Here is an 88,001-nt window from a genome sequence, read left to right on the forward strand (position 1 = left end):
ACAGCGGGTACACCGTATGTTTTGGGTGAATATACGCTCAGAGTGGACCCTGTCATATAGAATCCACTCTGAGTCTTACCCCTCGCGGGGACCTTCTACCGTTAGCGTCGAATACAACTCGGGCCGAAAATTGTCTTAATCTCACCGAAGAGGCTCGGGTTCGGTTCCACGCGCACACTCGGATCCAGCAGCACCAGCTGCTCCTTATCGCGGGTACGCACAAGCATGCGCACATCCGCGGTGCCCTTATGGTCGCGCAGGGTCTCCTTCAGCTCCTTCAAGTTCACCTCGGTCACCAGGTACTCGGGTACCATAATGGTGATGGGTGCGGCGCGGCCGTCATCGCTGATTTCCAGGATCTGCAGTTCCTGCGCGCTCATGTTCACGCTGCCGTCATCGCGGCGCTGAACGCGGCCACGAATCGAGCAGATGAGGTCGTCCGCCAGGGCGGCGCCCATCGTCTCGTAGGCGCGGGAGAAAAACATCACCGTAATGGTTGCGCCCGAGGGGTCTTCCAGCTCCACGGAGGCGTACTGGTTACCGCTGGACTTGGCGATACGGCGCGAAACGCCGGTGAGCATACCCGCAATGGTAACGGTTTCACCGTCGCGCACGTGCGAATCTTCACCGATGATATCGTGCACCGAATGGTTTGCGGCATCCGAGAGCGCACGCTCCAGGCCACGCAGCGGGTGGTCCGAAACGTACAGGCCCAGCATGTCACGCTCAAAGTTCAGCTTCTCGCGGCGCTCCCAATCCGGTACCTCCGGGATGGTCACGGTCAGCTCATCACCCAGAGCATCATCCATGCCGAGGGAACCGAAGAGGTCGAACTGACCCGCCGCTTCCTTACGCTTGACCACCACGGCCGCGTCCACCGCCGCCTCGTGAATGAGGGACAGCGAACGGCGCGTATGGCCCAAATCGTCGAAAGCGCCCGCCTTAATAAGCGACTCAATGGTGCGCTTATTGCACACCTGCAGCGGCACCTTCTTCAGGAAGTCGTTGAAGGACTCGTATCGGCCCTTCTCTTCACGGGCGGCAATCATACCTTCGACCACGTTCGCGCCCACGTTACGGATTGCGCCCATACCGAAGCGAATATCGTCACCGACAGGGGCGAAGGTCAGGGTGGACTCGTTCACGTCCGGTGCGAGCACGGTAATGCCCATGGCGCGGCACTCATTCAGGTACAGCGCGAGCTTGTCCTTGTTGTCGCCCACGCTGGTCAGCAGCGCAGCCATGTACTCCTGCGGGTAATGCGCCTTCAGGTACGCCGTCCAGTACGACACCAGACCGTACGCAGCCGTGTGTGCCTTGTTGAACGCGTAGTCGGAGAACGGCAGCAGAATATCCCAGAGCGCCTTAATAGCTCCCTCAGAGTAGCCGTTAGAAATCATGCCGTCGTGGAAGGTAGCGTACTGCTTATCCAGCTCCGCCTTCTTCTTCTTACCCATCGCACGGCGCAGCAAGTCCGCCTCACCCAGAGTGTAGTTCGCAACCTTCTGAGCAATCGCCATCACCTGTTCCTGATACACAATCAGGCCGTAGGTGGTGTCCAGAATATCCTTCAGCGGCTCTTCCAGCTCGGGGTGGATCGGCTCAATCTCCTGCTTACCGTTCTTACGCAGAGCATAATTGGTGTGCGAGTTCGCACCCATCGGGCCCGGACGGTACAGCGCCAACACTGCCGAAATGTGCTCGAACTCCTCGGGCTCCATGAGCTTGAGCAGCGAGCGCATCGGGCCGCCATCGAGCTGAAACACGCCGAGAGTGTCGCCGCGCGCCAGCAGACGGTACGATTCCGGGTCATCCAGAGAGAGGGACTCAAGGTCCAGGTCAATGCCTCGGTTAGCCTTAATGTTCTCCACCGCATCAGAGATGATGGTGAGGTTACGCAGACCCAAGAAGTCCATCTTAATCAGGCCCAGACCCTCACAGGTGGGGTAATCGAACTGGGTAATGACCTGGCCGTCGGCCTCGCGGCGCATCACGGGGATCACGTCCACGAGGTCCTTGCTGGACATGATCACACCCGCAGCGTGCACGCCCCACTGGCGCTTCAGACCCTCCAAGCCCTTCGCAGTTTCGAATACCTGGCCGTAAATCTTATCGACCGGGTCCTCAATGAGAGCGCGCAAATCTGCCGCCTCGGCGTAGCGCTTATCCTCTTCGTTGTACACATTCGCTAGGGCGATGTTCTTGCCCATGACATCCGGCGGCATCGCCTTGGTGAGGCGCTCGCCAACCGAGTACGGCTGGTCCATCACGCGGGAGGCGTCCTTGAGCGCCTGCTTCGCCTTAATGGTGCCGAAGGTGACAATCTGTGCGACCTTCTCTTCACCGTACTTTTCGGTCACGTAGTCGATAACTTCGCCGCGGCGACGATCGTCAAAATCCACATCGAAGTCGGGCATAGAGACACGGTCGGGGTTGAGGAATCGCTCGAAAATCAGGTCGTGGTCGAGCGGGTTCAGGTCGGTAATACGCATCGCGTACGCGACCATGGAGCCTGCACCGGAACCACGGCCGGGACCCACGCGAATACCGTTGCGCTTCGCCCAGTTGATAAAGTCTGCGACCACGAGGAAGTAGCCCGGGAAGCCCATGGAGGTAATAACCCCCACCTCGTACTCTGCCTGCTTGCGCACAGCGTCGGGAACGCCCTGCGGAAAGCGGTAGTGCAGGCCCTTCTCGACCTCCTTCACGAACCAGGATTCCTCGTTTTCGCCCTCGGGCACGGGGAAGTTCGGCATGTAATTCGCCTTGGTATTGAACTCCACGTTGCAGCGTTCAGCGATTTCCAGGGTGTTCTCACACGCGCCGGGAATGTCACCGAACAGGGCGTACATCTCTTCTGCCGAGCGCAGGTAGAAGTTATCCGCGTCGAACTTGAAGCGCTTGGGGTCGGTAAGGGTCGAGCCGGACTGCACGCACAGCAGCGCCGCGTGAGCCGTGTTGTCTTCCTGGCGGGTATAGTGCAGGTCGTTGGTTGCGACGAAGGGCAGGTTCAGCTTCTTGGCGAGGCGGTGCAGATCCTCCTGGACGTTGCGTTCAATGTCCAGGCCGTGGTCCATGACCTCGCAGTAGAAGTTGTCCTTGCCGAAAATATCGCGGAATTCGCTCGCCGCCTGGACTGCCTCATCGAACTGACCCAGGCGCAGGCGCGTCTGAACCTCACCGGAGGGGCAACCGGTGGTCGCAATCAGACCCTTCGAGTAGGTCTGCAGCACCTCACGGTCCATACGCGGCTTGTACAGCTGACCTTCCAGCGAAGCAATCGAGGAGGCACGGAACAGGTTGTGCATACCCTCGGTGGTTTCAGCCCACATCGTCATATGGGTGTACGCGCCACCGCCGGAGACGTCGTCGCGGGAACCGTCGCCCCAGCGCACACGCGAACGGTCGGTGCGGTGCGTGCCGGGGGTCAGGTACGCCTCCACACCAATGATGGGCTTAATGTCGTGCGCTTTAGCCTGGCGCCAGAAGTCGAAGGCACCAAAGAGGAAGCCGTGGTCACTGGTCGCCATGGACTTCATGCCGAGTTCTTTAGCGTGGGTGAACAAGTCGCCCAGGCGCGCGGCACCGTCGAGCATGGAGTACTCGGTGTGCACGTGCAGGTGCGTAAATTCTTTGGTTGCCACGGGAATCTCCTGGAGGTGTGGGCTGGAGGATGGGCAGTGAAGGTGAAGCTGTGTGCGGCGGCGTGCGGGCGGCTATAGCTAGCCGACTGTCTAGCCGAGCTGAACCTTACCCTCGCGCAGAGCGGTCAGCGCGTAGGACAGGTCGAGCGGGTACTCGCTGTTGAAGGTTACGCGCTCGCCGGTGCCGGGGTGATCGAAGCCTAGGCGGTGCGCGTGTAGCCACTGGCGGGTCAGGCCCAGTTCGGCGCTAAAGCGCGGGTCGGCGCCGTAGGTGAGGTCGCCGCAGCAGGGGTGGCGCAACGCAGAGAAGTGGACACGAATCTGGTGAGTGCGTCCGGTTTCCAGGTGTACCTCGACCAGCGATGCGGGGCCGAAGGCTTCGAGCACATCGTAGTGGGTAATGGAGTTGCGTCCGTCTTCGACCACGGCGAACTTCCATTCGTTGCCGGGGTGGCGGCCAATGGGTGCGTCAATGGTGCCGTGCAGCGGGTCGGGCAGGCCCTGCACGAGGGTGTGGTAGACCTTGTCCACGGTGCGTTCCTTGAAGGCTCGCTTGAGTGCGGTGTAGGCGCGTTCGCTGCGGGCTACGACCATCAGGCCGCTGGTGCCCACGTCCAGACGATGCACGATGCCCTGGCGTTCTGCCGCGCCGGAAGTAGCAACCGAAATGCCCTCGCCCATGAGCGCGGAGATGACGGTGGGGCCGTGCCAGCCCGGTGAGGGATGTGCCGCCACGCCTGCGGGTTTGTCCACCACGACGATGTCGTCGTCCAGGTGCACGATACGAAAGCCGTCCACCTTTTCGGGGCGGATGTCTGCCAGATCACGCGGTGCGGGTGCATCCACGACGACTTCGTCCCCTACAGACAGCTTGTAGGACTTGCCGATTTTCACGACCTTGCCGTTGTTGGTCACGGTCACGTGGCCATCACGAATCCACCCGGAGGTGCGGGTGCGCGGCGCGTCGAGGGCACCGGCGAGCGCGGCGTCCAGGCGCATACCGGAAAGCGCGCCTTCAACGGTGAATTCGGCGCGGATACCTGCCGATTCTTCGGTGGCGTTGGTAGTTTCGCTCATGCGGCTCTCCTTCGGGTGGTGCTTGCTTTAGTTGTCTGTGTGGGAGGGGCTGTGTGAAAACGTCTCTGTGTGAAAACGTCTGTAGGCGCATGTGGCTACGATGTAGCCGAGGCATGTAGCGGAGGAGGGAAAGCTACTTGGCGCTCTTCGCTGCCCTGTTCTTCTCAGCCGCGTTCTTGTCACCAGCCAGGGCCTCGTCAGCCGAGGTTTCTTCAGCGGGCGCCTGCACGCGGGTGCCGTTGAGGTTCAGACCTTTGAAGTTCAGCAGCACGATGAACGCCATGCACACGCAGATTGCGGAGTCTGCAATATTGAAAATCGCGAAGTTCGGTACGGAAATAAAATCGACCACGTGGCCGGAGCCGAAGCCGGGCTCACGGAAGAGACGGTCGAAAAGGTTGCCGCAGATTCCGCCGAGCAGGCCACCTAATGCGAGCGTCCAGGACAGGGCGCGGGTGCGGCGTAGCAGGTACAGTACCACGGATGCGGCGGCGATCATGACGAGGGTGAAGGCCCAGGTGACGTTCTCGCCCATGCTGAATGCGGCGCCAGAGTTACGAATCGAGTACCACCACAGCAACCCGTCAATGACGGTAACGCGTTCTCCCAACTGCATCTGAGTAACGACTAGGTATTTCGTGCCCTGATCGATAGCGAACACGACGGCGGCAAGCACGAGCGCGAGAATACCCGCGGAGCGTCCAGAAAGGATGCGCACGCGGTGACCAGTAGCTTCTTCGGCGGCGTTATCGGCTACCTGTGAGACTGAGGATTCAGCAGTCTTGGGGATGTTGGTCATAGCTCTCCTCTAGTCTGTGCCGGTTGCTGCGCCTACGGTGTGGCGGCCCTGCGGTGCGGAGGCGGGATGCGCTCGCATTCGATAGTGCCCCTCTAGCTTAGCAAATCGGGGTAGTGCATCGAGTATTCTGTGGTGATTTGGCGGGTACTCTCCCCCGCTTTGCACGCTGGGTTCTTGAGTCGTGCCGGGCGGACATGAGAATACCGCCCGGTTCTCTCGATCTCCCCAGTGAATAGCGGTGGAAGAGAAAGAATCCGAGCGGCATACGCTTCAAAGCGTCGTTAGCTTATTCAGACACGCTGTTTTATGCGGAAGCCTCGATAGATTTGAGGTTCTTGAGCTCCTGAACCTGTGCGTCCAGGTGCTGCAGCAGCTTGGAGCGGTAGCGGCTCTCGAAGCCGCGCAGAGCCTCAACAGCGACCTCCAGCTCTTCCTTCTCGTCGGTGAGGCGAGAGAGAATCTCTTCGCGCTGCTGCTGAGCTTCGCTCACCATAGCGTCTGCCTTCTTCTCTGCTTCTTCGAGCAGTTCCGCCTTAGCCTTTTCGCCCTGTGCCACGTAGTCGTCGTGAACCTTCTGTGCCATGGCGAGCAGTGCCGCCGCATCCTGAGGTCCAGACGGTGCCGCGGAAGACTGTGCGGGTGCTACAGCCGCTGCGGGGGAATCGGGTGCGTTTGCAGAGAGCTGCTCAACCTGGCGTTCGAGGGTATCACGCTCGGAGTAGAGTGCACGCAGTTCGACAACGAGCTCGTCCAGGAAATCGTCGACCTCGTTGCGGTCGTAACCAGACTCTTCGGTCACGACCTTGAAGCTCTTAGTGATTAGGTCTTCGGGGGTGATTGCCATGGGCTTCTCCTCTAAGTATCTCTACGGGGTTGGTAATGAATTAAGTGCAGCGAATTCGCCACCCCAATAGTTCAGGGGTATGGCTATACCGCGATGCAGTCATTGGCACCAATTCTACTATTCTTTGGTTTCTGTGCCCGGTTATATATCGGCTGAATAACAAAATATGTACTCGGCACAAGGGTGGGATTCACCACGTGACGCGTCCTCCCTTATCCCCCGCCTTATCAGGCTCAGTATCTGCTGACAGGTGCATTTCTCATCATCTGATGTAGCTCGCGAACCCAGCTTGTAACCTGTCACGGAAAGCTACCTCAGCCACGGAGCGGGACACCGCAATCAATCCAGCAATCAGGCACAGAAAACCCCGCCAGCATTCCAACCCACAGGGTTTAGAGCGCAGGCGGGGCTCTACAACATTGTTCTCTAACCTCTCAACGGAGCGGTTTAGGAGAATGCCGCGGTCATCCGCATCATAATGCTCAGCAGCAGAGACAACACAACAATCAAAATCAGGAAGCCGGTATCCAACGCAACGTTACCCACATGAACCGGCGGGATCAGGCGGCGCAGCTGGTTCATCGGCCAGTCCGTCACCGCGTACACGCCGCTGGCGAAGAGTAGCACAAAGCCCTTGGGTCGCCACTCCGGAGCGAACATGCGCACCCAGTCAAAGAGCATGCGCAACAGCATCGCAATGTAGAGAACGTAGACAACGATTGTAATGAGGGCGAAAATATAACCCATCTATCAGTCCTTAGCCCTGGTCGAAGGGGAATTCGCCGTCGGTCTCAAAGCCGGCGGGAACCTCGGAATTAGCCACGCCCAGAACCTCCAGGTTGGAGGGGGTCAGCAGGAACACCTTAGCGGTGACGCGCTCAATGCGGCCTTCCAGCGCGAATGCCAGACCGGATGCAAAGTCCACCAGGCGCTTTGCGTCTGCGTCAGGCATTTCTTCCACGTTCATAATCACGGGGATGTTCTCGCGGAATGCCTCACCAATGATCTTTGCATCATTGTAGGAGCGGGGGTGGATAGTGGTGATACGACGCAATTCGTCCTCTTCTTCCTCGTAACCGTAGGTGTATCCGTTGGTTTCTTCGGGCTCGTAGCCCTGGTCGTAGTAGCCGTCGTTGGAGTACGTCTCGGCGTACTGCTCGGTGTATTCGGTATTCGGCACCGGGGTGTCCTCCCAATTGTCTGCGCTGACGTCGTCCCAAGTCTGCTCGGTTTCCGCCAGATCAGCTGTGGTTTCAGGTGTATGAGCGGTGGCGTATGCCGCTGCATCTACGGTTGCTCGTCCGTCGGCAGTTTCTTCTGCGTCCAGATACTCGGTTTCTGTACCGTCATCGTAGCTATTAGCTTGCTGGTACACTTCTTGTTCAGTATAGGGGGGTTCGTCCTGCAGGTGGTAGGTTGCGCTCTGCGACTCGGCAACGCTGTACTGTGCTGAGCCGGGCAGTGCTGAGAGCCTGTTAGAGCTGTCGGTCTTCTGTGCTATAGCAGCCTGCCCTGCGGAGGCGTTTGCCTCCCGGCGGGAGTCAGCCTGCACAGCCTGCGGGGATTCTTCCGGCGTCGTCTCAGCGTTCTGGTATCGTTCCAGGCCGAGGAAACCCGCCAGACGGCTTTGTTTCGCCATGATTCTCTCGCTGTTCTTTCACGTTGGTGGTGTACAGGTTCTGCCGTAGTGCGTCATCAGAAGGTGTGTGCGTAACGGTACGCCATGCACCGGCATGTATATATTACCAGCGCACGCCCCGCGCAGGCGGTCAAGGGCACCGATGATTATGCCGCAGTTTGTACCGAAAGCAGTCCAGAGTGCGATAGGCAACGCACGGCGCGTAGCTTGGGCGAGGCTAGAGCGCCGGGCGCTTACCCATGATGTCGCTACCCACGCGCACGCAGGTCGAGCCCCAACGCACCGCAGCCTCCAAATCCCCGCTCATACCGGCAGAAATCTCGGTCGCATGCGGCACCTGCTCACGCACCAGCAACGCCAGCCCGTAGAGCTTCTCAAATGCCTCATCAGGGTTCATTCCCAGCGGCGCCACCGCCATCACGCCACCACAGCGCAAATGCTCGTGGTTCTCGATGCGCTCCACCAACTCCAGCAGCTCAGAGGCGCTCGTACCACCGCGCGCGCCCTCAGCGGCGTGGCCAGCCGTCGCAACCTCTGCCAGGGACACCTGCACCAGGCAGGTCAGCGCACCCTGCTCCGCCGCCGCGGGTGCGGGTGCCTCCCCCGCCTCGAAGCGCGCGAGCTGGTTTGTGTACGCCTTCGCCAGCGCGTCCGCCAGGGAGGGGCGGTCCACTGAATGCACGCTGGAGGCGTACTTGACCACAGACTTCGCCTTATTCGTCTGCAACTGGCCAATAAACGCCCAGTGCGGGGGCTGCACCTCACGCTGGGCGCAGTAGGCGGCAAGCTCGCGAGCCTTCGTACTCGCCTCCTGGTCGCGGTTCTCACCGAAGAGGGCCACTCCCCCATCCAGCAGCGCCGCTGCGTCAGAGGCGGGGAAGAACTTCGTGACCGTCACCAGCTGCACTGAGGCGCTCGCCTCAGTACGCACCGCGCTACGGTCCTGCTCCGCGGCGCGGATACGCGCAAGCACGCGACGGTAGTTCTGCAGTAGTTGCTCGGCGCGTTCGGGAGTGTAGTGCAGGTTCTGTTCTTCTACATTCATCTCAGGCATCTTCTCTCCTTCAGCGTCTCTACGCGGCGGGCTCTTCCAACTTCTGAACCCACACCAGACCCGCGATGCGGCCCGGCTTCTCACCGCGGTTCGTGAACCCGCGATGTGAATACACCTCAGGCTCCTCAAACGTGCACCGCGCACAGTCCATGCTCACCTGCACGCCCGCCTCTTCCAGCACCGCACGGGCGCCGGCGGGCAGATCCAGTCCGGGGGTCTGCTGGCTGGTCACCGCATGCACCTGCGGAATCAGTTCAGTGGACTCGGCGCGCATATCTTCGGGTACCTCGTAGCAGCTACCGCAGATACTCGGGCCCAGCCACGCGATAATTTTCTCCGCGCCGAGCTGACGCATCCGCTGCACGGTCTGCTGGAGTACACCGTCAAGCAGGCCGCGGCGGCCAGCATGGGCTACCGCAAGAATCGGCTGCCAGTTCGCGACCCGCTCACCCACCAGCACCACCGGGATGCAGTCCGCCACCATAATCGCCAGGGGCACACCCTCACTGCTGATGGCGGCATCGGCCACCGGGGAGTTCTCCAGCACCGCTCGGGCACGCTTAGCGGTACGCTCCTGCGGGGCACCGGGCGCGTAGGATTCCACCGCGTAGTCTTCCGGGCGGGCAATCTGCACACCGTGCACCTGGTTCAGGTAAAAGAACGGGTCGGTACCCAGCGCATCCTCCAGGGCGGCACGGTGGTTGAGGGTACGCACCAGGGATGCGTCCATACCGCCACCGAGCTCATCGTCCACGTGCAGGCCCAGGTTGCCCGCCGCGCGGGAGGTGAAACCTACCCGCACACGCCAGGGGCCCAAGGTGAGGGTATCGGCAGAGGCAAGTAACGAAGGTTTGGGATTATCGCTCATCTTCCATTCCTTATCAGAGGTCAGCGGGTATAACGGCGGGTATAGCAAAGGGGAGCCGAGAACAGCACAATGTGCGTGTTTCTCAGCTCCCCTATAGCTTCATAGGACTCTCAGCCGTGCAACGCTTAGGCGTTCACAGCCGGGCAGACTACTTCAGGAAGTCAGGGACGTCCAGGGTGTCGCGGCGAGCCGGAGCTTCCTCCACAACTGGGGGAAGGTCAACGTCGAAGCCAGCAGCGCCGGTGGAAGCCGGAGCAGCAGCGGGTGCGTTGTAGCCGTAGCCGTTAGCAGCCGGAGCGGTGGAACCGCCGAAGGATGCCTGGGTGCGCTGAGCCTGGGTAACTGCAGCAGTGGAAGCGTTGGAGTTGGTCTCCGGGTTCACTGCGTCGAAGCCAGCAGCAATCACGGTCACGCGAGCCTCATCGCCCAGTGCGTCGTCAATAACAGCACCGAAGATGATGTTTGCATCGGGGTGAGCAACTTCCTGAACCAGGCGTGCAGCCTCGTTGATCTCGAACAGACCCAGGTCTGAGCCACCCTGAATGGACAGCAGAACGCCATGTGCACCGTCGATGGATGCTTCCAGCAGCGGCGAAGCGATAGCCAGCTCAGCTGCCTTCACGGCACGGTCCTCACCGGATGCCGAGCCGATACCCATCAGAGCCGAGCCTGCACCCTGCATGACGGACTTAACGTCAGCGAAGTCAAGGTTAATCAGGCCGGGGGTGGTAATCAAGTCGGTAATGCCCTGCACACCGGAGAGCAGAACCTGGTCAGCGGACTTGAATGCGTCCAGCATGGAGACGTTACGATCCGAAATCGACAGCAGTCGATCGTTCGGAATAACGATCAGGGTATCAACCTCATCGCGCAGAGCAGCGATACCGGTCTCAGCCTGGTTGGAGCGGCGGCGGCCTTCGAAGGTGAAGGGACGGGTCACCACACCAATGGTCAGAGCGCCGAGGGAGCGGGCAATACGTGCCACGACGGGTGCGCCACCGGTACCGGTGCCACCGCCCTCACCTGCGGTCACAAAGACCATGTCTGCGCCCTTGAGGACTTCCTCAATTTCCTGCGCGTGATCCTCGGCTGCCTGACGGCCAACCTCGGGGTTTGCGCCCGCGCCAAGACCGCGGGTCAGCTCACGACCAACGTCCAGCTTAACGTCTGCATCGGACATCAGCAGAGCCTGAGCGTCAGTGTTGATAGCAATGAACTCAACGCCGCGCAGACCAACCTCAATCATGCGGTTGACTGCGTTGACGCCACCGCCGCCGATACCAACGACCTTGATGACTGCCAAGTAGTTCTGGGGAGTTCCAGCGTCCATGTATTCCTCGATTGTTCCGTGTTCCAGCTTCGGAAGACCCGCAGCTTAATCTAAGCCTAAAGGTTTCCTCTAAAGAATGACTTTATCTGCTAGGATACCAAACTGTTTTTGCTGGTTCCTAGTCACAAAGCGCAATTACCCCCTCTTTTTGTGGATTTAACACAAAAAGGGAGGATATAGCGCCTGAATGGTTCCCCTATCGGGTCACCGGTACGCGCGGGGCAGACACATCGTAGATGGTCACATTCTGCATCTGTGCTTCGGAAGATTTCTCTTCCTGAGCACGCTTGGCAATAGCCTGGCGCAGGGAGAGCAGGACCTTCGCCTTCAACTCGCTCTCTTCAGCGGTTCCCCACTGCACCGTAGTATTATCCCTCAAGGTTATAGTGATACTTGAGGTTGAGGTGGCACCAGCTTCCTTAACCTGAACTAGAAGTTCAGAGGGCATCGCCGAGAGCACCGTAGAAATGGTGCGGAATTCGTCCGAAGTCTTCGGATCATCACCGCTGAAACGAACCAGCGGCACCGAAGTATCGGGCTGAGTCGCCGACTCGAGCAGGCTCACACCATCGCTATCAACAGTATGGTACGTATCTCCCTGCTTCACAACCGCAACAGCGGTACGCTCCTTCAGGGTCACCACCAGCTCATGCGGCGGACGGCTCTCCACCTGCACGCTACGAAGCACGTTATCCTGCCCAATCAGCTCACGCACCTTCTTCTCGTCAATGCGAGTGAGCGGAACCCCGCGCAGAGGCCCCAGCTTCTGCTCCACCTGGGTGGTTTCCAGCAGGGATGTGCCGCGCACTGTAATCTTCTGAGTCGCCAACAGGGGCGAGAAGAAGACCAGCACCACGTACAGTACCGCAATAATAGCCAGCACCGAGGCGGTGTACAGCAGCTTACGGGCACGAGTCAGAGGCAAACGCTCCTTACGGGAGCGCTCCTCTGCACGCAGACCGTCTAGGCCCGGATCCTGACGCAGACGCTCACGGTGAGCCTGACGGCTCGCACGCTCGCGTTCCTTCTCAATCTCCGCTGCACGCTGCTGCTCACGCTCGGCACGCCAACGACCAAAACGGCTCGCGGGGCGAGGGTCTTCGGCAGCCTTCTCCCCCGCCTTATCGGCGCTTTCTTCAGCCTTCTGAGCGACAGACTCTTCGTGAGATTCAACAGAACCGGCAGATGCTTTGCCAGCGGTGGACGCCGACTTCTTGTCAGCGTCCTTATCGCTACCCCTATCTACGCTCTTCACCAACTGCGAGGATGCAGTCTGAGCAGAGCCGCTCTTCGAAGAAGAATCCTCAAACGCCTCAACATCAAACAGCTCGGGAGCGTGCTCCACCTCAGACACGGTACGACCGGTCATCAGCGCCGAACGCACCGAATCCTTCAAAGACTGCGCCGAAGAATGAACCTCCGAAGCGCTCTTGGACGCCGAAGATTCAGAATTCTTCTGCATTGAAGCCTTATGCACAGGCTTACGCGGCATGTGTCGAACGGAACTCGAAGACTGAGTAGCGGCAGACTGCGCAACAGCAGGCTGTGCAGAAGCCTCGGAGGCTACAGACCCAGTAGGCTTCGTAACATCAGTCTGAGCAGCACCAGTCGGCTGAGGTTCAGCCTGAGGCACTTCAGCCTTTGTTACCGAAGCCTTCACCTGCTGAGGTGGCACGGACTTAGCCTGTACCGCCTCAACCGGTGCCACCTCAGTCTTCGCATTCTCAGCTACTTGCTGAGCACGCAGACGAGCACGCGAACGCGGAGCCTTTGGCGCGCGCGAGGAGGAATGCCCCTCCGCAGAGAGACCAGAACTCATCGGCACAGCCTAAGCCTCCGACTTCTTCGACTCGCCACCGTGACGGATCCCCAAGGACTCCAGCAGACGCGCACCCAAAGCGGTCACGTCACCAGCGCCCACAGTCATCACAATATCGCCGTCCTGAGCGCAGGTCACAATATCCTCAATAGCGCCCTCAGCGGTAGCGTAACGAACCTCAGAGAAACCAGCACCGGTAATCAATTCACTGGTTACCCCCTCAATCGGCAACTCGCGAGCAGGGTAAATATCCAGCACATGAGCGCGGTCAGCCACCGACAGGGCCTCCGCGAACTCCTTCGCGAACTCACGAGTACGAGAGAACAGGTGCGGCTGGAAAATCACGTACAGGCTATGACCATCAGCCACGGTACGACCGGTCTCCAGGGCACGGAAAACCTCAGTCGGGTGGTGCGCGTAATCATCAAAGACCTTCACACCAGCAACCTCACCGCGCAGGGTAAAGCGGCGGTCAGCACCCACAAACTCAGCCAGCGCACGAGCAATATCAACAGCCTCGTAACCAGAAATCAACGCCGAAGCAAAAGCAGCCGAAGCGTTCAGCTGGTTATGAATACCGGGCACCTTCAGCGCAAGATTCTGCTGGCCTTCATAACGCACACCGCGGCACTCAAAAGACCAGGAAAGGTGCGAAGAAGAGGAAGAACCCGCGCTGGTAATCTCGCTAATGCGCAAGTCAGCATCCTCAGACTCACCGTAGGTCACAACGGAAACACCCGCCGCACGAGAATGAACCGCCAAAGCCGTCGCACCCTCATCATCGGCGCAGGTCACCACAACACCGTTAGGTGCCAGCGAACCCACAAAACGGTTGAACGCCTCAAAGACACGCTCGTCCGTCTTATAGAAATCCAGATGGTCCGGCTCAACATTCGTCACCACAGCAATAGCCGGGCGGTAACGCACAAACGAGCCGTCCGATTCATCAGCCTCAGCCACAAAAATCGACTCGGGGCCCTGAGTACCTAGATGGGCGTTCGTGCCGCGACCAGTAATCACAGTACCCACCGCGAAGGACGGCTGTGCACCCAGCTGATCAAACATCACAGAAATCATGGAGCTGGTCGTGCTCTTACCGTGAGTACCGGCAACAGCAACCACCTGAGACTCACCCATCACAGCGGCGAGCGCCTCAGAACGATGCAGCACACGCAGACCTTGCGCACGAGCGGCAGCAAGTTCCGGGTTATCCTCACGAATCGCAGTAGAAATCACCACGGTATCAACATCCACAATGTTCTCAGCCTGCTGAGGAACAGCCACACGAGCACCCGCAGCGCGCAAAGACTCAACAGTAGCCGACTCGGCGCGGTCAGATCCGCTCACCGTCACACCAGCCTGCAGCATCAAAACGGCAATAGCGCTCATACCCGCACCACCAATGCCGATGAAGTGCACACGACCCAACTCGCTCATCTTCGCACGCTCAGGGAACGGCGGGTTCAGCGGTGCCGGCAGCACCATCTCAAGATTCATCAATTCAGTCATTACTTCTCAGCTGCTTTCAATACTGCTTCAGCCATAACGCGTGCCGCGTCACGGATACCAAGTTCATACGCCGCAGCGCCCATGCGCTCCAACTCCTCCGGATTCGCCATAAGAGCCGGAATCTCACGGGCAAACCACTCACCGGTGACCTCTGCATCCTTCACCAGCAGAGCCGCAGACGCCTCCACCAGAGAACGAGCATTCAGAGCCTGCTCACCATTACCAATGGGAAGCGGCACAAAAATCGCGGGAACACCCACTGCAGCAACCTCACTGACAGTCGCCGCGCCCGAACGCACCAGCAGAAGATCAGCGGCAGCGTACACATCCTGCATGCCGTTGCTGAACTCAATCTGACGGTAATTCGGCTCACTCAACGGCTCACCATTCTCATCCAGAACAGTCTTACCCTTACCGGTAATATGCAGAATCTGGAAGTCCCACTCCGCAAAGTGGTCACGGCACGCCGCCACCGCATTGTTCAGGCTCTGCGCACCCAGCGAACCACCGGTGACAATCACGGTAGGCTTCTGCGGGTCCAGACCCAGGTTACGGCGAGCCTTCGAACGGTGCGCCTCACGGTTCAGGTAGGCAATCTCATCCTTCATCGGCATACCTACCAGGGTTGCGCGCGGGAAAGGAGTGTTAGGGAATGCAACACCGGTGAACTTAGCGAACGTGCCACCCAGGCGGTTCGCCAAACCGGGCTTCGCGTTCGCCTCGTGAATCACCACGGGAATCTTAGTGCTCAACGCCGACAAATACGCTGGCGGGCACACGTAGCCACCCACGCCAACGACCACATCCGCATCTACATCCTTGAGGATGCGGCGGGTCTTCGACAGGCCACCCAAGAACTTAGCGGGGAAAGCAAAAGCTGCACGGTTGATGCTACGGGGGAACGCCGCACGGGGAATAAACTCAATATCGAAACCAGCTGCCGGAACCAGCTCGGCTTCCATCTTGTCCGCAGTGCCCAGCATCAGAATCTTAGCGTTCGGCTCAAGATCACGAACCGCACGCGCAATCGCGAGCATCGGATTAATATGACCGGCGGTGCCACCACCGGCGAAGACTATAGAGCGCGTCTTCTTCGTCATAGATCTTTCTCCCAACACATCGATACAGGATTATTTTACGCTATCGCATCTGTTCAATAGAGCGCCCCCGCCGTCGAGCTATGACTCAACGGCGAGGGCTTTATCTCTTATTCAGTGCAAGTGGAGGCTCAAATAGTAGCCCGAACAGCATGCTCCGGCCGCGAGCCTTTCACCCCTGCAGAGGCTAACTCTGCCTGCGGGTGCCGCGCTGAGCCGAGTTCCGAGCCGCGCCCTGAGCCGGACGCTGCACCTGCTGAGCGTCATCCTTCGGAACACCCTTTGCCTGGGCGCCCTGTCGCGGCGTTGCCTGACGCGGAGCACCCTGTCGAGGGTTGCCCTGTCGCTGGGCACGACGCTGACGATCCTCAGGATGCAACGGCTGCAGACCCGCAGGCAGCAAACCCGACGGACGGTGCTGCGCGCTACGGAGCTGAGCACCACGAGGCTGCTGCACTCGCTTCTGAGCAACAGGCTGCTGAGCGGTACGAGGCTGAGCGGAGCGCTGCTGTACAGCCTGCTTCGGTGCAGCTTGCTTCGGAGCCGAGGGCATCTGGTCTGCAGGCTTCGCAGCGGTCGCCTTCTGAGCAAGGCGAGCCTGAGCGGGACGACCCTGCGTGGGCAGCCCACTCGCAACACGAGCCTGCTGACCGGTACGAGGCTGAGCGGATGCCTTCTTCGGAGCTGGGTTCGTCGGTGCAGGCTTCTGAGAGACCTTCTGCTTCTGGGCCTCGGCCTTCTGCTCCGCCTTCACAGGGGTAGCTTCCTCACGAGCCTGCGCCGCCTCCTGACGACGACGAACCTCCTCCTCGTGTATACGAGCCTTCTCCTGACGGATACGCTTCTTCTCCTGCTCACGAGCCATACGTGCCAACTCACGCTGCTGATCCGGCGCAAAACCCAACCAGCGGCGCAACGTACTCTCCGGACCAAACATCAGCGCAAACGGGTTATGTTCCTTCAGTAGGTGGCCACCGGCAGCCGCACGAGCTGCCTCCTCCTGATTCAGCACAATCTGCAACGGCGTACGACGCTTCCAGTCAGCATTCGCACGACGAACCTCACGCGCACTCTGGGTTTCAATATTCGACGGTGCCGCTGCGCCACGCATCGGAGTCTGCCACGCAAACGCCAACAACAAACCCGCCGCAAACAACGAGGACAACAGCGACGAACCACCATAGGAGACAAACGGCAGAGGCACACCAATCACCGGTAAAATACGGGACACCATGGCCATATTGATAATCGCCTGAGAGCTCAACCAAATCATGATGCCGCCCGTAGCCAAACGCACCAGGGGGTCAGTAGTGCGCAGCATAATACGCACTGCGCAGTACACCAGACCTACATACAGCAGCAGAACTGCCAAAGTGCCCAGCAGACCCAGCTCCTCACCAATAATGGCAAAAATATAGTCATTATGCGCCTCAGCCAGGTAGTTATACTTCTGACGCGACTGGCCCAGACCAACACCGAGGAAACCACCGGTTGCCAGCGCCACCTCACCAGAATTCGCCTGATCGCAGTTAGCGTTCGTACACGAACCCCAGATACCGAAGATACGAGCCACACGGTTCGCGCTACTGAAAACACCCAACAGCGCCAGCATCGCAAACGCGCCGCCAATCTTCAGCAACGAGCTACGAGAAGCACCCGCCAGCCACATCATGCCCACAAAGATGAAGCCATACACCATGGCGGTACCCATATCGCCACCGAGCATAATCAGCAGCACCAGGGCGCCCACACCATAAATCGAGGGGAATAGAGTACGCCAAATGCTGTGAGAAATATCGCCGTGACGGCTGTACACCCATGCCAGCCACATAATAATCGCCAGCTTCGAAAATTCCGATGGCTGAATCTGCACAACGCCGGGGATTTTCAGCCAGTTACGGTTACCGTTCACCTCAACCCCAACAACCACCACAGCAAGCTGCATGACCAACGCGGAAATCAGCATCGCGTTCACCACAAATTTCTTGTGGTAATACCCAACAGGGATACGCGTAATACCCACCATCGCGATCACACCAAGAACCAAGAACATGATCTGCGAGGAAACCTGTGAAAACGGCGACTGCCCCTGCGAAATCATGGTGACGCTCGACGCCGACAGCACCATAATGCAGCCAAAAATAGCCAGACCCAGGGTGGTCACCAGTAGCATCACCGGTACATCCCACAGGTCAGCCTTCAAACCACGACGATACAGCCTATCGGCACGAGCACGGAACGGCGCAGAGAAATCCTCCAAACCGGCTCGCAAAGACGCCCAACGACCACTCGCTGTCGAACGCGTCGAAGAAGCCGAACGCGCCGAAGATGCGCTGGTACTCACATGCCCTCCTATAGGCCTCAACTGCCACGGATCCGTCGTGGCGAATACACGAAAAAGGTTCAGGGGCGGGACACCATGACCATCCCACCCCCGAGAAGAACCCGCAGAAAGCACCCCGGTCACCCGAGACACCCCCTACAGGCAACGTCCTAAGAGTCTGCCAGCTGAGCGGCAACAGCATTCGCAAACGCCTCACCGCGCACCGCATAATTCTTGAACTGGTCCATCGATGCAGACGCGGGAGCCATCAGCACAGTATCCCCCGGATGCGCCAGCTCAGCAGCCTTCGCAACGGCCGCATTCATCACGGTAACTCCGTCCGAAGAATCAGCCACAGCGGCAGTCATATTGTAGGTCGGAACCTGCGGGGCATGAGTCGCCAACGCAGACTTCAACGCCGCAGTGTCAGTACCGATAATCAGCACAGCCTTCAGGCGCTGAGCGTGGGCAGCAATCAGCTCATCGTACTCAACGCCCTTCGACAGACCACCAGCAATCCACACCAGAGACGGGTAGCCGCTCATCGACGCATTTGCAGCGTGAGGGTTCGTAGCCTTCGAATCATTCACCCACATGATGTCGTTCGCGTAGCCCACCAGCTGGTTACGGTGCGCACCAGTTTTGAAGGAACGCAGGCCCGCACCAACAGCCTTCGGGTCAATATCAGCCGCACGGCACAGCGCCGCAGCCGCCAGAGCGTTCTCCACGGTGTGCTTCGCCGGCATCTTACCCGGTGCCGGAGCCAAATCCTCCAGAACCGCCAGCTCATACGCCTCGTTATAACGGTTCTTCAAGAAGGCGCGGTCCACCATGATATCCTCAGCCAGTCCCAGCATCGATACGGCGGGCATCTCAGTAGAACTGAATCCAATCGCGCGGGCACCCTCAATAACATCCGCATTCTCAACCATGCGCAAGGTTTCCACGTGATCGGTGTTGAAAATACAAGCAACCTGAGTGTGCTCGTACACGCGTGCCTTATCAGCCTTGTAACGCTCGAACGAACCGTGCCAGTCCACGTGGTCCTCAGCGATGTTCAGAACCACCGAAGCATACGGGGACAGCGAGTAGGTCCAGTGCAGCTGGAAGCTCGACAGCTCCACTGCGAAGAACTTGTAGGGCTCATCGTCGGCAATGGCGTACACAATGGGCATACCCACGTTACCCACCTGAATAGCCTTCTTACCGGCAGCCTTCAGGATGGAATCGACCATGCCCACGGTGGTGGTCTTACCGTTCGTGCCGGTCAGGCACAGCCACTTGGGGGTCGGGCGGTCGCTGCGCTCGTTCAGGCGCCACGCCAGCTCCACATCGCCCCAAATCTGGATGCGACGCTCGTACGCGTCCAGCATGACCGGGTGGTCGGGGCGCACGCCCGGGGAGGTCACCACAAGCTCGGGTTCCTGACCGTCCACCAGGGGCAGGGCACGCATGTGCTCGGGACCGAACAGACCCTCAACATTGCCGTAGGCGTTAGCGTACAGGTCGATGCGCTCACGCTTCTCCGGGGTGTCAGCCCCGTCGATGACTACGATCTTCGCGCCCAGCTGGGCAAGCACGTCGGTCACAGCGTCGCCGCTGGTACCCATGCCCACCACGACCACGCGCAGGTTAGCCCAGGGGGCACCCCAATGGGTCAGCTCGGAGAGGCGCTCCGATTCGTATACCGGGTTCACCGCAATAGCGGCAGCGTTCGCTTCAATGCGAGCGGCATCCGGCTGTTCATTAGTTGACATTAGTGAATCACTCCAGAAGTCTGCGAGAACCAGTCACCGAAGAACAGCGCCAGGGCAACGAGCACGCAGAGGGCGTTAATAACCCAGAGGCGGAACACGGAGTTCACCTCGCCGCTGCTGACGGTACCGGGGACAATGACCTTCTTATCAATTGAGAACTTGCCGTTGACGCCAACCTTCTCCATGTGGTGGTGGAAGGGGGTCATACGGAAGTAACGGTGCGCGTGCAGGGGCTTCTCCCCCGCTGCCACCGAACGCTTACGGCTGGTCTTGAACACGAACTTCTGCACGATCACAGAGAACACTTCCAGCACGGGGATCAGGGCGATGACCAGCAGGAGTAGCTCGGTGCGGGTGAACAGTGCGAAAGCAACCATTGCGCCGCCGAGCGCCAGGGAGCCGGAGTCGCCCATGAAGATCTGTGCCTTCGACACGTTCCACCAGAGGAAGCCAGCCAGCGAACCCACCAGGGATGCGGCAATCAGCGCCAGCGAACCGGGGTCGCGCACATCGTAGCAGGCGGTGCCAGCACCGGCGGAGCAGGCGTGCACGTACTGCCAGATGCTGATGGTCAGGTAGCCGGAGAAGATGGTCATCATGATGCCGCCAGCCAGGCCGTCCAAACCATCGGTGAAGTTCACCGCGTTCGTACCGGACAGGGAGATGAGGGTAATCCAGGCAACCAGCAGGATGGAGCCGAAGACCGCACCCGCCGCGAACAGGTCGATGGGCAGGTCACGCACGAACGAGATAGCGGTCGACGCCGGACGAGCACCCGACTCGTTCGGGAACTGGAACGCCAGGTACGCAAAGGGCAGGGTCACACCCAGCAGGCCGATGGTCTTCTGCTTCTCGGTCAGACCTTCGTTGCCCTTATTGCGGAACTTCATGATGTCGTCCGCCGCGCCCACGCCGAGCATGCCCAGGGTGAAGGCGATGGTCAGCCACGCGGTAGCGGTCGGCATCGGTGCGGTACCGAAGAACAGGGCACTCACAGCCAGGGTCAAGAAGTAGGCGAGAATCGCCGCGGGGATGAAAATCAGACCCGCCATGGTGGGGGTGCCCGCCTTGTGCTGGTGGGCTGCCGGGCCTTCCTCACGGATGAGCTGGCCAAGCTTCAGGGACTTCATCTTCTTGATGAACACCGGCAGCGCGGTGAGGGAGATGAGGAATCCGAAGATTCCAGCAATCAGCACGGTAATCATAAAGCGCTACCCTTCGTTCGTGGTCTGTTCGGTCGAAGTACGGTCATGGTCGGCGTTAGCTGCGCTGTCCAGGTGAGCGGCAAGGTGGTCGCTCAAGTCGGTGGTCTCAACGAAGTCACCGGCAGAAAGCCAGGTCGGCGCCTGCTCTTCCTCAGCGCCGAAGGTGTACTCGGCGAAAGCAACCTGGTCACCCAGAATGCCCAGCTTCGCACCGTTCGAGGACTTGAAGAGCACAATGTCACCGGGGCGAACCTCGGCGCGCAGAATCTGCTCTGCCTCTTCCGGGGTCTGCACCCAGGTTGCCTCGTTACCCCAGGAGCCTTCCAGGTGAGCCGCATTGTAGGTGGGCTTCGTCTCGTCGCCCACAGCAATCAGCTTGGAAATGTTCATGCGCACCACGAGGCGGCCGATGCGGTCGTGCTCCTCCAGGGAGGCGTCGCCGAGCTCTAGCATGGCACCCAGAACAGCCCAGGTGCGGTGCGGCTGACCGGTTGCCGGGTCAACGGTGCGGCCCAGCTGCGCCAGGGTGCGCAGTGCCGCCGCCATCGACTCGGGGTTCGCATTGTAGGCGTCGTTAATGACGGTCACGCCGTCGGCGCGGTCGGTGCGCGCCATGCGCCACTTCGAAGCCGCTGCAGCCTTATTGAGCGCGCGAGCAATCTTCTCACCGGAAATACCGCTGTTGTAGGCAACCGTTGCCGCAGCCAGCAGGTTGTGCACATGGTGCTCACCAATCAGCTGCGAGGAAATCTCGTACTCGCTACCGTCAGGCAGGCGCAGAGTGAACTCGGGGCAGCCGGCGTCGGTGGTGCGCAGGTTCAGCGCCGCCACGTAACGTTCGTAGGGCTGGCCGTTCGCGTCGGTCTTCTCACCCACGCCGAAGTAGGTCACAGGAGCAACCGAACGCGACGCCATGCGCAGCACGCGCTCATCGTCAGCGTTCAGAGCCAGGGAGCCGGTCGGCTGAACACCCTCAGCCAGCTCGCCCTTGGTGCGCTCGATGTTGTCCACGCCGCCGAACTCGCCAGCGTGCGCGGTACCAACCTTCAGGATCGCGCCGTGGTCCGGGTGCGCAATATTCGCCAGGTACTCGATGTTGCCCACATGGTCCGCACCCATCTCAATGACCAGGTAGCGGGTGGACTCATCCGCACGGAAAACGGTCAGGGGCACGCCTACCTCACTGTTGTAGGAGCCGACCGGGGCAACGGTCGGGCCCTCCGGGGTGAAAATGGCGGCAAGAAGGTCCTTGGTGGTGGTCTTACCGGCAGAACCGGTAATACCGATAACGGTCAGCTCGCCCTGAGCGCGCATCTGCTCAATGGAGTAGCGCGCCAAATCGCCCATCGCCAGCACCACATCGGGCACCTGGATGCTCGGGTAGGGCACGCCCTGCTCGTCGAGTACTTCACGCTCGACCAGCGCCAGGGTCGCACCCCTCTCAAACGCCATGGGGATGAACCTGTGGCCGTCAGTGACCGCGCCGGGCTTCGCCACGAACAAGGTACCGGTCTGCACCTCACGGGAGTCGGTGGTGGCGAAGTCTGCGTACACCTGCTCCTCACGGCCCTCCAGGCCGATAGCGGTGCCGCCGGTTGCCTCAATAATCTGGGCGGCGCTGAGCTTAATCATTCTTCACCATACCTTCAGCGGTCTTAGAGTCACTTTCATCGAGCATGCGCTGGTAGTCAGGCAGAATCTCGAAACCGTGCGCACGCAGGGCACGGGCGGTTTCAACACGGTCGTCCAGGGCAATATCCACGCCGTCAACATCCTGTTCGGTTTCGTGGCCGCGGCCAGCAATCAGGATGGCGTCGTGCTCGCCCGCCAGGGCAATTGCCGCGTCAATAGCGGCGGCACGCGGAGAAATATTCAGGATCTGGGTGGCTCGGCGGTTCTCAGCCTTCTGCGCGCCCTCCTCAACGGCGGCACGAATCGGCTCGGGCGCCTCACCGTGCGGGTCGTCATCAGTCACAACCACAATATCTGCGTACTGTGCCGCAATCGCGCCCATAATCGGGCGCTTGAGCTGGTCACGCTCACCGGTCGCGCCGAAAACAATCATGACCTTGCCGTCGCCGGGGCGGTCCATCGCCTCCAGGGCACGGGTCAGACCGTCCGGGTTGTGTGCAAAGTCCACAATCGCGTGCGGAGCCAAAGAAATTAGCTGCATACGGCCCGGAACCACCGGAGTCAGAGCCGAACCGGATGCCAGCTCGGGCAACAGGCGCTCACGCTCAGCGGAGTCAGTGTCCAGGTACGCCATGAGCGCCGCCAGCGCAGCATTCGAAACGTTAAAGTCAGCGGGCAGACCGGTGTAGCATTCAACGCTCTCACCGGCGCCATTAGCCACGTGGAAGCGATGGCCCAGGCCCTCACGCTGAACCTTCACCACAGCCCAGTCGCGGGCGCCAAACTCTGCGGGCACCTCAGCCAGACCGGCACCGCGCGCAGTCACCAGGCGGTGCACCTGTTGCGCACCCATCTGCTCGCAAGCGGTGGAGAACATCTTCTCGCCCCACTCGTCATCAGCAGTAATCACAGCCAGCTCGGCGCGCTCGGGGGTGAACAGCTGAGCCTTCGAGTCGAAGTAGTGCTCCATGGTGCCGTGCAGATCCAGGTGATCCTGAGTCAGGTTCGTAAAGCCAGCAACCGCGTACTTCACGCCGTCCACACGGTGGTAATCAATCGCGTGCGAAGACACCTCCATCGCCGCGCAACGCACCTGATGCTGACCCATAATCGTCAGCAGAGAATGCACGTGAGGAGACTCCGGGGTGGTCATCTTCGAAGGAACCGACACACCATCAATCAGAATCTGAATAGTGCCAATCAGACCCGTCTTCACACCCAGGCCGGTGCGGAACACCGACTCCAACATGTAGGTGGAGGTGGTCTTACCGTTCGTACCGGTCACCGCGTAACGGTGAGTAGCGGGGAACGAAGCCGAACCATAAATCAGCGCAGCCAACGGACCAACGTACTCGCGCAGGTTCTCAGTCACCAGGACAGGCACCGGCGCCTCACCCAGCAGCTGCGCACCGGCAGCATCCGTCAAAATAGCGGAAGCACCAAGCTTCAACGCAGCCTCAGCAAACTGCGCACCGTGCACCTTCGCACCGGGCAGAGCCACGTACAGGTCCTGCGGGCGAACGCCTCGGGAGTCCATGCTGATACCGGTGACCTCAACAGAATCACCGGATTCAGAACCCTGAACGCCGCTAGCCGGCTGGGAACTCACCTGAGCACCCAAGCCCTGCAGATGTTCGCGAAGGTGCGCCAAACTCACCGGGCGCACAGAATTCGGGCGCAGAGTCTGAGCGTCGCCGCCCAGCAGGTTCTGGCCGGGTGCGTGAGATGCGGTATCCATCGTCCTTCTTTCCTCTCCGCTGTCCGAAGCGGTGAGCTCTGTATGGTCAATGCGCTCAAGGCACACAGGGTCATTCAATATTCTACGGTCTTTAGGCTTCGACAGGTGTTCAGTACCGGCGCTTCTTCATCACGAATCAGCTACCGGGCGCCTCTCCCCCGCTCACCTTTAGCTCGTCTTATTGGGGCTATCCTCAGCAAAAAGCGGAATCAACTCCGGTTCACCGGTAGAACGCGGCACATTATAGGTGTGCAGAGTCTTCTCCATAATCTTGGAGAACTCAGCCGTCGTACCGTTCGTACCCACGCTACCCTCAGGACGCTGCATGGTCACCGCCACCAAGAACTGCGGGTTCTCAATCGGCGCCACACCAACAAAGGACGTCGTGTTGCCGTCATAGCCGCCCTTCTCACTCGGAGTTTCCGCAGTACCGGTCTTACCGCCCACGCGGTAGCCAGTCACCTTCGCCGGACGGGCATGGCCCTGCTCCACCACATTCTCCATGAGAGTCAGGCAGGAGGCGGCAGTCTGCTCACTCACCATGCGTTCGCCAGGCTCCACGGCACGCTTATGTTCGGTACCGTCCGCGTCAATGATCGCGTCCACAATGCGCGGCTTCAGACGAACACCCTTATTGCCCAGCGCCTGGAAAATCATGGCGGTCTGCAGAGGAGTCTGCGCAACACCCTGACCGAACAGCACCGTGTACTGCTGACGGCCGTCCCAATCACGCCAATCAGCAATCAGGCCCTGCTCCTCACCGGTCAACTCAATGCCGGTAAACTCACCAACACCGTACTTCTTCAACCAGTTGTAGCGCTCTTCCTTGCTGAGCTTCTGACCGACCAGCACCGTACCGGTGTTCATCGAGTCATGAATAATGCCCGAGAAAGTACGCCGCTGCGCCCCGTGCTCAAACGCATCCTTGAAAGTCTGGCCGTCAATCGTGAGGGTCGCGGGCACATCATACACGCTAGTCGGAGTCGTCAGGCCCTGCTCAATCAGCGCCGAAGAAGTCAGCATCTTCTCGGTCGAACCGGGCTCCACGTTCTGCGAAATAGCGCGCGGAGTCATATCCGCCGCATCCTCAATGGTTGCCGCACCCGGGTCCATCGTGGAGGAATCAGCGAGAGCCAAAATGGAGCCGTCACGCACATCCATAACAATGGCGGTACACCATTCAGCCTTCAGCTCCTCAGCGCGGGCACGTACCACCTGCTGCGCAAAATACTGCACATCACGGTTAATGGTCAGACGAATATTCTTGCCGTCCACCGCCAGACGCTGCTCTTCCTTCGCCACGGGGATACGCACACCATCAGCACTAATCTCGTAGGTACGCTCACCGGGGGTACCGGCAAGCTCCTTCTCGAAGACACGCTCAATGCCCACCGAGAAGTTACGGGACACCGTGCCGCCCTTGCCGTTGCCGTCAGCCTCTTCAACAATGTTGTACTTGCCGACCACGGAGCCACCCACACTACCGTTGGGGTACAGGCGCTGAGAGAACGCCTCACCGTAGATGAAGGGCGCACCCAGGGCGTCAATCTTATTGAAAATCTCCGGGGTGATATTTGCCTTAATCACCGAGTACTTGGAGGTGCCGTCCAGCTTGGACTTGATGAACTCGTCGGTAATGCCCGGGTCAACGGTCTTGAGAATATCGACCATTTCGTATACCAGCTGGTTGGGGGTGACCTCAATCTTCTGGGTGCGATCCTCGTTGTAACGCTTGAAGGTCGCCACAGCGCTCTGATCTGCGGTCAGGTTATAACGCTGCACGGTACGCGCCATAACGTTACCGTTGATATCGAGAATCTGGCCACGCACAGCAGGCAGCACCTGCGAGCGCAGACGCTTCTGACGGGACGCATTCGCCACTGCACCGGGGTCAAAGCCCTGACGGATAAACAGGTTCGCACCGATAACGCCCAGAGCGCAGGTGGCTGCGGCGCCTGCGACGAAGCCACGGCGGGTCAGATCCGGCTGACCGGATGCCGATTCGTTCGCGTTCTTACGCGCGTCGGAGCTCATGCGGTGGTCCTTTCGCTGGTCTAGTCTATCGGTGATGCTACGCATCCTGTGGTCAGTTGGGTTATCGCGCGGGCTGGCTTGCCGCGGGGCTAGCGGCAGGGCTGGACTGCTGGGCAGTGCTCGGTGCGGCGGAAGCAGCCGGGCTGGCAGGTGCGCTATTCGCAGGTGCAGGATTAGCCTGCTGAGCGGGGCTTGCCGAGGCGCTTGCAGATGTCTTTGCCGCAGCGCTCGCCTGAGCGTGGCGCTGCTGAATAGACTTGTCAGCATCCACAATGCTCTTGGCGTAGCTTTCGTTCGAGCCAGCTGCCGGCGGGGCGATCAGGTTTTCCTGCTTGTTTCCCTCAGCACCGGTCGGGCTTGCCACAGGGGCGGGCGTGCCCTCAATCGTGGAGGACTGCAGGTTCAGAGTCGCCTGCGAAGAGCTCACAAACATACCCAGGGTACTTGCTCGAATCGCCAAATCCTGCGGGGCTTCCTTGAAGCCAATCTCCTGCTGCAGCGCCTGGTTTTCTTGCACAAGCTGCTGCTCCTGCGCACGCAAATCCACCATGTCGTACTGGCGGCTCACAATCAGCACGTTGAGCAGCAGAATAAAAATCAGGGTCAGCGGAATTGCCGCAAAAACAGCGAGCATGGTGGGTGGGCTGAGCTTGCGTGCTCGGCGGCGCACCGTCGAAAGCGGGTGACGCGACTTAGGCTTCTCTTCTCGAGTCTCTTCGGTGCGGGCAGCCGCACGAACGCTCGAGGGCACACGACTCGCGTTGGTTGAAGTGCGCTTACCACCGTGAGATGCGGCAGTGCTGGTAGGGCGGACCACCGGCTGGGAGGCGGTGACCGGCTCCAGACGTGCGGTACGGGTACGGCCGGAGTGTGCTCGGGTGGAGGCGCGGCTCACCCCGGTAGAGCCGCCGGCAGAGGATGCGCGGGTAGAGCCAACGGCGCCGGGGGTTCCGGCGGCAGGGCGCGAGGAACCGGCGCGTCGACTCCGCGGGACGCCCTGGGTGCGGGTGGGGCGCTGGGATGCGTGCTGGGTGCTCACTCTTCTTAGCTTTCTGTCTTCTACTTGGAAGGGATGCGGATCTTCTCGGCGGCGCGCAGCTTGGCGCTGGCGGCGCGAGAGTTCTGTTTGATTTCCTCGTCGGTAGGCGGTTCGGCGCCGCGGGTCATGATTTTGACGGTGGGCTTGTGCTCTTCAAGCTCTACCGGGAAGCCCTTGGGCGCCTTGGAGGTTGCCTCTGCGGTCAGTGCCCTCTTGACGATTTTGTCTTCGAGGCTGTGGTAGCTCATGGCGACAAACCGGCCGCCGAGGTTGAGCGCCTCCAGGGCTGCCGGTACGGCTCGTTCGAGGGCTTCCAGTTCGTGGTTCACTTCGATACGCAACGCCTGGAAAGTACGCTTGGCGGGGTGGCCGCCGGTGCGCTGCGCGGCGACGGGCACCGCCTTCTGAATAATGCGCACAAGCTCACCGGTTGTTTCCAGCGGTGAGTTGGCGCGGGCGGTGCAAATGGCGCGGGCGATACGCGATGCGAACTTCTCTTCACCCCAGTTACGGATAATGCGACGCAACTGGTCTTCGCTATATTCATTGACGACGATGCGGGCGGTGAGCTCGTCTTCGGAGTTCATGCGCATGTCCAGAGGCGCATCGTAGGAGTAGGCGAAGCCGCGGGTGCGTTCGTCCAGTTGCATGGAGGAGACCCCCAGGTCCATCAGGATGCCATCGATGCCCTGCACGCCAGCGGCTTCCATGGCGCGGTCAATCTTGTCGTAGACAGCGTGAACAGGTACGAAGCGGTCACCGAAGCGTGCCAGACGCTCACCGGCGATAGCGTGTGCCTGCAGGTCGCGGTCAATACCGATCAGCACAAGATTTTCGAAGCGTTCAAGCAGTGCCTCGGAGTGACCACCCATGCCGAGCGTGCCGTCAATAACGTAGGCGGTGCCGCGTTCCTCAACAGCACGTTCGACACCGGGGGCAAGCAGGTTAATGCAGCGGTCCAGCATGACGGGTACGTGGCGTTCGCTGGCTTCGCGCTGGGAGAGGTTCTCAATGGATGCGCCGGTGACCTTGGCGGCAGTACCGGAGTCAGTCGTACCGGTTTCGGGGGCGTGTTCTACGCTCATGGGTGCTCCTGTGAGAATTTGTCCTGCGGGAAAGCTTACGGAAGAATGGTGCGGTGCGATAGAGAGATGCCGGGCAATAGCCGTCACACCAGCAGAATGCTGGTTAGAGTAGCGGGCTGAATGGGTCCTCGTCGAGGGAGGCGAATTCAGCTTCGGTGCGGGCGAGGTATTCTTCCCAGACTGCGGCATCCCAGATTTCTGCGCGGGTACCGGATCCGATGACGACGAGGTTGTCGGTCAGTCCTGCGTACTGGCGCAGTATCGGAGGGATGGTGATGCGTCCCTGCTTGTCGGGCAGTTCGTCTGAGGCTCCGGAGAGGAAAACTCGTAGGAAGTCTCGGGCGGCTCGTCCTGGCAGGGGTGCGGTGCGCATCCGTTCGTGGATACGTTCAAATTCTGCGGCGGGGAAAACATACAGGCATCGTTCTTGACCGCGGGTCAGAACGAGGCCTGCTGAGAGTTCCTCACGGAATTTGGCGGGAAGGATAATGCGTCCTTTGGCGTCCATTCGTGGTGAGTAGGTACCTAGGAACATTCACTTCACCTCCCCGATGTGTGCCTTGTGCTGAAGTCTGCGGGAGCGGGGCTGTTCCACAATCCTGCAGGTGCCGGTGGTAGGGTGTGCCAAACCAGCGCATCCACCGCGTGTTTGAGGGCACGGCGATAGGACTGACTTTCAGCTTCTTCCTCCACTTTACCCCACTTTGCACCACCTACCCCACCCGGCAGAGTATCTTTTAGTGTTTTTATGCTCTCTTCTGCATTTTTAACGCTGGTGCACAGCTTCTACACAGGTTCGGGCGTATGCACTCAGCGCTCCACCCTCATCATATTTGCCATACCCAGATTCAGTGACGGGGGCTGATTTCAGGATTTGGTGTGCTCCCTCTACCCAATTCCTCATACGTACATCTCTCACTAGTTCCGGCATAGAAAAAGCGGAGGTAAGAGCATTCTTACCTCCGCCTACGAAGTCTTGAGAGTGTAGTAGAGTACGGACACTTAGCCGCAAAAAAATTTATTGAGACAAATCAGTATTAGAGCTGACCGTTGTTGCGTTCGTCCCAACGGTCCTCCAGTCGGTTCATGAAGGAGGACCGCTCCTTCTGTTCACGCTGACGTACACGCGCTGCGCCTTCTGCTTTACCGCCGAGGAAGGAATCAACCGGGGTCTTCTTACTGGTAGTTGCAAAGTACACGCCACCAGCCGCGAAGAGGAAGCCAAATACACCCAACCAAATCATGTTAGATGCGACCGCGCCAATAATGATACCCAGACCGATGAGAACGAAGAGAATGCCGAGAGCCAAATGGCGAGCACTAAAAACCGGCGCAGTATTGCCGGTTGAAGACATGGAGGAGGCAAAGTGCGGATCCTCATTGCTCATGAGTTCTTCAAGCTGGTCCAGAACCTTCTGTTCACGCTCAGACAGTGCCATCGTTTTCTCCTTTGAGGTGTCTCTGCTCAAGATGACGTCGGTATCAACCGGGTTAGCCGATGTATCAGCTGGCGCGATAGCGCTTCTTCCCGTCGTATGCTTCCCATCGTACCGCGCCGGATGAGGTTGGCGCATTCTTTTTTAGGCAAAAGCAACTTAAGGTCTTCTACGGAGGGTGCCGCCCTTTCCGTGGTGGTTTCCCTCAGCCTCTTTTCCCTTCTTCAGACTCTTGCTCAGCTTTCCGTTGGGGTGAGGCAACTCCGGAGGCGGGTTTGAGGCTTTCCTGCGAGTACTTACGGTGAACGGCGTCCATGACGTGCTCCACCTCGGACCATCTGCCGTTTTTCATGAGGCGAGCGCCAGACCCCAAGCGAATACCAGACCCTGTGTGAGTACCGTTCCGCTGACTATTACCGGCTCCCCCACCGCCCCATTGTATGGAGATGGTTTTTGCGGAGAGGATTCTTGCGGAGCCAGTTTGCATGGAGCGTGAGCTTGCCCTGTTCTCAATGGAGTCGAAGAGAGTCTGTTGCACCCCGTCTTCTGCACGGGTTAGTTTCTCAGCGCGCACTCCAATGAGTCGCAGGGGGCGGGGCGCCGCCTGCCCTACCAAGATTCCATCTGCATGCAGGGCTTCCAATGCCAGGGAGGCAATCTGCATGCCGGAGTCTACAGGCACGTTCAGGGCAATAGCGCGGGTGTGCGTTTCGAAGGTGCTGTAGCGGATTTTGAGGCTGAGCCCTCCGGCGAGTTTCCCTGCTGTGCGCAGGCGCTTGCCCAGTTTGAGGCTCAGCTCCCGAATAGCAGCGCTAACCTCCTGGGCATCGGTCGCATCCACCTCGAAGGTATGCTCGCCCCCCATGCTTTTTTCTTCACGTTCGATCGTCACGGGGCGTTCATCAATGCCGCGCGCCATAGCCCAGAGGTGCTCACCTTGGGCTGTGCCGAAGCGTTCTTTGAGCCAGTCCAGGCTCATGGCCCTCATCTGGGCGATGGTGTGAATACCGTATCGGGAGAGCTGCTCGGTACTTTTCGCACCCACTCCCCACAGGTCGGAGACTTTTCTCGGGTCAAGAAATTCTTGAACGCGCTCGGGCGGAATAACCCACAGCCCGTTCGGCTTGCTACCGGTGGACGCCATTTTGGCGAGTAGTTTATTGGGCGCAACCCCCGCGGAGGAGGGTAGGGAAAGTTCCTGGGCGATGCGGTCGCGAGCATGCTGCGCCAGGGCGACGGGGTCTTGGCCGTGCAGATAGGCGCCGGTTAGGTCCACAAAGGCTTCATCCACGCTAACCTGTTCAACGTAGGGGCTCAGATCGTTCAGGATTGCCATGACGGCACGGGAGTAGTGCCGGTAGTCGCCACGTAACGGCAGGACGGTGGCATTGGGGCTGAGGTTTCGAGCGCGACTGAGCGGCATACCGGAACGCACTCCGTGGGCGCGCGCCTCGTAGGAGGCGGAACAGACGACCGAGCGGGGGCCCAGGGGCGCCACGATGATGGGTTCACCGCGCAGAGCGGGGTTTTCGAGGAGTTCGACGTTGACGAAGAAGGCATCCATGTCCAGGTGCATCATGACGCGACCGTTCCTTGCGCCACTATTCTTACCGGTTCGCGTCTGCCCCATGTCGCCTCCTCTCATAGCTTCTACACCCACCTACCGAAAATATAGCATATTTCTACGAAAAATAGAGGCATCCTATCGTAAACGTGTTCGTAAATGCATTCTCTTGGACTTTTCTCCACTAAGCTAGAAGAAGTGCACACCGCACCGTATCAGGACCGTACACAGCGACCATCAGCGAGGATAGTATGACTCCCCCTTCTCCTTCCGGAGCACCCACTCCCCGGGCGACCGAGAGCCTCACCGTAGCGGCACCGAATATCCCGGCGGATTCTGCGCACCTCGCTGAGCGCATTGCTGAAGAGCAGCGAGCCTACCTGCACGCTTTTGACACTCTCATGGCTGAGTTTTTTGCAAGCCAGCGCAAGCTACTCGAGGGCATTTCTACCGAAACTCTACCCCTACTTGAGGCTATTGAGTCCCTCTCCACCGGCGGCAAGCGTCTACGTGCCTTGCTGAGCTACTGGGGCTGGCGCGGTGCGGGTGGCGCACCCGTAACCGAGAACCGCGCATCCTGGTCCATTGTGAAGGCTGGCATGGCGGTGGAGCTGTTCCAGACCTCCGCGCTGATTCACGACGACATTATCGACCGGTCCGATACCCGCCGCGGTGCCCCCTCCGTACACAAGCGTTTCGAAGCGTCGCACGAGCAGAATAGTTGGCGCGGTGATGCTTTCAACTACGGGCTGACCGGCGGCATTCTTGCTGGCGATCTGACCCTGGCTTGGTCTGCCGAGGTTTTTACTTCCCTGGGTGAGGGGGCAATCTATGGCGCCCCTGCACGTACTATTTTTGACCGGATGCGCACCGAGGTTCTGGCGGGTCAATACCTGGACGTCTACTCCGAGGTTCTCGAAACCGAGGACGCTCAAGCGGCTCTGCAACGTGCCCTGAACGTAATTCGTTTCAAGTCCGCCAAGTACTCGTGCGAGCATCCCTTCACGATTGGTGGTGCTTTGGCTCTGCAGGCTACCGCACTGGAGAACAGCACCGGTGCCGTGAGCGAGCAGCACCCGGTACTTACCGGTTACCGCGCGTTCGGTCTGCCCCTGGGCGAGGGCTTCCAGCTGCGTGATGACGAGCTGGGTGTCTTCGGTCAGCCCGAGGTGACTGGTAAGCCCGCCGGCGATGACCTGCGTGAGGGGAAACGTACCGTGCTGGTGGCACTCACCTCCGCCGCCCTCGACGAGAAGGATGCGGCACTTCTGCATAATAGCTTAGGCGAGTCCGAGCTGAGCGATGAGCAGGTGGAGCGCATCCGTGAGCTAATGGTTTCTTCGGGTGCTTTCGCCAAGCATGAGCAGCTAATTGAGCAGAAGTCTCAGGCTGTGTTTGAGGCTCTGGAGGCAATGAACTTGGACGAGCTGACGCATGCGGCGCTGACCGATATTGTGGGCCGTGCGCTGCTTCGTAAGGCGTAGGGGTTCAATGCAGTTATAAACGTTAAACAAGTTGAGGCGGCATACTCCGGTATGCCGCCTCAACGTATTGAGCTATCGTTCCGGACAGGTGTCACCAAGCAGATGTTACCGGACCGGCGTTACCAAGCTAGTATTACCAAGCCAGTGCCTGCGCACGGCGACGGATTTCAGTCTTACGACCGTCAATCAGTGCGTCGATGGGACGGCCGGGCAGGGACTCGTCGTTAGTGTACAGCCAGGTAATGGCTTCTTCATCGCTAAAGCCGGAGTCCTTCAGGACAGCGAGGGTGCCCTTGAGGGATTCCAGAACTCGCGAACCGTTCATGAACAGTGCGGGTACCTTGCGCACGTTGGTTTCCGGGTCGCGCAGCGCGATAAGCGTACCGTCAGAAATCAGGTTGTGCACGCGGGTCACCTTCAGGTCGAGGGCCTGCGCAATTTCGGGGATAGTTACCCAATCGCCAACGAGGGCGAAGGTCTGAGCAATATTTTCGTTAGTCACCTTTTAAGAGTGCCAGAGCTGGCACGTATTTACCACTTTTGACCCGTATCTGGCACGGGAGCTCTCCTACGCACCTTTCGTTTTTGTTCGTTGTCTACGGTTCTTGAGTTGGGTGCGGAGCCCTCGGTGCTTCTTAAGAATTCGCTGAGTGTTCACCTGCTCGGTTCTCTTTGGCATCGCTTCTATCCAGGTGGGCGGGCTAAAATGAGGAAACGTATGAATACTCCCAGCACACGCCAAACTTCTCCCGTGAACCCCCAAGCTTTCTCATCTTCAAAGACTTCTGTTCCTCCCGCTACTCGTCCCGCGGCCCCGGATACCGCTATCGGTTCTTCGCAGTGGCTCAGTGGCGCCATTATTGAGGGTCACTACCAGGTGGGTTCACTCATTGGCCGCGGCGGCATGAGCGAGGTCTATTATGCGCTGGACCTGTGGTCAAATAACCCGGTTGCGCTCAAGGTCCTCTCCCCCGCTCTGGCTGAAGACGCGGCAAACCGCCAGAAGTTCCACCGTGAAGAGCGTTCAATGCGTCAGGTAGGTGGTGGCGGACATACGGTGGGTGTGATCTCTTCGGGTACCGAATATTTTTTGGGTCAGATGGTCATGTATATCGTGCTCGAGTACGTGCACGGTTGTACACTGAGCCAGCTGCTGCGTGTGCGTGAGGCTCTGTCCCTGGGTGAGGCTCTGGATATCCTCATTCCAGTGGTGGAGGCACTCTCGGAGGTGCATGCGAACCGCTACCTGCACGGCGATATTAAGCCGGGCAATATTCTTCTCGACGCTAACGGTCAGGTGAAGCTCACGGACTTTGGTCTTTCCCGTCGTGATGATCAGGTGGATGCGGGCGCACCCATGGGCACCCCCGCCTACGTTGCACCGGAGGTCCTTGATCCGGAGGTGAAGGTCGGCGCGCAGGCTGATATTTTTGCGCTCGGCGTGATGATGTACCGCATGCTTTCGGGTCGTCTACCCTTTGTGGGTCTGGAGAATGACCAGCAGGTGCTCTACCATAACGCCAACATTGAGATGCCCGCGCTGACCGATGTTGCGCCGGGTGCGGACCGCGATATTGCGGGGCTGGTTTCGTGGTGTACCCGCAAGCAGCCTCATGCCCGTCCCGAGGATGCAACTGACCTGTTCACTGCTCTGCTGGAGATTTCTGAGTCATTGGGTGAGTCCGAGCGCGCTTGGCGTGCCCCCTCGTACCCAGAGCCGGAGCTTCCCCTCTGGGAGGCTGTTGCCGATATTGCGGAGCGTAGTGGCGCTGCACAGATGGTGCGTAACACCCCGATTAGTGCTTTTAGCGATGCCCGCGATCTGCTGGTCTACGATGTCTACTCCCCCGACAGCCTCGTGTACGATACATCGGAGGCTGGTCAGGGTGTGCACCTTGCCGACGTTGACGCTGAGGACTCGGTGCTGAACTGCCAGGGTATTCCGCCTCTGGTCAGTTCCGCTCCCTATAACGAGGATTCTGAGAGCGAGCCGGAGAAGGGCCAAAAGTCCGCTAAGCTCGGTTTGGGTTCTTTCCTTGACCACCGTGCGGACACGAAGGTCCCGCAGACTCAGTCCGTTGGTATTGGTCCGCAGACGGAGCAGGAGTTTATCTCAGCTAACGGCGAGTACGCCCCGATTCAGGCGGAACGTTCGTTGAGCCCCTCGGGTTCGCGCCGTTCAAGGGTTAAGGGGGCGGGGAGCGCTTCTGAGGCTGAGGAGTCTACGGGTATTTCTAATGATTCCGCTCAGTCTTCGAAGAAGAATCCTCGTCTGCCTGCTAAGCAGTTTAGGACTCCGCCTTCCGGTATGGCGGTGGGCGGTTGGGCTCTGGCCTTGATTCTGATGGGTATGGGCGCGAGCTTTACCGGCTGGTGGCTTGCTACTTCGTTGGTGCAGTCGGCGTGGTGGCGTAATATTGAGGCGTTCCTGACCTTCTAGCGCCTGCTGTGCTTAACATCTGCGGTACCTAGCATCTGCCGCGTCACTCTTCTGCCGAGCGTAGGTTAAACACAATGCCCGGGTCTTCATCTTTGTCAGGTGAAGACCCGGGCATTGTGTGTCTGCTACTCATCGCCAACTCTAGCGGCGAAAAGCATGAGCGTTTTTATGCGCGGTTCTTAAGGTACTCGGAGACCAGGAATGCGATTTCCAGGGACTGCGAGTGGTTCAGACGAGGGTCGCACAGGGACTCGTAGCGGCTTGCCAGCGCTGCCTCGTCGATGGCGTCGGAGCCGCCCAGGCATTCAGTCACGTCGTCACCGGTCATCTCCACATGAATACCGCCGGGGAATGTGCCCAGCGCCTCGTGCACCTCGAAGAAGCCTCGAACCTCGTCCAGTACGTCGTCGAAGCGGCGGGTCTTGTAGCCGGAAGGCACAGAGATAGTGTTGCCGTGCATCGGATCGGTAACCCAGACAACCTTTGCGCCTTCAGCCTGCACGCCCTCAACGATTGCGGGTAGCTTCTCGCGGATGTTCTTTGCGCCCATGCGGGTGATGAAGGTCAGTCGGCCGGGTTCGCGGTTCGGGTCGAGCTTATCGATCAGTGCGAGTGCATCCTCCGCGGTGGTGGTCGGGCCCAGCTTCACGCCGATGGGGTTGCGGACCTTGGAGAGGAAGTCCACGTGTGCATCGTCGATGCCGCGGGTGCGCTCGCCAATCCACAGGAAGTGTGCGGAGGTGTCGTAGGGCAGCTGGGTACGCGAGTCGATGCGGGTGAGGGCACGCTCGTAGTCCATTACCAGGGCTTCGTGGCCGACGTACATATCGGTGGTCTTGAGTGCTTCGAAGTTAACGCCGCAGGCTTCCATGAACTTGAGGGCGCGACCGATTTCGCGGGCGGTCTTCTCGTAGCGCTCATGCGCGGGGTTGGAGGTGAAGCCGCGGTTCCACTGGTGTACGGCGCGCAGGTCTGCGAAGCCGCCCTTGGTGAAGGCACGAATCAGGTTCAGGGTGGAGGCGCTGGTGTGGTAGCCCTGTAACATGCGCTTGGGGTCGTGTACGCGGGCTTCGCGGGTGAATTCGAAGCCGTTGACAGTTTCACCGCGGAAGGAGGGCAGGGTAACGTCGCCGCGGGTTTCCATGTCTGCGGAACGCGGCTTGGAGAACTGACCCGCCATACGGCCCATCTTCACCACGGGCATGGAGGCGCCGTAAGTGAGCACTGCAGACATCTGCAGGATAGTCTTGACACGGCCGGAGATCTTGTCAGCGGTTGCGCCCGCGAAGGTTTCTGCGCAGTCCCCGCCCTGCAACAGGAATGCGCGGCCTTCAGCAACCTCACCGAGTGCCTGGCGCATGGCGTCGACCTCACCGGCGAAGACGAGCGGCGGTACCGAGTTCAGTTCGGCGATGGTGCTTTCAAAATCTTCGTGTTCGCTCCAGGTGGGCTGCTGGTCAATGTTCAGCTGACGCCAGGTGTCCAGGCCGTGGTCGGGGGTCTGCGAGGTGCCGAGGTTTTGATTGCTCATCTTCACTCCATCGGGATGGTCTTGTGCGTTTTCTGGTTCAGCCCCGTTTCGGGCGCCCGGCGCGCAGCGTACGGCGTGCTGGCTTGCGATTTTTCAAGCTGAATAGACCTAATTGTACTCTTGCTTGCTTCAACACCTAACCCTGCACTCAGGTATATCTCACATGTTTAGATAGCGCCCCAGGTGTCGGCGATAGGCGGGTTGATGAGCACCGTTGCAGAACGCCATACGAAAGGGCAGGATACGGCATGTACCGCATCCCGCCCTCTGTCGTAGGTGTGCACCCGGGGGTGCTGTCGTATTGTTTAGTGCTGCAGGTGTGCGACTGCCGCATCAGCACTCATGTTCTTATCAGTCATGATCTTCTTGACGCGGTCGGCGTACACGTCCACGTATTCCTGGCCGCTCAGAGCACGGATCTCGGAGCCGATACGGTCGGCGATTTCACGCTGAACTCGGTGGCTCATGTCTGAGCCGTCGGTGTATTCTTCGAAGCTGAGGGGCTTGCCGATAATCGTGCGCACCTGAATGGGCTTGCCGTCGTGGCGCAGACGGACACGGTTTGAGCCGGAGGGCTGAATCAGGTCGGTACCAATCTGGCCGACGGGTACTACGGGTACGCCGGTTTCTAGGGCGAGGCGGGCTACGCCGACCTTGGGGCGGTAGCCGCGTCCGTCGGGGCTACGGGTGCCTTCGGGGTAGATGCCGATGATACCGCCATCCTTGAGGACCTGCCCGCCGGCGTTGAGGGATTCCTGGCTCTTTTGGCCGCCGGAGCGGTCCATGGGAAGCTGGCCAACACCGCGGAAGAATGCCGCCATGGCACGACCCTTCACGCCGGGGGTGGTGAAGTAGTCACTCTTGGCGAGGAAGTTCACGGTGCGAGGCATGGCGAGAGGAATAAAAATGGAGTCGCAGAATGCCAGGTGGTTGCTGGCGACAATGCAGGGTCCCTCGGGCAGGTTTTCCAGGCCATCCACGTCGTGGTGGTACAGTCCCTGTAGCAGGGGTGAGCCAAGAACCTTGAGCGTTGAATAGAGGGCGGTGTTTGGCATTGGGGTCTCCTCTCTGAATATTCCCGGGTCAATTCTATCTTGTCTGGAGCGTAGCGAGATAATAAAAGAAAGAGAACGATTTTTCTGCGCACCGGTGTATCGATGCACTTGAGGCGATAAGACCGTGAGTTGCTGCATCTCAGGTGTTCTGAGCGGGTGCGCTATAGAGCCTGCACCTGCGCTAATAGCACCGCAGGTAGGCGAAGGAGGACCATGAGCATTTTCGATAATTCGCTGGAACCGGTTAAGAGAATTCGGCATAAGGCTCGCGAGCGCAGGCTTCTTGCGACCCAAAATGTTAAGGAATCTTTGGCGCGTTGGCTCGGGGAAGAGCAGGATGCCTTCGACCATTCTCCTGTTTCTTTTACCCCTGATTTGGCGCAGCATTCTGTGGGTATTTTGCTGGTGCATGGCTTTACGGGTTCACCGCACAGTATGCGCCCGGTGGCGCAGCATTTTATGGAGCTCGGGTATGCGGTGGAGATGCCTGTACTGACTGGTCACGCGACCCGTTGGCAAGATTTGCGTGATAGTACGTACCAGCAGTGGCTGGCTTCTGCCGAGCAGGGGTACCGCCGCCTGACTGATCAGGGTCTGCAGGTGGTGGTCATTGGTATGTCGATGGGTGGCACGGTGGCAACTCATCTATCGGCGCGTCTGCCGGTGGTGGGCACGGTGCTGATTAACCCCTACATGGTAGATGTGAACCCGATGATGCGCCATACTGGCAAAGTGGCTAAGGTTCTGCCGATACTCAAAGCAATCGGTTCCGATATTGCGGTTCCAGGCGTGAGTGAGGGCGCGTATTCTATCGTTCCGACGGCGGCGGTGTATCAGTTGCATCTTTTGGGTGCAGAGACTCGTGCTCTGATTCCGCAATTGAAGTCACCGGTTCTATATTTGCGTTCACTGGGTGATCATACTGTGTCAGATAGCTCTCACAAATATTTTCTCGAACATTGTTCAGCTCCTGTAGAATTTAGGTGGCTGACCCGCAGCTACCATGTGGCAACGCTCGACTATGACGCCGAGTATCTTCTCTCCACTGTTCAAGCTTTTGTCGCATCCCTAAACCATTAAATTCTGAAGGTTCCACCCGTTGGCGAATGCATCACCCGCCGCGGTGGGCAGAACATTCAGAAAGCCATCACGGCACCTCGAGCCATCGAGGACAGCCCGCGGCACCGAATCCGCCACGGGCTCACGCCCTGATTTGAAAGGCGCATTATGAAAGTCTTCTCCACTCCCGCTGAGGTTATTGTCGACCCCTCACTGAATCTGACAAGCATTGTTGAGCGCCACCGTGCCGATAGCTCCAATCCGGTGCTGTACCGCCGTCAGATGTCTCCAGGTAACTGGCAGCCGGTTCGAGCCCAACAGTTCCACCAGATGGTGACCGACCTGGCTAAGGGTATGATTGCCGCTGGTATCCGCCCGGGTGACCGTGTGGGTATTATGAGCCGTACCCGTTTTGAGTGGACTGTCATTGACTTTGCGATTTGGTATGCCGGCGCTGTCTCCGTGCCGGTGTATGAAACGAACGCTGCCGCCCAGGCGGCGTGGGCACTGTCCCATTCTGAGGCTGTTGCTATTTTTGTTGAGGATGAGAAGCTCCTGAATCGTGTGGCTGAGGCTGAAGATTACGCCGCTTCTACTCCTGAGCCATGCCAACTCAAGCACCGCTGGGTCATTGAGAACGGCGATCTTGACGTTTTGAGCGCTCGCGCGTCCGAGGTGAGCGAGGAGCAACTGGAGCAGGTACGTTCCGCTGCCGGTTGTGATGACCTCGCGACCATTGTGTATACCTCCGGCACGACCGGCCGTCCCAAGGGTTGCCCACTGACTCACGGCCACTTCCTAAACCTAAGTGTCAACACCAAAATGATCGAACCCGAGATTGCGAATTCCCGCAACTCCTCTATTCTTTTCTTGCCGTTGGCGCACGTTCTGGCACGTCTGATTCAGGTACTGGCGCTGGACGCTGGCCTGGTTATCGGCCACTCCCCCAATATTAAGAACCTGGCTGCTGACTTGGATAGCTTCAAGCCGACCATGCTGCTGGTGGTTCCTCGCGTCTTTGAGAAGGTATACGAGGGCGCCATGGCGAAGGCGGCTAAGGGCGGTAAGTTCAATAAGTCGCTCTTTGAGCGTTCCACTGACATTGCGGTGCGCTGGTCGCAGGCGAAGGTTGAAGGCCGCGTACCCGTCAAGCTGGCGGCACAGTACGCTCTATACGACAAGCTGGTCTACTCGAAGCTGCGTGCGGCTCTGGGCGGCGAGCTACGTTACGCGGTTTCGGGCGGTGGCCCCCTCGGCGAGCGCACGGCGCACTTCTTCCACGCGGTAGGTGTTCAGGTGGTTGAGGGTTACGGTCTGACCGAGACCTGCGCCCCGATTGCGGCTGGCCGTATCAACCCGTACCAGATTGGCATGATTGGCCCGCTCATCCCCGGTTCCGAAGGCTATATTGCTGAGGATGGCGAGCTTCTGGTTCGTGGTGTAGGCGTGATTAGCAGCTACTACAAGAACCCCGAAGAGGACGCTCAGGCGTTCACTAAGGATGGTTGGTTCCGTACCGGTGACCTGGCTCGTTTCGATGAGCGCGGCTACCTGAAGATTGTGGGCCGCAAGAAGGAAATCATTGTCACCGCCGGCGGTAAGAACGTGATTCCGGGTATTGCAGAGACTCATCTGCGTACCTCTCCCCTGGTTTCTCAGGCGATGCTGGTAGGCGATGAGAAGCCATTCATTGCGGCTCTGGTGACCCTGGATCCGGATACCCTGCCCGAGCAGTTGGAGCACCTGGGTCTGCCACGTTCGCTCTCCATCCCGGAGGCTGCTGTTCACCCGGCGGTTCGTGCTGCGGTTCAGAAGCTCGTGGACGAGGCGAATCAGTTAGTTTCCCGTGCTGAGGGTATTCGCGAGTTCCGCATTATGAACCGCGACCTGACCGAGGCGGACGGCTATCTGACTCCTTCGCAGAAGCTGCGCCGCGCGAAGATTCTGCAGGACTTCTCCTCCTACGTGGATGAGATGTACGGCAAGGTTTCCGATAGTACGTCGGATTCTTTGGCTCGTCTGCAGGAGTACGCGGCAGAGCAGTCTGAGAAGTTCGCTGAGCTGCGTGAGCAGGCTGCCGAGCGTCTGCAAGAATACGCGGATCATCAGGCGGAGCGTCTTGCCGAGCTGCGTGAGCAGGCGGCTGAGAAGTTTGAGGAGCTGCGTGAGCAGACCGCCGAAATGATGCAGAAGCCTCATGACGAGAAGGCTGGGGATTCCTCCGCTGAGGTTTCTTCCGCCGAGACTCCCATTGAGAAGCCCGCGCAGGCTGAGAAGAAGACTGCAGAGCAGAGCCCTCAGAAGTCTGACAGCGACAAGGTATAACCGGCTCTGGCCACTATTAACGAGAGGAGGGGGTCGTACCACTTAGGTACGACCCCCTCCTCTCTGTTTGTTCGCCAGAGACCTCGGTTTCCGGACGTTATCTAGCCGTCGTTAGATGGCAGATTCTTAGTTTGCGGGCTCGTCGAATTCCAGACCGAGCAGCGCGTTCTCAACGATTTCGGTCAGCGCCGGGTGAATCCAGTACTGGCCGCGTGCGAGAGTACGCGCATCCATGCCGAAGCTCATTGCCTGCAGTAGCGGCTGAATGAGCACGGAGGACTCTTCACCGACCAGGTGTGCACCGAGCAGCTCGCCGTTGTCCTTGCGAGCAATGAGCTTGCACAGGCCGGTCTTGTCTTCCATTGCCCAGCCGTAAGCGGTGTCGCCAAAGTTCTGTACCTTGACGGTAATCTCAAAGCCTTCACGCTCAGCCGCCTGGCGCGCCTGCTCTTCGGTCATGCCGACTACGGCAATCTGCGGGTTGCTGAAGACCGCGCCGGGCACGTAGCGGTGGTCGCTAGCACGCAGGTCCTCGGGGTGGCTGAGGTTATGCTGCACAACGCGTGCCTCGTGGTTTGCCACGTGCTTGAGCTGGTAGCGGCTGGACACGTCGCCGAGGGCATAGACGCCGGATACGGGCACGCCGTTGTAGAGCACGCGCTGGTACTTATCAACACTGAGCTGACCGCCGTCCTGCACGTCGAAGTAGTTCTTCGCGTTGAGGGTGTCGGTGTTGGGGCGGCGGCCGGTTGCCACAAGCACAGCGTCTGCCGGGATTTCGAGCAGTTCTTCACCATTCTCGGTAGTGTGCTTAGCTACAACGGTCACGCTACCGTCAGCATTCTCACGGATTTCGGAGAGACCAGCATTCTTGACAATGTTCCACTGCTTGCTTGCGGCTTCTTCAAAACGTGCCACGACCTCTTCGTCCATGCCGCGAAGCAGGCGGGAGGAGCGGTTCAGCTGGGTTACTTCGGTGCCGAATGCGGAGAAAACGTGCGAGAATTCAGCCGCAATCACGCCGCCACCGATGACAACCATGCGGGCAGGCAGCTCATCCATGCGCATGATGTGGTCGTTGGTGTAGACCTTAGAGGAGTCGATACCAGGCACGGGAGGCAGCACGGCGCGCGAACCTGCCGCAACGACAATCTGGCGGCCCTGCAGGCGGGTGCCATCGGTCAGCTCGACAGTGTGGGAGCCGACGAAGCGCGCGTACTGGTCGTAGAAATCGACGTTGGGCAGGCCGGCACGCCAGTCGCGACCACCTGCAGAGATCTGGTCAATGCGGGAAGCAAAGATACGGTCACGAATCTGCGCCCAGTGCACGGCGTCTACGTGTGCGTCGACACCCAGGTGCTTGACCTCGCGGGTCTTCTGCGCGATAGTCGCCGGGTAGACGTACATCTTGGTGGGGATGCACCCAACATTCAGGCAGGTGCCACCGAAGATACCGCCGTCGATGAGGGCAACTTTCTTATCGTCCCATTCGGGGCCGATGAGGCTATTGCCGGATCCGGAGCCGATGACGATGAGGTCGTATTGTGCTACGCCATCAATGCGTTCTACGTTCTCGATGCTCATGTGGTCCTCTCGTTGATGATGTTGAAGCTGGGCTCGTTCCCAGCGTGGCCCTCGATGACGGGCTTATTCCTATTACTGCCACTATAACGTGTATGGGCTGCACACTATTCCCGCCATCTCGTGTCAATGGTGACGGATATGCGCAAGTGCGCTCCCATAGAGCAGAGCACTGAGAACACAGCGGTTCTTTGAGAAGACGCACTCAAGCATTGAAACTACGTGAACCCACAGATTAATAATCCGTAGAGGTCTGCGCTTAGAGATCAGCCATAAGCCCAGCCAGCAGGCGGGTGAAGTCAATGGCGGGATCAACCGATTCTTCGTCGGGCCAAAAATGAATCGGGTATGCGGCGCCCTGGGCGCGCTGCAGCACGGGGCTTTCAGCGAGCACAGGTTCTGCCACGAACTCGCCGAAGAGGGAACGCATTTCGTCGCGTCGGTAGCGGTGTTCGCTGTCGTTGGGGCGCATCTTGTTGATAACGACTCCCGCACCGTCAATGCTGATGCCGCTTTCCTGCTGAAAACGCACGATAGCGCGCAGGGTTCGTTCGGTGCCCGCCACGGAGAAGAGAGATGGCTCAGCGACCGAGAGAATACGCTCGCTAACCGCCCACCCCATCGAAGACAGGGTTCCGAGGAACGGCGGGCAGTCGATCAGGATGACGTCGTAGGCGTCTGCTGCTGACTCCACCATGCGCTTGAAGCGGCGGATGAACGGTGCGGCTTCCTGGCGGTCCACGAGGGTGGAACGAGCCGAACCGCGTGCTACCTTCACGCTACCTGTGGTCACGGGGTTATTGGTCAGCAGGGTGGGTTTGCCGACGAGAGCATTCCAGGAGGAGCTACCAGCTTCTTCCGTGAAGGCACGTTCATTGGAGCTAGCGATTAGAGAGGCGACGTCGGGGATGGTTTCATCCACTGCCAGGCCGGTGCTGGCGTCGCCGTGGGGGTCGAGGTCAATAACGAGTGTGGAGAGTCCGCTGTGTAATGCCGCGGAGGCTAGCCCCAAAGTGATGGACGTTTTGCCAACGCCACCTTTGAGACTGCTGATACTGACGATACGGGGCATGCAGATCCCTTTTTGAGTGAGGTGTAATGCCCCTTTATTTTAGCGAATCTTCGCTTTTCTTCCGGGTCTTACAGGGGTGTATCTTGAGTTTTTTCTCAAGTAAGCAATGAATATTCCTTCAGATTTAAAGGTTCTGCCCGCGCTCGCCACCTGGTAGGTAGTGAACGCGGGCAGATTCAAGATGTGTGTTTTACACCTATGCTTTATGCCTGTGCACGGCGGGCACGGCGGGCGGCGAGTTCGTCGCCTTCGAAACTTTCGTGCATTTCTTCGCCGGGCTGACCGTTGAGGTTCATTTCGATTTCGCGCCAGACGCGGCCAATCGCGATACCAAAGACGCCCTGGCCAGCCTGAACCAGGTCGATAACCTCGCTCGGGGAGGTACATTCGTAGACGGTGGTACCGTCACTCATCAGGGTGATGTTCGCAAGGTCGTCAATGCCGCGGGTACGCAGATGCTCGATGGAGGTGCGAATCTGCTGCAGGGACACGCCGGTGTCGAGCAGTCGCTTCACAATCTTGAGTACGAGCACATCGCGGAAGCTGTAGAGGCGCTGGGTACCGGATCCGGAGGCGCCACGCACGGTGGGTACAACCAGGTCGGTGCGTGCCCAGTAGTCGAGCTGACGGTAGGTGATGCCGACTGCTTTGCAGGCGACGGCGCCACGGTAACCGAGGTTTTCCTCGACGACAGAGACCGGGTCGGTGAAGAGTACACCTTGTTCACCGCGCGGAGGCGGCGCTACGGGGAAGAGGGTGTCGAAGCCGTCCAGGGGCTGGTCGAAGCCCTGGGATGCCTCATGGGTGCCTGCGGCCTCGCCTGCATTTTCGGCTACCTGCTGCTCTAGCACGGTCCCTCCTTTTCGTTAACCCGTTTAATGCGATTCACCGCGCCCTATCCAATGTGGTCGACTTCGTTCCGGTGCAGCCCCAATTTTCGGGGTGAGATTCTAAGGCTAGGCCTTAGAATCTGTATCTATGATTCGCGCGGCTTCCCTCTGCGAGGTTGGCTACGCGGTTTTCAATACTACACATTGGCCCGGCTATTCGGTTCGTAGAACATGATTCGATAGTGCGACCGATGCGCGATAGGCGCGGTTGTTCAATCTATTTTATCTGATAGAGGGCTCTACTTAAAATTGAACCCACCGAAGCGAATGATCTTTTCAGATTCATTTGCACCTCTTTACCGTCCTGCAGATGCGTTCCTCCCCCGCTATTCTCCTCGCTTTTCCTGGGTATCGACCCCATGGGGAGTTTAAAAAGTAAATGCGTACGGATAGGTAGTCCATACGCATTTACAGCTGAGTTGACTGAGCAGCCTTGGCAGGGCGGGAGCTCCCTGGCTAGAAAGCTCTTCGTGTTGGACGACAGGGCAGAAAATCCGAGCGTGCCAGCGTCGGCTTCGTCCAAGTTTAGAGACTGCTACAGACCGCTACCCGTTGGTAAGGGGCAGGGACTATAGAGGGATCACCATGGTCAGTGGTGGTTTCCTGAGGGAAATCCCCGTTTGCGGTGCGATAGAACCGCTGGGAGTTTACGAGGGGCAGACTATCGGTAGCCTGTGTCTTCGTGCGCCTACTCGTAGGTAGGCATCGCCGATTCGACGAGAGTTGCGTGCAGTTGCAGGCACAGCTTGCGAATCTTGTCGGCTCGTTCCTGCGCCTGAGCCTGGGAGGCTGCGTCGCGGCGTGATGCCAGCGGAGCCACCGCAATTTCCACGAGGGAAATTTCGCGGTCTGCCGCAGACTTGAATGCGCGCAGGTGACGGGGCTGAATGCCGTGCTTGGTCAGTTCTGCACTAACGCGGGCAATCAGCACATCGTAATCGGTGTACTTCACGCCTGAGCCATCTTCGAGCAGCCCAAAGTCAATCAGCTCGCGAATCTGTTCGGGGGTGGTGTTAGCATATCCTGCCAGCTCGCGGAGAGTGTAGGTGCGACCTTCCTGCTCGTTCGGGCCGAGGACGGTGTCTAGCACGTCTTCGCCTACGGTGGCAGGCATGGAGTTCAGTACGCGACCGGTTTCCAGGTCCTCCAGGTGCTGACGGATTACCTTCAGCGGCATGTAGTGGTCGCACTGCATGGTGAGGACGTAGCGCAGGCGCTCAATATCCGTCTGGGAGTACTTGCGATAACCGGTTTCGGTACGACTGGGGTGCACGAGACCGCGTTCCTCCAGGAAGCGGATTTTGGATGCGCTAATTCCGGGGAACTCCAAATCAAGCTGGCTAAGAACCTGACCAATGGTCCGGCTTTTAACGTCACGCGGGTTACGGTCAGAGTCACCGTTCTCCACGTCCTCTAGTTGGACCTCAGAGTTAGTGAGGTTCTTATCGATGCGTGAGGTCATCTACGTCTTTCGGGTACTTGTTCAGACAATGTCGATACGAGCCGAAATTTGAATGAGTGGCTCGTTCCCCCTGGTGAGGGGGGGGGTTATCGCAGCGTACCGAACATCTTTGCTTAGTGTTGAGAGTGTGATAGATAAATTTAGTTGTTTATCACAAAATGATAAACCGCAAACCTTCGAGACAATCTTATAGTTTCACAAGGTATTTTGCTATTCAAATAGCCCTTTTCGGGGGCGTTTTGAACCCAAAAATAATCACGGATTCAGGCACTTTCCAGTAGTGACAGTACCAATTTTAACAAAATTCCACTGTTGTGAACATGCTTTTCCCACATTGGACCGCTTTACAAGGAAAATTTTATCTTCTCTCGGTAGTAGAAGTTTTCATCACATTTAACTTGAAAGAAATTCCCACTTAGGGTTTAGCCATCCTTCAAGCCTCTTCAGCAGGTTTAGACACCCTCAAGAAGAACCTTAAATGCACCCCGCTACTTGCGTTTGTGTGCATTTTAAAAGAAAAACGGCGAGACCAATAGGTCTCGCCGTTTCACCACTACATACCTCTTATCTGAGGCCTATAGAAGGTCTTAGAATCTATCCGACTTAGAGCTTATCTAGCTCAGCCTTGTATGCCTCTGCATCCAGCAGGTTTGCCAGATCATCAGCGTTCTCGGGGCGAATCTCAACAATCCAGCCCTCTCCGTAGGGGTCCGAGTTAACCAGTGCGGGATCATCTTCCAGACCCTCGTTCACTGCAACAATCTCGCCGGCAATAGGAGCGAAAAGATCAGAGACAGACTTGGTGGACTCAATCTCGCCGAAGCTATCCTCAGCAACTACAGAGTCGCCGACAGAGGGAAGATCGACGTAGACGACATCACCCAGTGCATCCTGAGCGTGGTCGGTAATACCAACACGGACAGTGCCCTCAGCGGTGAGAGCGGAAACCCACTCATGCTCAGAAGTGTACGAGAGTTCTGCGGGAACGTTGCTCATAGCAGCGGTGTCCTTTCAGTGTGATTTTGCGTAGCGCGGACTATCCCGCGCACGGTGTCGTTCCGCGTGTGGGATAGCGAAACGTCCTACACCAATTATCACATAAGAAGTAATGCGGGGCATGCCTAAACACTCCCGTACTACTTCTAAGACACTATTTTTCATCTACTATACTGTGCCCACCCCCTCCAACCATTCTCAAGAGCCGAATAGCCCCACTATTTATCAATCACCCCGCCGCACATACTCTACAAGCCACTCCCCCGATTACCGGGCACCTCCCGTAGGTTATGGAACCTACGGAATGGATACAGCGCATACAAAGGGGTACAGCACAGTGCGTAAAAGGTGCAGGGTACGCAAAAAGGCTCAGGACCCCACACCATAAAGGTGTAGGGCCCTGAGCCTAAGACTAGAGAGCTAAACTCTCACACAGCGCCTTAGCGGGAAGAAATGACGCGCTCGGAGAAGCGGTTCGGGTTACCGAAACGGTGTGCGGTAATCGAAACAGCCTGCTCGCGGAGGAAGGGCAGCATCTCGATACGGCCAGCCTCGGTGACGGGTGCGAAGTACACTGCAACGTCCGGGCGACCACCCAGTGCCGAGTAGATGGACTTCTCATCGTTACCGATGTAGCGGATACGGGTGCCTTCCAGCGGGGTACCAGCCAGTGCGCGAACCGGGGTCTTAGCGTTCGAAGCCAGGTACTCACGGAACTGAGCGTCCGACTTGACTTCGTACTTGATACCCTTGTTCTCGAGGACACCACGGACGTCGACCGGCAGGTCCTTACCGACGGACAGAGCGACCGGTGCGTTAGCTGCCAGACCGGCGAGCACAACACGCAGGGTCTCTGCTGCGGATGCGGACTCGTCAGCACGAACCAGAACCTGGGTGGGTACGTAGCGCAGAATATTGCGCTCCACGCCCAGCTTCGAGGGATCGTGACCGAAGCCGAACTCGGTATCCCAAGCGTGTGCGTCAGAGGAGACACCGCGCTTGATGAAGCCGAAGTCCTCACGCTTACCCAGCTCGGAGTTCTCGATGGTAGCCAGGGTCTCGCGGACGGTCACGGACTGGGTGACAGCGGTTGCGGTTGCCTGTGCGGGCTCCCAATCGGACAGAGCAATCAGGTAGCTGGGGCCACCAGCCTTGGTACCGGAACCCACGGTGGACTTCTTCCAACCACCGAAGGGCTGACGCTGAACGATTGCACCGGTAATTGCACGGTTGACGTACAGGTTACCTGCCTGGACCTTGGAGAGCCACAGCTCGAGCTCGTCAGCATCCAGCGAGTGCAGACCTGCGGTCAGGCCGTAATCGGGTGCGTTCTGCAGCTCGATTGCTTCTTCCAGGGTGTCAGCGGTCATGATGCCCAGGATGGGGCCGAAGTACTCAGTCATGTGGTACTCGGAACCGGGCTTGACACCTTCACGAACACCGGGGCTCCACAGGCGGCCCGTCTCGTCCAGTTCCTTCGGCTGGATAAGCCAACGCTCGCCCGGGCCGAGGGTGGTCAGACCGCGCAACAGCTTCTCTTCCGGCTTCTGAACAACGGGGCCCATCTCGGACTCAATGTCCTGCGGGTGTGCTACGTGCAGCGAGCTGACGGAGTCAATCAGCTGACGGCGGAAACGCTCGGACTGTGCCACGGAGCCAACCAGGATAACGGTCGAACCAGCGGAGCACTTCTGACCTGCGTGACCGAATGCCGAGTAAACAACATCCTTGACGGCAAGGTCGATGTCAGCGTTCGGGGTGACAATAATCGAGTTCTTACCCGAGGTCTCACCGAACAGGGGCAGGTCATCACGCCATGAGCGGAAGAGCTCAGCGGTCTCGTAACCACCGGTCAGAATCAGGCGGTCAACCTCGGGGTGCGAGATGAGCAGCTTGCCTGCAGCGCGGTCAACAACCTTGACGAGCTTCAGAACTTCCTTGGGGACGCCTGCATCCCACATGATCTCTGCGATCAGGGCACCGGTACGTGCGGTAATGGTTGCGGGCTTGAAGATGACAGCAGAACCTGCTGCCAGACCAGCCAGAACACCACCGGCGGGGATAGCGGTCGGGAAGTTCCACGGGGGAACAACCAGGGTCAGGTCAACAGACTTGGGCTTTGCGCCGTCGATCTTCTCGAGGTCCTCAGCCAGCATTGCGTAGTAGTATGCGAAGTCAATTGCCTCGGAGACCTCGGTGTCGCCCTGCTCCAGGGTCTTGCCAGCCTCAGCTGCCATAACCTCCAGCAGGTCACCGCGGCGCAGTGCAATAGCCTTACCGACCTTGCGCAGAATCTCTGCACGCTCGTGACCGGAGAGCTTGCCCCAAGCCTTGCCAGCTTCCTCGGTTTCCTTGATCAGCTTCTCAGCCTCAGCCTCGCTGGTCAGCTCGTTAGCCTTGAGGGTGTCGATACCCAGCTTGGTGGTCTTGGAGCGCTCAAGGATTGCGCGGCCCCACTCACGGTTACCAGCCAGTGCGGGGTCGGTGTCGGGGGTGTTCTCGAAACGGCCAGCCGGTACGAAGACGTCGTCCTCATTCTCGGTCAGACGGTTCTGGGTGCGCTTGGATGCGGGAACCTCGTCGGTGACGGAGTTCAGTGCACGCATGAAGCGGTCCTCTTCACGCTTGAAGATGGACTCGTCGGTTGCCAGGTCGAAGATACCGGACATGAAGTTCTCGGAGGATGCGTTCTCCTCGAGACGACGAATCAGGTATGCGATTGCAACGTCGAATTCCTTGGGGTTCACGACGGGCACGTACAGGAGCAGGTGACCAACACGGCGGCGGATAATCTCAGCCTGCTGCTCAGCCATACCGATCAGCATCTCGAACTCGACGCGGTCCTTAACACCGCGGTCCTCGGACAGCAGCAGAGCGAAAGCAACGTCGAAGAGGTTGTGGCCTGCAATACCGAGGCGGACGTTCTTCACGTGCTCGGGGCGCAGTGCATAGTCCAGAACGCGCTTGTAGTTGGTGTCAGCAGCCTGCTTGGTGTCCCAGGTGGTCAGCGGCCAACCGTGCATAACAGCTTCCACGATTTCCATGGAGAGGTTTGCACCCTTCACCAGGCGGACCTTGATGCCTGCGCCGCCAGCAGCAACGCGCTTTGCGGACCATTCCTGCAGGTGCTGCATTGCAGCCAGAGTATCGGGCAGGTATGCCTGGAGCACGATGCCTGCTTCCAGGTCCTTCAGGTGGGGCTGGTCCAGGATCTTGGTGAATACCTCAATGGTGAGGTCCAGATCCTTGTACTCCTCCATGTCCAGGTTGATGAACTTCTTGGGGGAGGTGGATGCAGCCAGCTCATACAGGGGGGTCAGGCGGCGAACAGCGGTCTCAACGACCTCGTCGAATGCCCAGTGCTGGTGGGGTCCGGAAACAGCGGACACCTTGATGGAGACGTAGTCAACGTCGTCACGTGCCAGCAGGCGCTTGGTCTCAGCCAGGCGGTGCTCTGCCTCCTTGTCACCCAGAACTGCTTCACCGAGCAGGTTAACGTTCAGGCGGTTACCGGTCTTGGTCAGCTCTGCGATAGCGTCGCCCAGCTTCTCTTCAGAAGCGTCAACGATCAGGTGACCGACCATCTCGCGCAGCACGCGGCGTGCAACGGGAACGGTGGGCCACGCAACCTTGCCAGCTAGCTTGCCACCGAAGCCAACAGCGGACTTCATGTACCAGGGCAGGAAGGAAGGTGCCAGACCGGAGATGCGGGAGAGGTTGCGGCCGGAGACGTTGTCGTCTTCGGGGCGAATAACGCCATCAACAAAGCCGACGGTGAAGGGAAGACCATTGGGGTCCTTCAGAACACCGGCGAGCTGCTCAGCTGCGAAGGTGGGCTTGATCGACTGGGACTCGTTTACCCACTGACGAACAAGCTGACGAGCTTCCAGAGCCATCTTCTGGTAGTGCTCAGATGCGAAAGGATGGGTCATCCTTGACTCCTAACTATCTTACTGTGTGCGGCGCACACCACGTTTGGCGATGTCTCTATTTCACCACAAAAGGGTAATAAATACCTCATTAGAAAAACTGAATGTTTTTTCCAAAATTCATTTAGATTTTCTTAATGATTGTGTGGTGAGGTTTTCACCCTGCGCCCCCTCCGAACCTACTGTTCGAAGAGACAAAGGTAAGGTTTGTAGCGACATCGCTATCCATCTCTCTCAGGCTAGCACTTTCAGCGCGCAAATATCGAACTAATTTCGTAACAAACGAACACCTCAAAACCATTCCCAGAGGAGTCTTCACACCCAAGAATCGTCCCATCAACAAGAAAATAATCGCTACACAAGCCAACATGCCATCACCCCACTTCATGCGCCTCAAAAAGAACCGGCCAGAAGCCCGCACGGTACCATAGATAAGGGTCCACGATAAGAGACACACCACGGAAGAGTTCGGAAGCGCAGCCTACCCGAATAACCGAGCGCACCAGGGAGGAAAAACGTGTCAATCTACGACATCCGACGCATGCAAATGCTCCTCGAAATCCAAGAACGCGGCACCGTCATCGCCGCCGCTGAAGCACTCAGTCTCACCCCCTCCGCCGTCTCCCAGCAGATTGCCACCCTCGAAAAAGAAACCGGCACCCCCTTGCTGCAGCGCATCGGCAGGCGCGTACAGCTCACCAGCGCCGGACTCATCATCGTCGACAGCGCCCGAAGCATCCTGCGTGAACTCGACCGCATGCAAACCTCCGTCGCCAACCTCACCGGCGAACCGGCAGGCATGGTCCGCCTCGCCATCTTCCAGTCCGCGGCCTTCGCGCTGCTACCGGAAACTCTCACCTACCTTGCCGAGCATGCCCCCTCGCTCACCCTGCAGGTACTGCAAATCGACCCCGAAACCGGCACCTCCCTGACCCGAAGCCGCGAATACGACATGGTGCTCTCCGAAGCCTACCCGCACCACCACATCCCCGAATACCCCGAACTGCATTCCGAGCTACTCACCGAAGACCCGCTCAGCCTCATCGTGCCCAGTACCTCCACCATCACCTCAATCGAGGAGGCGCACGCACTGCCCTGGGTCCTCGAGATGGAGCAGAACACCTCCCGCAGCTGGGCACTCAACCAGTGCCGCACCGCAGGATTCGAGCCGGTCATCCGCTACAGCGCCAACGACATGATCACGAACTCCAACCTCGTCAAGGCAGGATTCGCCGTCACCATCGTGCCCGGTTTCATCCTTTCCTCTCTTTCCACCACCGAGGGACTACGCATCGTAGAGCTCCCCGGTAAACCCTCCCGCAAAATCTTTACCGCGGTACGCCGAGAGTCCGCCGCCAACCCCGCCATTGCCATGGTGCGTCAAGCGCTACACCACGCCGTGCAGGTGGCATTCAGTGAACACAACAAGACCGAAACCGCATAGGAAAAATTGGTTGCCGCCCATCTCGATAAGCCGACCAACGCAAAGGTCGGGGCCGTTCCCACAAACGGCCTCGACCTTTCAATATGTCTTTTTCAACAGGCGCCTATATGTAGAGCTATAAAAGCACGCAACAGTGGAGCCGCTCCCCCCCCCTGTGCACATCCGTCACGGGGCCAGCTCAACTGCTAGTTCAGCGAAGCAACCACAGTCCGGCTCTGCACCTCGTAGCACGAAGAGGACAAACCAGCCGCCGTCATATCCAGCACAGCGCTCACATGAACCTGCTTCAACGCAGAACCGGTAACACCCGAAGCCACCTGATAATTCAGCTGAATATCCAGACGATGACCGCGAGGAATAGCGGTACTCAACTCCAGAACATTCTCGTCGCCAGTACCAGCCTGACCGGTCTGCGCGCAACAGCGCAGCGCATCAAGATTCAGAGCATCCACAGGAGCCACCAAAGCCGAAGCTCGGCAACGCTCACAGCGTGTACATTAGGCCATCAGCGGAGCAATAGCGAATAACAGCCGAAGAGTACACATCATTACGGTCCCAAATCTTACGTAGGCCGCGGCCAGTCATATCCCAACGCTCCATACCGGGAGCAAAAAGCGTGTTCTCAGGAACCGACGGACCGGCACGGCACCCTCCGGGTACCTCGGGTAGGGGTAGCCGTAGGTGCTCGCACCAACCATCGTGTTACCCCCACCCATATGGAATTCTCAGTGCCAGAGGTACCGGTAGTAAACAGGCCGGCGCTACCGACCTTCACGCCATTATCGGTGCAGTTTTTGACGATACTAAACGGCGCCTTGAAACATTGTTCAGGCGGCGATTGAGAGGTTCACGTGGAAAGCTCTCAGCGCTACCCTTTCAGATTCAAGGTACCTTTTTAGCCCACAACCACGGACCCTCATTCCCGCGGCGATTATTTTTAGCTACTTCTCCATGAGCGCCTTTGCCAACGCATCATCAAGAACCAAATCAGTAATCGCGCCGGTACGCAAGGCACCACGCAAAGCACGCACACGGTGAGTACCGGACGCAACGCAAATACGACGCGGAATACGAGCCAGCTCCTTCGGAGTCGGACCGGATGCACGCTTATTCAGCTCCAAATCAGCCCAAGAGCCGTCCTCACGCAAAAGAATCGTGCACATGTCCCCCACAACACCCAGCTCCCGCAAGTGACGCTGCTCCTGCGCCTCAAAATAACCACCCGAATACACGTGAGACGGAATAGGGCCACCAAAAGCACCCACACCAAAAATGGCGAGGTCAACATTGTGCTGGGCATGCAGGTTCTTCTGCACGCTACGCTCACGCCACATGGCGGTCTTGGTGTCCGCATAGTCAAAGAACGCAGGAACCGGGAAGTGAATCGTGTGCGCATCGTAAGCGTTCACCAGATGCCCCAGCAGAGAACCCAGGTACGGAATACCGGAATGGTGGGCGTTACCCGCGCCGTTCAGCTGAACCACAGTCACACCGGTAAGCGGGCGGCGAGGTAGGTGGCGAGAAATCTCAGTCATGGTTGAACCCCACGCCACACCCAGACTCGTTCCGTTGTCAACCAGGGAATCAAGTAGCGCCGCCGCAGTGCGAGATACCTGGCTCATGCGGGCAATGGGGGTTGCATCGGGTCGCACATTCACGAGGGTGACACGCACCTTATAGCGCTCACCAATACGTCGCTCCAGCTCACTACGGGTACGGAAGGACTCGTCCAGACGAATCTGCACCATTCCGCTCTCGCGAGCGCTTTTAAGCAGGCGTGAGACAGTGGCGCGCGAAACCCCTAGACGGGCCGCGATAGCGTCCATTGTCATGTTGTGGATGTAGTAAAGCTGCGCCGCTTCATAGGTGTGATTAGTGCGTTCGTTCATTGACTACAGACCCCTAGTGAAAATCCGTTCATGCTACTTGGTTATTATTGCACCATTGGGTTTTACTAAATGCAAGATGAAACCCCATGCCGCACACGCGGCACGACAAGAAAGAGCACTACATGAGCTCCCAGCACATTGCACAGCAGTCTCAGCTGACTGCCGAATCCCGCGCCCAGGCACTCAAGAGCATGGTCAATGAAGAACTCGACATCTTGGTCGTCGGCGGCGGCATTACCGGTGCAGGTATTGCCCTCGACGCAGCAACCCGCGGTCTGCGCACCGGTATCGTCGAAGCAGGCGACTGGGCTGCAGGCACCAGCGCATGGTCCTCCAAGCTCGTTCACGGCGGCCTGCGCTACCTCTACAACCTCGACTTCAAGCTCGTGACCGAAGCACTGACCGAGCGCGGCCTGCTGCTGAACAAGATCGCACCCCACCTGGTGCACGCACAGCCCTTCCTGTGGCCCCTGAAGATGCCCGTCATCGAGCGCGCATACTCCGCAATCGGCATCGGCATGTACGACACCCTCGCATTCCTCGGCTCCCGCGGCAACAAGGGCGTCCCCTCCCAGCGCCACTTCACCAAGGCCGGCACCAAGACCGTCTTCCCCGACATCAAGGACTCCGCATTCAGCGGCGCAATCCAGTTCTACGACGCACGCGTTGACGACGCACGCCTCGTCATCGACGTCGTCCGCACCGCTGCAAGCTACGGCGCACTGGCTGCATCCCGCACCCAGGTTGTCGGTTTCACCAAGGACGCATCCGGCCGCGTCATCGGCGCAGAGCTGGCAGACCTGGAGACCGGTGAGCGCCTGAACGTACGCGCAAAGCACGTCATCAACGCAACCGGCGTGTGGACCGAAGAGTCCGAGTCCCTGGCTAACCCCGATGCAGGCCTGGAGGTTCTGGCTTCCAAGGGTATCCACATCGTTGTTCCCCGTGACCGTATCAACGCAACCAGCGGTATCTTCACCAAGACCGAGAAGTCCGTTCTCTTCATCATCCCCTGGCAGCGTTACTGGATCATCGGCACCACCGACACCCCCTACGCCGAGGACCGCGAGCGCCCCGTCGCAACCAGCAAGGACATCGACTACGTCCTGATGCAGGCCAACAAGCTGATCGCTAACCCGCTGACCCGCGAGGACATCATCGGCACCTACACCGGTCTGCGCCCGCTGCTGCAGCCCAAGGTCAAGGACGGCGCAGCATCCACCAAGGTTTCCCGCGAGCACACCGTGACCGAGGTTGCACCCGGCATGAGCGCCATCGCAGGCGGCAAGCTCACCACCTACCGTGTCATGGCTGCCGACGCTGTCGACTTCGCACTGGGCGAGCAGGCTAAGCAGAACCCCTCCGTGACCGCAACCATCGGCCTGGTCGGTGCAGACGGCTACCACGCAATCGCTGCTAACCGTGCACGCTACGCAGAGCGTTACGGCTGGGATGAGGGCCGTATCACCCACTTGCTCGAGCGTTACGGCGCGCAGATTGAGGACCTCGGCGCTCTCATCGACGCTGACCCCTCCCTCGGTGCTCCCCTGGCTAAGGCACCCCAGTTCCTGCGTGCAGACGTCGTCTTCGCTGTCCGCTACGAAGGCGCCCTGCACCTGGAGGACGTGCTGGTCCGCCGCGTACGCCTCGACCTCGAGCAGCGCGACCGCGGCCTGGCAGCAGCAGACGAAATCCTCGACATCATGCGTGCCGAGCTCGGCTGGGACGACAAGAAGGTCAAGGAAGAGCGCGACCTCTACGCCGCACGCGTGCAGGCTATCCGCGAGGCAGAGTCCACCTCCACCGACGCTGAGGCATCGGCAAAGATTGAGGCTGTCACCCCCGTGGCACCCCGTGTGAAGCTCTAATCCGTAGAGATTCCACGCACCTTTCGTGACCGGTTATCCGGTACGAACCGACCGTTCACCCCTCACCGAGCATGGATTATCTCATATTTTCGGTGAGGGGTGGACGAGAGGTTAAATAACCGTTTACGATAATCCCCTGCATAAGAAGCAGCGAGCTAAATACAGGGTTAACCCACTGGTACGATCTGCTTCTCATCCAAAAACATCTATCAATTTTTCGTAGCAACCGCTACACATTTCAGCACAGCGTTGTGCCCCGATCCGCCAGTGCGGTGAGGACGCACGGGAACACGCAAGCAAAGGTTCGCTTGCCTTCCAGACGCTTCGTCTTCAAGGAGCATCAATGTCTCTTCTTGCTTCCGCAGGAACTGTACTTGCAGCCGGTTCATCCGCTCTCGTGGATGCATCCGGTGCCCCCACCACCCTCGGAATCTTCGCTTCCGAATTCTTCGGCACCTTCATCCTGATTCTGCTCGGTGCCGGCGTATGTGCCGCAGTGACCCTCAAGAAGTCCTACGCTAAGGACGCAGGCTGGGGTGTTATCACCTTCGGATGGGGTCTGGCAGTGTTCACCGCCGTGTACCTCTCCTTCCATTCCGGTGCACACCTGAACCCCGCTGTGACCGTTGGCCTGGCAACCGCAGGCAAGGACCTGGCAACCGGCGTTCCCGCAACCCCCGGCAACATTGCCCTGTACATCGTCGCTCAGATGCTCGGCGCAATGGCCGGCGCAACCGGAGCGTACCTCACCTACAAGAAGCACTTCGATGAGGACCCGGGCGACCGCCTCGGCATCTTCGCAACCGGCCCCGCCATCAAGTCCTACGGCTGGAACTTGCTCACCGAGATTATCGGCACCTTCGTCCTGATTGGCTGGATCATCGCATCCGGTAAGACCCCCGCCCAGACTGGCCCCTTGGCTGTTGCCCTGGTTGTTGTTTCTATCAGTATGAGCCTTGGTGGCGCAACCGGTTCCGCTATCAACCCCGCACGTGACCTCGGCCCCCGTATCGCCTACACCTTCCTGCCCATCCCCGGTAAGACCGGCTCCAACTGGTCTTACGCATGGGTTCCGGTTGTTGGCCCGATCATCGGCGCTATCCTCGCCGGCCTAATCGTTCCGGCAGTCCTGCCCCTCTAAACCTCTCCAAAACCCCGTCTTTTTAGTTCTAAGGAAAAATCAATGACGACTTCTCTGCACTCCGCAACCCTCAACGTCGAGCGCAAGTACATCCTCTCCATCGACCAGGGCACCACCAGCTCCCGCGCGATCCTGTTCAACAAGGCGGGCGAGAACGTGGCTCAAGGCCAGCTCGAGCACGAGCAGATCTTCCCCAAGGCCGGCTGGGTCGAGCACAACGCAACCGAGATTTGGCAGAACGTCCGCAAGGTCGTAGCAACCGCAATGGCAAACGGCGACGTCAACCACCACGAAATCGCTGCAGTCGGCATCACCAACCAGCGTGAAACCACCGTCGTGTGGGACAAGAACACCGGCGAGCCCGTCTACAACGCAATCGTCTGGCAGGACACCCGCACCCAGGAAATCGTTGAAGAACTCGCAGGCGAAGAGGGCGTTGGTAAGTACCACGACATCGTTGGCCTGAACCTCTCCACCTACTTCTCCGGTCCCAAGATCAAGTGGATCCTGGACAACGTTGAAGGCGCACGCGAGCGCGCAGAGCGCGGCGACCTGCTCTTCGGCAACACCGACACCTGGCTGGTCTGGAACCTGACCGGTGGTGTTGACGGCGGCGTTCACGTCACCGACGTAACCAACGCATCCCGTACCCTGCTGATGGACATCCGCACCCTCGAATGGGATCCGCAGATTGCTGCAGACATGGGCATCCCCATGAGCATGCTGCCCGAAATCAAGTCCTCCTCCGAGGTGTACGGCTTCGGCCGCGCGACCGGTCTACTCAGAGGCACCCCCATCGCGGGTATCCTGGGCGACCAGCAGGCTGCAACCTTCGGTCAGGCTTGCTTCGAGAAGGGCATGGCGAAGAACACCTACGGTACCGGTAACTTCATGCTCATGAACACCGGCAACGAGCCCGTCTTCTCCAACAACGGTCTGCTGACCACCGTCGCCTACAAGATTGGCGACGCAGCTCCCGTCTACGCTCTGGAAGGCTCGGTCGCGATGAGCGGCTCCCTGATTCAGTGGCTGCGCGACAACCTGCGCATGATTGAGAACGCTGCAGAGTCTGAGGAACTGGCTACCTCCGTTGAGGACTCCGGTGGCTGCTACGTTGTTCCCGCGTTCTCCGGCCTGTTCGCGCCTCACTGGCGTTCCGACGCTCGCGGCGTCATCGTTGGTCTGACCCGCTATGTGAACCGTGCACACATCGTGCGTGCGGCACTGGAAGCAACCGCATTCCAGACCCGCGAGGTTCTGGACGCAATGAACGCTGACTCCGGTGTTAAGCTCTCCGAGCTGCGCGTGGACGGCGGCATGACCGCTAACGAGTTCCTCATGCAATTCCAGGCTGACATCCTCGGTGTCCCTGTGATCCGCCCGAAGGTTGTTGAGACCACCGCTCTGGGCGCAGCATACGCTGCAGGTATCGCTGTTGGTTTCTGGGCCGGGGAGCAGGACGTTGTGGACAACTGGGTTGAGGACAAGCGCTGGCTGCCCTCCATGGAACCCGCAGAGGTTGACCGCCAGTACCGCCTCTGGAAGAAGGCTGTCTCGCGCACCCTCGAGTGGGTCGACGAGGACGTTCCGACCGCCTAATCGCAGCACCGTTGCCTGACGGCACGGCCCGCGTACTAACGAAGCCCCGGCTACTTCTCCCCCGCTATGGGGTTGAAGCAGCCGTGGCTTTTTTGCGGCAGTTCTTACTGTAAAAAGCACTCATTTCATGCTTCTTGTTGAGATAACAATTCATCTGTTATGTGGGATTACTCTTATGGCGTATATACGCCTTTTATCTCTATTTCACGCGCCATATCATAGATATATAGGCTTATTGATTCTATTCTGGCCGCCGCAGATGGTGGTTGGTTACGCCTCTAGCACCTACTGGTGTGCATGAGACCAGAGCATACGCTCCCGGAAAGAGGAAGCGGGTTATCCCGCACCGATTATGGTTGATGTCCGTCTCCGCAGGCATGCAATTATTGCTATGAACATTTCAATTCTTGCTGCTGCTCTTTCCTGGTTGTTGGTGCTCTTCTCTATCCTGTATTCAGCCGCCGCTGTGCCGTGGGCTCTGGGTATTGCTATCGTACTGACCGTAATTGGTGCCTACGCGCTGTACCGCGACTACTCCAAGTACTCGCATGTGCTCCCGAACGAGGACCCGGATGCGCACGATGTACTCGGCCACGACCTGCACTCAACCCGCCTGCCGCATCTGCACCACACGGGGGGGGCAACACTGACGGAGTAGTTGCTAAGTAGCGGGCTTCTTTTCCCCTAGACAATATAAAATGTGCCGCCTCACCGGTGTCAGTGAGGCGGCACATTTATATTAAATCGTGGTTCAGAGCCCGGTTCTGCAACCATTTCTCATCAGTTTGAACCAGTACTTTGACGTGCTTCGGCTCTGGCTAGTTCTGCCTTTGTGTTCTCATGGACTACAAAAGCGTTATATTTCCAGCTGGGGGGTCGTTCAACAAGCCATCCTACCCAGAAGGAGCACCGCTGTAATGAGAACAATAGGAATCAGGTAGATAAGGGCTCTCGGGTCGCGGGTGTGGTCTGAGGTGCTCAGCGCTGTGAGCTCCCACAGCAGAAGGATTGGTACCACTATGGAAGGCATCACTATAAAGTGGAGAAGCCAGAGTATTGAATTGCGATGTATCGGTGTGTACTTCACATAATGCCAGCTCTTCGGGCTCAATCAAAATTGCCGGGCATCCTGAAATATTTCAACGACGGTGCATATACATCTCATACATAGTGGTCAGTTATAGAAAAAACCAGCTGCGGGTACGGTACGGAGGTGCCCCTCCCCTATGATGGTTGAAAGGAATATTTGCACCTAATACCATCTGCAGTACACGCCCACGAGCCAATGAGGAAGAGCATGACCAAAGCGACCGATTCGCCGCAGCCACCGGAAGCACTTACGCGCTGGTACACTCGCTATTCGAGTCCCGTCGGCGTGCTCTATATTGCTGCCCGAGCGAACGCGATTGTTGGCATCTGGTACGAGGATCAGGCGCATTTTCCGCTCCCCCATGAGCTTGGTGGACTGGTTGAGAATCCCGGGGCTTACCTGCGGGACCACGGCACGCCGGAAGATGATGAGCCTGCCGGCGAGTATGCGGCGGCGCAGCTTCTTGAGTTGGCTACGGTGCAGCTGTCTGAGTACTTTGCGCGCAAGCGCACTTCTTTTACACTGCCGTTAGATCCTGAGGGTACCGATTTTCAGCTGATTGTGTGGGAGCATTTGAAGACTGTTCCTGCCGGGTACACCACCACTTACGGCGATATTTCGCGTGCGGTTGGTCCCGGCGCTCCGGCACAGGCTGTGGGTCAGGCGGTCGGCCGTAATAAGGTTTCTATTATGATTCCGTGCCACCGTGTTATTGGTGCTGACGGTAGCTTGACCGGCTACGCTGGCGGGGTTGAGCGTAAGCAGTTCCTCCTTGACTTGGAGGAGCCGGAAGAGGTGCGGGAGGCGCGGCTCTTCTAGCGCCTACAGACGAGGCTGTTCGGGTCTTTTCAGCTAAGCCTTTGAGCCTCTGGCGCGAAGGTGTGCCCGGGCAGAGAAAAGCCGCGTGGTACTTCGTAGAAGTAACACGCGGCTTCTATACGTTGAGAGGTTCCAATCTGAATTAAATCGTCGCAAAGAGGAAAATTAGCGCCAGCAGCGGCGGGGTCAGCTGAATCAGCGCCGGCTTGCGCTTATCCGGGGAGGTGAGGAACAGGTAGGCACCGGCAACCGCCATGGAGCCCAGGCCTGCGAATAGGAGCGCCACGCCCACCTGCGGGGAGCCGAACCAGAATGCGAGCAGACCGGTTGCGGCAATCCAGGCGAGCATCAGGTTGTACAGGCCCTGGTTTGCAGCCATTTCCTTGGTGGACTCGGCAAACTCTTCGGTCATTCCGAAGGTTTCGCGGCCTCTAGGCTTAGTCCAGAGGAACGACTCGATAATCCAGATGTACACATGAATAGCGATTGCTACAAAGGCAAAAACGGTGGTGACCGTTGCGAGCGTCTGCATTGTTTCTCCTTGAGTAGTAGGTCATCTGTTAGCTGTGTGGCTCACCAACAGGTCAGCCGGCAACACACGAGTAGCAGCCGGATAGCCTCTCCTATCTACGTATCCGGCGTGTGGGAACAAACACTAATTCTACTCCAGCCCCGTGGATTATCCGCATCGTATGACGTTGGATACCGCAGATAGGTTGAACGCTCGTCACAACAAGACATCGCAACGAGCGTTCAACACATCTGTTTGGTTCTTCCCCCAATAAGGAAAGCAACTAGGCGAAAACAGCTAGTGCACGATAAGCGTGAGCATATACGTCCAAATGCACAGCAACACCAGCAAGAAGAGGCTGTACTTGATTGCCATAGAGGTAACCTTCGATTCCTGACCCGCCTCATTAACAGCGGCAACCGCCACCGCAATCGACTGCGGGGAGACGATCTTACCCATCACGCCACCGGAAGTATTGGCAGCCACTAGCATCGCCGGATCCACACCAATCTGGTGCGCAGTGCTTGCCTGCAGCCCCGCAAAGAGCACATTGTTGTTGGTCACCGAACCGGTCACAAACACACCAATCCAGCCAATGATGGGCGAGAAGAGCGGGAAGAGCGCACCAGCCGTAGCCACTGCCAAAGCAATAGACGAGGTCATACCTGCATAGTTCATGAGGTTTGCAACAGACATCACCAGGCAAATCATATAAATGGGCTTCTTCAGCTGTTGCCACGCGCCGTTGAGCTCCTCAAGAGCCGCGCGCGCAGTAATCTTCGAGGTCACAGCCGAGAGCAGAGCAGCAACCAGAATAGCTGTACCGGCAGCACCCAGAATATTCCAATTGAAGACCGCATGAATAGCCAAACCTTCACCGTCACCAATCTGGTGGTGTATACCGGGCACGTGGAAACTCAAATTCATAAAGCCCAGCGGTCCGTCAACATCAAAAACAGGGTGCAGTACAGTAGACCAGAGCAAAATGGTGATGGAGAGGAAGATAAAGGGGCTCCAGGCATCCGCGATTTCACGCAGGCTGTACGTCGGTTCTTCTTGCTCTGCCAGCTCCTCCAGCGTGGGGGCAGTGGGTTCACGGTAGATAGTCTTCGGCTGCCAGAAACGCATAACAACGGCCAGGAATACTAAGCCAACCAGCGGAGGCAAAATACCAATCAGCTCAGGGGTTTGCAAAACCCACAGCATGATGCTCTGCAGACCAGAAATCACGATACCGGTAGCTAGAGCCACCAGACCAACTTCGCGGATACCGCGCAGGCCATCCTGAATAGCGACCACGAGAACAGGTACTAGCGCTGCAAAAATCTGTAGAACCCACACCATCTGATTGGATAGATGGCCCAAATCTACGTTACCAATAGCAGCACCAGTGGTCACGGGGATACCGACCGCACCGTATGCGCCCACGGTGGCGTTAGCAACCAGTGAAAGCATCGCAGCTTTGAGCGGGTTGAAGCCTAGGGCAGCAAGTAACGCCACGGAAATAGCAATCGGAATGCCGAAGCCCGCCGCACCCTCAATGAAGCCGGCAAAGCAGAGAGCGATGAGTAGCACCTGGATACGCTGATCGGCAGAGATAGATGAGACAGAGGCCCTCACGATGGCAAATTTTCCACTACGTACCGCGATGCGGTAGAGCCACACTGCCATGAGCACAATCCATGCAATAGGCCAGAGCGCTGAGAGGAATCCGTAGAGAATGGACCCGGCTGCTGCCGTCCACGGCAAGTGGAAGACGCCCATTGCAATAGCCAGGGTAAGGACCAGGGTAATCAGCGCTGATTTAATACCGCTGAGCTTGAAAACCGTGAGACAGAGCAGAAAAAGAATTATAGGGGATACCGCGACAAGTGCAGAAAGTACTGAGGCGTTAAGGGGATCGTAGGTTTGCGACCACATGAGAGTAGTTTGTCCTTCCCCGCAGCAGGGTGTACCTACAGCGGTTTGGATGCCGCTGTAGGGTGCGTCCGCCTGCCCTATGGGGTAGCACGAGGCGTAGCCTCACGACGCCTCTATCGCTAAGAATCTCTGAACGTGAAAGGCGTAGCAACATCATGAATATATGTTGGAGCCTTGGCTGAAGGCAGGAGCGCGGGAAGGATGTTTCCACGGTGCGGGGCGTTGGTTCTCTCGTTGGAGGCCTAGAAGCTAAAAATCCTTAAGCTCGTGCTCTCACCTACGGCGCCAATGCCCGCTGGAAATTTTATCACTACACTTTATGAATCTTTTATCCTGCATTGAGTGTTTTTACAGTGTGAAACGACAGTTAAGAGTCATTATGATGCACTCCCTATCGGCACCAGCAGCTGTCCTGATATTCCCACTTCTAGCACTATTTCAAGCCGATAAGTTACATATTGGTGCATAATGCGAAAGCCCCCTCCTACCGAAGTAGAAGGGGGCTTTTGGTAAACCGCCTCGCGGGTACCTCACCTTTCAGAGAAGGTAGGTGACGCGCATCGGAGCTTTACGCTGTTTAGGAAACAACCAAGGACAGGACGTAAACCCAAACACAGGTGATAGCCAGCAGAGCGGCACTGTACTTGATCGCCATGGAGGTAATCTTGGATTCCTCGCCGGTGCTGTTCACAGCAGCGGCTGCAATTGCGATGGACTGCGGGGAAACAATCTTCGCCATCACACCACCGGCGGTGTTAGATGCAACCAGCAGGGTCTGACTGACGCCAATCTGCTGTGCGGTGGTAGCCTGCAGGCCAGCGAAGAGGATGTTGTTGTTCACCACGGAGCCGGTCACGAACACGCCAATCCAACCGATAATCGGGGACAGCAGCGGGAAGATTGCGCCCACAGCGGCAACAGCCAGTGCGATGGAGGTAATCATACCCGCGTAGTTCATGACGTTAGCAACGGACATGACCAGGCAGATCATGAGGATCGGGGTCTGCAGCTGCTTCCAGGTGCCGCCGAGTTCCTCGATAGCCTCACCCCAGCTGATGGAGGAGGTCAGGATGGTGATGATTGCAGCGACCAGAATTGCGGTACCGGAAGCACCAATGATGTTCCAGGTGAAGACCGCGTCAAATGCCTTGGGGGTAGGAACAATCGGTGCCGTCTGCTGGATGCTCTGGTGCACCCACGGAATGTTGAAGCTCAAGTTACTGAAGGCGAGCAGACCACCCTTAGCGAAGAGCGGCTTCATCACGGTGGACCAGAGCAGAATCACGACGGACAGGTAGATGAAGGGGCTCCATGCCTTGAGGATTTCGCTACCGGTGTGCTTGACGCTCTGCTGAGCCTCAACTTCCTCCAGGGAGGGAGCGGTGGGCTCGCGGAAGATGTGCTTGGGCTGCCACTTCTGCATGATGAGTGCCAGAGCAACGAGGGCCAGCAGCGGCGGGATGATGTCGACAAGCTCGGGGTTACCGAGGCCTGCGAGCAGAACGGACTGTCCGCCGGAGTAAATCACGCCGACCATGAGAGCTACCAGACCGACCTCGCGGATACCGCGCAGACCGTCCTGAATAGCGACGAGCAGTACGGGGATGAGAGCCGCCATGATCTGGAGTACCAGGATCATTTCGATGGACAGTGCGTGCAGGTCCACGCCACCGCGGGTTGCTGCGGTGGTCACGGGGATACCGATAGCGCCGTATGCACCGGAGCTCACGTTAGCGATCAGTGCGAACATTGCGGCCTTGAGCGGGTTGAAGCCCAGGGACACAAGCAGTGCAGCACAGATAGCGATCGGAATACCGAAGCCTGCAGCGCCTTCAAGGAAGCCACCGAAGCAGAATGCGATCAGCAGCATCTGGATGCGCTGGTCGGTAGAGATGGAGGAGATGGAGGAGCGAACAATTTCGAAGCCGCCCGAACGCACGGAAATGCGGTAGAGCCACACTGCCATGAGAACAATCCAGCCGATGGGCCACATGCCCGAGAGGAAACCGTGGAGGATGGAGCCTGCACCTGCGGTGACGGGCATTCCGAAGATAGCGCAACCGATGAGGAGAGCTAGGACGAGGGAGATAACGGCAGATTTAATACCGCTGAGCTTCAGGACGGTGAGGCCCAGAAGGAAGAAAATAATCGGGACTGCTGCCACGAGTGCCGAGAGCGCGCTCGAGTTCAGCGGGTCGTAGACTTGCTGCCACATGATGTTTTGTGTTCCTTTCCGCGCCCATGAAGGACGGGATTGTGTTGTGCCGTAAAGCCTGCCCAATGGTGCGCGTAGCCATGTGTATGCCGCATGCTTCAGGTATATTTTCTCGTTGCTTTATGCGTTGGGGAGGCTACCCCACGGGAATATTTACCTTTACTTGGGTTCGTGTTGATTTTACGACTATGAAATTTGGTGTGCTTGAAGCTGTGTTTTAGTCATAGAAACCTAATTATTCCTTGATTTATCAAGGAAAAAATCAGTACCAAAGTCGACGCTTCTGATTCCTAAAACACAGTTCCTCGATTACAAATGTACCACTCGTCCCCCACAAATTCGGTCATATTCCAACATTTAAATCGAAGCTCATAATTGCACGCTAACCTAAACTCTACTACCCCGCGCCATCTCTACATCCATCCTTCACATCCACTGAAGATTCAAGAAACCATTGAATTGATATATAGACACCAAAACAACAGACAACACAAAAAGCTCCGGAAGGAAAAACCTTCCGGAGCTTTATCTGTCGGGTTGACAGGATTTGAACCTGCGACCCCTTGACCCCCAGTCAAGTGCGCTACCAAGCTGCGCCACAACCCGATTCGTTATTCACGATATTATTTTCAAGGTTTCCCTCGAACACTCGAATAACTATACCGGGCTTTCAACCCCCACGCAAGCCAGAATCCCCGTTTTTAGAAAAAATCTTAAAAATCTTTTTCGCGCAGATTTTCTGCACAGAATCCAGCGCGTGGGGGCCGAGCCCCGCAACACAGCATCAAGCAGATATGTCCCGCTACTAGCGGCGGCTGCCCTTGCCCTTCTTAGCCTTCGCGCTCTGACGCTCACCCAGAGAGCGGCGCTCACGCACACGCATCGAAATCTCAATCGGAGTACCCGTGAAATCAAAAGTCTCACGCAGACGACGCATAATGAAGCGGCGGTAGCCCGGATCCAAGAAACCGGTAGTAAACAGCACGAACTTCGGCGGACGCGAAGATACCTGAGTACCAAAAAGAATACGCGGCTGCTTACCGCCACGCAGCGGGTGCGGATGCGCGGCCACAATCTCGCCCAGGAACGCGTTCAGACGACCGGTCGGAATGCGCGAATCCCACGACTCCAGCGAGTACTCCAGAGCGGGCACCAATTTGTCCTTGTGCCAGCCGGTCTTCGCCGAAATGTTCACGCGAGGTGCCCACTGCACGTGCGCCAGGTCGCGCTCAATCTCTCGCTCGAGCATGTCGCGGCGATCCTCATCGAGGGTATCCCACTTATTGAATGCCAGAACCATCGCACGGCCCGAATCAATCACAGTCTGTACGATACGCACATCCTGCTCAGAGATCGGCTCGGAAACATCCAGCAGCACCACGGCAACCTCAGAACGTTCCAGAGCAGTCTGAGTACGCAGCGAAGAGTAGAACTCCGCGCCCTTAGCCATGTGCTGACGACGGCGAATGCCCGCGGTATCCACAAAACGCCAGGGGTAGCCGCCCAGCTCAATAATCTCATCAATCGGGTCACGAGTCGTACCAGCCAGGTCGTTCACCACGGCACGCTCAGAACCAGCCAACTTGTTCAGCAGCGACGACTTACCCACGTTCGGGCGACCCACCAGAGCCACACGACGCGGGCCGCCCAGCGCCTCCGGCTGAGCAAACTGCGAGTGCTTCGGCATGACCTCAAGAATCTCGTCCAGAGCATCCGCCAGGCCACGGCCGTGCAGACCCGACACCGGGAACGGCTGACCCATACCCAGCGACCAGAGGTTATAAATCTCCGGCTCCAGGTGAGCGTCATCAATCTTATTAGCGATCAGAATGATCGGCTTCTTCACACGGCGCAGCATACGAACAATCTGCTCGTCCGAAGCGGTCACACCCACACGGGCATCCACCACCAGGACCACAACATCGGCCTGCTCCACAGCAATCTCAGCCTGCTCAGCCACCTGAGCATCAATACCGCGGGCGTCAGACTCCCAACCACCGGTATCAACCAGGGTGAAGCTCTTACCCAGCCACTCGGCCTTATAGGACACGCGGTCACGAGTCACACCCGGCTTATCCTCAACCACCGCCTCACGGCGGCCCAGAATACGGTTAATAATGGTCGACTTACCCACATTCGGGCGGCCAACAATCGCCACTACCGGATCAGCGAGCTGCTCTTCTTCTTCCTCAATGTCGAAGCCCCAGGCACCCAGCAGGGCGCGGTCCTCTTCATCCAGGTCATAGTCCTCAAGACCTTCAAGCAGAGCCTGAGCACGCTGTTCAGCGGTCTCATCATCAATCTCAGCGAGGCGCTCGGTAACGTCGTCCTCGCCACCGCCCAGGTACTTATCTTCGTAATCGTCGCGGATAGCGTCCTCAGCCATGCGCATTCCTTTCTCTACCCGCCCCCGCGCCCAACCCAATGGTCAGCACGCAAGCGCGGCTCAACGTCTTCTCTGGAGCGGATACGCCACTCCCCCAGCGTTTCGGCGGGCCTAACCCGCGCGCTTCGCCTTCAACTGGTCATTCACAGCGTTAATCACTGCAGAGACCGTCGCATTAAAATCAAGATCCGAGCTGTCCACCCGGGTCACGCCCTCGGCAGCTTCCATAAAGTTATTGACCTTCGAATCCTTCGCATCACGCTCAGCGATCTGCTTGCTCAAGTCACCCGAAGCGCCGGACTTCTCCGCGTTTTCCAGGCCGCGGCGCGCCATACGCACCTCTTCAGAAGCAGTCAGCAGGATGCGCGCATCAGCGTCGGGCGCGACCACGGTGGTGATGTCACGGCCCTCAGCGACCATGCCGTTAATAGCGTGGTCAATCATCCAACGCTGCAGGCCAATCAGGTGCTCACGAACCGCCGGAACCGAAGCAACAGCAGAAACAGCCGAAGAAATGCGCTCGCTACGAATCTCCTCACGGATATCGGTCAAGCCCATCAGAATCTCTTCTTCCTTAATGTTCGTACCGAACACCAGGGGCATCTCTTCGACAGCCTTCGCTATCGCCTCAGTGTCGTTCAGGTCAATGCCAAGTTCCAGCACACGGTAGGTTGCGGCACGGTACATTGCACCGGTGTCCAGGTACGCCAGACCAAAGTGGCGTGCAACTTCCTTAGACACAGACGACTTACCGGAACCGGAGGGACCGTCAATAGCAATCGTCAGTTTAGGGTTCTCGTGCATCAGCACTCCTTCAAATTCGTCTCAAACTTTATGCCGGAAAATATAGCTTTAACTCTACTTCACAACACGCCAACCGCGAGCCGACAAATCGCGGACCAACGCCTCATGAATAGACGGATTGACCGAGATTTCAGCCATACCCACCGGGGCGCCCGTCGAGTGCTCCAGACGCAAATCCTCAAGGTTCGCGCCCAGCTCACCAATCTCGGCAAGCAAACGAGCCAGCGTGCCGGGGGTGTCATCCACCAGCACCGTCATCTTTGCGAACGCGGCGGGGGCCGTACCGTGCTTACCCGGAATACGGTTAACGCCCGCGTTGCCTTCGCTCATCAGCTGCGCCAAATCCAGGCGAGCACCGGAGGCCGTCGGGTTCTCCAGCGTTGCGATGAGGCGATTCAGGTCATCACGCACCCCGTAGAGGGTCTTCACAATCGGGTCAGCGTTTGCTGCAAAAATCTGTACCCACAGCGTCGGGTCCGAAGCCGCAATACGCACCGTATCGCGCAAACCCTGACCCGCCAGGGACAGCGCATACAGCGGAGTGTCCTGCAGACGCGAAGCCAGAAGCGAACTCATCGCCTGCGGTACATGAGAGATCAGAGCAACCGTCTGATCATGCTCCTCAATGCTCAGAGAAGTCACAATCGCGCCCAGCTCAACCGCCACAGAACGCACCAGACGCACACACTCGGGACGAACCGAATCGTGCTCGCAGATAATCCACGGACGCGCTTGGAACAGCTCACCGCGTGCAGCCACCGGGCCGGACTTCTCACGCCCAGCCATCGGATGCGAACCCACATAACGGGACGCATCCGCACCCGAGGCAAGCACATCAGCTAGCGGTTGCACCTTCACGGAGGCAACATCCGTCACCACGGCGCCTGGGTATCCTACCTCCGGTCGAGGTGCATAGGTGTTCAGCGCGCGAGCGCACACGGCACCGGCACTATCCGGAGGCGCAGCCACCACCACCAGCTGCGGGGCGAGGGAGGCACGCTCCTGCTCCGACAGGGTGGAGAAGCTTGTACCAGCGCCGATATCCTGCGCCACAGCCTCGGCGGTGGGTGAAATATCTTGGACGTACACGTCCTCGCATCCTTCCGCGCGCAATCCCAAACCAATGGAGGCGCCCAGCAGACCCGAGCCGATAATGAGTACCGGCCCGGTCAGCGTTGAGTCCATGTGCAGCTCAGATGCGGAAAGCTCAGCGGGCGAGCTCATGACAACTCCTTAGCGTTATTACATATCCACCGAAGCGAGCAGATGACCAATCTCGACCTTCGAGAGGTTACGGACAGTGCCCTGCTTCTGCGAACCAATACGAATCGGCCCCATCTCAACGCGAACCAGGCGCTCAACCGGGTATCCGACAGCGTCGAAGAGGCGGCGCACAATACGGTTCTTACCGGAGTGGATGGTCACCTCAACGAGCACATGGCCGGGGGTAGAATCCACCAGCTTAAACTCGTCCACACGAGTCACGCCGTCTTCCAGGCGAATGCCCTTCTTCATGGCTGCGCCGACACCGGGCTCCATCGGGCCGGGAACCTGCACCAGGTAGGTCTTGGGCACCTCGTAGGAGGGGTGGGTGAGTCGGTTCGCCAGTTCACCGTCGTTGGTCAGCAGCAGCAGACCCTCAGTTTCAACATCCAGGCGGCCCACGTGGAACACACGCTCGCTCATGGAGGAACGCAGGAAGTCAGAGATGCAGGGGCGGCCCTCGGGGTCTTCCATGGTGGAGACCACGCCGGCGGGCTTGTTGAATGCCATGTAGACGAGCTTGTCGTTGGTTTGAACGGTCATGCCGTCCACCTGCACAGTCACCTTGGAGGGGTCCACGCGTACACCCAGCTCGGTCACGACCTCACCGTTGACGGTGACGCGACCTTCAGTAATCATTTCTTCGCAGACGCGACGGGATGCCACACCGGCCTGAGCCAGCAGCTTCTGCAGGCGCACACCGTCGTGGTCGTAGAACTCGTAGTGGTCTACCGGGGCGTTACGTGGGCGGCGGGGACGGTGAGGGCCAGCGTAGTTGCTGACGCGGTATTCACCGCGCTCGTTCGCGAAGGCTTCGCCGGAGCGGTAGGGGCGGCCCGGTGCGCGGCGTTCGCGCTTGGGCAGTTCGGTGCCGCGGCCTCGGCCGGAACCTGCGCGGCCTGCGCCGAACTTCTTCTCGCCGAAGCCCTTTGCGCCGCCCTTACCAGCGCCGCTCTTCGGTGCGCCGGGACGACCGCCGCGTGCGGATGCACCCTTAGCGCCGGGCTTACCACCCTGACCGGGACGACCGGCGCTGGGACGGCCACCGCGGGAGCTCTGGGGGCGACCGGATGCAGAGCGGCCGCCGCGGGAGCTCTGGGGGCGACCGGATGCAGAGCGGCCGCCGCGGGAGGAGTTTCCATATGCCATGGTATTCTTCTCTTTTCTATCGTTGTAGTATTTGTTAGTCTTTGTGCCCCAGCACCGAATGTGTGGTGTTTATATCAGCGCCAGGGGCGCTTATCCGGGGTAGTTCTGCAGCAGGTTTTCAGCAGAACCGTTGAAAGTTTCGTTATTGCCGTAACGGCTGTAGCGGGCGGGTTAGTCGTTACCTTCGGCGAGGACCGCCGCCTCCGTATCATCGGGGAGGAAGGGCGCAAGCGCCGGCAGCTCCTTCAGGGAGTTCAACCCGAGCTTTGTCAGTAGCAACTCCGTGGTTTCGTAGAGGGTCGCGCCGCTTCCGGCTTCGCGACCAGCCTCACGAATCAGCTGCCGTTGGAGTAGCTGACGGATTGCTGCGTCCGCATTCACGCCTCGAATGGAGGCCACCCTCGCCCTGGTCACCGGCTGCTGGTAGGCAATCACGGCAAGTGTCTCGTAGGCGGGCTTGCTCAGCGTCGCGCTCTTGGAACGGGTCACGAAGCGTGCCACCCAGGGGGCGAAGTCGTCGCGGGCGTAGAGCTTCCAGCCTCCTGCGATGTTCCGCAACTGGAATCCGCGCGGTTCCGGTGCCACCCCCTCTTCTCCGTAGCCGCTTTCTTCGCCGTTGTACTCGCTGTACAGCTGGTCGAGCGCGTGCTCAACAGCTCGTTCGCTAACGATGAGAGCGGCGGAGAGTTCTTTGACGCTCACGGGTGCTTCGGCAACGGCGAGGATTGCTTCGATGGCGCTTTTGACGCCGCCAGGGATTACCTCGACCTTGGAGAATTCGGCTTCGGCATCAACCGCTACACTGGGTGCGGTGGAGGGGCCTCCCTCCGGAATCTTTACCGGTTTCGCTTCCGGTTTCTTCGACTCGCGGGGCGCAGTTTCCTGCGATTCCTCAGAGCTGTCGGAGTCCTCTACCGTTTCAGCGGCCTCAGCTTCTTCGGCAATCTCAGTACTCAGAGGCGTTGCAGCTACCTCATGTTCAGCCGGCTCAGCGTCCGCCTCAGCAGGCTTTGAGCTCTCAGCCTCTACCGGCGCCGAGTCAGCCTGTTCCGAATCCTCATCCGCGTTCGGATCCCAGTAGCCCATGTTCACGATGGCAAGGTCGTCAGGGGTAAATTCACGGTCAAAGCGTGAGCCGTGATTACTCATAATCCTCCTCTACCGGTTCCGTTTTAGCTTCAGATTCGTTCACTTCGGGTGATTCAGGCGCTTCACTGGTTTCGTGCGCATCCTGAGTGTCTGTTTCTTCACGAATTACGAACTGTGCCGCGCTCGCGCTCGCACGTACCCGAATGGCTCCGAGTAGTGCGTCCTGTTCTACGTGCAGGGCGCCTTCTTTGTAGAGCTCAAGCAGGGCGAGAAAACGAACCACCGCGATTTCTAGTTCGCCGGATCCTTGAACCAGTTCGGCAAAGCTCAGTTCCCGAGCCGCGGTATCGAGCAGGCTGTGCAGAATATAGTGTTCTTCAGCCGCGATGGTGGTGAGCGGAACGTGCAGGTGCTCGTTGAGTTCTTCAACGATTTCTTCGGGTTCCGGTTCAGGTTCTTTGGGGGTTCGGCTCAGCGCTGCTGCGGCGATGCGGGCGAACTCTTCGGCGCCTCCGGTAAAGACCAGCTCGGGTAGCGCCTGGGCGAATCGTTCTTCGAGGGCTACCGCACGGGGAAAACGCTGTGCTTCTTGCGCCCAGCGTTCAGCAAAAATATCGGCGACTTCGCGGTAGGCGCGGTATTGCAATAGACGGGCAAAGAGCAGGTCACGTGCCTCCAACAGCGCAACATCCTCTTCGAGGGGTTCACGATGCTGCGGGAGCAGGCGTGCGGTCTTGAGTTCCAGCAGGGTTGCGGCGGTGACCAGAAATTCGCTGGCTTCGTCGAGTGCACGTTCGGTGCCTTCAGCGTAGAGGGCGTGCAAGTATGCGAGGAACTCGTCGGTAACCTCTGCGAGCGCCACCTCGGTAATATCGAGTTTGCGGCGCGAAATCAGGGTCAGTAGAAGATCAAAGGGACCCTCAAAATTACTGAGGGTGAGGGTGAAACCGCGTTCCGGGTTCTGCAGGCCGCGGCCCTCAGTCCGGGCGTTCGCGGCGGTGTCTGCGTTCGGTGTCGGTACCCTCACGGCAGCGACGTTCGTGGTCATAAACGACCTATTCTCCTTAGGTTTATTCTCCCCGGCTTTATTGGTGCCGTCTCAGATGCGGCTTCTATTTCGCCTATTTTTCGGCGTAAGCAGTGTGCGGGGTCTTTAGAATCCACACAATTATACGCCCTCTGCCGGTGTGACTCAAGGATGAGAGTCACCTCAGCGGAGGGCGTATAGGTGCGCAGAGGGCTTTAGCGTGCGCCGCCCTTATAGATCAGTTCGCGTGCCACCTGGCGGTATGCTTCCGCACCGGGGTGGCTGGAGGCGTAGCTGAGAATCGGCTCAGCGGACACCGATGCGTCCGGGAACTTCACGGTGCGCTTGATGACGGTGTCGAAGACCTTGTCGCCAAATGCGTCCACGATGCGCGCCAGAACTTCCTTAGAGTGGATAGTGCGGGCATCGAACATAGTGGCAAGTACACCGGAGATTTCGAGGTCGGGGTTCAGACGGTCCTGAACCTTCTCGATGGAGTCGACCAGCAGTGCAACGGCTCGCAGTGCGAAGAACTCACAAATTAGCGGAATGATGACGCCTTCGGAGGCGGTCAGTGCGTTGACGGTCAGCAGGCCCAGGGATGGTTGGCAGTCGATGAGGATGACGTCGTATTCGTCGCGGACCTTGCGCAATGCCGAGGCGAGAACCTGCTCGCGAGCCACTTCGTTGACCAGCTGAACTTCAGCTGCGGAGAGGTCAATGTTGGCGGGCAGCAAGTCGATGTTCTCCACGCCGGTGGGCAGGATGACATCCCTGATGTCGACCTTACGGTCCATCATGACGTTGTAGACGGTCAGGTCCAGTTCGTGCGGGTTCGCGCCGAAACCGGCGGAAAGTGCTCCCTGCGGGTCGAAGTCGACCAGGAGCACCTTACGGCCGCATTCTGCCAGTGCCGCGCCCAGGTTAATGGTGGAGGTGGTCTTACCCACGCCGCCCTTCTGATTCACCATAGAGATAATTCGGGCGGGACCGTGGCTGCTCAGCGGAGCCGGGTCGGGGTATACGCGCAGGGGTCGACCGGTGGGGCCGAGTTCTTGAGCCTGAGCTTCAGTCAATGGTTCACCTTCATCAATGAATTCGAAGTTTTAAAGTTTAAGCGTTGTCTATAAGGTTACCTCAAGAGCGGCTGTTCCGCGGTTTGACGGGGTTTTATCCCCGTTCGTGGGCACGCGGATGCGCCATGCGGTACACCTCCATGAGCCCCTCAGGTGTGACCTTGGTGTACACCTGTGTGGTGGCGATGGAGGCGTGCCCGAGTAGTTCTTGCACCACGCGAATATCGGCGCCACCCTGCAGTAGGTGCGTTGCGAAGCTATGGCGCATGGAGTGCGGTGAGAAGTCTGAGCTGAGCCCGGCAGCTTCGGCGGCTTCTTTGAGGATGAGCCAAGCGCCTTGGCGTCCGAGTCTGCCGCCTCGTCCATTGACAAAGAGCGCGGCGGTGCCTTTACCGTGCGCTACGAAGGTGGGGCGGGCACGCACCAGGTAGTCTTGGATTGCTTTTTGGGCATAACTTCCGATAGGTACGAGCCGTTCTTTGTTTCCTTTGCCGAAGAGTCGAACATAGCCGGGCAGGATAATCTGGTTGCTGTCTTCGTCTGTGAGGGTTCCCTCGAAGTGTACGTCGTCAATATCGGCGTTGAGCATTTCGCTCACGCGTGCGCCGGTGGCGTAGAGGAATTCGAGTATGGCTCGGTTGCGTAGCCCGGTGGCGGTTTCGCGGTCGGGTACGGCGAGTAGCCGCTGAATGTCTTCTACACTGACTGCTTTGGGTAGGCGCTTAACGTTCTTGGGCGGAGTGACCGGTGCCGCCGGATCGCTGGGCACGATGAGCGCGGAGACCCAGAAGGCATGTACTCCGCGGACTGCCGCCATGGTGCGGGCGATGGAGTTCGGTCCCAGCGGCAGGGGCAGGCTCGGCACCCCTTCAGCGGTTGGCATTTCTTTTTCAGGGGCCCCAGCTTTCTCCGGCTGCCCGGAACGTGCGTTTCCAGCGCCCCCGTTTCCTGTACCTCGCCCCGATTCGGAGGCAATCATCAGCGCCAGCGATTCTGCGGCTTCTTCCTGTGCTTCCTGAGATTCCTGCGCGTTTTGGGTGTTCTTCTCCCCCACCTCGAATCCGGCAAGAGGCACGGTGGGGGCGGCGAGTTCCCGCATGAAGGAACGCACCTGCGCGGTGGTGATGCGTTCGGGGTCGATGACTCCGAGGGTCGCCATGTAGGCGCTGTATCGTCGCAGGTCACGCCCGTAGGAGGCGATGGTGTGTTCGCTGCTTCCTCTCTCCACGCGCAGGTGGATGAGGTACTGGTCAATGGCTTTCTGTAGCGGGGTCTGCCCCTCCTGATGGGAAGAACCCAAGGTAGAAGAACCCAGCACGGAGGAACCGGCAAAAGAGGACACGCCGAGCAGACTCGCGCCGCAGAATGTCTTGCTCGCCGTACTTTTTGCCTGCTTCACGCTATCTCCTCTATCGGTTCTCTTGATATGTGGGTTTGCCGTAGGCGGAGCTACTCCCCCGCCCAATGCTCCGTTCTTAGTGGTTGCGGAAGTTCTCCGGCTTTTCGCGGCGCTGCCCCATATAGGGGTGGAACTCCCAGCCACCCTCGGCAGGGCGCAGGCCTTCAAAATTGTTCTGCGCCGCCGCATAGGTGGCGAGTACCGCTTGGATAGCGAGCGCGTTGTGAATCTTTCCGCCTAATACCAGCTGCACCGCGTCGGCGAGGGGTACCCAGCGATAGGTCATTTCGGATTCTTCATCGGTGCGTTCGCTACGTTCTTCGGCGGGCAGTTCCGAGAGGTTGCGCGCCAGGTAGACGCGGCCTGCTTCGCTAGTTGCGCCGGGGCTGCTGAAGTAGTCGGTCAGAGCGTTCCAGGTGGATGCTTTCAGGTCTGCCTCTTCGGCAAGTTCGCGCTGCGCGGCGCCCAGGGGATCTTCACCGTCGATGTCGAGCAGTCCGGCGGGCACTTCCCAGAGGTTCATACGCACCGGATGGCGGTATTGGTTGAGCATCAGCAGTTCGTTGTTGTCGTTGAGAACCGCCACGGCGACGGCGCCGGGCATTTCCACGACATCGCGGGTCAGCGCAGTGTTTTCATTGAGTTCGTACTCTTCGACGGTCGTTTCGATGACGTAGCCGCTGTACTTCACGGTGCGGGTGCGGATGGTACGTTCGGAGGGTGCATCAATAATCTGCTGGTTGTTGCTCATTCTTTCATTGTAGGCGGCTTCTTAGCCCCGCTACATTTGGCGCGTCAGGTACGGCCACGGTTTAAAGCACGTTCAGGTTTACACAAGAGCATCCCGCTCTCCCCTGCGCGGGGTGAGCGGGATGCTGAACGTTTATGCCTAGATATTAGGCGCCGCGGCGCTCCAGAGCAGCCTTAATCAGGCCGGCGAAGAGCGGGTGCGGGCGGGTCGGACGCGAGCGATACTCGGGGTGTGCCTGAGTTGCCACGTAGTAGGGGTGTGTCTCTGCGGGCAGTTCCACATACTCGACCAGCGAGGAGTCCGGGGAGGTACCGGAGATGTGCAGACCTGCTTCTTCAAGCTGCTCGCGGTACTCGTTGTTCACCTCGTAACGGTGGCGGTGACGCTCTGCAACCTCGGTTGCACCGTATGCCTTAGCAACCTGAGAGCCGGGAACGAGGTTTGCCTTGTACAGGCCCAGGCGCATGGTGCCGCCCAGGTCGCCTGCACCTTCGACGAACTGCTTCTGCTCTTCGATAGTTGCGATGACCGGTACGGAGGTTTCGGGCTCGAATTCGGTGGATGATGCTTCGCGCAGGCCCAGTACGTTGCGTGCGTACTCAATGACCATGGACTGCAGACCGAGGCAGATACCCAGGGTCGGGATCTTGTGCTCGCGTGCGTACTTGAGTGCACCAATCTTGCCGTCTAGGCCGCGGATGCCGAAGCCACCGGGCACGAGGATTGCGTCCATGTCGCGCAGCTGGTGGTCTGCATCTTCATCGGTTGCGCACAGGTCGGCTGCAACCCACTTGATGTTGACCTTAACGTTGTTTGCGAAGCCGCCGGCGCGCAGAGCCTCAGAGACGGACAGGTATGCGTCGGGCAGATCGATGTACTTACCGACCAGGCCAACGTTAACCTCTGCCGCGGGGCGGTGCACTGCGTCGAGCAGGCGGTTCCACTGGGTGAAGTCCGGTGCGGAAGCCTCAATGCCGAAGTAGTCGAGGATGTAGTCGTCGAGCTTCTGGCTGTGCAGGGTCTTGGGGATGTCGTAGATGCTGGGTGCGTCGGCGCAGGAGATAACTGCGTCGCTGTCTACGTCGCATGCGTTACCAATCTTGGTACGGTGCGATACGGGAACCTCACGCTCACAGCGCAGGATCAGACCGTCAGGCTGAATGCCCAGGCCGCGCAGTGCTGCGACGGAGTGCTGGGTCGGCTTGGTCTTGAGCTCGCCAGAGGGGCCGATGAACGGCACCAGGGAGACGTGCAGGAAGAAGACGTTCTTGCGGCCAACATCGCGGCGTACCTGGCGTGCTGCTTCCATAAAGGGCAGGGACTCGATATCGCCGACGGTACCACCGATTTCGGTGATAATAATGTCGGGCGCGTCGTCAATTTCCGCTGCGTGACGCATGCGGGCCTTGATTTCGTCGGTAATGTGAGGGATGACCTGGACGGTGTCACCAAGGTATTCACCGCGGCGCTCCTTCGCGATGACGGAGGAGTAGACCTGGCCGGTGGTCACGTTAGCGGACTGGTCGAGGTTTTCGTCCAGGAAGCGCTCGTAGTGTCCGATGTCGAGGTCAGTTTCAGCACCGTCGTCGGTGACAAAGACTTCACCGTGCTGGAAGGGGTTCATCGTACCGGGGTCGACGTTCAGGTAAGGGTCGAACTTCTGCATGGTCACAGAGAGGCCACGTGCGCGAAGAAGCTGACCGAGGGAAGAGGCCGAAAGGCCCTTACCGAGAGAAGATGCAACGCCGCCGGTCACGAAAATCTGGCGGGTTACCTTGTCGTTAGAGGACGCATTCAGAGCGTTATTTTTTTCATTCACCACGGAATTTAAGCCTACCATTTTCTTGTCTGCTATCCAAGCAGAGGGTTTTGCCACAAGAGGATTCTCTCAGGTGGTTTTCCCTCCCCTATTTGTCCTTATCACCACTGTAAACGGAGCCGGGGATTTATTATCCCCGCCGCGCCGTGTAGAAGCAGGTGTAGGAGCATTCACAGAGTATCTCACATCCTCTGAGCTCCATGCACCGCTGTTGGTCACCGGCTTGGACTGTACTGACAACTTTCCGAAGCATGCTCGCGCTCTTCAGTCCCTTTGATGGTCTTTAGCGCCGAAAGGTGGCATCTTTCGGCGCTTTTACCAGCACCTTTCCAATCCTTTTCCCGGTAGGTTTGCATGTTACTTTCAGCGTCCCTACGGCACGTCTCGACCGGCTGCCAGCAGCTCGCGGGCGTGCTCTCGTGCCGATTCTGATTGATCGTGTCCGGAGAGCATTCGCGCCAGTTCCACCACGCGTTCCTCTTCGGAAAGTACCTTGACCTTCGAGAGGGACGCGTCATCATTTTTCAGCACGAGAATGTGCTGGTCCGCAAAGGCGGCAACCTGCGGCAGGTGGGTAACCACCAGAACCTGCACGTGTCGGGCGAGCATGGCAAGGCGGCGACCGATTTCGATAGCTGCCTTACCACCCACGCCGGAGTCCACCTCATCGAAGATGAAGGTGGGCACGGGGTCCACCTCGGCAAGCACCACCTCCAAGGCGAGCATCACGCGGGAGAGCTCACCACCGGAGGCACCCTTACCGAGCGGGCGCGGCACGGCGGTTCGGTGCGGGGCCAACATGAAGGTGACGGTGTCTCGACCGTGCACAGAAAACTTTTCAGCTTCGGCAACCTCCACGACCAGGGATGCGTTCGGCATGGCAAGAGCAGTGAGCTCCTCGCTGACGGCATCCGCCAGTTTCTGTGCGGCAGCACGGCGCAGGGCAGTTAGCTCTTCTGCCTGGGCACCGAGCACCTTGCGTAGCTGTACCAGTTCGGTTTCCAGGGTTTCCTGTCGCTGGGGGTCGTCCACCAGGGTCTCAAGGCGTGCACGGGATTCTTCGGCCCATTCGAGCACCTCGGCAATATCGGCGCCGTACTTGCGGGTGAGGGTTGCCAGTTGGGCGCGGCGAGTCTGTACCTGTGCCAGACGTTCGGGACCTTCAACGTCCAGGGAGGCCATGTAGGAGGACAGATCCGAGGAAATATCGGTGGCAAGAATCAGCAGTTCGTTGACGCGCGCCGCGAGGGAGGCAAGCTCTTCATCAGCGTCCGCCTGCGACTGTAGCGCGGAGCGGCTTGCATCGAGCAGGCTCATGACGCTCTGCTCATCGCCGGTAGAGTATTCACTACCACTGAGCGCTGTGGAGGCGGTTGCCGAGGCAATGCGTAGCGCTTCAACGTTCATGAGCTTCACCATTTCGGCTTTGAGCTCTTCTTCTTCCCCACCCTGCGGGTTGACCGTGCTAATTTCTTCGAGGGCGCCCTGCAGGGTCTGCGCTTCGAGGGCGCGTGCGCGAGAGTTTTCGCGTACCTCCTTGAGCTCTGCGGCGGCGGCACGGTAACGCTCGTAGTTTTCGCGGTACTTCTCAAGCAAGTTGGCGAGCCCTTCACCGGCGTACAGGTCGAGGGAGTGGCGCTGCTCTGCAGCTGATTTGAGGCGCAACTGATCGGACTGGCCGTGGACTGCAACAAGAGTCTGACCAATCTGAGACAGAGTTCCGATGGGTGCGGAACAACCGCCGACGTGGGCGCGGGAGCGCCCCGAAGCGTTGACGGTGCGTGCCAGAAGCAGTTCGGAGGTCTGTTCGTCGATGTCTTCAGCAGTGCCGCCGGCTTCTTCGGCAAGCTCAAGGGCACGGTGTCCGCGGGGCAGGCGAATCACTGCTTCGGCGAGGGCGCTCTTGGCACCGTTACGCACGCTGGATGCGTCGGATCGGGCACCCAGGAGCATGCCGAGGGCGGTGACGACCATGGTTTTACCTGCGCCGGTTTCGCCAGTCAGCACCGAGAATCCGGGTTCGAGGGGGAGCCTTGCATCGGTAATAATGCCGAGGTCTCGAATATGGATTTCCTCAATCACGAACGTTCATTCCTTTTCTTTAGCGCTTCTCGCCGTCCTGTGGACCTCGCCAACCACGAATCGGAAGCTCAAATTTACGCACCAGTCGTTCCGAGAAGGGAGCCGGGTGGATACGGGCAAGCAGCACCGATTTTTCGGAGCGTCGCACCTCAATACGGGATCCGGGGTCCAACTCTACGGTTCGGCGGCCATCACACCAGAGCACGCCGGAGGCACCGTTTCCTGGCATCATTTCTACCGCCAAGGTGGAGGTCGGCGCTGCTACCAGCGGGCGCGCAAAGAGCGCATGAGCCGAGAGTGGCACCATGAGAATTGCTTCAACTTCGGGCCAGACGACCGGACCGCCACCGGAGAAAGCGTAGGCAGTCGAGCCGGTGGGGGTTCCCATGACCACGCCGTCGCAGCCAAAGCTACTGAGCGGGCGGCAATCCACCTCGATAATAACTTCAATCATTTTTTCGCGGTTGCCCTTTTCGACACTAGCTTCATTCAGTGCCCAATCGCTATGCACTCGCTTGCCGTCGTTCCAGACTTCCACGTCGATTGCCATGCGTTCTTCAACGGTGTATTCGTTGTTGACGATGCAGCGAACGGTTTCAGTCAGGTCACTCTCTTCGGATTCAGCAAGGAAGCCAACGTGTCCCAGGTTCACGCCAATGAGCGGAACGCTAGTTCGGCGCACCATTTCGGCGGCGCGAAGAATCGAGCCGTCACCGCCGAGCACCACGCCGAGTTCAATATCAATGAGCGCCACGGATTCGTGGACGACCTGCACGGGGATGGGCTCGTCCCAGTTTTCACTCAGGGTCTCCAGATCGGAGCGAGTCATGACGGGTGCAAGTCCCGCTTCGTAGAGCTGAGTGCACGCCTGTCGGGCGGCATCTCGTGCTTCTTTGCGCCCCACGTGGGCGAAGACGAGAATCTTACGGTGACGTTGTTCCACCGAGTCTTCGGAACCACGACGTTCGGAACCATCGCGCGCATCTACAGCAGCCACCTGTGCGGTTGCTTCCTGCGGGGCGTGGCTTTCGTGTTCTGCCATAAGGATTCTCTCCCATTGGGTGTTGAGATGGTGTATCTACACCTATCATACCGAATATGTTCTCGAAGATTTTCTAAAATACCATATTTTTAGAAAATTATTTCGAATAGCGTACAACTGGGGTATCTCTAAAATACCTGTAAAAATACCTGCGAATAGCGCGGCAGCCTGAGAAAGCTCCGCCCTCAACGCGTCCTGCGTTATCGAGCGGTTTTCTCAGACTGCCTTAGCACTATTTATTTTTGGCACTATAATTTACTTTCGACACCGTTGAATAGGGAGTTGTAAAAAAGTTCCCTTAGCCTGCACAACAAGATAATTTCGAAATATCTTTATCGAACGTAAGTGCAACTAATTTTAGCCCTTCAGCCATTGTTAAATATGGTGCTAGGGTTTCTGTTAAATCTTCTATCGTTAAGCCAAATTTAACAGCTAATGATGCTGCATAGATGACATCTCCTGCATTTTCAGATACAATATGAACCCCTAATACTTTTAGTGTTTCTGCATCTGCTACTAGTTTAAATACACCGGTTGTTTCACGGTTTACAATTGCTCTTGGAACAGCATCTAAAGGTAATACAGATGTCTTCACATCATACCCTTTCTCTTTTGCTTGTTCTTCTGTTAAACCAACCGTTGCAACCGTCGGATTCGTAAACGTAACAGCAGGAACTACCGATAAATCTATTTTTTTGTTTAATCCGCCAATAGCATTATCAGTAATAATTCCACCTTCATAGGCTGCTACATATACAAATTGTGGTCCTAAAGTCACATCTCCTGCTGCATAAATCTTTTCATTACTTGTTTGGCCAAAATCATTGATCAGGATTTCATTATTTTTTCCAGTTTCAACACCTGCTGCACTTAAATTTAAAGAATCCGTATTTGGTTTTCTTCCAGTGGCAACAAGTAACTGATCTGATTCAATGACTTCTCTACTGCCATTTACTGTTACGTAAACCCTTTTTATCTCTCCACTTTGTTCAACACGCTCAAAAGTTGCCCCTTTGACAAGGTTTATACCCTGTTCAATTAACGCTTTTTCAACTGACTCTGAAATCTCAGAATCATACTCCTTTAAAAGTCGCTCACTTCTTTGCATAAGCGTTATTTCTGAACCTAAATGATGAAATAGTTGTCCAAGCTCCATTCCAATGTATCCTGAACCAATTACAGTTAATCGTTTTGGTATTTTCTTTAACTCAAGAAGTGTTGTACTAGTTAAATAGTCCATTTTTTCAAGTCCTGAAATTTGGGGCAACGAAGGCGATGCACCTGTTGCAATTAAAAAGCGTTTTGCAGATAACTTTGTCCCATTGACCTCAACCGTACTAGCATCAACGAATTTTGCTTCACCTTTAATTAAATCAAAATTATATTCATCAATTAAATCCATATATTTTTGATTCCGAAGTTCGCTCACCAATTTATCCTTTTGCGTGATTAAACTAGCTAAATCCACTTCTCCAGCGGATGTTTGTAAACCTATAAACGGATTGTCTTTTGATAAATGATTGATTTCCCCTGCCCTAAGAAGAGTTTTTGACGGAACACAGCCAATATTCACACAGGTTCCCCCAACCGTTCCACGCTCAATCATTCCAACTTTTGCACCGTATTCTATAGCTTTAATTGCCGAAGAAAAGGCAGCAGCACCAGAACCAATAATAAGAAGGTCATAATTGTCTTCATTAATTAACGCCACGTTTTCTAGTGATGATACTTCTTCAATTTCTCCGGCTTGGTAATTTGCTTCATCAATCGCCTTTATTGCACTTTCAACCTCAATATCATCGGGCAGTTCAAATACTGCTTCACCACGACGATAACTAGACTCAATATTTTTAGCACCTATCTTTTCAAGTGCTGATTCTACGTGTTTTTCACAACCCGTACAAGTCATTCCTGAAATGTTTACCTTAAATTTATTCATAAAAAAGCTCCTTTCGTTTGTTAATTTTTCTATTATAACATAGTTTCAATTCGTTTTAAATCCTCTATTTGTTTTTGCACTTCCTTTTGTTTTTTAGAAACAAATTCGAACATATCTTGACAACGAACTTCATCTTTATCTACAACACCAAGTAATTTATAAATCTCACTTAAAGAGAAACCAAGTTCCTGTATTCGTTTAATAAACCCAACACGCTTAACGTCATCATATGAATATATCCGATAACCAGCTTCCGTTCGGTGAGGTTCTTGTAATAAATTTTTTCGCTCGTAATATCTGATCGCTTCTTTATTAACTCCACATTTATCTGCAAACTCACTAATGCGATAAATCATCTTATTTCACCCCCTGAATATTATAAACCATGTACCATAGTACACGGTCAAGTAAATTGGACTATTTTATTTTTTTCCCAAAGTATCACTCGTATGTGATTGATACTTTTATATAATACTATTGATTATCCTAACATCCCACCAGAAAATCCGATTTAAACACCAGTTGTTTTTAAACTATTAAGAAAGTAATTCCACTATATATTCCGAAGACCCTTTATTTTTTGCACCATAGGAAGTACTCTACGTTGCCGTCCTGTCCGGGGAGCGGGCTGGGTTCCATACCCATCACGCGCAATCCGTGGCTTACCGCAGATGCCTGGACTTTTTCCACTGCTTCACGGCGGGCGGATTCTTCGTGCACCACTCCCCCGCGTCCGATGCGGTGTTTGCCAACCTCGAACTGCGGCTTGACCATGAGCACCAGGTCGCCACCGGTTTCGGTGGCGTTCGCTAGCGACTCCATGACCAGGGTCAGCGAGATGAACGAGAGGTCAGAAACCGTCAGCTCAACCTGCCCGCCAATATCTTCGGGCTTCATGTAACGAACATTGAGTCCTTCGTACACGCCAACTCGCGGTTCTTTGCGTAGTGTTTCCACAAGCTGCCCGTGTCCTACATCAACGGCGGCTACGTGGGCAGCTCCTCGACGAAGTAGCACGTCGGTAAAGCCTCCGGTGGAGGCTCCCGCGTCCAGGCAGCGCTTACCTTCCACCTCAATATCGGGGAATGCGTCGAGGGCACCGGCGAGCTTGTGGCCTGCGCGACTGACGTATTCGGTCAGTTCGCTCTGGCGCACGTAGAGGGTATCCTCCGGGCCCACGAGCATGGACGCTTTGCGTGCAACCTTGCCGTTGACTTGTACGTCTCCTGCCGCGATGAGTTTTGCGGCGAGGGTTCGTGAGCTCACGAATCCGGCTTCGACCAGGTATTTATCGAGGCGCACGGTGTCTCTGTCTTCTTTCTGTCGTCGTCTGGTGACGGGCTATCTAGTGCTCCTCAGAGCATTGCTGTTCTGAGGGTTCACCGCCGCGAACTAGGAGAGGTTTTCGAGGTCCTTCTCCAGTTGCTCGCTCATCGTTTCGAGGCGCTTGACGCGTTCTACGGGGTCCATGGCGAGGGTCGCCGCGAGTTGGCGCTCAAATTCGGCGTCAAGCTCAGCGGTTTCCTCTGTCGTGCTGTTAGTCTCCGGTTCTTTAGGCACCGGGGATCCCCTGGATATTGGGGCGTGCGCCCTGTTCGGGGTTTGCCGCCCACCATGCCGCGCAGGCTACGCGCCATGCTTCGGCTTCACTCTCGCTACCCGCGAATGCTTCGGCGTCTTCAGCCTCGGGGCCGGTCAGGCTCATGTTTTCACCGCGGACTCGTGCCTGCCAGGTGGGGCCGGTTGCGGTGACTTCGTAGCCTTCGTAGAGCACCTCAATTTCGGGGTAGGGTGCGAAGAAGTCCTCGAGGGTGCGCAGAATATAGGTCGGACGCTGGTTCGGCACGGCCTCGATGACGTCCTGGTAGGTCTGTACGCCGGTGAGGACGAGGGCGCCGTCCATCTTTGCGTTGTTGGCACCGAGAATGTCGGTGTCCAGGCGGTCGCCCACAATGACGGGGCGGCTGGAGTTCACAGCTTGCGCTGCGGTGTGGAAGATGGGCGCTTCGGGCTTGCCCGCGACGAGCGGGGTGCGGCGTGAGGCGGTTGCTACGGCAGCAACGAGAGTGCCGTTACCGGGTGCCTGGCCTCGTTCCTTGGGGATGCTCTGGTCGGTGTTGGTGGCAATCCAGAGGATGTCGGGGTTTGCGAGGGTGTAGGCGGCTTCCGCAAGGTCTTCCCAGCCGATCTTGGGGTCGAAACCCTGGATGACGGCTACGGGGCCTTCTTCTTCCTTACGTACGGTTTCGAGGCCTACCGCACGAACGCAGTCGGCAAGTGCTTCGGTGCCGGTGATGAGTACTTTGGAGCCTGCGGGTACGTGCTGTGCGAGCAGCGCGGCGCCTGCCTGTGCGGAGCTGACAACTCGTTCTGCTCGGGTGTGCAGGCCCAGTTCTCGCAGGTGCTCTGCTACGGATTCTACGGAGCGCGATGCGTTGTTGGTGACAAAAATGACCGGTACGTTGAGTTCTTCTTCGGCGCGGTTGAGCGCTTCGGGTGCGCCTTCGATGGCGAAGGGGCCCGCGTAGACTACACCGTCCAGATCGGAGAGGAGGGCATCGTAGCGGGATAGGAGTGCGTTCTTGGTCATATAATATTCCTCTCGGGGTCTCTGGCGGTTGTCGCTATTAATCGTACCTGTTAGACACTCTAGCGTTGGCACCTTCGAGCGATTATATAGAAAACCGCTGGACGCTCTTCCCTGCTTGGGTGTGGCGTCCAACGGTTTCACGCTGACACTTAGGTCGCGTATTTAGAATTCTTAGATTCTCCGCAGTCTTATTCTGCGGAGGTTTCTTCTGCTTCTTCAGTCTTGGGAGCTTCGGTCTTCTCGTCCTCAGCTACTTCCTCTTCTGCGGAAGCATCCGCGGTCTCTTCAGCGTCTTCTGCGGTTTCAGTGAGTTCTACGGACTTCTCTTCCTGTTCGAAGAGGCCTGCTTCACCGAACATGTCGAAGATTTCGGGTTCTGCGAAGTTGCCCTGCCCCAGCGCTGCTTCTGCCATGAATGAGAGGCGTGCCCAGTGTTCTGCTTCCTGGTTACGGTCTGCGTTAGCCAGCGCGTCGGAGTATGCGCTGAACAGGCGGGGGCTGTATTCGAAGGCACGCTTAGGATTCAGCTGAGGAATCTGCAGTGCTACGACAGCTTCAGACTTCTTGCCCTGATCGCTGAGGATGCCGGATTCAACGATGGCGAGCTCTACGCGCACGTTGGCGGGCAGTTCTTCCTTCTTGAATTCTGCAATCATTTCCATTGCCTTGGGTAAGCGGCCGAGCGCACGTTCGCAGTCCGCCAGCAGTGCCAGGTGGTCTACGGAGCCGCTAATACGGCGGTGGGTGCGCAGTTCGCGCAGTGCCAGTTCGAAGTCTTCTGCTACGTATGCGGCAACACCAACAGCTTCGCGTACTGCGGCAATACGGCCTGCGCTACGGGATGCGGCAACGGCGTGTTCTAGTGCGAATTCGGGGTCGATGTCGAGGTAGCGACCTGCCATGGCGAGGTGCTTTGCAACGGTTTCTGCGTTGCGCGGCTCAAGGGCGCGCAGCTGACGGAAGGTTGCGCCGTCCAGCTCGCGACCGGTGATGTCATCGTCAATTTCCGGTGCCTTGGGCTTTGCGGGGCGGTAGCCTGCACGGCCACCAATGCTGCGTACTTCTTCGCGAGGTGCTTCAGCCTCGGGAGCGTTGGAGCGAGGTGCCTTGGATCGGGAATCGGAGCGACGACCGTCAAACTTTTTGCCTCCGCGGTCATTACGCTTGAAACCGCCCTTACCGCCAAAGTTCTTGCCGCCCTTCTTGGAGCGGATGTCCTTTCCTCCGCTGTTCTTGCGGTGATGGCGGGGGCCGGAGCCGTTAAACTCGTGACGGGGGGTATCAGACATGAATCTCCTTGGGAGGTATCCGCCAGTGTCGGCGGGTAGGGTATGCAGTCGGTTCGGGCGAACCGCTGCCTGAGGCATCAACTCTATGAGGGGTGCTTTAGATACACCCGCTAATGCCTAAACATAAGCCATACCATTCTAGTATAGAGAGCACCTTCCGTGCACCCGTACCGATAGGATGTTAAAGACAAATGGGGAGGCCGTTAGACCTCCCCAAACGAAAATAGCCCCGGCAAAGCCGGGGCTATTGAACAATAAAGCGGCAATAACCTACTCTCCCACACCCTCGAAAGTGCAGTACCATCGGCGCAAAGAGCCTTAGCTTCTGGGTTCGGAATGGAACCAGGCGTTTCCCTCTCGCTATAATCACCGCAAACCTACGGGATTATTATCCAAAAACCATACAGTGAACGCAAACAACAAACAACTTCCTGAAAAGTAAGCCTTCAGCCTATTAGTACCAGTCAACTCCACGAGTCTTCA

64 protein-coding genes, 1 tRNA gene, 1 rRNA gene and 1 pseudogene are annotated in these 88,001 nt (G+C 58.0%); 10 read left to right on the forward strand and 57 right to left on the reverse strand.

Features of this window, described 5'->3' with window-relative positions; genetic code table 11:
* Positions 1-101: 101 nt before the first annotated feature.
* The 23 genes and pseudogenes from dnaE to dinB all read right to left on the reverse strand — a co-directional run bounded on the left by dnaE (position 102) and on the right by dinB (position 31,559).
* Positions 102-3,644, reverse strand: coding sequence for a DNA polymerase III subunit alpha (gene dnaE, locus ACUXHH_RS05665; protein WP_458390999.1), 3,543 nt, complete (start codon positions 3,642-3,644; stop codon positions 102-104).
* A gap of 90 nt (positions 3,645-3,734) precedes the next feature.
* On the reverse strand, positions 3,735-4,721 hold the full coding sequence (locus tag ACUXHH_RS05670) for an RluA family pseudouridine synthase (RefSeq protein ID WP_279754657.1): 987 nt from the start codon (positions 4,719-4,721) through the stop codon (positions 3,735-3,737).
* A 133-nt stretch (positions 4,722-4,854) separates the two neighbouring features.
* Entirely contained in the window at positions 4,855-5,520 is a 666-nt protein-coding gene (lspA, locus tag ACUXHH_RS05675) for a signal peptidase II (protein WP_279754659.1), read from the reverse strand.
* Between the two features lie 304 nt (positions 5,521-5,824).
* Positions 5,825-6,364 carry a DivIVA domain-containing protein gene (locus ACUXHH_RS05680; RefSeq protein WP_254756137.1) on the reverse strand — a complete coding sequence of 180 codons (540 nt, stop codon included), beginning with the start codon at positions 6,362-6,364 and terminating at the stop codon, positions 5,825-5,827.
* A gap of 447 nt (positions 6,365-6,811) precedes the next feature.
* Positions 6,812-7,111 carry a YggT family protein gene (locus tag ACUXHH_RS05685; protein WP_458391000.1) on the reverse strand — a complete coding sequence of 100 codons (300 nt, stop codon included), beginning with the start codon at positions 7,109-7,111 and terminating at the stop codon, positions 6,812-6,814.
* Positions 7,112-7,121: 10 nt separating this feature from the next.
* Positions 7,122-7,433 (reverse strand): annotated as a pseudogene (locus ACUXHH_RS05690) (cell division protein SepF); the annotation flags it as partial.
* Between the two features lie 787 nt (positions 7,434-8,220).
* Complete coding sequence (locus tag ACUXHH_RS05695; protein ID WP_279740472.1) at positions 8,221-9,057, reverse strand: YggS family pyridoxal phosphate-dependent enzyme; 837 nt, start codon at positions 9,055-9,057, stop codon at positions 8,221-8,223.
* Between the two features lie 19 nt (positions 9,058-9,076).
* The gene (locus tag ACUXHH_RS05700) at positions 9,077-9,925 is read right to left on the reverse strand and encodes a polyphenol oxidase family protein (protein WP_279788738.1); all 849 of its coding nucleotides are present in this window, start codon (positions 9,923-9,925) and stop codon (positions 9,077-9,079) included.
* 148 nt (positions 9,926-10,073) lie between these two features.
* Positions 10,074-11,255, reverse strand: coding sequence for a cell division protein FtsZ (gene ftsZ / locus ACUXHH_RS05705; protein ID WP_279788740.1), 1,182 nt, complete (start codon positions 11,253-11,255; stop codon positions 10,074-10,076).
* A 196-nt stretch (positions 11,256-11,451) separates the two neighbouring features.
* The gene (locus ACUXHH_RS05710; protein WP_371568048.1) at positions 11,452-13,074 is read right to left on the reverse strand and encodes a cell division protein FtsQ/DivIB; all 1,623 of its coding nucleotides are present in this window, start codon (positions 13,072-13,074) and stop codon (positions 11,452-11,454) included.
* Positions 13,075-13,083: 9 nt separating this feature from the next.
* Positions 13,084-14,583, reverse strand: a complete 1,500-nt coding sequence (gene murC, locus ACUXHH_RS05715) for a UDP-N-acetylmuramate--L-alanine ligase (protein WP_279740464.1) — start codon at positions 14,581-14,583, stop codon at positions 13,084-13,086.
* On the reverse strand, positions 14,583-15,683 hold the full coding sequence (murG, locus tag ACUXHH_RS05720; RefSeq protein WP_279740463.1) for an undecaprenyldiphospho-muramoylpentapeptide beta-N-acetylglucosaminyltransferase: 1,101 nt from the start codon (positions 15,681-15,683) through the stop codon (positions 14,583-14,585). The genes murC and murG overlap by 1 nt, the downstream gene beginning before the upstream one ends.
* Positions 15,684-15,867: 184 nt before the next feature.
* Positions 15,868-18,024: a peptidoglycan glycosyltransferase FtsW gene (locus ACUXHH_RS05725; protein ID WP_371568045.1), complete on the reverse strand. Its 2,157-nt coding sequence runs from the start codon at positions 18,022-18,024 to the stop codon at positions 15,868-15,870.
* A gap of 149 nt (positions 18,025-18,173) precedes the next feature.
* Positions 18,174-19,760 (reverse strand): UDP-N-acetylmuramoyl-L-alanine--D-glutamate ligase, encoded by a 1,587-nt coding sequence (gene murD / locus ACUXHH_RS05730; protein ID WP_458391001.1) that lies wholly within the window; start codon positions 19,758-19,760, stop codon positions 18,174-18,176.
* Positions 19,760-20,965, reverse strand: a complete 1,206-nt coding sequence (gene mraY / locus ACUXHH_RS05735) for a phospho-N-acetylmuramoyl-pentapeptide-transferase (protein WP_458391002.1) — start codon at positions 20,963-20,965, stop codon at positions 19,760-19,762. The genes murD and mraY overlap by 1 nt, the downstream gene beginning before the upstream one ends.
* Before the next feature lie 6 nt (positions 20,966-20,971).
* Complete coding sequence (locus ACUXHH_RS05740; RefSeq protein ID WP_458391003.1) at positions 20,972-22,597, reverse strand: UDP-N-acetylmuramoyl-tripeptide--D-alanyl-D-alanine ligase; 1,626 nt, start codon at positions 22,595-22,597, stop codon at positions 20,972-20,974.
* Entirely contained in the window at positions 22,590-24,335 is a 1,746-nt protein-coding gene (locus ACUXHH_RS05745; protein ID WP_458391004.1) for a Mur ligase family protein, read from the reverse strand. Before ACUXHH_RS05745 ends, ACUXHH_RS05740 begins: the two co-directional genes overlap by 8 nt.
* Positions 24,336-24,503: 168 nt before the next feature.
* Positions 24,504-26,369, reverse strand: coding sequence for a peptidoglycan D,D-transpeptidase FtsI family protein (locus ACUXHH_RS05750; protein WP_458391005.1), 1,866 nt, complete (start codon positions 26,367-26,369; stop codon positions 24,504-24,506).
* Positions 26,370-26,430: 61 nt separating this feature from the next.
* Complete coding sequence (locus ACUXHH_RS05755) at positions 26,431-27,408, reverse strand: amino acid ABC transporter ATPase (RefSeq protein ID WP_458391006.1); 978 nt, start codon at positions 27,406-27,408, stop codon at positions 26,431-26,433.
* A 20-nt stretch (positions 27,409-27,428) separates the two neighbouring features.
* Positions 27,429-28,493: a 16S rRNA (cytosine(1402)-N(4))-methyltransferase RsmH gene (gene rsmH / locus ACUXHH_RS05760; RefSeq protein WP_314078797.1), complete on the reverse strand. Its 1,065-nt coding sequence runs from the start codon at positions 28,491-28,493 to the stop codon at positions 27,429-27,431.
* Between the two features lie 103 nt (positions 28,494-28,596).
* A complete protein-coding gene (gene mraZ / locus ACUXHH_RS05765) occupies positions 28,597-29,028 on the reverse strand; it encodes a division/cell wall cluster transcriptional repressor MraZ (protein ID WP_279740445.1) in 432 nt (143 codons plus the stop codon).
* A gap of 502 nt (positions 29,029-29,530) precedes the next feature.
* The gene (locus ACUXHH_RS05770; protein ID WP_049337555.1) at positions 29,531-29,932 is read right to left on the reverse strand and encodes a DUF3040 domain-containing protein; all 402 of its coding nucleotides are present in this window, start codon (positions 29,930-29,932) and stop codon (positions 29,531-29,533) included.
* Between the two features lie 202 nt (positions 29,933-30,134).
* Positions 30,135-31,559, reverse strand: coding sequence for a DNA polymerase IV (gene dinB / locus ACUXHH_RS05775; RefSeq protein ID WP_458391007.1), 1,425 nt, complete (start codon positions 31,557-31,559; stop codon positions 30,135-30,137).
* A 185-nt stretch (positions 31,560-31,744) separates the two neighbouring features.
* On the opposite strand from dinB, the gene ACUXHH_RS05780 reads away from it, so the two are divergent.
* Positions 31,745-32,977, forward strand: coding sequence for a polyprenyl synthetase family protein (locus ACUXHH_RS05780; RefSeq protein WP_458391008.1), 1,233 nt, complete (start codon positions 31,745-31,747; stop codon positions 32,975-32,977).
* Between the two features lie 133 nt (positions 32,978-33,110).
* On the opposite strand, the gene ACUXHH_RS05785 is transcribed toward ACUXHH_RS05780, so the two are convergent.
* Entirely contained in the window at positions 33,111-33,479 is a 369-nt protein-coding gene (locus tag ACUXHH_RS05785; RefSeq protein ID WP_279754678.1) for an Rv2175c family DNA-binding protein, read from the reverse strand.
* 249 nt (positions 33,480-33,728) lie between these two features.
* Here ACUXHH_RS05785 and ACUXHH_RS05790 point away from each other — a divergent pair, with 249 nt between their 5' ends.
* Positions 33,729-35,417 carry a serine/threonine protein kinase gene (locus ACUXHH_RS05790; protein ID WP_458391009.1) on the forward strand — a complete coding sequence of 563 codons (1,689 nt, stop codon included), beginning with the start codon at positions 33,729-33,731 and terminating at the stop codon, positions 35,415-35,417.
* Positions 35,418-35,583: 166 nt separating this feature from the next.
* Here the strand turns inward: ACUXHH_RS05790 and ACUXHH_RS05795 are convergent, their stop codons facing one another.
* Together ACUXHH_RS05795 and ACUXHH_RS05800 are read right to left on the reverse strand one after the other, a co-directional pair.
* Positions 35,584-36,948 carry a class II 3-deoxy-7-phosphoheptulonate synthase gene (locus ACUXHH_RS05795; protein ID WP_279754680.1) on the reverse strand — a complete coding sequence of 455 codons (1,365 nt, stop codon included), beginning with the start codon at positions 36,946-36,948 and terminating at the stop codon, positions 35,584-35,586.
* 305 nt (positions 36,949-37,253) lie between these two features.
* Positions 37,254-38,003, reverse strand: coding sequence for a lysophospholipid acyltransferase family protein (locus tag ACUXHH_RS05800; protein ID WP_458391010.1), 750 nt, complete (start codon positions 38,001-38,003; stop codon positions 37,254-37,256).
* Positions 38,004-38,216: 213 nt separating this feature from the next.
* Here ACUXHH_RS05800 and ACUXHH_RS05805 point away from each other — a divergent pair, with 213 nt between their 5' ends.
* Positions 38,217-39,083 carry an alpha/beta hydrolase gene (locus ACUXHH_RS05805; protein WP_458391011.1) on the forward strand — a complete coding sequence of 289 codons (867 nt, stop codon included), beginning with the start codon at positions 38,217-38,219 and terminating at the stop codon, positions 39,081-39,083.
* A gap of 147 nt (positions 39,084-39,230) precedes the next feature.
* Positions 39,231-41,387: an AMP-binding protein gene (locus ACUXHH_RS05810; RefSeq protein ID WP_279790546.1), complete on the forward strand. Its 2,157-nt coding sequence runs from the start codon at positions 39,231-39,233 to the stop codon at positions 41,385-41,387.
* A 126-nt stretch (positions 41,388-41,513) separates the two neighbouring features.
* Here the strand turns inward: ACUXHH_RS05810 and ACUXHH_RS05815 are convergent, their stop codons facing one another.
* From ACUXHH_RS05815 to ACUXHH_RS05840, 6 genes are all read right to left on the reverse strand, one after another.
* Positions 41,514-42,971: a mycothione reductase gene (locus ACUXHH_RS05815; RefSeq protein WP_458391012.1), complete on the reverse strand. Its 1,458-nt coding sequence runs from the start codon at positions 42,969-42,971 to the stop codon at positions 41,514-41,516.
* 256 nt (positions 42,972-43,227) lie between these two features.
* Complete coding sequence (locus ACUXHH_RS05820; RefSeq protein ID WP_458391013.1) at positions 43,228-44,040, reverse strand: ParA family protein; 813 nt, start codon at positions 44,038-44,040, stop codon at positions 43,228-43,230.
* Between the two features lie 203 nt (positions 44,041-44,243).
* Positions 44,244-44,891, reverse strand: a complete 648-nt coding sequence (locus ACUXHH_RS05825; RefSeq protein ID WP_279740422.1) for a MerR family transcriptional regulator — start codon at positions 44,889-44,891, stop codon at positions 44,244-44,246.
* A 727-nt stretch (positions 44,892-45,618) separates the two neighbouring features.
* Positions 45,619-46,392, reverse strand: coding sequence for a transcriptional regulator FtsR (ftsR, locus tag ACUXHH_RS05830; protein WP_458391014.1), 774 nt, complete (start codon positions 46,390-46,392; stop codon positions 45,619-45,621).
* A 603-nt stretch (positions 46,393-46,995) separates the two neighbouring features.
* Positions 46,996-47,388, reverse strand: coding sequence for a glycine cleavage system protein GcvH (gene gcvH / locus ACUXHH_RS05835; RefSeq protein WP_279740418.1), 393 nt, complete (start codon positions 47,386-47,388; stop codon positions 46,996-46,998).
* A gap of 440 nt (positions 47,389-47,828) precedes the next feature.
* Complete coding sequence (locus tag ACUXHH_RS05840) at positions 47,829-51,320, reverse strand: bifunctional proline dehydrogenase/L-glutamate gamma-semialdehyde dehydrogenase (RefSeq protein ID WP_279740416.1); 3,492 nt, start codon at positions 51,318-51,320, stop codon at positions 47,829-47,831.
* Between the two features lie 514 nt (positions 51,321-51,834).
* Between ACUXHH_RS05840 and ACUXHH_RS05845 the strand changes: the two genes are divergently transcribed.
* A complete protein-coding gene (locus tag ACUXHH_RS05845; protein WP_279740414.1) occupies positions 51,835-52,761 on the forward strand; it encodes a LysR family transcriptional regulator in 927 nt (308 codons plus the stop codon).
* 185 nt (positions 52,762-52,946) lie between these two features.
* On the opposite strand, the gene ACUXHH_RS05850 is transcribed toward ACUXHH_RS05845, so the two are convergent.
* Entirely contained in the window at positions 52,947-53,213 is a 267-nt protein-coding gene (locus tag ACUXHH_RS05850) for a hypothetical protein (RefSeq protein WP_458391015.1), read from the reverse strand.
* A 489-nt stretch (positions 53,214-53,702) separates the two neighbouring features.
* The gene (locus ACUXHH_RS05855) at positions 53,703-54,650 is read right to left on the reverse strand and encodes a sugar-binding transcriptional regulator (protein ID WP_279754692.1); all 948 of its coding nucleotides are present in this window, start codon (positions 54,648-54,650) and stop codon (positions 53,703-53,705) included.
* A gap of 122 nt (positions 54,651-54,772) precedes the next feature.
* Here ACUXHH_RS05855 and ACUXHH_RS05860 point away from each other — a divergent pair, with 122 nt between their 5' ends.
* The 5 genes from ACUXHH_RS05860 to ACUXHH_RS05880 all read left to right on the forward strand — a co-directional run bounded on the left by ACUXHH_RS05860 (position 54,773) and on the right by ACUXHH_RS05880 (position 61,167).
* Complete coding sequence (locus tag ACUXHH_RS05860; protein WP_458391016.1) at positions 54,773-56,518, forward strand: glycerol-3-phosphate dehydrogenase/oxidase; 1,746 nt, start codon at positions 54,773-54,775, stop codon at positions 56,516-56,518.
* Positions 56,519-56,861: 343 nt separating this feature from the next.
* The gene (locus tag ACUXHH_RS05865; RefSeq protein WP_279740407.1) at positions 56,862-57,659 is read left to right on the forward strand and encodes an MIP/aquaporin family protein; all 798 of its coding nucleotides are present in this window, start codon (positions 56,862-56,864) and stop codon (positions 57,657-57,659) included.
* Between the two features lie 42 nt (positions 57,660-57,701).
* On the forward strand, positions 57,702-59,258 hold the full coding sequence (gene glpK / locus ACUXHH_RS05870) for a glycerol kinase GlpK (RefSeq protein ID WP_279740405.1): 1,557 nt from the start codon (positions 57,702-57,704) through the stop codon (positions 59,256-59,258).
* A gap of 391 nt (positions 59,259-59,649) precedes the next feature.
* Complete coding sequence (locus ACUXHH_RS05875; RefSeq protein WP_279788781.1) at positions 59,650-59,916, forward strand: N-acyl-D-glutamate deacylase; 267 nt, start codon at positions 59,650-59,652, stop codon at positions 59,914-59,916.
* 639 nt (positions 59,917-60,555) lie between these two features.
* Complete coding sequence (locus ACUXHH_RS05880) at positions 60,556-61,167, forward strand: methylated-DNA--[protein]-cysteine S-methyltransferase (protein WP_279740402.1); 612 nt, start codon at positions 60,556-60,558, stop codon at positions 61,165-61,167.
* A 142-nt stretch (positions 61,168-61,309) separates the two neighbouring features.
* Here ACUXHH_RS05880 and ACUXHH_RS05885 read toward each other — a convergent pair whose 3' ends face one another.
* From ACUXHH_RS05885 to rrf, 23 genes are all read right to left on the reverse strand, one after another.
* Positions 61,310-61,699 carry a DUF1304 domain-containing protein gene (locus ACUXHH_RS05885; RefSeq protein ID WP_279754699.1) on the reverse strand — a complete coding sequence of 130 codons (390 nt, stop codon included), beginning with the start codon at positions 61,697-61,699 and terminating at the stop codon, positions 61,310-61,312.
* A gap of 276 nt (positions 61,700-61,975) precedes the next feature.
* The gene (locus ACUXHH_RS05890) at positions 61,976-63,598 is read right to left on the reverse strand and encodes an L-lactate permease (protein ID WP_371569259.1); all 1,623 of its coding nucleotides are present in this window, start codon (positions 63,596-63,598) and stop codon (positions 61,976-61,978) included.
* Positions 63,599-64,175: 577 nt separating this feature from the next.
* On the reverse strand, positions 64,176-65,813 hold the full coding sequence (locus tag ACUXHH_RS05895; protein ID WP_279754701.1) for an L-lactate permease: 1,638 nt from the start codon (positions 65,811-65,813) through the stop codon (positions 64,176-64,178).
* Positions 65,814-66,345: 532 nt separating this feature from the next.
* Positions 66,346-66,419 (reverse strand) — tRNA-Pro (locus tag ACUXHH_RS05900).
* A gap of 199 nt (positions 66,420-66,618) precedes the next feature.
* Positions 66,619-68,199, reverse strand: a complete 1,581-nt coding sequence (der, locus tag ACUXHH_RS05905; RefSeq protein ID WP_279740394.1) for a ribosome biogenesis GTPase Der — start codon at positions 68,197-68,199, stop codon at positions 66,619-66,621.
* 111 nt (positions 68,200-68,310) lie between these two features.
* The gene (gene cmk / locus ACUXHH_RS05910) at positions 68,311-69,003 is read right to left on the reverse strand and encodes a (d)CMP kinase (protein ID WP_279740393.1); all 693 of its coding nucleotides are present in this window, start codon (positions 69,001-69,003) and stop codon (positions 68,311-68,313) included.
* Positions 69,004-69,057: 54 nt separating this feature from the next.
* On the reverse strand, positions 69,058-70,227 hold the full coding sequence (locus ACUXHH_RS05915) for a prephenate dehydrogenase (RefSeq protein ID WP_279740391.1): 1,170 nt from the start codon (positions 70,225-70,227) through the stop codon (positions 69,058-69,060).
* Positions 70,228-70,245: 18 nt separating this feature from the next.
* Entirely contained in the window at positions 70,246-71,415 is a 1,170-nt protein-coding gene (locus ACUXHH_RS05920; protein WP_458391017.1) for a pseudouridine synthase, read from the reverse strand.
* A 171-nt stretch (positions 71,416-71,586) separates the two neighbouring features.
* Positions 71,587-72,564, reverse strand: coding sequence for an SMC-Scp complex subunit ScpB (gene scpB / locus ACUXHH_RS05925; protein WP_458391018.1), 978 nt, complete (start codon positions 72,562-72,564; stop codon positions 71,587-71,589).
* Positions 72,557-73,552, reverse strand: coding sequence for a segregation and condensation protein A (locus tag ACUXHH_RS05930; protein WP_458391019.1), 996 nt, complete (start codon positions 73,550-73,552; stop codon positions 72,557-72,559). Before ACUXHH_RS05930 ends, scpB begins: the two co-directional genes overlap by 8 nt.
* Positions 73,553-73,746: 194 nt before the next feature.
* Positions 73,747-74,607 carry a ParA family protein gene (locus tag ACUXHH_RS05935; protein WP_279740386.1) on the reverse strand — a complete coding sequence of 287 codons (861 nt, stop codon included), beginning with the start codon at positions 74,605-74,607 and terminating at the stop codon, positions 73,747-73,749.
* A 94-nt stretch (positions 74,608-74,701) separates the two neighbouring features.
* Positions 74,702-76,006 carry a tyrosine recombinase gene (locus ACUXHH_RS05940; RefSeq protein WP_458391020.1) on the reverse strand — a complete coding sequence of 435 codons (1,305 nt, stop codon included), beginning with the start codon at positions 76,004-76,006 and terminating at the stop codon, positions 74,702-74,704.
* 76 nt (positions 76,007-76,082) lie between these two features.
* Positions 76,083-76,757: an NUDIX hydrolase gene (locus tag ACUXHH_RS05945; RefSeq protein ID WP_314078653.1), complete on the reverse strand. Its 675-nt coding sequence runs from the start codon at positions 76,755-76,757 to the stop codon at positions 76,083-76,085.
* A gap of 145 nt (positions 76,758-76,902) precedes the next feature.
* The gene (locus ACUXHH_RS05950) at positions 76,903-78,597 is read right to left on the reverse strand and encodes a CTP synthase (RefSeq protein ID WP_279740381.1); all 1,695 of its coding nucleotides are present in this window, start codon (positions 78,595-78,597) and stop codon (positions 76,903-76,905) included.
* 351 nt (positions 78,598-78,948) lie between these two features.
* Positions 78,949-80,658: a DNA repair protein RecN gene (recN, locus tag ACUXHH_RS05955; RefSeq protein WP_279740380.1), complete on the reverse strand. Its 1,710-nt coding sequence runs from the start codon at positions 80,656-80,658 to the stop codon at positions 78,949-78,951.
* A 19-nt stretch (positions 80,659-80,677) separates the two neighbouring features.
* On the reverse strand, positions 80,678-81,700 hold the full coding sequence (locus tag ACUXHH_RS05960; RefSeq protein WP_279740379.1) for an NAD kinase: 1,023 nt from the start codon (positions 81,698-81,700) through the stop codon (positions 80,678-80,680).
* Between the two features lie 298 nt (positions 81,701-81,998).
* Positions 81,999-83,639: a mercury(II) reductase gene (merA, locus tag ACUXHH_RS05965; RefSeq protein WP_371569242.1), complete on the reverse strand. Its 1,641-nt coding sequence runs from the start codon at positions 83,637-83,639 to the stop codon at positions 81,999-82,001.
* A 32-nt stretch (positions 83,640-83,671) separates the two neighbouring features.
* The gene (merR, locus tag ACUXHH_RS05970) at positions 83,672-83,995 is read right to left on the reverse strand and encodes an Hg(II)-responsive transcriptional regulator (protein ID WP_458391021.1); all 324 of its coding nucleotides are present in this window, start codon (positions 83,993-83,995) and stop codon (positions 83,672-83,674) included.
* 217 nt (positions 83,996-84,212) lie between these two features.
* A complete protein-coding gene (locus ACUXHH_RS05975) occupies positions 84,213-84,941 on the reverse strand; it encodes a TlyA family RNA methyltransferase (protein WP_279740376.1) in 729 nt (242 codons plus the stop codon).
* A gap of 90 nt (positions 84,942-85,031) precedes the next feature.
* On the reverse strand, positions 85,032-85,199 hold the full coding sequence (locus ACUXHH_RS05980; RefSeq protein WP_458391022.1) for a GTPase: 168 nt from the start codon (positions 85,197-85,199) through the stop codon (positions 85,032-85,034).
* Positions 85,192-86,229, reverse strand: coding sequence for an HAD-IIA family hydrolase (locus tag ACUXHH_RS05985; RefSeq protein ID WP_458391023.1), 1,038 nt, complete (start codon positions 86,227-86,229; stop codon positions 85,192-85,194). Before ACUXHH_RS05985 ends, ACUXHH_RS05980 begins: the two co-directional genes overlap by 8 nt.
* A 188-nt stretch (positions 86,230-86,417) precedes the next feature.
* Positions 86,418-87,518, reverse strand: coding sequence for a hypothetical protein (locus ACUXHH_RS05990; RefSeq protein ID WP_458391024.1), 1,101 nt, complete (start codon positions 87,516-87,518; stop codon positions 86,418-86,420).
* 257 nt (positions 87,519-87,775) lie between these two features.
* Positions 87,776-87,892 (reverse strand): 5S ribosomal RNA (rrf, locus tag ACUXHH_RS05995).
* Positions 87,893-88,001 lie beyond the last annotated feature (109 nt).

The sequence above is a fragment of the Rothia sp. 110740021-2 genome (assembly GCF_054263775.1).

Bases quoted from the DNA above. Each gene is read 5' to 3' on its own strand.
- ACUXHH_RS05670 (WP_279754657.1), bottom strand. From the start codon at position 4,721: ATGAGCGAAACTACCAACGCCACCGAAGAATCGGCAGGTATCCGCGCC.
- lspA (WP_279754659.1), bottom strand. From the start codon at position 5,520: ATGACCAACATCCCCAAGACTGCTGAATCCTCAGTCTCACAGGTAGCC.
- ACUXHH_RS05680 (WP_254756137.1), bottom strand. From the start codon at position 6,364: ATGGCAATCACCCCCGAAGACCTAATCACTAAGAGCTTCAAGGTCGTG.
- ACUXHH_RS05685 (WP_458391000.1), bottom strand. From the start codon at position 7,111: ATGGGTTATATTTTCGCCCTCATTACAATCGTTGTCTACGTTCTCTAC.
- ACUXHH_RS05695 (WP_279740472.1), bottom strand. From the start codon at position 9,057: ATGCCTGAGATGAATGTAGAAGAACAGAACCTGCACTACACTCCCGAA.
- ACUXHH_RS05700 (WP_279788738.1), bottom strand. From the start codon at position 9,925: ATGAGCGATAATCCCAAACCTTCGTTACTTGCCTCTGCCGATACCCTC.
- ftsZ (WP_279788740.1), bottom strand. From the start codon at position 11,255: ATGGACGCTGGAACTCCCCAGAACTACTTGGCAGTCATCAAGGTCGTT.
- ACUXHH_RS05710 (WP_371568048.1), bottom strand. From the start codon at position 13,074: ATGAGTTCTGGTCTCTCTGCGGAGGGGCATTCCTCCTCGCGCGCGCCA.
- murC (WP_279740464.1), bottom strand. From the start codon at position 14,583: ATGACTGAATTGATGAATCTTGAGATGGTGCTGCCGGCACCGCTGAAC.
- murG (WP_279740463.1), bottom strand. From the start codon at position 15,683: ATGACGAAGAAGACGCGCTCTATAGTCTTCGCCGGTGGTGGCACCGCC.
- murD (WP_458391001.1), bottom strand. From the start codon at position 19,760: ATGTCAACTAATGAACAGCCGGATGCCGCTCGCATTGAAGCGAACGCT.
- mraY (WP_458391002.1), bottom strand. From the start codon at position 20,965: ATGATTACCGTGCTGATTGCTGGAATCTTCGGATTCCTCATCTCCCTC.
- ACUXHH_RS05740 (WP_458391003.1), bottom strand. From the start codon at position 22,597: ATGATTAAGCTCAGCGCCGCCCAGATTATTGAGGCAACCGGCGGCACC.
- ACUXHH_RS05745 (WP_458391004.1), bottom strand. From the start codon at position 24,335: ATGGATACCGCATCTCACGCACCCGGCCAGAACCTGCTGGGCGGCGAC.
- ACUXHH_RS05750 (WP_458391005.1), bottom strand. From the start codon at position 26,369: ATGAGCTCCGACGCGCGTAAGAACGCGAACGAATCGGCATCCGGTCAG.
- rsmH (WP_314078797.1), bottom strand. From the start codon at position 28,493: ATGAGCGTAGAACACGCCCCCGAAACCGGTACGACTGACTCCGGTACT.
- mraZ (WP_279740445.1), bottom strand. From the start codon at position 29,028: ATGTTCCTAGGTACCTACTCACCACGAATGGACGCCAAAGGACGCATT.
- ACUXHH_RS05770 (WP_049337555.1), bottom strand. From the start codon at position 29,932: ATGGCACTGTCTGAGCGTGAACAGAAGGTTCTGGACCAGCTTGAAGAA.
- dinB (WP_458391007.1), bottom strand. From the start codon at position 31,559: ATGGGGCAGACGCGAACCGGTAAGAATAGTGGCGCAAGGAACGGTCGC.
- ACUXHH_RS05780 (WP_458391008.1), top strand. From the start codon at position 31,745: ATGACTCCCCCTTCTCCTTCCGGAGCACCCACTCCCCGGGCGACCGAG.
- ACUXHH_RS05795 (WP_279754680.1), bottom strand. From the start codon at position 36,948: ATGAGCAATCAAAACCTCGGCACCTCGCAGACCCCCGACCACGGCCTG.
- ACUXHH_RS05800 (WP_458391010.1), bottom strand. From the start codon at position 38,003: ATGCCAAACACCGCCCTCTATTCAACGCTCAAGGTTCTTGGCTCACCC.
- ACUXHH_RS05805 (WP_458391011.1), top strand. From the start codon at position 38,217: ATGAGCATTTTCGATAATTCGCTGGAACCGGTTAAGAGAATTCGGCAT.
- ACUXHH_RS05810 (WP_279790546.1), top strand. From the start codon at position 39,231: ATGAAAGTCTTCTCCACTCCCGCTGAGGTTATTGTCGACCCCTCACTG.
- ACUXHH_RS05815 (WP_458391012.1), bottom strand. From the start codon at position 42,971: ATGAGCATCGAGAACGTAGAACGCATTGATGGCGTAGCACAATACGAC.
- ACUXHH_RS05820 (WP_458391013.1), bottom strand. From the start codon at position 44,040: ATGCCCCGTATCGTCAGTATCAGCAGTCTCAAAGGTGGCGTTGGCAAA.
- ftsR (WP_458391014.1), bottom strand. From the start codon at position 46,392: ATGACCTCACGCATCGATAAGAACCTCACTAACTCTGAGGTCCAACTA.
- gcvH (WP_279740418.1), bottom strand. From the start codon at position 47,388: ATGAGCAACGTTCCCGCAGAACTCTCGTACACTTCTGAGCATGAGTGG.
- ACUXHH_RS05840 (WP_279740416.1), bottom strand. From the start codon at position 51,320: ATGACCCATCCTTTCGCATCTGAGCACTACCAGAAGATGGCTCTGGAA.
- ACUXHH_RS05855 (WP_279754692.1), bottom strand. From the start codon at position 54,650: ATGAACGAACGCACTAATCACACCTATGAAGCGGCGCAGCTTTACTAC.
- ACUXHH_RS05860 (WP_458391016.1), top strand. From the start codon at position 54,773: ATGAGCTCCCAGCACATTGCACAGCAGTCTCAGCTGACTGCCGAATCC.
- ACUXHH_RS05865 (WP_279740407.1), top strand. From the start codon at position 56,862: ATGTCTCTTCTTGCTTCCGCAGGAACTGTACTTGCAGCCGGTTCATCC.
- glpK (WP_279740405.1), top strand. From the start codon at position 57,702: ATGACGACTTCTCTGCACTCCGCAACCCTCAACGTCGAGCGCAAGTAC.
- ACUXHH_RS05875 (WP_279788781.1), top strand. From the start codon at position 59,650: ATGAACATTTCAATTCTTGCTGCTGCTCTTTCCTGGTTGTTGGTGCTC.
- ACUXHH_RS05880 (WP_279740402.1), top strand. From the start codon at position 60,556: ATGACCAAAGCGACCGATTCGCCGCAGCCACCGGAAGCACTTACGCGC.
- ACUXHH_RS05885 (WP_279754699.1), bottom strand. From the start codon at position 61,699: ATGCAGACGCTCGCAACGGTCACCACCGTTTTTGCCTTTGTAGCAATC.
- ACUXHH_RS05890 (WP_371569259.1), bottom strand. From the start codon at position 63,598: ATGTGGTCGCAAACCTACGATCCCCTTAACGCCTCAGTACTTTCTGCA.
- ACUXHH_RS05895 (WP_279754701.1), bottom strand. From the start codon at position 65,813: ATGTGGCAGCAAGTCTACGACCCGCTGAACTCGAGCGCGCTCTCGGCA.
- der (WP_279740394.1), bottom strand. From the start codon at position 68,199: ATGGCTGAGGACGCTATCCGCGACGATTACGAAGATAAGTACCTGGGC.
- cmk (WP_279740393.1), bottom strand. From the start codon at position 69,003: ATGCACGAGAACCCTAAACTGACGATTGCTATTGACGGTCCCTCCGGT.
- ACUXHH_RS05915 (WP_279740391.1), bottom strand. From the start codon at position 70,227: ATGAGCTCGCCCGCTGAGCTTTCCGCATCTGAGCTGCACATGGACTCA.
- ACUXHH_RS05920 (WP_458391017.1), bottom strand. From the start codon at position 71,415: ATGGCATATGGAAACTCCTCCCGCGGCGGCCGCTCTGCATCCGGTCGC.
- scpB (WP_458391018.1), bottom strand. From the start codon at position 72,564: ATGAGTAATCACGGCTCACGCTTTGACCGTGAATTTACCCCTGACGAC.
- ACUXHH_RS05930 (WP_458391019.1), bottom strand. From the start codon at position 73,552: ATGACCACGAACGTCGCTGCCGTGAGGGTACCGACACCGAACGCAGAC.
- ACUXHH_RS05945 (WP_314078653.1), bottom strand. From the start codon at position 76,757: ATGAGCAACAACCAGCAGATTATTGATGCACCCTCCGAACGTACCATC.
- ACUXHH_RS05950 (WP_279740381.1), bottom strand. From the start codon at position 78,597: ATGGTAGGCTTAAATTCCGTGGTGAATGAAAAAAATAACGCTCTGAAT.
- ACUXHH_RS05960 (WP_279740379.1), bottom strand. From the start codon at position 81,700: ATGGCAGAACACGAAAGCCACGCCCCGCAGGAAGCAACCGCACAGGTG.
- merA (WP_371569242.1), bottom strand. From the start codon at position 83,639: ATGAATAAATTTAAGGTAAACATTTCAGGAATGACTTGTACGGGTTGT.
- merR (WP_458391021.1), bottom strand. From the start codon at position 83,995: ATGATTTATCGCATTAGTGAGTTTGCAGATAAATGTGGAGTTAATAAA.
- ACUXHH_RS05985 (WP_458391023.1), bottom strand. From the start codon at position 86,229: ATGACCAAGAACGCACTCCTATCCCGCTACGATGCCCTCCTCTCCGAT.
- ACUXHH_RS05990 (WP_458391024.1), bottom strand. From the start codon at position 87,518: ATGTCTGATACCCCCCGTCACGAGTTTAACGGCTCCGGCCCCCGCCAT.